This window comes from Xanthomonas sp. NCPPB 3200 (genome assembly GCF_056393585.1).
Genome location: NZ_CM150785.1, coordinates 1,261,539 through 1,376,881 on the forward strand (window position 1 = coordinate 1,261,539; position 115,343 = coordinate 1,376,881).

The 115,343-nt window shown below is 66.1% G+C and carries 80 protein-coding genes, 1 other RNA gene, 2 pseudogenes and 1 riboswitch (2 of these 84 cut by a window edge); of the genes and pseudogenes, 58 read left to right on the forward strand and 25 right to left on the reverse strand.

Going from position 1 to position 115,343, the window contains the following annotated elements; translation table 11 throughout:
• The 8 genes and pseudogenes from AC06DU_RS05515 to pbpC form a co-directional block, all read left to right on the forward strand.
• A protein-coding gene (locus AC06DU_RS05515; RefSeq protein ID WP_478204366.1) for a nucleoside hydrolase crosses the window boundary here: on the forward strand, positions 1-604 show its 3' portion. Its footprint begins 374 nt before the window's first position; 604 of the gene's 978 nt are visible here — the last part of the coding sequence; its start codon lies beyond the left edge, outside the window; its stop codon occupies positions 602-604.
• Positions 605-1,282: 678 nt separating this feature from the next.
• A complete protein-coding gene (locus AC06DU_RS05520) occupies positions 1,283-6,184 on the forward strand; it encodes an alpha-2-macroglobulin family protein (protein WP_478203741.1) in 4,902 nt (1,633 codons plus the stop codon).
• Between the two features lie 161 nt (positions 6,185-6,345).
• Positions 6,346-6,453 (forward strand): annotated as a pseudogene (locus tag AC06DU_RS05525) (REP-associated tyrosine transposase); the annotation flags it as partial.
• A gap of 148 nt (positions 6,454-6,601) precedes the next feature.
• Positions 6,602-6,709 (forward strand): annotated as a pseudogene (locus AC06DU_RS05530) (REP-associated tyrosine transposase); the annotation flags it as partial.
• A 208-nt stretch (positions 6,710-6,917) separates the two neighbouring features.
• Positions 6,918-10,019: a TonB-dependent receptor gene (locus tag AC06DU_RS05535; RefSeq protein WP_478203742.1), complete on the forward strand. Its 3,102-nt coding sequence runs from the start codon at positions 6,918-6,920 to the stop codon at positions 10,017-10,019.
• Between the two features lie 157 nt (positions 10,020-10,176).
• Complete coding sequence (locus AC06DU_RS05540) at positions 10,177-11,124, forward strand: glycerophosphodiester phosphodiesterase family protein (protein WP_478203744.1); 948 nt, start codon at positions 10,177-10,179, stop codon at positions 11,122-11,124.
• A 131-nt stretch (positions 11,125-11,255) separates the two neighbouring features.
• Positions 11,256-12,032 (forward strand): CPBP family glutamic-type intramembrane protease, encoded by a 777-nt coding sequence (locus AC06DU_RS05545; protein ID WP_478204367.1) that lies wholly within the window; start codon positions 11,256-11,258, stop codon positions 12,030-12,032.
• Between the two features lie 111 nt (positions 12,033-12,143).
• On the forward strand, positions 12,144-14,564 hold the full coding sequence (gene pbpC / locus AC06DU_RS05550; protein ID WP_478203746.1) for a penicillin-binding protein 1C: 2,421 nt from the start codon (positions 12,144-12,146) through the stop codon (positions 14,562-14,564).
• Between the two features lie 267 nt (positions 14,565-14,831).
• Here pbpC and AC06DU_RS05555 read toward each other — a convergent pair whose 3' ends face one another.
• Both AC06DU_RS05555 and AC06DU_RS05560 read right to left on the reverse strand, forming a co-directional pair.
• Positions 14,832-15,392: a ferritin-like domain-containing protein gene (locus AC06DU_RS05555; protein WP_024938597.1), complete on the reverse strand. Its 561-nt coding sequence runs from the start codon at positions 15,390-15,392 to the stop codon at positions 14,832-14,834.
• 43 nt (positions 15,393-15,435) lie between these two features.
• Entirely contained in the window at positions 15,436-15,918 is a 483-nt protein-coding gene (locus AC06DU_RS05560) for a peroxiredoxin (protein WP_016903926.1), read from the reverse strand.
• A 162-nt stretch (positions 15,919-16,080) separates the two neighbouring features.
• Between AC06DU_RS05560 and AC06DU_RS05565 the strand changes: the two genes are divergently transcribed.
• The 11 genes from AC06DU_RS05565 (at position 16,081) to AC06DU_RS05615 (ending at position 27,876) form a co-directional block, all read left to right on the forward strand.
• Positions 16,081-16,557 (forward strand): Hsp20/alpha crystallin family protein, encoded by a 477-nt coding sequence (locus tag AC06DU_RS05565; RefSeq protein WP_016903925.1) that lies wholly within the window; start codon positions 16,081-16,083, stop codon positions 16,555-16,557.
• 140 nt (positions 16,558-16,697) lie between these two features.
• Complete coding sequence (locus tag AC06DU_RS05570) at positions 16,698-17,594, forward strand: DnaJ C-terminal domain-containing protein (RefSeq protein ID WP_054590856.1); 897 nt, start codon at positions 16,698-16,700, stop codon at positions 17,592-17,594.
• Positions 17,595-17,978: 384 nt separating this feature from the next.
• The gene (gene pilH, locus AC06DU_RS05575) at positions 17,979-18,365 is read left to right on the forward strand and encodes a twitching motility response regulator PilH (RefSeq protein ID WP_024938599.1); all 387 of its coding nucleotides are present in this window, start codon (positions 17,979-17,981) and stop codon (positions 18,363-18,365) included.
• Positions 18,366-19,166: 801 nt separating this feature from the next.
• Positions 19,167-20,306: an FtsH protease activity modulator HflK gene (gene hflK, locus AC06DU_RS05580; RefSeq protein WP_024938600.1), complete on the forward strand. Its 1,140-nt coding sequence runs from the start codon at positions 19,167-19,169 to the stop codon at positions 20,304-20,306.
• The gene (hflC, locus tag AC06DU_RS05585; protein ID WP_016903921.1) at positions 20,306-21,169 is read left to right on the forward strand and encodes a protease modulator HflC; all 864 of its coding nucleotides are present in this window, start codon (positions 20,306-20,308) and stop codon (positions 21,167-21,169) included. The genes hflK and hflC overlap by 1 nt, the downstream gene beginning before the upstream one ends.
• 598 nt (positions 21,170-21,767) lie before the next feature.
• Positions 21,768-22,232 carry an REP-associated tyrosine transposase gene (locus tag AC06DU_RS05590; protein ID WP_478203748.1) on the forward strand — a complete coding sequence of 155 codons (465 nt, stop codon included), beginning with the start codon at positions 21,768-21,770 and terminating at the stop codon, positions 22,230-22,232.
• 495 nt (positions 22,233-22,727) lie between these two features.
• A complete protein-coding gene (locus tag AC06DU_RS05595) occupies positions 22,728-22,913 on the forward strand; it encodes a DUF2065 domain-containing protein (RefSeq protein ID WP_039510765.1) in 186 nt (61 codons plus the stop codon).
• Positions 22,914-23,339: 426 nt separating this feature from the next.
• Positions 23,340-24,632 (forward strand): adenylosuccinate synthase, encoded by a 1,293-nt coding sequence (locus tag AC06DU_RS05600; protein WP_024938603.1) that lies wholly within the window; start codon positions 23,340-23,342, stop codon positions 24,630-24,632.
• A gap of 175 nt (positions 24,633-24,807) precedes the next feature.
• Positions 24,808-27,471 (forward strand): M1 family metallopeptidase, encoded by a 2,664-nt coding sequence (locus AC06DU_RS05605; RefSeq protein WP_478203749.1) that lies wholly within the window; start codon positions 24,808-24,810, stop codon positions 27,469-27,471.
• Complete coding sequence (locus tag AC06DU_RS05610) at positions 27,447-27,695, forward strand: hypothetical protein (protein ID WP_478203750.1); 249 nt, start codon at positions 27,447-27,449, stop codon at positions 27,693-27,695. The genes AC06DU_RS05605 and AC06DU_RS05610 overlap by 25 nt, the downstream gene beginning before the upstream one ends.
• A 1-nt stretch (position 27,696) precedes the next feature.
• Entirely contained in the window at positions 27,697-27,876 is a 180-nt protein-coding gene (locus AC06DU_RS05615; RefSeq protein ID WP_478203751.1) for a hypothetical protein, read from the forward strand.
• A 159-nt stretch (positions 27,877-28,035) separates the two neighbouring features.
• On the opposite strand, the gene bdcA is transcribed toward AC06DU_RS05615, so the two are convergent.
• Positions 28,036-28,749 carry an SDR family oxidoreductase gene (gene bdcA, locus AC06DU_RS05620; RefSeq protein WP_039407217.1) on the reverse strand — a complete coding sequence of 238 codons (714 nt, stop codon included), beginning with the start codon at positions 28,747-28,749 and terminating at the stop codon, positions 28,036-28,038.
• 70 nt (positions 28,750-28,819) lie between these two features.
• Here bdcA and AC06DU_RS05625 point away from each other — a divergent pair, with 70 nt between their 5' ends.
• Both AC06DU_RS05625 and AC06DU_RS05630 read left to right on the forward strand, forming a co-directional pair.
• Entirely contained in the window at positions 28,820-29,416 is a 597-nt protein-coding gene (locus AC06DU_RS05625) for a TetR/AcrR family transcriptional regulator (RefSeq protein ID WP_478203752.1), read from the forward strand.
• A gap of 130 nt (positions 29,417-29,546) precedes the next feature.
• The gene (locus tag AC06DU_RS05630; RefSeq protein ID WP_478203753.1) at positions 29,547-30,077 is read left to right on the forward strand and encodes an AsnC family protein; all 531 of its coding nucleotides are present in this window, start codon (positions 29,547-29,549) and stop codon (positions 30,075-30,077) included.
• A gap of 771 nt (positions 30,078-30,848) precedes the next feature.
• Here the strand turns inward: AC06DU_RS05630 and AC06DU_RS05635 are convergent.
• Positions 30,849-32,702, reverse strand: coding sequence for a DNA/RNA helicase domain-containing protein (locus tag AC06DU_RS05635; protein WP_478203755.1), 1,854 nt, complete (start codon positions 32,700-32,702; stop codon positions 30,849-30,851).
• A gap of 271 nt (positions 32,703-32,973) precedes the next feature.
• Here AC06DU_RS05635 and AC06DU_RS05640 point away from each other — a divergent pair, with 271 nt between their 5' ends.
• The 5 genes from AC06DU_RS05640 (at position 32,974) to AC06DU_RS05660 (ending at position 38,432) form a co-directional block, all read left to right on the forward strand.
• On the forward strand, positions 32,974-33,270 hold the full coding sequence (locus tag AC06DU_RS05640; RefSeq protein ID WP_104647130.1) for an XAC0095 family protein: 297 nt from the start codon (positions 32,974-32,976) through the stop codon (positions 33,268-33,270).
• Between the two features lie 418 nt (positions 33,271-33,688).
• Positions 33,689-35,302: a CHASE2 domain-containing protein gene (locus tag AC06DU_RS05645; protein WP_478203756.1), complete on the forward strand. Its 1,614-nt coding sequence runs from the start codon at positions 33,689-33,691 to the stop codon at positions 35,300-35,302.
• On the forward strand, positions 35,287-35,673 hold the full coding sequence (locus tag AC06DU_RS05650; protein WP_146090953.1) for a hypothetical protein: 387 nt from the start codon (positions 35,287-35,289) through the stop codon (positions 35,671-35,673). Before AC06DU_RS05645 ends, AC06DU_RS05650 begins: the two co-directional genes overlap by 16 nt.
• 23 nt (positions 35,674-35,696) lie before the next feature.
• Positions 35,697-37,169, forward strand: a complete 1,473-nt coding sequence (locus tag AC06DU_RS05655) for a M48 family metalloprotease (RefSeq protein ID WP_478203758.1) — start codon at positions 35,697-35,699, stop codon at positions 37,167-37,169.
• 48 nt (positions 37,170-37,217) lie between these two features.
• A complete protein-coding gene (locus tag AC06DU_RS05660) occupies positions 37,218-38,432 on the forward strand; it encodes a hypothetical protein (RefSeq protein ID WP_478203760.1) in 1,215 nt (404 codons plus the stop codon).
• A 110-nt stretch (positions 38,433-38,542) separates the two neighbouring features.
• Here AC06DU_RS05660 and AC06DU_RS05665 read toward each other — a convergent pair whose 3' ends face one another.
• Entirely contained in the window at positions 38,543-39,172 is a 630-nt protein-coding gene (locus AC06DU_RS05665) for a TetR/AcrR family transcriptional regulator (protein WP_005920554.1), read from the reverse strand.
• A gap of 173 nt (positions 39,173-39,345) precedes the next feature.
• On the opposite strand from AC06DU_RS05665, the gene AC06DU_RS05670 reads away from it, so the two are divergent.
• The 3 genes from AC06DU_RS05670 (at position 39,346) to AC06DU_RS05680 (ending at position 42,881) form a co-directional block, all read left to right on the forward strand.
• Positions 39,346-40,134, forward strand: coding sequence for a histidine phosphatase family protein (locus AC06DU_RS05670; RefSeq protein WP_046341970.1), 789 nt, complete (start codon positions 39,346-39,348; stop codon positions 40,132-40,134).
• Positions 40,134-41,003 (forward strand): NAD(P)H-hydrate dehydratase, encoded by an 870-nt coding sequence (locus AC06DU_RS05675; RefSeq protein ID WP_478203761.1) that lies wholly within the window; start codon positions 40,134-40,136, stop codon positions 41,001-41,003. The genes AC06DU_RS05670 and AC06DU_RS05675 overlap by 1 nt, the downstream gene beginning before the upstream one ends.
• A 321-nt stretch (positions 41,004-41,324) precedes the next feature.
• Complete coding sequence (locus tag AC06DU_RS05680; protein WP_478204369.1) at positions 41,325-42,881, forward strand: glycoside hydrolase family 30 protein; 1,557 nt, start codon at positions 41,325-41,327, stop codon at positions 42,879-42,881.
• 264 nt (positions 42,882-43,145) lie between these two features.
• Here the strand turns inward: AC06DU_RS05680 and AC06DU_RS05685 are convergent, their stop codons facing one another.
• Entirely contained in the window at positions 43,146-44,048 is a 903-nt protein-coding gene (locus AC06DU_RS05685) for an SDR family oxidoreductase (protein ID WP_039565280.1), read from the reverse strand.
• A gap of 184 nt (positions 44,049-44,232) precedes the next feature.
• Between AC06DU_RS05685 and AC06DU_RS05690 the strand changes: the two genes are divergently transcribed.
• Complete coding sequence (locus AC06DU_RS05690; RefSeq protein ID WP_478203763.1) at positions 44,233-44,940, forward strand: DUF429 domain-containing protein; 708 nt, start codon at positions 44,233-44,235, stop codon at positions 44,938-44,940.
• Between the two features lies 1 nt (position 44,941).
• Here AC06DU_RS05690 and AC06DU_RS05695 read toward each other — a convergent pair whose 3' ends face one another.
• On the reverse strand, positions 44,942-47,296 hold the full coding sequence (locus AC06DU_RS05695) for a GH92 family glycosyl hydrolase (protein ID WP_478203764.1): 2,355 nt from the start codon (positions 47,294-47,296) through the stop codon (positions 44,942-44,944).
• 311 nt (positions 47,297-47,607) lie between these two features.
• On the opposite strand from AC06DU_RS05695, the gene AC06DU_RS05700 reads away from it, so the two are divergent.
• From AC06DU_RS05700 to AC06DU_RS05710, 3 genes are all read left to right on the forward strand, one after another.
• A complete protein-coding gene (locus AC06DU_RS05700; RefSeq protein WP_478203765.1) occupies positions 47,608-48,246 on the forward strand; it encodes an alpha-ketoglutarate-dependent dioxygenase AlkB family protein in 639 nt (212 codons plus the stop codon).
• Positions 48,247-48,636: 390 nt separating this feature from the next.
• Positions 48,637-50,346: an FAD-dependent oxidoreductase gene (locus tag AC06DU_RS05705; protein WP_104624201.1), complete on the forward strand. Its 1,710-nt coding sequence runs from the start codon at positions 48,637-48,639 to the stop codon at positions 50,344-50,346.
• Positions 50,343-50,648 carry a UBP-type zinc finger domain-containing protein gene (locus AC06DU_RS05710; protein ID WP_016904212.1) on the forward strand — a complete coding sequence of 102 codons (306 nt, stop codon included), beginning with the start codon at positions 50,343-50,345 and terminating at the stop codon, positions 50,646-50,648. Before AC06DU_RS05705 ends, AC06DU_RS05710 begins: the two co-directional genes overlap by 4 nt.
• 178 nt (positions 50,649-50,826) lie before the next feature.
• Here the strand turns inward: AC06DU_RS05710 and AC06DU_RS05715 are convergent, their stop codons facing one another.
• On the reverse strand, positions 50,827-51,573 hold the full coding sequence (locus AC06DU_RS05715; protein ID WP_024938629.1) for an EAL domain-containing protein: 747 nt from the start codon (positions 51,571-51,573) through the stop codon (positions 50,827-50,829).
• 148 nt (positions 51,574-51,721) lie between these two features.
• On the opposite strand from AC06DU_RS05715, the gene AC06DU_RS05720 reads away from it, so the two are divergent.
• Together AC06DU_RS05720 and AC06DU_RS05725 are read left to right on the forward strand one after the other, a co-directional pair.
• Positions 51,722-52,360 carry an HD domain-containing protein gene (locus tag AC06DU_RS05720; RefSeq protein ID WP_016904210.1) on the forward strand — a complete coding sequence of 213 codons (639 nt, stop codon included), beginning with the start codon at positions 51,722-51,724 and terminating at the stop codon, positions 52,358-52,360.
• A gap of 646 nt (positions 52,361-53,006) precedes the next feature.
• The gene (locus tag AC06DU_RS05725; protein ID WP_478203767.1) at positions 53,007-55,553 is read left to right on the forward strand and encodes an excinuclease ABC subunit UvrA; all 2,547 of its coding nucleotides are present in this window, start codon (positions 53,007-53,009) and stop codon (positions 55,551-55,553) included.
• 499 nt (positions 55,554-56,052) lie between these two features.
• Here the strand turns inward: AC06DU_RS05725 and AC06DU_RS05730 are convergent, their stop codons facing one another.
• Entirely contained in the window at positions 56,053-58,335 is a 2,283-nt protein-coding gene (locus AC06DU_RS05730; protein ID WP_478203768.1) for a glycoside hydrolase family 3 N-terminal domain-containing protein, read from the reverse strand.
• A gap of 173 nt (positions 58,336-58,508) precedes the next feature.
• Between AC06DU_RS05730 and AC06DU_RS05735 the strand changes: the two genes are divergently transcribed.
• A complete protein-coding gene (locus tag AC06DU_RS05735; protein WP_047124153.1) occupies positions 58,509-59,009 on the forward strand; it encodes a DUF421 domain-containing protein in 501 nt (166 codons plus the stop codon).
• A gap of 94 nt (positions 59,010-59,103) precedes the next feature.
• On the opposite strand, the gene AC06DU_RS05740 is transcribed toward AC06DU_RS05735, so the two are convergent.
• Genes AC06DU_RS05740 through AC06DU_RS05760 form a run of 5 tightly spaced genes read right to left on the reverse strand, consistent with a single transcriptional unit; the run spans position 59,104 to position 66,836 of the window.
• Positions 59,104-60,267, reverse strand: a complete 1,164-nt coding sequence (locus AC06DU_RS05740) for an SGNH/GDSL hydrolase family protein (RefSeq protein ID WP_104560783.1) — start codon at positions 60,265-60,267, stop codon at positions 59,104-59,106.
• A 35-nt stretch (positions 60,268-60,302) separates the two neighbouring features.
• The gene (locus AC06DU_RS05745) at positions 60,303-61,055 is read right to left on the reverse strand and encodes an SDR family NAD(P)-dependent oxidoreductase (protein ID WP_024938633.1); all 753 of its coding nucleotides are present in this window, start codon (positions 61,053-61,055) and stop codon (positions 60,303-60,305) included.
• Between the two features lie 50 nt (positions 61,056-61,105).
• On the reverse strand, positions 61,106-62,407 hold the full coding sequence (locus AC06DU_RS05750) for an MFS transporter (protein ID WP_047128293.1): 1,302 nt from the start codon (positions 62,405-62,407) through the stop codon (positions 61,106-61,108).
• On the reverse strand, positions 62,404-64,647 hold the full coding sequence (locus AC06DU_RS05755) for an oligoalginate lyase (RefSeq protein WP_478203769.1): 2,244 nt from the start codon (positions 64,645-64,647) through the stop codon (positions 62,404-62,406). Before AC06DU_RS05755 ends, AC06DU_RS05750 begins: the two co-directional genes overlap by 4 nt.
• Positions 64,644-66,836: a chondroitinase-B domain-containing protein gene (locus AC06DU_RS05760; RefSeq protein ID WP_478203770.1), complete on the reverse strand. Its 2,193-nt coding sequence runs from the start codon at positions 66,834-66,836 to the stop codon at positions 64,644-64,646. Before AC06DU_RS05760 ends, AC06DU_RS05755 begins: the two co-directional genes overlap by 4 nt.
• 271 nt (positions 66,837-67,107) lie before the next feature.
• Between AC06DU_RS05760 and AC06DU_RS05765 the strand changes: the two genes are divergently transcribed.
• Together AC06DU_RS05765 and AC06DU_RS05770 are read left to right on the forward strand one after the other, a co-directional pair.
• Positions 67,108-69,978, forward strand: a complete 2,871-nt coding sequence (locus AC06DU_RS05765) for a TonB-dependent receptor (RefSeq protein ID WP_478204370.1) — start codon at positions 67,108-67,110, stop codon at positions 69,976-69,978.
• A gap of 61 nt (positions 69,979-70,039) precedes the next feature.
• On the forward strand, positions 70,040-70,783 hold the full coding sequence (locus tag AC06DU_RS05770) for a FadR/GntR family transcriptional regulator (RefSeq protein WP_102252585.1): 744 nt from the start codon (positions 70,040-70,042) through the stop codon (positions 70,781-70,783).
• Between the two features lie 259 nt (positions 70,784-71,042).
• Here the strand turns inward: AC06DU_RS05770 and AC06DU_RS05775 are convergent, their stop codons facing one another.
• The 3 genes from AC06DU_RS05775 to AC06DU_RS05785 are packed head-to-tail and all read right to left on the reverse strand — an operon-like array spanning position 71,043 to position 74,973.
• Complete coding sequence (locus tag AC06DU_RS05775) at positions 71,043-73,340, reverse strand: xanthine dehydrogenase family protein molybdopterin-binding subunit (RefSeq protein ID WP_478203772.1); 2,298 nt, start codon at positions 73,338-73,340, stop codon at positions 71,043-71,045.
• A complete protein-coding gene (locus AC06DU_RS05780) occupies positions 73,337-74,425 on the reverse strand; it encodes an FAD binding domain-containing protein (protein WP_228608707.1) in 1,089 nt (362 codons plus the stop codon). The genes AC06DU_RS05775 and AC06DU_RS05780 overlap by 4 nt, the downstream gene beginning before the upstream one ends.
• Positions 74,398-74,973, reverse strand: coding sequence for a (2Fe-2S)-binding protein (locus AC06DU_RS05785; RefSeq protein WP_024938641.1), 576 nt, complete (start codon positions 74,971-74,973; stop codon positions 74,398-74,400). Before AC06DU_RS05785 ends, AC06DU_RS05780 begins: the two co-directional genes overlap by 28 nt.
• Positions 74,974-75,221: 248 nt before the next feature.
• On the opposite strand from AC06DU_RS05785, the gene AC06DU_RS05790 reads away from it, so the two are divergent.
• Together AC06DU_RS05790 and AC06DU_RS05795 are read left to right on the forward strand one after the other, a co-directional pair.
• Complete coding sequence (locus AC06DU_RS05790; RefSeq protein ID WP_024938642.1) at positions 75,222-75,746, forward strand: RNA polymerase sigma factor; 525 nt, start codon at positions 75,222-75,224, stop codon at positions 75,744-75,746.
• A 65-nt stretch (positions 75,747-75,811) separates the two neighbouring features.
• Entirely contained in the window at positions 75,812-76,834 is a 1,023-nt protein-coding gene (locus AC06DU_RS05795) for a FecR family protein (RefSeq protein ID WP_240475954.1), read from the forward strand.
• Positions 76,835-77,008: 174 nt separating this feature from the next.
• Here the strand turns inward: AC06DU_RS05795 and AC06DU_RS05800 are convergent, their stop codons facing one another.
• Positions 77,009-77,182 (reverse strand): hypothetical protein, encoded by a 174-nt coding sequence (locus AC06DU_RS05800; protein ID WP_478203773.1) that lies wholly within the window; start codon positions 77,180-77,182, stop codon positions 77,009-77,011.
• A gap of 26 nt (positions 77,183-77,208) precedes the next feature.
• Between AC06DU_RS05800 and AC06DU_RS05805 the strand changes: the two genes are divergently transcribed.
• From AC06DU_RS05805 to AC06DU_RS05820, 4 genes are all read left to right on the forward strand, one after another.
• Positions 77,209-80,106, forward strand: coding sequence for a TonB-dependent receptor (locus AC06DU_RS05805; RefSeq protein WP_478203774.1), 2,898 nt, complete (start codon positions 77,209-77,211; stop codon positions 80,104-80,106).
• Between the two features lie 275 nt (positions 80,107-80,381).
• Entirely contained in the window at positions 80,382-81,698 is a 1,317-nt protein-coding gene (locus tag AC06DU_RS05810) for a histidine-type phosphatase (RefSeq protein ID WP_478203775.1), read from the forward strand.
• Between the two features lie 216 nt (positions 81,699-81,914).
• Positions 81,915-81,990, forward strand: a non-coding RNA gene (locus AC06DU_RS05815) — sX9 sRNA.
• Positions 81,982-83,256 carry a jacalin-like lectin gene (locus AC06DU_RS05820; protein ID WP_478203776.1) on the forward strand — a complete coding sequence of 425 codons (1,275 nt, stop codon included), beginning with the start codon at positions 81,982-81,984 and terminating at the stop codon, positions 83,254-83,256. The genes AC06DU_RS05815 and AC06DU_RS05820 overlap by 9 nt, the downstream gene beginning before the upstream one ends.
• Positions 83,257-83,489: 233 nt before the next feature.
• Here the strand turns inward: AC06DU_RS05820 and AC06DU_RS05825 are convergent, their stop codons facing one another.
• Both AC06DU_RS05825 and AC06DU_RS05830 read right to left on the reverse strand, forming a co-directional pair.
• Positions 83,490-83,915 carry a type II toxin-antitoxin system death-on-curing family toxin gene (locus AC06DU_RS05825; RefSeq protein WP_046345857.1) on the reverse strand — a complete coding sequence of 142 codons (426 nt, stop codon included), beginning with the start codon at positions 83,913-83,915 and terminating at the stop codon, positions 83,490-83,492.
• Positions 83,916-83,923: 8 nt separating this feature from the next.
• Positions 83,924-84,145 carry an AbrB/MazE/SpoVT family DNA-binding domain-containing protein gene (locus AC06DU_RS05830; protein ID WP_016849390.1) on the reverse strand — a complete coding sequence of 74 codons (222 nt, stop codon included), beginning with the start codon at positions 84,143-84,145 and terminating at the stop codon, positions 83,924-83,926.
• Positions 84,146-84,306: 161 nt separating this feature from the next.
• Here AC06DU_RS05830 and lexA point away from each other — a divergent pair, with 161 nt between their 5' ends.
• The 11 genes from lexA to AC06DU_RS05885 all read left to right on the forward strand — a co-directional run bounded on the left by lexA (position 84,307) and on the right by AC06DU_RS05885 (position 103,203).
• The gene (lexA, locus tag AC06DU_RS05835; RefSeq protein WP_478203778.1) at positions 84,307-84,912 is read left to right on the forward strand and encodes a transcriptional repressor LexA; all 606 of its coding nucleotides are present in this window, start codon (positions 84,307-84,309) and stop codon (positions 84,910-84,912) included.
• A 1-nt stretch (position 84,913) separates the two neighbouring features.
• Complete coding sequence (imuA, locus tag AC06DU_RS05840; RefSeq protein ID WP_024938648.1) at positions 84,914-85,567, forward strand: translesion DNA synthesis-associated protein ImuA; 654 nt, start codon at positions 84,914-84,916, stop codon at positions 85,565-85,567.
• 9 nt (positions 85,568-85,576) lie between these two features.
• Positions 85,577-86,995: a Y-family DNA polymerase gene (locus AC06DU_RS05845; RefSeq protein WP_478203780.1), complete on the forward strand. Its 1,419-nt coding sequence runs from the start codon at positions 85,577-85,579 to the stop codon at positions 86,993-86,995.
• Between the two features lie 156 nt (positions 86,996-87,151).
• Positions 87,152-90,403: an error-prone DNA polymerase gene (locus AC06DU_RS05850; RefSeq protein WP_478203781.1), complete on the forward strand. Its 3,252-nt coding sequence runs from the start codon at positions 87,152-87,154 to the stop codon at positions 90,401-90,403.
• A 130-nt stretch (positions 90,404-90,533) separates the two neighbouring features.
• Entirely contained in the window at positions 90,534-91,085 is a 552-nt protein-coding gene (locus AC06DU_RS05855) for a VOC family protein (RefSeq protein WP_478203783.1), read from the forward strand.
• Positions 91,086-91,585: 500 nt separating this feature from the next.
• Positions 91,586-92,404 (forward strand): HDOD domain-containing protein, encoded by an 819-nt coding sequence (locus AC06DU_RS05860; protein ID WP_478203784.1) that lies wholly within the window; start codon positions 91,586-91,588, stop codon positions 92,402-92,404.
• A gap of 610 nt (positions 92,405-93,014) precedes the next feature.
• Positions 93,015-94,985, forward strand: coding sequence for an OPT family oligopeptide transporter (locus AC06DU_RS05865; protein ID WP_047125795.1), 1,971 nt, complete (start codon positions 93,015-93,017; stop codon positions 94,983-94,985).
• 824 nt (positions 94,986-95,809) lie between these two features.
• On the forward strand, positions 95,810-96,658 hold the full coding sequence (locus tag AC06DU_RS05870; RefSeq protein WP_166771366.1) for a transporter: 849 nt from the start codon (positions 95,810-95,812) through the stop codon (positions 96,656-96,658).
• A 302-nt stretch (positions 96,659-96,960) separates the two neighbouring features.
• Positions 96,961-99,387, forward strand: a complete 2,427-nt coding sequence (locus AC06DU_RS05875; RefSeq protein WP_478203785.1) for a glucose/quinate/shikimate family membrane-bound PQQ-dependent dehydrogenase — start codon at positions 96,961-96,963, stop codon at positions 99,385-99,387.
• A 236-nt stretch (positions 99,388-99,623) separates the two neighbouring features.
• Positions 99,624-100,910 (forward strand): carbohydrate porin, encoded by a 1,287-nt coding sequence (locus tag AC06DU_RS05880; protein WP_478203786.1) that lies wholly within the window; start codon positions 99,624-99,626, stop codon positions 100,908-100,910.
• A gap of 172 nt (positions 100,911-101,082) precedes the next feature.
• On the forward strand, positions 101,083-103,203 hold the full coding sequence (locus tag AC06DU_RS05885; protein ID WP_478203787.1) for a prolyl oligopeptidase family serine peptidase: 2,121 nt from the start codon (positions 101,083-101,085) through the stop codon (positions 103,201-103,203).
• A gap of 101 nt (positions 103,204-103,304) precedes the next feature.
• Here AC06DU_RS05885 and AC06DU_RS05890 read toward each other — a convergent pair whose 3' ends face one another.
• Positions 103,305-103,709, reverse strand: coding sequence for a hypothetical protein (locus AC06DU_RS05890; protein WP_167762925.1), 405 nt, complete (start codon positions 103,707-103,709; stop codon positions 103,305-103,307).
• A gap of 324 nt (positions 103,710-104,033) precedes the next feature.
• On the opposite strand from AC06DU_RS05890, the gene AC06DU_RS05895 reads away from it, so the two are divergent.
• On the forward strand, positions 104,034-104,504 hold the full coding sequence (locus tag AC06DU_RS05895; protein WP_478203789.1) for a hypothetical protein: 471 nt from the start codon (positions 104,034-104,036) through the stop codon (positions 104,502-104,504).
• A gap of 127 nt (positions 104,505-104,631) precedes the next feature.
• A complete protein-coding gene (locus AC06DU_RS05900; protein ID WP_024939479.1) occupies positions 104,632-105,357 on the forward strand; it encodes an AraC family transcriptional regulator in 726 nt (241 codons plus the stop codon).
• Between the two features lie 829 nt (positions 105,358-106,186).
• Here AC06DU_RS05900 and AC06DU_RS05905 read toward each other — a convergent pair.
• The 4 genes from AC06DU_RS05905 to gcvP form a co-directional block, all read right to left on the reverse strand.
• Positions 106,187-108,295: a catalase gene (locus AC06DU_RS05905; RefSeq protein WP_478203791.1), complete on the reverse strand. Its 2,109-nt coding sequence runs from the start codon at positions 108,293-108,295 to the stop codon at positions 106,187-106,189.
• A 205-nt stretch (positions 108,296-108,500) separates the two neighbouring features.
• Positions 108,501-109,355, reverse strand: coding sequence for an aldo/keto reductase (locus AC06DU_RS05910; RefSeq protein ID WP_440584425.1), 855 nt, complete (start codon positions 109,353-109,355; stop codon positions 108,501-108,503).
• Positions 109,356-109,376: 21 nt separating this feature from the next.
• Complete coding sequence (locus AC06DU_RS05915) at positions 109,377-111,023, reverse strand: carboxylesterase/lipase family protein (RefSeq protein WP_166771033.1); 1,647 nt, start codon at positions 111,021-111,023, stop codon at positions 109,377-109,379.
• 430 nt (positions 111,024-111,453) lie between these two features.
• Entirely contained in the window at positions 111,454-114,384 is a 2,931-nt protein-coding gene (gene gcvP / locus AC06DU_RS05920; RefSeq protein WP_166771034.1) for an aminomethyl-transferring glycine dehydrogenase, read from the reverse strand.
• A 98-nt stretch (positions 114,385-114,482) separates the two neighbouring features.
• Positions 114,483-114,597, reverse strand: a riboswitch (glycine riboswitch).
• A gap of 256 nt (positions 114,598-114,853) precedes the next feature.
• Between gcvP and AC06DU_RS05925 the strand changes: the two genes are divergently transcribed.
• Positions 114,854-115,343 carry the 5' portion of a multidrug effflux MFS transporter gene (locus tag AC06DU_RS05925; protein ID WP_024939474.1) on the forward strand. It continues 764 nt past the right edge of the window, so only the first 490 of its 1,254 coding nucleotides appear in the window; the start codon lies at positions 114,854-114,856; the stop codon falls past the right edge of the window.

A 115,343-nucleotide genomic window follows, 5' to 3' on the forward strand; every position in this document is an offset into this window, starting at 1 on the left:
GATGATCCTGCAGCAGGCGCGCCTGCATCCTGGCAAGGTGACCTTGCTGGTATTGGGGCCGATGACCGACGCCGCAGTGGCGCAGCAGCGCGACCCGGCCGGCTTTGCCAAGCTCAAGCGTATCGTGGCGATGGGCGGTTCGGTGCGCATCGGCTATGGCAAGTCGGCCTATCGTCCGGCCAGCGCGCCGGTGCCGGAGTACAACATCCTGGCCGATGTACCGGCGGCGCAGCGGGTATTCGCGGCCGGCGTGCCGATCGTGTTGCTGCCCTTGGACGCCACCCAGATCACGCTGGAAGAACCCGAGCGCATCGCCTTGTTTGCACATGGCGATGGGCTCACCGATGCGCTCACCCAGCTGTATTACCAGTGGCGCAATACCGACCAGCCCTGGGCCAGCGCCACGCCGACCTTGTTCGACGCAGTGCCGGTGGCCTGGCTGCTGCGCCCCGACCTGTGCCCGACCACGCCGCTGCATCTGGACGTCGATGCGCAGGGCTACACCCGCGAAGGCGCAGGCACACCGAACGTGCAGGCCTGCCTGCGCGCGGACAAGCCGGCGTTGATCGACCTGTACATGCGCACGGTGCTGCAGTTGCGCTAGGAGTGGCTATCAAGATGTGGTGAGCGCCGGCTTGGTGGCGAGCGCAGTGGTTTTATTGGCCGTACTTTGGGATGCAGTCAAAAGCCTGGTTGGTCGTGTGCGCGGTGCCCTCACCGCTCGCGGGACACGCCGCAAGTACGTCCTTGTAGGCTCGGTGGCGGCATCCATGCCGCCACACGGTCCCGCAATCGGTGAGGACACCGCACCAGAAAATGCGTCGGTTGCTTGGTTGAACGCCTGCTTGTTGCTCTGCTTGTGATGGAACGTTTGTTGGACGCACCATCCTCCGAACAATGCACGCCATGCCCTGTGTGCGCCCCTGCACACCGACCATCTCGACTGGTCCTTGCCCGCCCACCGTCGTGGGACCTTACGCGGCATGGATGCCGCGTAAGAGCCTACATGGACGTACTTGCGGCGTGTCCTGCGAGGGTGGGCGGGCAAGGGCCCTGCAGCCAAGCCGCAACTCAGCGGCCTGCCATGGACCGGTGTCAAACCATTGCGCTCACCACTGGTCGGGCGCGCCGGTGCCGTCGCAGCGCTGGCCCGATGGCGCATCATCGCCGCCCATCGGCAAGTCCTTGCGTCGCCCCATGCCGCCATCGTTGACGTGAACGGCATCGCTATACTTGCGTCCTCAGTCATGGGGTAGTGCGAATGGACAGCCGGGAATCAGGGATGAAGTGGTCAGGCACGCGGCGCATGTTGCTGTGGGTGGTCCTGCTGGGCGTGGCGATCGGCGCGGTGGCGTGCAAGCGCAACGAAAGCGGCCAGCTGCCTGCCGCCAGTGGCGAGGCGATCAAGGCCGACAAGCAGGCCATCACCGGTTTCGCGCTGGCGCGCGCCTATCCCGACCAGACCAGCGATGGGCTATCTCTGGCGCTGGAATTCTCGCGGCCGTTGGTGGGGACGCAGGACTTCGATGCGCTGGTGCGTTTCGAGGAAAAGGTCGGCACCGGCGACAGCAGCTGGACCCTGTCCGACGACGGCAAGACGCTGCGCTACCCGTACGTGGAAGCGGCCAAGGACTACACCGTGCTGGTCGACGCCAACCTGCTGGCTGCCGATGGCAGCCGCCTGGGCAAGCCGCTCAAGCAGAAGGTCTACACCGGCGCGCTCAAGCCAGTGGCCGGGTTCGCTTCACAAGGCAGCGTGCTGCCGGCACGCGAGAGCCGTGGTCTGCCGGTGGTGTCGGTCAACGTGCCGGAAGTGGACGTGGAGTTCCTGCGCGTGCGCGAGAAGTCGCTGCCGGCGTTCTTCCAGCAGTTCCAGCGCGGCGGTCGTCGCGGCAGCTGGGAGCTGGAGAGCGAATATAACGACAAGCGCCCGTTGTCCAAGCTGGCCGACCCGGTCTACGTCAATCGTTTCATTCTCGGCGGCAAGCAGAACGAGCGCGTGCTGACCTACCTGCCCACGCAGGACATCAAGGAGCTGCAGGAGCCGGGCCTGTACTTTGCGGTGATGAAGCGTGCCGGCAGTTTCGACAATGGCTTCGATACCGCGTTCTTTACCGTCAGCGACATCGGCCTGCACACGCGCGCCTACAAGGACAAGCTGTTTGTGCACACCGCCTCGCTGCAAAGCGGCGAGCCGATCAAGAACGTGGAGGTGCGCGTCCTCGATGCCAAGGGCGAGCTGTTCCTCAAGGGCGCCACCGACGGCAACGGCAATGCGCTGCTCAACTACACGCTCGATGCCGGCCACGTGCTGGTGGTGCGCAGCAAGACCGATATCTCGGTGCTGCCGTTCAACCAGCCGGCGCTGGACCTGAGCGAATTCGCAGTGGCCGGGCGCGAGAGCGCCTGGTTCGACGTGTTCGCCTGGGCTGGCCGCGACCTGTATCGCCCCGGCGAGACCATGCGCGTGTCGGCGATCCTGCGCGACAACGACGGCAAGCCGACCAAGCCGCAGCCGGTGTTCCTGCGCCTCAAGCAGCCGGACGGCAAGACCTTCCGCGAGACCAAGCTGCAGCCGGGCGAGCAGGGCTATTTCGAGTTCAGCCAGCAGATTCCGGCCGATGCGCCGACCGGCCGCTGGCAGGTGGAATTCCGCACCGATCCGGCCAGCAAGGACGCCGTGCAGGGCATGACCGTGCGCGTGGAAGAGTTCCTGCCCGAGCGCATGAAGCTGGATCTGGACAGCACCCAAAAGACCCTGAGCGCCGGCCAGCCGTTCACGCTGGTCGCCAATGCCGCGTACCTGTATGGCGCGCCGGCCGACGGCAACCGTTTCACCGCCAAGCTTGCGGTCAGCGTCGAGCAGCACCCGCTCGAGTCCTTGCCGGGCTGGTTCTTCGGCGACCCCACGCTGGAGCTGCCACGCGACGCCAAGGACGTGATCGACACCGAGTTCGGCAGCGATGGCGTATTGCGCGAAGACATCGCGCTGCCTGCCGAAGCCAAGCCGGTCAGCACGATTGCGGCGGTGGTCTCGGGCAGCGTGTACGAGACCGGCGGGCGCACCGTCACCCGCAGCGTCAAGCGCGTGCTGTGGCCGGCCAAGGCACTGGTCGGCGTGCGTCCCCTGTTCGACGACAAGGACGGCACCGACGCCAACGGCACCGCACGCTTCGAAATCACCCGCGTGGATGCCGATGGCAAGCCGCAACCGGCCAAGGGCCTGAAGGCCACGCTGGTGCGCGAGCTGCGCGACTACCACTGGAACTACACCGACGACCACTGGGATTACGACTTCACCCGCCGCTTCGAGAACAAGGACACGCGCACGCTCGAGATCGCCGGCGGCAACGCCAAGCTCGAGGTTCCGGTGGAGTGGGGCGAGTACCGCCTGGACGTGTTCGACCCGTCCACCGGGCTGACCACGCGCTACCCGTTCCGCGCCGGCTGGAGCTGGAACGACGAAAACCGCGGCCTGGACGCGCGCCCGGACAAGGTCAAGCTGGCCTTGGACAAGACCGCCTATCGCGCCGGCGACACGCTCACCGTCACGCTGACCCCGCCGCATGCCGGCAAGGGCGTGCTGCTGGTGGAAAGCGACAAGCTGCTGTACGTGCAGGACATCGACGTCAAGCCGGGCAGCAGCTTCGAAATTCCGGTGACCGACGCGTGGGAACGCCACGATGTCTACGTCACCGCGTTGGTGTTCCGCGGCGGCAGTGCGCCGAGCAAGATCACCCCGGCGCGTGCGGTGGGCGTGGCGTATGTGCCGATGGATCGCAAGGCGCGACGCGTGGCGGTGGGCCTGGCTGCGCCCAAGCAGATGCGCCCCGAGCAGGCGTTGCCGGTGACGGTGAGCGTGCCCGAGCTGGCCGGCAAGGCGGCGCACGTGACCATCTCGGCGGTGGACGTGGGCATCCTCAACATCACCCGCTTCCCGGTGCCCGATGCCAACGCGCAGTTCTTCGCGCAGCGTCGTCTGGGCACCGATGCCTACGACATCTACGGCCGCGTGATCGAGAGCTTCGAAGGCGCCAGCGGCAAGCTCAAGTTCGGCGGCGACATGGCGCTGGAAGCCTTGCCGCAGGCCAAGCGCCCGACCGCGCGCGTGCAGACCGTGGACCTGTTCTCCGGCTCGGTGAAGCTCGATGCCAAGGGCAATGCGCGCGTGCAACTGCCGGTGCCGGATTTCAACGGCACGCTGCGGGTGTCGGCGTTGGTGTATTCGGATACGCGGTTCGGCAACCACGCGGTGGAAACCGTGGTGCGTGCCCCGATCCTGGCCGAGGCCAGCATGCCGCGCGTGATGGCGCCGGGCGACCGCAGCACGGTGACGCTGGATGTGCAGAACTTCACCGGCAAGCCGGGCGAGTTCAATGTGCGCGTGGACGGGATCGGCCCGCTGGCCATCGCCGAGGCGGCGCGCAGCGTCAAGCTTGGTGTGGATGCCAAGCAGACGCTGAGCTTCCCGCTGAGCGCCACCGAAGGCTATAGCGTGGCCAAGGTGCGCGTGCGTGTGGACGGCAACGGCTTCAAGGCCGACCGCAGTTACGACCTGCCGGTGCGTGCCGGCTGGCCGCAGGTGTTGCGTGCGCAGACGCGCGTGCTCGATCCGCTGGCGCCGATCACCCTGGACAGCGGCTTTGCCGATGGCCTGATGGCCGGCTCGGTGACCGCGCGCATGGTGGTCAGCCCGCTGCCGCCGATTCCGTTCGCCAGCGCCCTGCAGGGTGCGTTGGACTATCCGTATGGCTGCGCCGAGCAGACCACCAGCAAGGGCTATGCCGCACTCTTGCTCGACGATGCCACCGCCAGGGCGCTGGGCACCAAGGGGCTGGAGGCGGGCAAGCGCCGCGAGCGCATGGAAGGCGCATTCGGTCGCCTGGCCTCGATGCAGATCGCCAGCGGGCATTTTTCGATGTGGGGCGACGACGGTTACGTCAATCCGGGCCTGACCCCGTACATCGCCGAGTTCCTGCTTGACGCAAAGGACGCCGGCTTTGCGGTGCCCGACAACGTGCTGCAGAAGGCGCTCAATCGGCTCAGCGAGGACCTGCTGTCCGGTGGCAACGAGTTCTACGGGCAGGACCGCCGCGATAGCCTGAAGTTCGCCAACCAGGCCTGGTCCGGCTATGTGCTGGCACGCGTCAACCGCGCGCCGCTGGGCACGCTGCGCGCGTTGTACGACAACCAGCGCGACAAGGCATTGACCGGCTTGTCGCTGGTGCATCTGGGCGCGGCATTGTCGCTGCAGGGCGACACCAAGCGTGGGCAGGCGGCGATCAAGGCGGGTTTTGCCAAGGACAGCAGCGAGCGCCCGCCGTACTTCGCCGATTACGGCAGCGCGATCCGCGACGATGCCTTGATGATGGCGTTGCTGCACGAGCGTGGCTTGTCCAAGCCCGAGTACGACACCCGCGCAGTGGCATTGGGCCGCGCGCTGGATGCACGCCGCGCCACCGGCTGGCTGTGGCTGAGCACGCAGGAGCAGGTGGCGCTGGCGCGCTTGGGCAAGGCCTTGATGGTCGGGCAGGGCAAGCAGGTGTCCGGCACCTTGACTGTTGGCGGCGAGGCGCAGGAGATTGCGCCGGCACGCCTGTTCGGGCGCAGTTTCGACAGCGCCGCCCTGGCGCGCGGCGTGCAGTTCGCACCGCAGGGCGAGGCACCGATGTACGCCAGCCTGGAAGTGGCCGGCATCCCGCGCAGCGCACCGGAGCCTGACACGCGCAACCTCAGCGTGGAGCGCAGCTGGTACACCACCGACGGCAAACCGTGGACCCCGCGTGCATTGAAGGAAGGCGAAGCGCTGATCGTGCGCGTCACCATCACCGCCAACAGCGACATGCCCGACGCGTTGCTGACCGACCTGTTGCCGGCCGGCCTGGAGATCGAGAACTTCAATCTCGGCGATGCCAAGCAGTGGGCCGATGTGGTGGTGGACGGCATCGGCATCAGCGAGCGTTCCAGCGCCGCCGACGTCAAGCACGAAGAGTTCCGCGACGACCGTTACGTGGCCGCGCTGGCGCTGTCCTCGGGCAGCAAGGCGCAGTTGTATTACCTGGTGCGCGCAGTCACCCCGGGCACGTACACGGTGCCGCCATCGTTGGTGGAAGACATGTACCGCCCGGAGCTGCGCGGCGTGGGGCGCAGCACGCCAGCGACGATGACGGTGGTGCAGCCGTAGGACAACAAGGTAGGAGCGCGCTCGCGCGCGATGGGGCGTTACCGGTAACGCCCCATCGCGCGCGAGCGCGCTCCTACGTCAGCGCTTCTTCGCTTACGGCGGCATCGCTGCGCACTGTCTTTTCGATGCGATGTAAGCGACACGCAAGGATCGTTGGGAAAGACGATCTGCGCCTCGCGGCTCGTTACCTTATCGCCAACCCGCTACGCGCCGGACTGGTCGCGCGGGTCGGTGATTATCCATTCTGGGACGCAATCTGGCTGCCGTAGGAGCGCGCTTGCGCGCGATTGGGCATCACCGGGAAAGCTTCATCGCGCGCAAGCGCGCTCCTACGCCAGCGCTTCTTCGTTTACGGCGGCATCGCTGCGCACTGTCTTTTCGATGCGATGTAAGCGACACGCAAGGATCGTTGGGAAAGACGATCTGCGCACCGTGGCTCGTTACCTTATCGCCAACCCGCTACGCGCCGGACTGGTCGCGCGGGTCGGCGATTATCCATTCTGGGATGCAATCTGGCTGCCGTAGGAGCGCGCTTGCGCGCGATTGGGCATCACCGGGAAAGCTTCATCGCGCGCAGGCGCGCTCCTACGCCAGCGCTTCTTCGCTTACGGCGACATCGCTGCGCACTGTCTTTTCGATGCGATGCCAGCGACATGCAGGGGTCATTTTTGCTGGCTACGGTGGCGTGCTTTCTCACAGGCGCGGCATTCCCGCTGCGCGATCTCGGGATTCCATGCAGCGCTCCGATTCGTACCGTTTGCACTTGTCCGTTCTCGCCGTTGCCATTGCGGCGTGTTCGCCAGCCTCGCAGGCATGCGCCAACGAGTGGGCGGCTATTGCAGCCGACGTCTCTGCTCAAATGTCTGCTGCGGCCATGACCGCGACCGCGGGCGCATCAGCGAGCGCAGCTACAACTACAGATGCACCTACAGCTAATAATGACGAGGCATCCACGCCCGAGGCTGAAGTTGCGACTGCAAGGCAACGTTCTCCATTGCCAGCAGATGCATCCGCTGATTCCATAGACCCTGCATCCCCTGCATCCCCTGCATCCCCTGCATCCCCTGCATCGGCACAAGGCGAGGCATCCAGTAGCGACGCATCGGCCACCACCAAAACCGGCGTGCAAACCCTCGATGCCATGCAGGTCACCGGCGTGCGCCGTGCCAATGCTGCCGCGGTGGAAAGCAAGCGCGCGGCAACCAATATCACCGATGTGATCAGCGCCACTGATGTGCGCGCCTTGCCCGACAGCACCATCGTCGAAGCGCTGCGCCGCGTGCCCGGCCTGTCGGTATTGCCGGCCACCGACAACGAGCATCCGCGCGACGAGGCCGCCACACCGGTCTTGCGCGGCCTGGGCCCGTCCTACAACAACGTCACCATCGATGGGCTGACCATTGCCTCGCCCGGCACGCCGAACGGCACGCTCGGCTCGATCACCCGCGGCGTGCGTCTGGACCTGCTGCCGGCATCGATGGTCAGCGAGTTGCAGGTGGTCAAGACCTTCACGCCCGACCTGGACCCCAATGCAACGGGCGGGGCGATCAACCTCAAGACGCGCAGCGCGTTCGAAAACGGCGGCAAGCCCTTCTTCAGCGCCGAAGCCGCGCTGGGCCACGCCAACGATGTCGGCAAGCCGCGCGATCAGGACGACCCCGGCTATCGTTTGAACGCCACCGGCAGCCGCACCTTCGGCAGCGAGCAGCAGTACGGGGTCACCCTGTCGGCCAACTACCAGACGCTGAGCAGCTACACCGAAACCCATATGACCACCGACACGGTGCATTACGGGTTCTACGACAACAACGGCGTGCTGCAGACCGGCGCCAATCTCGGCAATGGCTGGGCGGTGCCGCAGCAGGACAAGTACTGGTACGTGCAGAACCAGCGCGACCGCTATGGCGTCACCGGCAAGTTCGAAGTGCATCCCAGTGCAGCGCTGGAAGCCTATGCAACGGCCGGCTACTACTATTTCAAGGACAACATGGAGCGCAACGAGGTCCTCATCGACCCGCGCAACCGTGGCCAGGTGTTCAATCAGACCGCCAGCTCCGGCAGCTATCCCGGCGGCGACATCGAGGTGGGTTACTCGAACCAGATCGTCACCACGCGCACCAAGGTCGCGCAGCTGGGCACGATCTGGCGGCCCACCGATCGGCAACAGTTCTCCGCGCGCGGCGCGTGGTCGGATGCGACCTACGACGAGCCGATCCGCATGATCAAGTACGCCACCGGCATCACCCGCGCCGCACCGGTACCGGTGGGCCAGACCGGCAGCGGTGTGACCATCAATGCCACGCCCAACTACGCATTCAACTACGACACCTCCGGCTTCGATCAGCGCTTCGGGGTGTCGCCGCAGGCCTACAACGATCTGGGCAACTACAGCCTGTCGTACTGGCGCCCGGACTACAAACGCACCGCGGCCGATCGCATCCTCACCGGCCGGCTGGATTACGGTTTCAACCAGGGCGAGAGCGATCAGGGCATCGGCTTTGCCGCAGGCGTGTCGTACACCACCGACAAACCGTCCTACGACATCTATCGCGTCGAGTATCAGCCCAATACCAGTGCACCGGCCTTCGGCTTGGCCGATGTGGCGGGCACCGGCCGGGCACCGATGCGCTACGCCGGCCTGAACCTGATCACCATCGATCCTGACAAGGCCAATCGTGTGCTCGCTGCAACGCCGTTGAGCGCATTCAACAGCACCGACCAGCAGGCCTTCAGCAATCAGGACAACTTCACCCATACCGAAAAGACCTTTGGCAGCTATGGCCTGGTCAGCTACCGCAGCGAGCGTTTCAATGTGCAGGGCGGCCTGCATTTCGACAGCACCAGGCTCGATACGGTGGGTCGCCAGCGGCAGCTGGATGCCGCGACCAACCGCTATGTGTATGTCGATAACCCGACCAGTGCCGATTACCACTATCTGCTGCCCTCGGCCATCATGACCTACCACCTGACCGATGCACTGGACCTGCGCGCCGGCGCAAGCCGTACCCTCGGCCGCCCGCCATACGATGCGTATGCGGCGCGCACCTCGATCGGCTTCGTCAACACGGCCGATGCCGGCAACCCGAATGCGCAAGGCGTCACCGTCACCATCGGCAACCCGGACATCAAGCCGCGCGTGTCCAATAACCTGGATCTGTCGCTGGAATGGCGCCTGCCCGGCGACTTCGACGCGTTCGCGTCCACGGCCGTGTTCGACAAGCGCATCCAGGACGAGATCTTTACGCTTTCGCGCACCGACAGCTTCACGTTCGACGGCACCACTTACGCCAACGCGCTGATCAGCACGCCGGCCAATGCCGCCAAGGCGCGTATCCGCGGGGTGGAGTTCAACGGCATCGTCAACACCCTGGCGCCGATTGCGCCGTGGCTGAGTGGGGTCGGTTTTAGTGCAAATTTTGCGGTGCTCGATGGCAGCCTGGATGTGCCCTACAGCGTTGGCAGCGGCAGCAATATGAGCCAGCGCGAGCGCAAGCTCGACAACCTGGTCGGGCAGCCCGATTACACCGCCAACGCCACGCTGTTCTACAACACCGGCGGGCTGGAGCTGCGCGCGGCCTACAATCGTCAGGGCAAGGCCTTGCGTGCCATCGTCAGCAATATCGACTGGCAGGACCTGTATTGGTCGCCGCGTTCGCAGCTGGATTTCACCGCGACGTATGCGATCAGCAAACAGCTCAGCCTGATCGGCCAGGTCAGCAACCTCACCCACAGCCGCATCACCAGCGTGACCGGCCCCGGGCAGAACCTGCTCAAGGACAGCTATTCGGTGCCTACGACGTATTGGTTCGGTCTGCGCTTTACGCCGACGTTCTAGGCGCGGCGAGGCTGGCATGAAGAGTAGAGCCCAGGTAGGTGCGTGCAGTGCGTGGAAATCAAGATGTGCACCTGGCTGATGCCATGTCGTGTGCCGACCGCGCTCACCTGACGGTAGCGCAATGGTTCTGTTAATTCCTTCATAGTGGAGTTGTTCGATGAGCTTACGTACTGCCGCCACCGTCGCGGCCATGCTGTGCGCGGCACTGGCCACCCATGCGAGCGCGGCGCCCACCGGCGTGGCCGCAATCCAGGCCCGGCTGACCAATCCTGACGGCGGCATCGTGGTGGTGGCTCATCGCGGTTGCCATGCGCCGGCGCCTGATCATGGTTTCAAGGACAGCGCACCGGAGAACTCGCTGGCCGCGCTGGAGCGCTGCATCGCCATCGGTGCCGACGTGATGGAGACCGATGTGCGGCGTGCCGCCGACGGCACACTGGTGATGCTGCACGACGCCACCGTGGACCGCACCACCGACGGCACCGGCAAGCTGTCCGAGCTGACCTTGGCCGACCTGCAAAAATTGCGGCTGCGCAGCGACGAAGGTGGCACGCAGGCGCCGCTGACCGACCAACGCGTGGTCACGCTCGAGCAGATGCTGGCCAGGTCCAAGGGCCACATCCTGCTCAACCTGGACGTCAAGGATGCGATCTACGTGCAGGTGGTCGATGCGGTTGCCCGTGCCGGCATGCAGCACCAGGTGATCGTCAAGGCCGAAGCCGGCATCGCCACGCCGCCCCTGGCGGCGATGCTGCCGTTCGACAAGGTGTATTTCTTCCCGATCCTGATCAACGCCCATGGCACTGCCGACCTGGCCGCGATCGCCACTGCGCAGACCCGCAACGCGCATCCGGTCGCGTTCGAGCTGCCCAAGATGTCGGCAGCGCGATTGCCCGCGTTGGTTGCAGTGAGCAAGGCACATAACGTGCGGCTGATGGTCAACTCGCTGTGGGACGGCTTCATCGCCGGCTACGGCGGCGACGCCGATGCCGAGCGCGATCCTGACAAGGTGTGGGGCCGCCTGTACCGCGAGGGCGTGTCGATCATCCAGACCGATGCGCCAGAAGCCTTGCTGCGCTATCGCGCGTCGCTGGAGCAGCGGTGAGCGTCGCGTTGCATCACCGCATGCAGCTGGCCTGCGACGGGAGCGGATGTCGCCGCGCAATGTGATCCGTGGAACTGCGGCGGCGATGTTGCCGTTATAGTCAGCGTTCGTTTGCACGCAAGGACGTCTGCATGCCGCTCGATACATCCCTGCGCCGATTCACGCCGCATGTCGTCTGGTTGTTGGTGCTGCTGGTCGCGCTGCAGGTGCGTGATGTGGCCAAGGCCCTTGGTTTTCCAATCCCGAAAATTCCGGTGCCTTACGGCGGTGGGATTCTCGACAATCTGCTCAGCGTAGTGGTCGTGCTCGTCGCAGCGGCGTTGCTGCGTCCTGGCATGCCAGGCGAGCTCGCGGCGCGTCTGGGGTTGCGTTGGAACGGCTTGCGCGGCCCGGCGCTGACGTTGCTGGCCACACTGCCGTGTTGGCTGGGGCTGTGGACGCAGTCCAGCTCGGTCGGCACCGACGATCTGCTTGGCCTGCTCTGGTTGGCGCTGCTGTTTCCGCTAGCGGAAGAAATCGTGTTTCGCGGTTTCGGCTTCGTCTTTGCCTGCCATGCGCTGGCCTGGCGTCCGGCAATCGCCGCGCTGGTGCAGGCGGTTGTGTTTGGCGGTGTGCATTGGCTCGGGGCCGGCGGTGGAGGTGGCGAGGCGTTGTTGATCTTCGCCATTACCGGTATCGGTGCGCTGCTGTTTGCCATCGTGGACGCGCAGGATGGCTACACGATCTGGAGCGGCTGGGTGTTGCATGTCTCGCTCAACGCGGCCTGGACGGTCTTTGCGGTCTCCGATTCGGCCGCCAGCGGCTGGCTCGGCATTGCGTTGCGCCTGTCTGCGGTATTCCTGGCGATGGGGCTGCTGCGGCTGTTCGTAAGGCCGCGTCGCTCGCCGCACGCGGACGTGGTGGGCTAGCGCACCAGTCGTCGCGCAAGCAGGAGCGTACAGTCACGTTCATCGCTCAACGCCGCAGCTTGCCGCGCGCGATGGTGGCCGAAATGCGTTTTGCCCTGCATCCTTGGCAGGATGGATGAGCAGCAGCACGCGCAGGCAAGGATCGACCAGACGCAGGAACGCGTCGCTGGCAAGGAGGGTGTTGCCCGGCGTGGCCGGCGCTGGTTGACGGGGCTACGCTGGAGCGCCGTGGCCCTGTTGTCTGCGGTGTTGCTGCTGGATCTGGCCTTCCCACTGCCACTGCCCAGATCACGGGACACCTCCACGCTGGTAGTGGCACGCGATGGCACGCCGCTGCGTGCGTTCGCCGACCGCAACGGGGTGTGGCGTTATCCGGCCAGCCCGCAGAGTGTGTCGCCGCTGTATCTGCAGGCGCTGCTCAATTACGAGGACCGCTGGTTCTGGCGCCATCCCGGAGTCAACCCGTGGGGCCTGCTGCGTGCCGGCGGGCAATGGATCGGGCAGGGGCGCATCGTCTCCGGCGGTTCGACGCTGACCATGCAGGTGGCGCGCATCCTGGATCCGCATACGCGCACGCCGTGGGGCAAGGCCAAGCAGCTGCTGCGCGCGCTGCAGCTGGAAGCGCACCTGAGCAAGCGCGAGATTCTGACGCTGTATCTGGAGCGCGCGCCCTATGGCGGCACCATCGAAGGCGTGGAAGCGGCCAGCTGGGCGTACCTGGGCAAGCCGGCCAAGGCCTTGTCGCAGGCCGAGGCTGCGTTGCTGGCGGTGTTGCCGCAATCGCCCAGCCGCCTGCGCCCGGATCGCCATCCCGAGGCCGCGCAACGCGCGCGCGACAAGGTGCTCGATCGCATGGTGGAGCTGGGCGTGTGGTCGCGCGCGCAGGTGGACGATGCGCGGATCGAGCCGGTGGTGACGCGTTCGCTCAAACCGCCGTTGCATGCGGCGCTGCTCGCGCAGCGGTTGCACAGTGCGCAACCGCGCGCGGCACGCATCGTGACCACGCTGGATGTGGAGCTGCAGCGCACCCTGGAAGAACGCGTCACCACATACTTTTCGCAGCTGCCCGAGCGCACCTCCGCGGCATTGCTGGTGGTGGACAACGCCACCATGGAAGCGCGCGCATACGTGGGCTCGGCCAGCTTCGGTGATCGCAAGCGGCTGGGGCATGTGGACATGGTGCAGGCCTGGCGCTCGCCCGGTTCCACGCTCAAACCGTTCCTGTATGGCATGGCGCTGGACGATGGGTTGATCCACTCCGAAAGCCTGTTGGTGGATGCGCCTCAGAGTTTTGGCAGTTATCGGCCCGGCAATTTCGATGCGGCCTTCAATGGGCCGGTGAGCGCGGCGACGGCGTTGCGGTTGTCGCTGAACGTGCCGGCGGTGGACCTGCTCGACCGGATCGGCCCGGCGCGGTTTGCTGCGCGGCTGTCCAATGCCGGGATCGAGCTGCGCTTTGCGCACGGCAGCGTGCCCAATCTGGCGTTGATCCTGGGTGGCACAGGCGCGCAATTGCAGGAACTGGTCGGCGCATTCGCAGCGCTCAATCGCGGCGGCATCGCCGGGCGTGCGCGCTATACGCCGGACGATCCGCGCATCGAGCGCCGGCTGATGTCGCCGGGTGCGGCCTGGATCGTGCGCGAGATCCTGCAAAGCAATCCGCGCCCCGGGTACGGCAGCGGCACCTTCGACACCGCCACGCGCCCGGGCGTGGCCTGGAAGACCGGCACCAGCTACGGCTACCGCGATGCCTGGGCGATCGGCGGCACGCGTCGCTACACGGTCGGGGTGTGGGTGGGGCGTCCGGACGGTACGCCGCTGCCGGGCCAGTACGGCGCCGTCACCGCACTGCCGCTGATGTTCGAAGTCATCGATGCCTTGCCGCGCAGCGCCGGCGATAGCGCGCCGGTGCCGATGCCGGCCACCGTGCAGGCGCTGGACATCTGCTGGCCGCTCGGCGGCGCGGCCGATCAGACACCACCGGCGCAATGCGCACGCCGCGCCGACGCCTACGTGCTCGATGGCGCAGTGCCGCCCACCTTTGCCGAGCGCGATGCGCGGCTATGGCAAAGCGGGCAGCTGCATTTCGATGTGGATGCGCGCAGTGGCCAGCGGCTGTCGCAGGAGTGCAGCCAGGCGCATGAACGCGTGCCGCATGCAGTGGCGCGCTGGCCGGCATTGGTCTCACCCTGGCTCAGCACCGCCGAGCGCAATGCTGCGCAACTGCCGCCACTTGCGGCGGACTGTCTGCCGGATGGGCGCATGACCGGTGGCGGCGTGCTGCGTATCGACGGGCTGAGCGATCGCGCCACGCTGGCGCGTGCCAACGCCACCTCGCGTCCGGTGCGCCTGCAACTGCGTGCCCTGGGCAGCGACGCGCGCATCGACTGGCTGCTGGATGGCCGCTGGATCGCACAGACCAACGGACGCCAGGGATTTCAGCGCGAATTTGCCGAGGTCGGCACGCATACGCTCACCGCAATGGCCAGCGACGGTGCCTGGACGCAGCTGCGCTTTCGCGTATTGCGCTGACCGCGCACGTGCTCCGCCCGGCCAGCGTGCACGCACTCGTAGGAGCGCACCCGGGCGCGATGGGGCGTTATCGGGAATGCCACGTCGCGCCCGGGTGCGCTCCTACGGCAGCAGGCAACCACACACCATCCTGCGGCACAGAAAACAGACAGGGCGCTCAAGGCGCCCTGTCTGTTTCATCATCGAGTCGATTTCAACTTTCAACTTCAGTGTGAATGTCGATGCCGATCATCGATCACAACACATCGCTCCGTTGCAAGACTCAGCTCACTCGCCGATCCAGCCTTCCAGCAGGTCGGCGAACTCGTCGGCATGCTCTTCTTCCTGGGCCAGGATGTCTTCCAGGATGCGCTTGGTGGTGGTGTCCTTGTCGCCGATGAAATCGATCATCTCGCGGTAGCTGTCGATGGCGATGCGCTCGGCGATCAGGTTTTCCTTGACCATGTCGCGCAGGTCGCTGCCTTCCTTGTATTCGGCATGCGAGCGCTTGGTCAGCGTGTCCGGGTTGAGGTCCGGTTCGCCGCCCAGCTGCACGATGCGCTCGGCGAGCCGGTGTGCGTGCGCCTGTTCCTGCTGCGCATGCTCCAGGAACTCGCCCTTGACCGCGTCGGCAAGCATGCCCTTGGCCATGAAATAGTGGCGGTAATACCGCAGGGTGCACACGTATTCGGTGGCCAGTGCGGTGTTGAGCAGCTCGATCACCGCCTCGCGGTCGGCGTGGTAGCTCTCGGTGATGGCACCGTCTTCGATGCTCTGGCGTGCGCGGCTGCGCAAGGTGGCGGTATCGGTGATGCCGTCGGGGAGTTGCTTGGCTGGCTGGTTAGACATGGCTGGCCGGTTTCCTTCTGAGTGGTTGGGGGGAATCAATGCATCAATCGGGCAGGTGCTGCAGTACGTAATCGGCGGCGGACACCTTGAATTCGCCGGGTTCCTCGACGAACAAGGCCTTGACCACGGCGTCGTCGGCATACAGCGCGTAGCGGCGCGAGCGCAGGCCCATGCCCGAGCCGCTGGCGTCGATCTCCAGGCCCAGCGCGCGGGCCAGTTCGGCGTTGCCGTCGGGCAGCAGGTGCAGGCCGTCGGGGATCAGCTGGCTGCGGCCCCAGGCCTGCATCACGAACGGGTCGTTGACCGCGGTGCACAGCACCTCGATGCCGCGTTTGCGGAATGCGTCGAAGTGCTCCACATAGCCCGGCAGGTGCTTGGCCGAGCAGGTCGGGGTAAAGGCGCCCGGCACCGCGAACAGCAGCACCTTGCGGCCGGCGAACAGGCTGTGGGTGTCCACCGCCTCGATGCCCTCGCGCAGGCGCTTGAGCACGACTTCGGGAATGCGGTCACCAACGTGGATGGTCATGGGGCTGGGCTCCTGCGGCTGAACGAAGTCTAGAAAGGGGCGAGGGAAAAGCGCGTCAACGCGCTTGAAATCCGCAGCGGCACGCCTATCTGACGCACATGGCCGGCGCAACGGCGCGCGCCGCGGCAGCCGGCCCCTCACCCAACCTTTTGGAGGCTCGCAATGAACATCGTTCGTTATCCCCAGTGGCCCACCCATGCGCTGCAAAACGAGATCAAGCACGTGTTCGACCGCTTCTTCGAGCAGAACGGCGACACCGACGAATCGGCGGTAGTGACCGCGCAGTGGGTGCCGCGCGTGGACATCAAGGAAGAGGCCAACCACTTCGTGCTGTATGCCGACCTGCCGGGCATCGACCCTGGCCAGATCGAGGTGCAGATGGACAAGGGCATCCTGTCGATCAAGGGCGAGCGCAAGGGCGAGTCCAGCACCGAGACCGAGCGCTTCTCGCGCATCGAGCGCCGCTACGGCAGCTTCCACCGCCGCTTCGCGCTGCCCGACAGTGCCGACCCCGACGGCATCACCGCGACCGGGCACAACGGCGTGCTGGAAATCCGCATCCCCAAGCGCCCGGCGGCCACCCCGCGCCGCATCCAGGTCGGCAACGGCCAGGACCCGGCCGGCAATACGGTGCAGTAAGGCAGCAAAACCTGGAGCGGAGCGGCATGCTTCGCTTCCCGGCGGCAACCGCACCGTAGAATAGGTGCGGTTGCCCGCCCGGCTGCGATATGACTGGCTCGTGGCCTCGGCTGCGGGCCGTTTTTTTCAGAGGTGATTAGATGGAATTCAAGGATTACTACGCAACGCTGGGCGTGGAGCCCAGCGCGGGCGATGCGGAGATCAAGACCGCCTACCGCCGGCTGGCGCGCAAGTACCACCCCGACGTCAGCAAGGAGGCCGGCGCCGAAGACAAGTTCAAGGCGATCAACGAAGCCTACGAGGCGCTGCGCGACCCGGCCAAGCGCAAGGCCTACGACCAGCTCAAGGCGCAGGGCTTCCGCCCGGGCGACGAGTTCCAGGCCCCGCCCAGCTACGGCGGTGGGCAGGGTTACGACTACGAGGAAGTGTTCGGCAACGGCGGCGCCGGTGGCGGCTTCAGCGATTTCTTCGAAAGCCTGTTCGCCGGCCAGCGCGGCGGCCGTCCGCGTGGTCCGGGCGCCGGCCCTGGTGCAGGCGCGGGTCCGCAGGCGCGCGGCGACACCCGCGCCAAGCTGGCAGTGCCGTTGGAAGCGGTGTATGCGGGCGACAGCGTGCGCATCACCATCAACGGCAAGCAGCTGGATGTGCGCGTGCCCAAGGGCGTGCAGCCTGGCCAGGTGATCCGCCTGAGCGGGCAGGGCAACGGCGGCGGCAACCTGCTGCTGGAGATCGAATACGCCGCGCACCCGCAGTTCGAGGTGGACGGGCGCAACATCCTGTACACCCTGCAGGTCATGCCCTGGCAGGCGGCACTGGGCACCACCATCAGCGTGCCGACCCTGGGCGGGTCGGTGGAGTTGAAGGTGCCGGCCGACTCGGACGCCGGGCGCAAGCTGCGCCTGCGCGGCCGCGGCCTGCCGGGCACCACGCCGGGCGACCAGATCGTGGAGCTGGAAATCCTGGCCCCGGCCCCCACCGACGATGCGCAGAAAAAGGCCTACCGCAACCTGGCCAAGGCGTTCGGCGAATCGGTGTAGGCCGCGCGGGGTCGACGCGGGGATGAGGTGAGGGTTCGGCAGGCAGGTGGTGTGCCAGTGAACGTCGATCTGCGCGGTTGAATCGCCGCCGTCCCCTCATCCGGCGCTTTGCGCCACCTTCTCCCGGTGGGAGAAGGGGCCAATTGCCTCTCCTGTGGTGAGGGATTGAGGGCGGGGCAGCATGCACGCGATGCAGCGGTGAACGACCTTCTGCGACGTTGTTGAATCCAGTTGCCCCCTGTGCAACGTAGTACGCATTGCACAGCACAACAGCAACGCGTCACCGGATCGCACATCGCAACAGCATCGCCGGGCGCACCGCCTGGCCTGCTACCGAAAGCGCGGCCGGCGCACTACACTCGCCGCGCACACTAGGGGAAACACATGGCACGCATTCTGATCGTCGACGACTCGCCGTCGCAGCTGCTGGGGATTCAGCGCATCGTCGAGAAGCTGGGGCACGAAACCATCACCGCAACCGATGGTGCCGCCGGCGTGGAAGCGGCCAAGTCCTCGTTGCCGGATCTGGTGCTGATGGATGTGGTGATGCCCAACCTCAACGGCTTCCAGGCCACGCGCACGCTCAAGCGCGAGCCGACCACCCAGCACATCCCGGTGATCCTGGTGACCACCAAGGACCAGGACACCGATCGCATGTGGGGCATGCGCCAGGGCGCACGCGCCTACATCACCAAGCCGTTTTCCGAAGACGAGTTGCTGGAAGTGATGGAGCGCGTGTTCAACCAGAAAGACGAACCGCCGACCGTCTAAGCGCGTCGACGAGGTGCGACCGGGGCGCAGGTTCGCTCCGCAGTGCGACAAGCCGGCGCTGACAGCGGCTGGCGCGATCGACGAAGGCATGCGCATGGGGCCGCGTTCGACCGCGTCGGGCAGTGCCACCCGCCACCCGGGGCTGATGCCACCACCAACTGCGCGACCTTGCCATCTGCACGTGGGTGCTCTCTGGCCAACGGTTGCATTCCACCCGATCGCCCGCGGGCGGCAGGTTGCTTGCATGCAGGTCCGGTCGTGTTGCTTGCCAGGCCACGCGCGTCTGATGCGTGTCGGCCTCCAGGCGCGGCACTACGGCGCGACATGCGGAAGCCCAGCGCAAGGCGGCCCGAAGGCGAGCGCGCTTCCGGCGCACGCGCATCAACAACTGACTGGCAGCGCATCCGTTGCGCAGCCTGGCCGTGGTCCTGCTTGATCCAGCTTCGCGCAGCGTGGAATCGGCAGACCGGCTGGCGCCGCGCGCCTGCCCGCATCACGCGGTCACCGGCCGCAACACGCATCGAAGGCCGCTCACCTCCAGCCTTGCCTGACTCCCGTGCCAAGGTCATCACATGCGCGCCTTTCCGGCCCCCGGGACCGCGTCGACACGCGCCTGGACCGGACCGGGCCCTGCTGTCGCCCGATGCGTCGCCGCCCGATCCACCCCAGCGGCTAAACCGGGATGTGCCAATCGGGGCCTTTCAAAACGGTCGGTCTGCCCCATCTAGTAGAATCATCGAATCACACAACACGGCGGCACTGCGGGACTGGCCCGCACAGCCCCTCGATCATGGAGCGTGCATGGCCTGGAACACACCCGGCAACAAGGGCGGAGACGGCCCGGACCCCAACCGTCGCAGGTCCTGGGGCCCGCGCGGTGGTGGCAACGGTGGTGGCTGGGGCAATCTGCCCGCCCCGTTGAAGGAGCTGTTCGATGGCGGCGTGGGGCGCTGGATTCTGGTCGCGGTGGTGCTGATGGTGCTGTTCTCCAGCTTCCAGCTCATCGGCGAGCAGCAGCGTGGCGTGGTGCTGCGCTTCGGCCAGTTCTCGCGCATCCTGCAGCCCGGTCCGAACTTCAAGCTGCCCTGGCCGGTCGAGTCGGTGCGCAAGGTCAACGCCACCGAGATCAAGACCTTCAGCAACCAGGTGCCGGTGCTGACCCGCGACGAGAACATCGTCAACGTCTCGCTCAACGTGCAGTACCAGATCAGCGACCCACGCAAGTACCTGTTCGGTTCGCGCAATGCCGACCTGGTGCTGGAGCAGGCCGCGCAAAGCGCCGTGCGTGAGCAGGTGGGTCGTTCCGACCTCAATACCGTGCTCAACAATCGCGGCCCGCTGGCCATCGCCTCCAAGGACCGCCTGCAGGCGGCACTGGATGCCTACAACACGGGTCTGTCGGTCACCGGTGTGACCCTGCCGGACGCGCGTCCGCCGGAAGAAGTGAAGCCGGCCTTCGACGAGGTCAACGGCGCCCAGCAGGTGCGCGAGCGCCTGATCAACGAGGCCCAGGCCTACGCCGCCAAGGTGGTGCCCGAGGCACGCGGCCAGGGTGCGCGCACCCGGACCGGCGCCGAAGGCTACAAGCAGGCGGTGATCTCCAAGGCCGAGGGCGACGCCGATCGCTTCACGCTGTTGCAGGAGCAGTACGCCAACGCCCCCGAGGTCACGCGCAAGCGCCTGTGGCTGGAAACCGTGCAGAAGGTGCTGTCGGAGAACCGCAAGGTGATCGGCAGCGATGGCCGCCAGGTCATCTATGTGCCGCTGCCGGCCGACGCCAGCAAGTCCGCCAGCAACAGCGGCACTGCGGGCAACGGCAGCATGCCGTCGATGGTGCCGCAGGATGTGCTGTTGAATCCGCCGCAAACCAGTGGCGGCAGCGAGGGCATCCGCAATCCGGAGCGCGGCCCGCGCCCGACCGGCCGTGAGGGAACCGAATAATGAAGAATTCGCTAGTCATCGGCCTGATCGTCGCCGTGTTGCTGACCCTGATGGGCTCGGTGTTCGTGGTGCGCGAGGACCAGACCGCCATGGTGCTCAACCTGGGCCGTGTGGTGCGTGCCGACCTCAAGCCCGGCCTGCACTTCAAGATCCCGGTGGTGGAGTCGGTGCGCGTGTTCGACCGCCGCTTCCAGGTGCTGGACACCGCCCCGGCGCGCTACTTCACCGCCGAGCAGAAAGACGTCAGCGTGGACTTCTTCGCCATCGGCTATATCTCCGATGTGCGGGCGTTCTATCGCGCCACCGGTGGTGAGGAGTCGGTCGCCAATTCGCGCCTGGCCCCGATCATCACCGATTCGCTGCGTAACCAGATCAACTCGCGCACCCTGCAGCAGCTGGTCTCCGGCGACCGCAGCGAGTTGATCGCCAACCAGCTCAAGGGCATCAACGGCGCGATCAAGGGCCTGGGCATGCAGATCACCGACCTGCGCATTAAGCAGATCGACCTGCCGACCGACAGCCAGGTGATCACCGACGTCTACGAGCGCATGCGCGCCCAGCGCAAGCAGGAAGCCAGCAAGCTGCGCGCCGAAGGCGAGGAGCAGGCCCTGACCATCCGTGCCCAGGCCGACCGCGAGTCCACCGTGATCGTGGCCGACGCCGAGCGCGATGCGCAGAAGCTGCGCGGCGAAGGCGATGCCGACGCCGCCCGCATCTACGGCCAGGCCGGCTCCAAGGATCCGTCGTTCTACGCGTTCTATCGCAGCCTGGAGGCCTATCGCGGCTCGATGACGGACGGCAACGGCGTGGTGGTGCTGGACAAGAACGACCCGTTCCTGCAGTACCTCAAGAGCGATCGTTGATCGCTCTGCGCTGAATCGACAACGCCCGCGGAATGCGGGCGTTGTCGTATGTGCCTCTCGCTGCCGCGCGCCCACCGTAGGAGCGCACCCGGGCGCGACGGGCATGCCCGGTAAGGCGATCGCGCCCAGGTGCGCTCCTACGCAGGGCGTGCGTCAGCCGATGGATCGGGCGCACGGCGCTTCGTGCACTGCGATGCTGATGGTCACGTCTGGAATCCAACTGCCTAGAGCGCCTCTCCCGTAGTGTTGACTAGACTCGGCCCGGTAGGAGCGCACCCGGGCGCGACGGGCATGCCCGGTAAGGCAATCGCGCCCGGGTGCGCTCCTACGCAGGGCGTGCGTCGGCCGATGAATCGGGCGCACGGCGCTTCGTGCACTGTGATGCCCATGGGTATGTCCGTAATCCGCAGCTGCCTGGAGCGCCTCTCCCGTCGTGTTGACCAGACTCGGCCCGGTAGGAGCGCACCCGGGCGCGACGGGCCTTACCGGCGGACCCCGCTGATTGCCGTTGATAGCCAGTCGCCATATGGATTCCCCCTAGCGCAGAACGCGGCAACCGCCGATATCCCGCGTGGTCCAAGACCGCCAGCATCGCGGCATGGCCAACATCGCCTCTCCAGGGCATCGCGCGCTGCGCCGCGGCAGGCAGTCTTCGCCCAACAGCGTTTACCTGCTGACCACCACGACATGGCAGCGTCGCGCCGTGTTCGCAGATTTTCTGCTTGCAGCAACCGCCTGCCGGGCATTCACCGCAGCAACGCCTCGCGATGCCAGGCTGCTGGCCTGGGTGTTGATGCCGGATCATGCACATTGGCTGTTGCAGTTGGGGAGCGTCACCGCGTTGGCCGACGCCGTGTCCCGCATGAAAGCGTGCGTAGCGCGTTCGGTGAACGATCAGCGGCAGCATCACGCACCGGTCTGGAGCCGCAGCTACCATGACCACGCGTTGCGCAAAGACGACGACCTGCACGCAGCCGCGCGTTACCTCATCGCCAATCCGCTCCGGGCCGGGCTGGTCACCCATGTCGGTGATTATCCGTTCTGGGACGCAATCTGGCTCTGAGCTTCGAGCCGCCAGCAGGCCTAGTGCATGCCCACCGTTTGCCGCGCGCCGCCGCGTAGGAGCGCACCTGGGCGCGACAGGCTTTACCGGGAATGCCTGTCGCGCCCGGGTGCGCTCCTACAGGGTGGGTTTGTCGGGGGGCGCCTGTCGTGGATCGGGCGATGGTGCTTTGGGTGGTCTGCCGGTTTGACTAGGCTCGCCACGTTGCCGCGTAGGAGCGCACCCGGGCGCGACCGGCTCTACCGGAAATGCCTGTCGCGCCCGGGTGCGCTCCTACGGGGTGGGTTTGTCGGGGGGGCGCCTGTCGTGGATTGGGCGATGGTGCTTTGGGCGGTCTGCCGGTTTGACTAGGCTCGCCACGTTGCCGCGTAGGAGCGCACCCGGGCGCGACCGGCTTTATCGGGAATGCCTGTCGCGCCCGGGTGCGCTCCTACGCGGGGGGCGTGGAGGGCGCTGACGCGGCACACTGCAGTTCCCCACGTCCTGGTGTTGCTGATGCATGAATTCCTGTCTGCGTTGTGCCTGATCGCCGTCATCGAAGGCCTGCTGCTGTTTGCCGCGCCTACCGCCTGGAAGCGCATGGTCGAGCAACTGTTCAGTCTGCCCACCGCGCAACTGCGTGCGATTGGTGGTGTGACGCTGGTGCTGGGCGCGATCGCGCTGTGGGTGGTGCGTCACTGAGGGGGTGGTCCATTCCGACTGCAGCGGGCAGCGTAGGAGCGCACCTGGGCGCGACGGCGTTACCGGGAATGCCGGTCGCGCCCAGGTGCGCTCCTACGAGCCATTGGGATTGTCGCTACGGGATCTCCCGGGCTAGGGGCCCGCAGCGCTCGGAGCACCGCGCAACCAACGGCCAGCCGCAATCTGACCCGCCCCCGATCCGCCGGCCGCCAGGGGTAGTGCACGTCACCGGAAACCCGGATAATGCACAAAAGCCGGCCGGGCACGCTCACACAGGGCACCTCGTTCGGCTTTTTCCGTGTCAGGGCTTCACGCGCCGCTGCAACGCTCCCCGATGGAGCCGCGCGCCAGGCGGCGCCGCCAGCCGTGAACCGGTCCCATCCCGCGGCCCCGATGGCCGCAGCAAAACTCAGGAGTTCACCCGTCATGGGTCAGTCAGTTGTCGTGCTCGGTGCCCAGTGGGGCGATGAAGGCAAAGGCAAGATCGTCGATCTGCTTACCGAAGAGATCGGTGCGGTGGTCCGCTTCCAGGGTGGCCACAATGCCGGCCACACGCTCGTCATCAACGGCAAGAAGACCGTCTTGCATCTGATTCCGTCCGGCATCCTGCGCGACGACGCGCTGTGCCTGATCGGCAATGGCGTGGTGATCTCTCCGGCCGCGCTGATCAAGGAAATCAGCGAGCTGGAAGGTGCCGGCGTGGAAGTGCGTTCGCGCCTGAAGATCTCCCCGGCCGCGCCGTTGATCATGCCGTACCACATCGCCCTGGATCAGGCGCGCGAGAAGGCCGCCGGCGGCAAGGCCATCGGCACCACCGGCCGCGGTATCGGCCCGGCGTACGAAGACAAGGTCGCCCGCCGCGGTATCCGCATCGCCGACCTGCATTACCCGCCGCAGTTGGAAGAGCTGCTGCGCACCGCGCTGGATTACCACAACTTCGTGCTGACCAAGTACCTGGGCGTGGAAGCGGTGGACTTCCAGAAGACCTTCGACGAAGCGCTGGCCTTCGGCGACTACGTGCAGCCGATGAAGTCGGACGTGGCCGGCATCCTGCATGATCTGCGCAAGCAGGGTAAGCGCGTGCTGTTCGAAGGCGCGCAGGGCGCGTTGCTGGACATCGACCACGGCACCTATCCGTACGTCACCAGCTCCAACACCACCGTCGGCGGCGCACTGGCCGGCACCGGCGTTGGCGCCGATGCGATCGACTACGTGCTGGGCATCGCCAAGGCCTACGCCACGCGCGTTGGCGGTGGCCCGTTCCCGACCGAGCTGGACGATGAAGTGGGCCAGGGCATCCGCGACCGAGGTGCCGAATACGGCGCCTCCACCGGCCGCCCGCGCCGCTGCGGCTGGATGGACATCGTCGCGCTCAAGCGTGCGGTGGCCATCAACGGCATCTCCGGCCTGTGCATCACCAAGCTCGACGTGCTCGACGGCATGGAAAAGCTCAAGGTCTGCATCGCCTACGAATACCGCGGCAAGCGTACCGAATACGCCCCGCTGGACGCGCAGGGCTGGGAAGAGTGCACCCCGGTGTACCTGGAGTTCCCGGGCTGGACCGAAAACACCCACGGCATCACCGAGTGGGACAAGCTGCCCGTGGCCGCGCGTGCCTACTTGCGCGCGCTGGAAGAACTCGCCGGCTGCCCGATCTCGATCGTCTCCACCGGCCCGGATCGTGACCACACGATGGTGCTGCAGGATCCGTTCGCCTGATCGGCTGACGCCAGACGCGGCATCGTCCAACGGCCCGGCTTGTCCGGGCCGTTGGCATTTGAGGATTGCTGAGATTTGCCATGACTTCCGGCGGTGCCTGCGCGCACTGTTCCGGCGGATCATCCGCGGCCTGGTGCCGCTTGCCTGCCCACTTCGCCCACATCGAGAATTTCCCATGCGTCTTCCCCTGGTGACCGCCATCGCACTGGCCCTGGTCGGTACAAGTCCGGCCGCCTGCGTGCTCGCCGCCGCGCCCGCACCGACGAGTGCCGCCGCCTCGTCCATCACCACCCAGTTGCCGCGCACGGCCAAGCCCACGCATTACGCGGTGGAGATCACGCCGCATGCCGACAAGATGACGTTCGACGGCAAGGTCGCCATCGACATCAGCGTGCTGCAGGCCACCGACCGCATCGTGTTGCAGGCGGCCAACCTGAGCTTGGCGCGCGGCACGCTCACGCAAAAAGGCGGCAAGCCGCGAGCTGCCAAGGTCAGCACCGATGCCGAGGCGCAAACCGCCACGTTCGCGTTCGACAAGCCGCTGGCAGTGGGCGAGTACGTGCTGTCCATCGACTACAGCGGCGTGATCAACACGCAGGCCAACGGCTTGTTCGCGCTGGATTACACCACCGCGCAAGGTGCGCGCCGTGCGTTGTTCACCCAGTTCGAAAACTCCGATGCGCGCCGCTTCATTCCTTCCTGGGACGAGCCCAACTTCAAGGCCACCTTCGACCTGGCGATCAATGCGCCGGCCGGGCAGATGGCGGTGAGCAACATGCCGGTGGCCTCGTCCAGGCCGGGCGCAAACGGGCGCACCCGCATCGCGTTCCAGACCTCGCCCAAGATGTCCACGTACCTGCTGTTCGTCAGCGTGGGCGATTTCGAGCGTGCCACCGTCACCGCCGACAACGGCACCGAGATCGGCGTGATCGCGCAGAAGGGCAAGGTGGACCAGGCGCAGTTCGCGCTGGAATCCGGCCGCGACGTGCTGCACGAATACAACGCCTACTTCGGCATCCCGTACCCGCTGCCCAAGCTGGACAACATCGCCGCGCCCGGGCGCAGCCAGTTCTTCAGCGCCATGGAAAACTGGGGCGCGATCTTCACCTTCGAATACTCGTTGTTGCTGGATCCGGCGGTGGCCAACATCGACACCAAGCAAGGCGTGTTCACCGTCGCCGCGCATGAGATCGCGCACCAGTGGTTCGGCAACCTGGTGACCATGGCGTGGTGGGACGACCTGTGGCTCAACGAAGGCTTCGCCAACTGGATGGAGGCGCGCACCACGGCAAAACTGCATCCGGAATGGGATATCGACAAGACCGGCCCGGCGCTGAAAAGCCGCGCGGCGATGCGGCGCGATGCGTATGCGACCACCCACCCGGTGGTGCAGCACGTGGCCACCGTGGAGCAGGCCAGCCAGGCCTTCGACGCCATCACCTACCAGAAGGGCGAGGCGGTGATTGCCATGCTGGAAGACTACGTCGGCTCGGACCACTGGCGCACCGGCGTGCGCAGCTACATCAAGCAACACCAGTACGGCAACGCAGTGACCGACCAGTTGTGGCAGCAGATCGACGCGGTGGCCCCGGGCAAGCAATTCACCCAGGTGGCGCACGACTTCACGCTGCAGCCGGGCGTGCCGTTGATCAAAGCCAGTAGCCGCTGCGTCGGCGGCCAGACCGCAGTGACGCTGGAGCAGGGCGAGTTCACGCTGGACCGCCCCGACAAGCAGCCGTTGCGCTGGCATGTGCCGGTGGTCCTGCGCAGCGGCGATGGCGCGCCGGTGCGCGTGCTGGTGGACGGCACGGCGCAGGTGCAGGTGCCCGGCTGCGACGCACCGGTGGTGGTCAATGCCGGGCAAAAGGGCTACTTCCGCACCTGGTATGCGCCCGCGCAGTTCAAGGCGCTGACCGACAGGTTTGGACTGCTGCCGGTGGTGGACCAGGTGGGCGTGTTGAACGACACCAACGCACTGGCCGGTGCCGGCGTGCAGGCGCAGGCCGACGTGCTGGATCTCACCGCCCAGGTGGCGGCAGGCGCATCGCCCGATGTCTGGGACATGGTGGCCAGCATCTACGACGATGTGGATGGCAGCTTCGAGCGCGACCCGGCTGCGCGCGCGGCGTGGCGTGCCTATGCCGTGCCGCGCCTGGCGGCCGAATTCGCAACGCTGGGCTGGGACAAGCGCGATGGCGATTCGGCGCAGATCCAGCAGTTGCGTACCCGCCTGATCGCCACCCTCAGCGACATGGGCGATGCCGCCGTGATCGCCGAGGCACGCAGGCGCTTTGCCGCCTTCCAGGCCAACCCCGCCTCGCTGTCGCCGGAGCTGCGCGACAGCGTGCTGGGCGCGGTTGCGCACAATGCCGACGCCGCCACCTGGGACGCCTTGCATGCCTTGGCCAGGCAGGAAACCTCGTCGATGGTGCGCGACACCTATTACGATTTCCTCTCCATGCCCAACGACGAGGCACTGGCCAGGCGCGCGCTGGAACTGGCGTTGACAGCCGAGCCGGGCGCCACCACCGGTGCGAGCATGATCGACCGGGTCGCTTCCCGGCACCCGGAGCTTGCCTTCGACTTCGCGGTGGCGCATCGCACACAGGTGGACACCCTGGTGGACTCCACCTCGCGTGCCCGCTACTACCCCGGCCTGGGCATGGACTCAGCCGAGCTTGCCACCGGCGACCGGATCAAGGCCTATGCCGAGCAGTACATCGCACCTACTTCGCGGCAGGCCGCAGACAACGCCATCAACACGATCCAGACGCGGGTGAAGCTGCGGGCGGCCTCGCTGCCGCAGATCAAGGCATGGTTGAAGGCACGCAAGCGCTGAGCGTTGCGGTCATCGCAGCACAGGAAACAGCCCGGTCTTGCCGGGCTTTTTCTTTGCCGCGCCGGCAGTCACCTGGAGGTGGGAGCGAGGCCGCCGAGCAGCGTTATGCCGGCATCGTGGCGTCCGCGAAGACCATCGCCTGGGACGACATGCGTGGCTATCTGGAAAAGCGCATGGCCGGCGAGCCGGCAAAGCGTCCCACGGCCCGCAAACCAGCCCGGTAGCATGGCGCGTATCGCGCTGGCACCGGAGGTTGCACAGGATCTTGAGCCGATCTTCGACCACCTCCAGCGCCATGAGGCCGCACATGTCGCAGCACGCCTGCACGAGGTCATTGCGGCAATCGACGTGCTGGAAACCAATCCGCTGATCGGCCGGCCGGCGGCGACAAGCGCGAACTGGTGATCGGTCACGGCGCGCACGGCAATCTGGCGCTGTACTGCCATGTCGCGCAGATCGGCATGGTGTTTGTGCTGGCCGTTCGCTCGCAACGTGAGGCGGGCTTTGCGGGGCCGTGATGCCCGTTGTGCCCTCATCGCCGTAGCCAAGGCAGACATCGCCGCCTCATGCCCCAAACGCACCATCGATCGTATGCATCGCCCCGGTGACAAAGCTCGCTTCCGGGCCGGCCAGCCAGGCCACCATGCCGGCCACTTCGTCGGCGCGGCCGTGGCGTTTGATTGCCATGAAGCTGTGCATCAGGTCTTTCATCGGCCCGTTTTCCGGGTTGGCGTCGGTATCGATCGGGCCCGGTTGCACCACGTTGATGGTGATGCCGCGCGGCCCGAAGTCGCGGGCCAGCCCGCGCGCCAGCCCTTGCAGCGCGGATTTGCTCAGCGCGTAGGACGCCATGCCGGGCAGCGGCATGCGGTCGCCGTTGACCGAGCCGATCACGATGATCCGCCCGCCGGGTGGCATCTGCCGCGCGGCCTCCACGGCGGCGTGGTAGGGCGCGTGCACGTTGATGCGGAACAGCCGGTCCACCGCGTCCGGATCCTGGTCCAGCGCATCGCCGAACAGCGCGATGCCGGAGTTGACCACCAGCACATCCAGCGGCCCGCTGCCGCGCACCGTGTCGATGACCGCATCGCGGTCGGCGCTGTCGGCCAGCACCGCGGTGCTGCCGGTGTCACCGGCCAGGCGCTGCGCCGCCTCGGCAGAGCCGGCATAGGTAAACGTCACCCGCGCGCCCTCGGCCACGAAGCGCCGCACGATGGCGGCCCCAATCCCCCGGCTGCCACCGAGCACCAATACCGACTTGTCTTTGAACGCTGACATGCATCACCTCGCAATTAATGTAGCGAGTAATACATAATAGTTTTCGCCTGCCGTCAAGGATTTTGTAACTATGACTACAGAAACCCCCCGTGCCCGCGGCCGGCCACGGGCGTTCGACCCGGACCAAGCGGTCGCCACCGCGCAGCAACTGTTCCATGCGCGCGGCTACGACGCACTGAGCGTGGCCGACCTCACCCAGGCGCTGGGCATCAACCCGCCCAGTTTCTACGCCGCCTTCGGCAGCAAGTCCGGCCTGTATGCGCGCATCCTCGACCGCTACGCGCAGACCGGGGCCATCCCGCTGCCACAGATCCTGGACACCGCCCGCCTGCTGGCGGACGTCCTGGCCGACGTACTGGAGCAGGCCGCCCGCTGCTACGCCGCAGACCCCGCCGCCACCGGCTGCCTGGTGCTGGAAGGCACGCGCAGCAACGACGCGCAGGCGCGCGAGGCGGCCTGCGGCTTTCATGTTGCGGCCCAGGAGTTGATCCGCTCCCACATCGCCAAGCAGTGCCCGCACGACGCAGACCGGCTGGCGGATTTCGTCAGCACCACCATGGCCGGGCTGTCGGCCAGCGCCCGGCATGGGCAGAGCCTGGAGCGTCTGCTGGCGAGTGCGCGCTTGGCGGGGGAGGCGCTTCGGGTGGCGCTGCGCGGAATTGGGTGAGCGTGTCTTGCTTCCGCCGTTGAGCGTTAGACCCTCGTTTAGTCAGAGCGCTTAGCGAAGACTGCTTGCAAAAACAGCTCGCCCGCTGGATATTCCATATTCCGGAATATGGAATAAGGCGGGCTCGGCTGTGGAACTGAAGCCCCAGGATCTAGTGGTGCTGTACAAGCAGGTCGCCCAGGCGGGCCAGGTCTGGACGTATGCATCCCTTGGAGAAGCGCTGGGCATGAGCCCGTCTCAGGTGCATCGCAGCGTCAAGCGCGCGGTGGCATCCGGCTTGGCGCTGGAAAAAGGCCGCGGCGAGTGGGAGACGGTACGCACGGCGCTGCATGAGTTCGCGGTTCACGGTGTGCGTTACGCCTTTCCTGCCGTCATCGGGCCGCTGAGGCGTGGCATTCCTACGGCCTTCGGCGTGCCCCCACTGTCCATTGCCATTTCCAGCTTCCCAGGGGATGCACCGGTGTGGCCAAGCGCGCAGGGCACGGCTAAAGGCCCCAGCTTGTCGCCGTTGTCGGCCGGTGCGCCCAACGCTGCGCTGGCCGACCCTGCCTTGCACCAACTGCTGGCACTGCAGGACGCGCTGCGCAGCGGGCGCGCCCGCGAGCGCGCGCTGGCGGCGCGCTATCTCAAGCAGTCACTGGGGCTTGGCGATGCGGCCTGATGATCGTAACCACCGGATCTGCATGTGATTGCGGATGCATTTGGCGAATTTTACGATCGAGTGGTCTTCCTCGGCTTAGCGGCGGAGGCGCTTAAGGAACGCTACGCGGCTAAGGCAAGGCGTGCGCGAGAGCAGAGGGTTTTCGATGGCGTGAGCGCACCTGCTCGCTAAGCGAGGTGCGCTTGCCGCTATCCAGTACGGTCAATCGGCAGGTGGTACAAGATGGTAACGATCTGCCGTCGCTCAGGCGAAGTCGTTGTCGGGTGACTGGCGCGGCAAATCAGCAAGAGGCCCGGGTAGATCCCATGGGCCATTCCATGTTCTAGGCTGGCTTTAACACAGGCCACTTCGACCTCCTTGTGCAATGCTGGCGATCACATGGAGCCGTGCGCAGCGTGTTGGTTGAACGTTTCAAACTATCCGAATTGCTGTCCAATCCGGATGGTCGCGCTGGATGCCTATTAGATGGCATCGTTGCGAGACCCAGTGTCTATTTCGGTCCCACAGTAAAAGCGCCGCTGAACCATTTCGTCTGCGATCAGTCACCTGACCGAGCCTGCTCATGCGGCCACAGCCCGCAGTACTCGTCCTCTCCGTTGAAGGATGCCCGCGACGAAGCGGGCGCATTGCATCGTGGCGGCCCGCTTCAATCAGCTCGACTGCAGCGAAGGTGAATTCGAGCGGATTCATAAAAAACGGCACAAGTGATCGGTTGCGCATCAGTAGCCTGCCAATCGCCGCAATTCCATGCCTGCTTTGAATCGGAAGAATTCATCCAAGCATTGCCTCTTTCAGCGCCGGATCGCTGATATAGACATAACACCCCTTCATGCCTCGGCTCATCAAAGTTTTGTACGTATTCCGGATGATGCGATCTACACGGTCATGAGTCTCCGGATTCTCTTTGGATTGTGACTTATATCCTCGTATCGAACGGTCTTGCTTTGAACGCTTACTGGGATCGGTGACTAAGCGGTCGCCGCGCCAAACCAAGTCGGGACCAATGATCACGCCTACATAGTCCAACTCCAACCCCTGGCATGTGTGGATACAACCGACCTGCTCGACGGAGTTTTCAGCGATTGCCCATAAGCTGCCATCGCTCCCGAGATTCCATTGCGCCTGATAGCCATGCTCGGGAATTTCAATGTCCCAAGCGTTCGCATCGCTTTTGCTTTTCCAATCCCAGCAGTAGCCAGCGACAACCCGAGACTTGTTGTTAAGCTTGTTTTTCTCCCGGATCAGATTATGCAGTTGCAACGGGGAATCGACGATGCGGAAATCAAAGACACTCCGGTCGAAGTCGGAATTAGCGGTTTGGCGGATACTGAGAACGTTGTCTAGCCAGGCGATGTATCCGTCCGAGCCGGCGCAGCGGAATTGCGACGCCAGTACCAGTTCGGTCACTTCAGCATTGAGAACTCCGGCCCAGCGGCGCAATTCGTCGGTATGGCCGATGTCTGACAAGGTGACAACCTGATCGTCGTCGACGAAGAAGATGGCGCAATGGGCGCTGCGGATCAGTTCCATCACCTGGTTCTCGCCAAGGTTGCCGTACAGGCCGCTCTTCTGATTGAGGCGATGTGCCTCGTCCACCACCAGCGCGCCAAACACATTTGGCTCGGTCTGATGAAAGTTGCCTGAGCCGGAGAACAGGTTGCCGATTTCAATCTTACGCACATGTCCGGCCAGTTTTTGCGCATACACCGCGCGTGGAGCGGCGTTTTTGGACACATACTTTGTCGTGAGGCCACGCTTGGTCAGCTCAACCAGCAAATTTACTGCCACGACGGACTTTCCAGTGCCGGGCCCACCCTTGATGATCACGACCTGTTTGTGTTCTGCGCTAGCCTGCGCTGCCCGTGCCAAGCAGGTTTCGTAGACCAGCTTCTGCTCGTCGATCAGCACGAATTCCTGGTTACCCTTGAGCATGCTGACCATGCTGTCGGCAAGCATCTTGGAGGGGCGAATGCGGCTTTGCTCGATCTTATAAAGCAATTCGCCGCTATCGCCTTTGCGGACATGCTGACGAATGAACTCGCGCAGCTTGCGCTTCTCCTCCACGCCCCGTAGGAACAACGGCGCCTTGTCGGTGTAAGTGGCATAGCGCGGATCGTCGATGGTGCCATCGCGAAAATGGTTGTGCAGGTACGCACATGGTTTCAGCTCTACGCCTCCTTCGTGCACTGCTTGGTTGAAGCCTTGCAGCAGAGCAGCGTAAGACCAAGCCTGGTAAGAAGGGTGCGGACCCTCGCTCTCGTTTGGCCCGCCACGCTGAGCCTTGACGATGCCGTCTTTATCGGTAACGGATGAAGTGGACCACTGCTTGAGCTCTACGATGATCGCGCGCGCCTCATTAGTCTCACCCAGCCCGCTCAGGATGAAGTCGATGCGCTTCGCGGTTTGAGCGATGCCAAATTCGATTCCAATACCCATGTCATCGGGCAGGGCATCATCACTAAGCACGTCTGCCATTTGCGTGAGGGAGTGCCGCCACGCTCTGAACTCGCTCTCGGGCGCATATCTTCCCGTTTTGACGGTGTAAGCGTTGGAGATCACCCGTTCGATGGGTTGCTGTTGCGAGAGCTGAAGGAACGCGGCTTTGGTCGACTGGTAAACGATCACGCTTGGCTTTTCCCCGGTTTTGCATGGAACAAAGCAGCATTGTGTACTTGCCGATACGTCACATGGCAAGTGATGCAGCCTCGTCTAGAACTAGATCTGAAATTCCAGCTCGGCCAAAACGGACATGAAGTTCTGATCTCTGCTCTTGTACTTGACCTATTTCTGTGACCATAGCAATCTTTGCCTTACGGAGCCTCGGAACTCCTCGTACAGCGGGTTGCCACCTCCGAAAACGGTGGTTTCTCTTGATTTCACGGATGCGAGAGATCCTATGACCGAGGCCCATCGCCACTTGGACGCCGATCCTGGCTACTTTCTGCCGGAGCACGCGCAATATCGCCTTCAGCAACTGCGCGACCACATGCGCTTTTTGGCACGTCTAGCGCAGCCGCGCACTCAGGCCGAAGAGCAGGCCAGGCAGCCTGCCATCTGCATGGACGAGATGGCGTTCTGCCTTGAACTGCTGGCCGAGCAGGTAACCCAGGCGCTGGCACAGATGCAGTGGCCCGCGCGCCTGGAGCCCAATGCCTCTGACAACAAGTCTGCTGACGCGGGAGAGGTCGCATGAGCCGGCTCGGCCGACGCACCTTCCCCGTGCTGGGCAGCGCGATCTTCGATACGGCAGGCGCCATGAGCACCATCCTGGACCAGCTGGTCGTTCAGCGGCTTTGCTAGGTGGTCGGTGTAGCTGGGCATTGCTGCCGTTGCCGCACGGAGGCCTTGCTTTCGTCGGCAGGTCAATTGTCCAGCTTGACTCGCTGTAGAGGAAGCACGCGCCGAGAGGAAATCGTGTTACGCCTATGCCGTCAAAGTAACGCGAAACGTTACTGGCGCTCACATTTGGCAAGCTTTTGCCGTTGCCACGTGAGGATGGTCGCGAAACTCATCACACTCTGGACGTTGGATGCTCAAGCAACTCGGATCGCTGCCGCTAGCGACCCATGAGCCGGCCGCCTGTTGCGTCGGCCGAGCGGCAGGAGCCAGGTTTGCGCGAACCGGACATTTCTACGGAACATCAGTGCGCCTCTACATCGGGCGACATTCACCAACGGGGCGATGGGCTGGTTGGCATCAGCGACACGATCGGGCGCCGTGTCTGGCTGCGTCGCCCGGCGGCGTGTGTGCTGCGCTGGGTTGACGTGAGCCTGCGGATCTTCGTGGCGGTGTTTCTACTCACGCTTTTGATCGGTGTCATCGATCCGTTTGGCCTGAAGCGGGCCGGAGAAGTGCAGTCGCAACGTATTGCCGCGCGGATGTTTGCGCCGTTCTATGGAATGCCGTCATCGGCGATGAATTCGCCAACCGCTGTCGCGCAGGACCATATCGCAGTTGTCCTGATCGATGACCATACCTTGCAGTCGCGCGACTCCGCATGGCCGCCACGCTACAGCTATTACGACGAGGTATTGCGGCGCGTGCTGGCACAGCAACCGCGTGCGGTCTATGTCGATATCTTGATGGAGCAGCGACGCGACTACGACGATAGCTACGATGACGCGCATGCCGGGATCGAGGCCGAGATCGGCTGCGGTAAAGTGCCGGTTTTCTTCGGAGTGTCAGCGCCAGGTCGGCGTTCCATCTTTTCGGGTGTTGGTCCTGCTGCTTCGGGTTGCGGGGCTGCGGCATCCGTGGCAAGCGGCAGCGCTATGACTGCGGCGCAGGACGTGGTGACAAGCTGGAAGGGGCTGGGACACGACTATCCGATGTTGCTCGCCGCACAGAACGTGCGCGACGAAGGTTGGACACCGCCGTTAGCGACCGGCCCGGGATTCGGCGCGGACTATCGTTCGGTGGCGCTGGCGCTCTATCAGGTGGCCTGTCGTACGCGTTCGGCTGCTGGCTGTGGCGAAGACGCGCGGGCGTTGAGCTCCGATGCACTTGGCGCGCCACTGTCTGTGCAGTGGGGGGCGACGCTGCCGCGGCTGCCTGCGAGCCTGCAAGGACTGAGCTGCGTACGCAGTGGGCACGTCGGCTGGTGGGCGCGGCTGGTTGGTGCTGCTGGACTGACATGGGATGGCCTCTTTAGCGGTATCGATGAGCAGATCCAAGACCAGCGGCGCCAACGCTGTGCATACACGCTAACCGTGTTTGAAGAGCAATTGGATGACCCTGCGGTGGCGGCGGTGCTGAAGGATCGCGTGGTGCTCATCGGTACCCGCTTGAGCGGTCTCAGCGACCAGGTGATGTCGCCAGTGCACCAGCAGATTCCCGGCGTATACCTGCATGCCATGGCGCTGGACAACTTGATGCGTTGGGGGAGCCAGCGCATCTATCGCGACAGCTGGCGCGACCGCATCGTGGAGCTGCTTAGCATGCTGTTGCTTGCATTTGGTGCTGGTGCCGCCTTGATGCTGACGCGGCGAGCTTCCCTGCGCAGGTGGCGCGGGCTTGCTGTGGCGGTTGTTTGTGTTGGCACCAGTCTGCTGATCGTCTTTCTATCGCAGATGGTGCTGCGGCAACCGCCAGACCATTGGATATCCGCACTGCTACTCGCCTTTGTTGTGACTGGTGCGGTCGGCGGTCGGCGGTCGGCAACGACGCAACCACTCTGCTGCCCAACCTGCCGAGAAACCGGAGAATCTCCATGTGTGATGCGGTGAAGCGACTTCATTTGATGCTTCTACTGGCTGCCCTGCTGACGCTGCCGGCGTTTGCGCAAGACCGGCAACAGCCCTACGTTGTCGAGGTCTATGGGCAGGTTGTCACCTATGTAGAAAGCGATGGCAGATTCCGCCGCGTGGGGCCGCTGCCTGCGGGCGTTGACCTGCGCCTGGCCAAGGTCAGCCAGGTTTCGCCCAAGGGCTACGTACTGGTCGAAACGGCGGCCGGGCCTGTCTGGCTGGACAAGTTGAAGGTCAAGATCGCCGGCGATCTCAAGCTCTCCAGCAACGTACGCTGCACCAGCACGGTCAGCGAGGTCAGTGATGCTGTCACTGCGGGCGTGCGCGGTGTGGGGGAGGGATGCAGGTGACACCAATACGCCGGATTCTGGTTTTGACATTGGCCCTGTTTGCGACAGCGCATGCCTGGGCCGAAGACAAGTTGATCAAGCAAAAGCATCTTGATGCGGTGGGACGTGGCTTGCAGATATTTACCGGCGCCAATCAGTCGCTACGCCAGGGGCAGACCATGACGGCCTTGCAGCGGCAGCGGTGGACCTACGGCACCGTGCAACACACGCAGCTTGATGCTGACCTCGATCAGGTGTTGCAGGAGATCCGAGCCGTTGCCGGGGCGTCGGCGCCAGCGGCAAGGATTTATGTCACACCTGCACCATTGCTCGATGCCTACGCGACAGATGACGGATCAATCTTCATCGCCGCCGGCATGCTGTCGAATCTTCCCAGCCGTGATGCACTCGCCGCGCTTGTGGCGCATGAGTACGCGCACGTTCTGATGCGGCATGCCGGAACCAGTCTGCTTGAAAAACTAAGTCATATCGGTGGTGGACTGACATCGCTGTATCTGGACCAGGCCTATGTGGATGCGCAGCGTAGAGGAAGCGGAGACACCGATTACGTGCGTGAGGCGCTGATGCGCGAGGCCGCGATGAAATCGATTCAGGCTGGCATTGTCCCAAGACGGATGCGACTGCAGGAGGAAGAGGCCGACCGCAAAGGCATCGATCTGATGATTGCGGCCGGGTACAACCCGATCGGAATGATGGATCTGCTGGCGCTGATGGAGCTGTGGGAACAGCAAAACAAGGCAGTAGATGCAGATGCAATCGCCGAAGCTGGCTTGTCCGGTACGGTGGAGCGGTATCTCAAAGCGAGCGATCAGGCACAATCGGCCGCGCGCAAGGTGGACGACAGTAAACTGGTCAGCAACCTGATTACTTCACTGGTCAAGGAAGTGACCCATTCCGTGGCCCAGGCCGGTCGTGGACACCGCAATGCGGGAAAGCGCGCTGAGCAAGCACGCGAACATATCGAGACGCGCTATGGCGACGCCGAGCGCCCGGAAATGCACGAACTTCCGTGGCAGCAGCAGCCGAGCGTGTTTGAGTTGTTCGCCGACCTTGAGCAAATTCAAACGCTGATGGAAGACGAGAAGGTCCGGCAGCGGCGAGCCCATCTCTCGGATCAATCTTCAGTTTTTGCGCTTCTTGCAAGGCCGGCAGGTCAGACACCACTCGGTCGCTATCTGAAGCTTCGCACCGAGGAGAAATCCGCAGAGGGCCGCGAGCGGGTTCTAGAGCGGGAGCAGGAACTCGCGCGAAACGACTCCTTGTTCATTGCCCATCAGTTCGTGCTGGAAAACGTCGATCAATACAGTGAGCGTGAACAAGCGTTGCAGCTGCTTGCGATCAGTAGAAAAAGTCTCGGCGACCCACCGGAATTGCTGCCTTACGACATTCGCTTCCAACGGCGCATGGGCAAGGATGATCTGGCCAAGCTCGCCCTGGCGCGTTGTGCAGGAACTGGCGATCCGCGGTTGCGGCGTGCTTGCGAAGAGGCGAGGTGAATCACTGTGCGAGTGCGATGCCGTCGAAGCGATTAGCGATATCAATGGATGATGATGGAGCAAGGTGAGCAGGTGATAACGCAGAGCGCACTGGCAGAGGTGGAGCGCGTGCCCAATGCGCAGCAAGGTACTCCGCTATGGCGCATGTTGAGGCAGACCTTTGGCGTCGATCTGAAATGGTGGGTTCCCTGCTGGGGCGGTGGAATGGTGTTGGCCCACTTTCTACGCATCGGCTATGTGCCTTCGTTGTCACTTGGCGATCTGGGTGTCGTACTGAGTGCGGTTGCGTTGTTTGGCGGGATTGCGCTGCTCGGTTTCCTGGCGTTGCTGGTGCTACCCGCATGGGTGATCGGGTTGCTGGTTGATCAACATCTTCTACCTGTGCCGTTGCGCCCCACGCAGAGCAATGCACCGAGGAAAGGGCTGCGGTCTTATTACAGGCGTATGCAGCCGGAGCTGGGTAGACGGAAGGAATGGGTACTCGGAAGGCTTTGGCTGTTTTCCGTCGCCGCGCTGCTTACGATGATTTACTACGCAGGCATGCTGCTGTGTACACATGCTGGGTATGGGCAGTTGGCGACGTATGGCATCGTGGCTGGCTTTTGTCTCGGTGCATTCGGTTTGGCAATTCTGACGTTGATCTGGGAGATTGACCGGGTGCGCCGATGGTGGCCGGTATTGCGCAAACGTCGTGGAACGTTGCTCCTGATGTCGCTGATGTACTTGGCGTTCTGGCCGTTGGCTGGATTCGCTGTCGACTACTTTGCTCCTCCCCAACGAGGAATGGACTGGTTTTATCTGTTCCTCGCCGGGGCCATGCTGGTCATGGCGCACTGGGCGGTTTACGCCACGCATCGGGTCGAGCTGTCCAAGCGCCTTCGGGTCGTCGGGCCCGCCATGTTGACGGTCTTGGTATACAGCGGAGGGCTGTTGGGAACGATCGATGTCAGCGTTCGCAAACTCGGCATCGGCATGTTGCCTGGAGTGCAGCTGCAATTGACCGAGCAAGGCTGCCAGATCGTCAAAGCGAGTTGGGGCGATGCACGCTGTGAGCGAGCGCAGCCAGAATCGTCAGTTTTTGTGCTGCCGGCAGTTGATGTGCTAACCCGATTGGGCTCGGACTTCTATGTGGCGGCGCCCGGCGGGCTTGCCGACGAACACGAGCCACGCTTCCTGATTCCTGCAAGTCAGGTGCTGAGTTGGAGCAGGATTGAGGCAGTCAAGAAGACGGATGCCGCCGCCGCAGTGGCGCCTGCCAAATGAATGACGGCGCGTGTGCCGAACGTTGACGGCGTCTGAGCGATTGTGGGGTGCTGCTGCACTCTATTACCAAGTGCCGCAGGCAATCATCCGTGCGGCGCGGTAGCAATTCGCTACACCGGCGCAGACTTCAAAATCCCCGACAGACTCTCGCGCAGGATCAGCTGCAGATGCATGCGGTTGAGTTCCATGCCGCTGGTCATCACGCTGTGCAGGCCGCCGCACATGGCGGCGACGGCGAAGACGCGGGCCTGGAATTCCTGTTCGCTGCTGGCCGGGTCGGCGTGGCCGCGCAGCAGGCGTTTGAGCAGGGCGCTGAGGTGTTCGATCAGCGATGCGCTCTGCCGGCGCATGAAGGCGGCCAGCACCGGGTCGCGCAGGGTGGCCAGGTGCAGCTCCAGGTCGATGCGGGTGCGCTTGATGTTGATTTCCTGCAGCAGCCATTCTTCGAGCAGGCCGGCGATGAAATCCACCACGTGCACGTTGGCCGGGCGTTCCACCAGCCACATCTGGCGGATGGCGCGCATGTAGTTGCGCTCCAGCAATGCGCGCACCAGCGCGTCCTTGTCTTCGAAACGTTGCAGCAGGCTGCCGCAGCTGACCTTGGCGCGCTCGGCGATCAGTTCGAAACTGGTGGCACTCAGGCCGATGACGTCGATGCACTGCTCGGTGGCGTCCAGCACCTCTTCCAGCAGCAGTTCTTCGCGCTCTTTTGCCGTGCGCAGCAACAGGACGTTGGACATGGGCAGCAGGGTGTCGGGGGGCTGCAGTATACCGGCGCGGCGTTACCCATCCGTTGCGTTCGCTTGTTGCCGTGCCATCAGTCATGCATGCGCGTGCGTATTGAAACACCGCTCACAGATGCGCTGGTCGACCATGTTTTCACGGCGGCTGTGCGACACGTGAGGTCGACGTTGTGCAGGAGAAGCATGTGAGTGAGAACAGTGCGGTAGCCGGTGTCTCGGCGCAGTGGCCGGCGCGGTTGTGGGTGGTGCGGCATGGGCAAAGCGCAGGCAATGTGGCGCGCGATGTGGCCGAGTCCAACGGCTCGGCCTTGATCGACCTGGAGCACCGCGACGCGGATGTGCCGTTGTCGGCGCTGGGCGAGCGCCAGGCCGAGGCGTTGGGGGCGTGGATGGCCGGTTTGCCCGAGCACGAGCGCCCGACCCTGATCCTGAGTTCCACCTATGTGCGTGCGCGGCAGACCGCCGCTGCGGTGGCGCGTGCGCTGGGGCAGCCGGCCGATTCGGTCAGCGTGGACGAGCGTTTGCGCGAGAAGGAATTCGGCGTGCTCGACCGCTATACCACGGCCGGCATTCTTGCGACCTTTCCGGAGCTGGCCGAGCAGCGCAAGCTGGTGGGCAAGTTCTACTTTCGCCCGCCCGGTGGCGAGAGCTGGTGCGATGTGATCTTCCGCCTGCGCGGGGTGGTGGGCGATCTGCAGCGCAACCATGTGGGCGCGCGCGTGCTGATCGTGGGGCATCAGGTGATCGTCAATTGCTTCCGCTACCTGATCGAGAGGATGGATGAGGCCACCATCCTGGGCATCGACCGCGAAGGCGATGTGCCCAATTGCGGCGTCACCGAATACGCGGCTGCGGCCGATGGGCAATCGCTGGAGTTGCTGCGCACCAAGTTCGTGCCGCCGGAGCTGGCCGACGAGCCGGTGACCACCGAGTCCGACCGCCCGGCCGGGGCGCGCTGATGGCCGCCCCGCGCGTGCGCATGCTCACCGCGGCCGCCTTGCGGGCGATGCCGTTGCCTGCTCCAGGTGGCGACAAGGAGCAGCGCGGGCGCGTGTTGATCGTGGGTGGCTCGATGCGTGTGCCCGGTGCGGTGCTGCTGGCCGGCGAGGCCGCGCTGCGCACCGGTGCCGGCAAGCTGCAGATCGCCACCGCCGCCAGTGTGGCGCCGGGTATGGCTTTGGCGGTGCCGGAGGCGCTGGTGCTGGGGTTGGCGCAGAACGGGCAGGGTGAGATCGTGCGCGGGCACCGCGCGCTGGACGGGGCAATGGCGGCCTGCGATGCGGCAGTGATCGGGCCGGGGATGGCGTCGTCGGCCACCACCACGGCGATGGTCAGGCGCGCCGCCGAGCAGGCGGTGTGCACCTTGGTGCTGGATGCCGGCGCGTTGTCGCGTGGCCTGCGGGCGCCGATTGGGCGGCCCTTCGTGTTGACGCCGCATGCGGGCGAGATGGCGACCCTGGCCGGCGACGACAAGGCGGCGGTGGAAGCGGCGCCGGGCGCGTACGCGTTGAAGTTTGCGCAGAAGCTGCGCAGCGTGGTGATCGTCAAGGGCGCGGACAGTTTTATTGCCGGCCCGGATGGAGTGGTGTGGATGCATCGCGGGGGTGCGTCCGGGTTAGGCACGTCCGGGTCTGGCGATGTGCTGGCGGGATTGATTGCCGGCTTTGCCGCGCGCGGCTGCGATGCGTTGACCGCTGCGTTATGGGGCGTGTTTGTGCATGCGGCCGCGGGCAGGCAGTTGGCCAGGCGGATTGGGCCGGTGGGGTTTCTGGCGCGCGAGCTTGGGGCGGAAGTGCCTGGGATTTTGGATCGGTTGGCACGCCGCTGATCTACGCTCGTCGCGGTGATGCTGCGCGCAGACCAAAACCCCTCTCCAGCAGGAGAGGGGTTGGGGTGAGGGTGCGTTTGCTGGAGTCGTGGGGCTGTCTTTCGAGTTGGGGCTTATGTTGTTGCCTTGATTGCAGCTGAGGGGTGCACTCTGAGCAGACGTACCCTCATCCGGCCCTTCGGGCCACCTTCTCCCGAGGGGAGAAGGGAATGTCCGATGGTGGAAGGGTGCATGGTTGTGCTCGTTTGTTGCGCGATGTTGCGCCGCGTTGGTCGGTTAGGCTTGGTCACCAACCTGGGAGGGTGCACGGTGAAGCGAACGATTGCGTGGTCGGTGGTGGGGGTTCTGGGGGTTTGGGGTGCTGCGACTGAAACGGTGTTGGCATCTGTAGCAACAGCAGCAACAGCAACAACGCCGATTCCGGCGCCAGCATCGACGGCATCTGAATCCACGCCCGCATCGAAGGCGGTAGAAGCTGCAGTTGCGGATGCTGCTGTTCCGCCAGCCGCCGCCGGTGCACTACGCGTTTACACCTCTGCCCAAGGCGCAACGCAGCAGATGCGTGTCAGCACTGTCGATGCGCCCAGGGCCGGGCATGCGTTGACCGAGAAGGAGAACTCCATCTTCGTCAATCCGCAGCGGCGCTTCCAGGAGGTGCTGGGCATCGGCGGGGCGATCACCGACGCCAGTGCCGAGACCTTCGCCAAGCTGCCCAAGCCTGCGCAGCGCGCCTTGCTCACTGCCTACTACGACCCACAAAAGGGCATCGGCTATACGCTGGCGCGCACCACCATCCACAGCTCGGATTTCAGCAGCGGCAGCTACACCTACATCAAGGAAGGCGATGCGGCGCTGAAGAGCTTTTCGGTGAGGCACGATCAGCGTTATCGCATCCCGATGCTGCGCCAGGCCATTGCGGCGGCCGGCGGCAAGTTGACGACATTTGCCAGCCCGTGGAGCGCGCCGGCGTTCATGAAAGACAGCAATAACATGCTCAAGGGCGGCAAGTTGCTGCCCGCGTATGCCCAGGCCTGGGCCACCTACTACACGCGCTTTATTGCGGCCTACGAGAAGGCCGGCATCCCGATCTGGGGCATCAGCCTGCAGAACGAGCCGATGGCGGTGCAGACCTGGGAGTCGATGGTGTTTTCCGCTGAGGAAGAGCGCGACTTTCTGAAGAACCACCTCGGCCCGACGATGGAGCAGGCCGGCTATGGCGACCGCAAGATCATCGTGTGGGACCACAACCGCGACATGATGCTGCACCGCGCGCATGTGATCTTCGACGATCCGGAAGCGGCGAAATACGCGTGGGGTATGGGCTTCCACTGGTACGAGACCTGGGCCGGGTTCGCGCCGATGGTGGAGAACGTGGCGGCGGTGGCACAGGCGTACCCGGACAAGCCGCTACTGCTGACCGAAGCGGCGGTGGAAAAGTTCGACCCGGCAAAGTTGCAGTACTGGCCCAATGGCGAGCGCTATGGCACCGCCATCATCAACGATCTCAATCATGGTGCAGTGGGCTGGACCGACTGGAACATCCTGCTCGACCAGCACGGCGGGCCGAACCACGTGGGCAATTATTGCTTTGCGCCGGTGCATGCCGACACGCGCACCGGTGAGGTGACTTACACGCCGAGCTATTGGTATATCGGCCACTTTTCCAAGTTCATCCGCCCCGGTGCGCGGCGGGTGAGTGCAGCCAGTAGCCGCAGCAATCTGGCAACGACGTCCTTTCTCAACACCGATGGCAGCCTGGCGACGGTGGTGATGAATGCCAGCGATGTGGCGATCCGTTACAACCTGTACGTGGGCGATGCATCGAGTGAGCTGGAGATCCCCGCGCATGCGATCCAGACGGTGGTGATGACGCAGTAAGCGCGCGGCCGTGGGCGGAGCGTTGGTGGGGTTGCGTACCCTCATCCGCCCTTCGGGCACCTTGTCCCGGTGTGAGAAGGGAGCTTCGCATGATCGAAGCCGTCTTTGCTTAGCTGGTCGAACTACCTTGCGGTTCGGTGTTGCTGATGCATCAGCATTCGAGACTGCAGCCAATACCAACGTAGAAAACCCCGCCGACCGCTGCGCGTGCAGCGATCGTCAGGGCTCTGGTGGCGTGACGCTGGAAGTGCGCTTTAAGCTAACTCAGGACAGCAACAAGCCACCGGTGGCACCAAACACTTCGCCGGTGACATAGCTGGATTCCTGCGAGGCCAGGATCACGTACAGCGGCGCCATTTCCACCGGCTGGCCGGCACGCTTGAGCGGGGTTTCCGAGCCGAACTCGGGAATCTTTTCCGGCGGCTGGCCACCGCTGGGTTGCAACGGGGTCCACACCGGGCCGGGGGCGACGGCGTTGACGCGGATGCCCTTCTCGGCGACCTGCTGAGCCAGGCCCTTGGTGAAGTTGACGATGGCCGCCTTGGTGGACGCGTAGTCCAGCAGCGTCGGCGAGGGCTGGTAGGACTGGATCGACCCGGTGTTGATGATGGATGCGCCCGGCGGCAGGTGCGGGATGGCCGCCTTGCACAGCCAGAACATCGCGTACACGTTGGTCTTGTAGGTGGCGTCGAACTGCTCAGTGGTGATGTCAGCGATGTCTTTCATCGCGGTCTGCTTGCCGGCGATATTGACCAGCAGATCCAGCCCACCGAGTTCCTTGACCGCGCGTGCGACCAACTGGTTGCAGAAAGCCTCATCCTTGAGATCACCAGGGATGCTGATCGCCTTGCGGCCTTCGGCCTCGATCAACTTCACCACCTCCGCAGCGTCCTGTTCTTCTTCCGGCAGGTAGTTCAGCACGATGTCCGCGCCTTCGCGCGCATAGGCGATTGCAGTGGCGCGGCCGATGCCCGAGTCGGCGCCGGTGATCAGCGCCTTGCGGCCCTTCAGGCGGCCGAAGCCCTGGTAGCTCTGCTCGCCGTGGTCGGCCTTGGGCTGCAATGCATGGATGGTGCCCGGCGCTTCCTGGGTCTGCTCGGGGAACTTGGGCTGCGGAAACTGGGTGAGCGGGTTCTGCATTTCGTACTGGTTCTTGGTGCTGGACATGCGCTGGCTCCTGCAGTGGGGGATGGCAGGGCCGCAGCGTGCTGCGGCCGATGCGGAGCAGTCTGGAAACCACGGCGATGCGTGCGGGTGAACGAATGTTGTGCATGATGTGAACGCGCCACGCAGATGGCGTGCGTGCGGTGCTGCTGCGCCGTGCACGCAGGCCGCGACCGGGAGGACCGCAATGCAGTGTGTAGGGATCGATGGCGCCGGCAGCGGCTGGCTGGCGGTGTGGCAGGCCGGCGATGGATTGCAGTTTGCCGGCTACCCCACGGTGGCCGCGGTGGCGAGCGCATTCGGGGACGTTGCTGTGCTGGGCGTGGATATCCCGATCGGTCTGAGCGAGCACGCGCCACGCGCCGCGGATGTGCAGGCGCGGCGCTTTGTGGGTGGGCGCCGCGCATGCAGCATCTTTGCCGCGCCATTGCGTGGCATGCTGCATGCACCCACGCAGGTGGACGCCTCTGCGTTGCATCGGGTGCTGGACCACGACGGGCAGCGTGGCTTTGGCGTGCAGTCGTTTGCGCTGCTGTCGAAGATTCGCGCCTGGGACGATGCCTTGCGCACCGATCCGCCGTGGGCGGAGCGCGTGTTCGAGGTGCACCCGGAAGTGTCGTTCGCCGTGCTAGCCGGCGGGCACGGCTTGGCGGCGGGCAAGAAGAGCAGCGCGGGCCACCAACAGCGCGCCGCCTTGCTGGGCCAGTGCTATGGCGCCAGGCAGGTGGCCGCGTTGCTGGAGCGCGTGCCGCGTGCGCTGGCCAAGCCGGACGATGTGCTGGATGCCCTGGTTGCCTGCTGGAGCGCGCAGCGCATTGCCGCGGGCACCGCCGGCAGCCTGCCGGCGGTGGTGGAGCGCGATGCCTGCGGGCTACGCATGGGCATCCACTACTGACTCAGCGCGTCTGCGTCGACATCGAATACGGCCGCTGCGCCGGATCGGTGGCCCATTGCGTGTTCGGCGTGGCCTGCATGCGGAAGCGCAACTCGCCGCCGGCCTGGATTTCTTCATGCGTGAGGTAGGCGCGGGTCAGCGGCTGGCCGTTGAGGGTGACGCTGCCGACGTAGCTGCGCGCCTTGCTCAGGCCATCGGCAATCACGCTGAAGCGCTTGCCATTGGGCAGCTTGAGCGTGGCGCGCGGCAGGAACGGGCGGCCGATGATGTACTGGTTGCTGCCCGGTGCTACCGGATAAAAACCCAGCGTGGTGAACACGTACCACGCCGACATCTGGCCAAGGTCATCATTGCCGGCCAGGCCTTCGGGGCCGGCGTGATACTGGGTGTCCATGATCTGGGTCAGCCGCGCCTGGGTGCGCCAGGGCTGGCCGGCGTAGGCGTACAGATAGGCGACGTGGTGGCTGGGTTCGTTGCCGTGCGCATACCAGCCGATCAGGCCGGTGATGTCTTCCATATGCGCGAATACCTTGGGGTCGACCTTGGCATCGAACACTGCATCCAGGCGCGCCAGCAGTTTGTCGTCGCCGCCATGTGCGGCGGCAAGCCCTGCGACGTCCTGCGGCACATACCAGGAGTACTGCCAGGCATTGCCTTCGGTGTAGTCGCTGCCGTAGCCGCTGGCCGAGGGGTCGAACGGCGCGCGGAAGTTGCCGGCACGGGTGCGTGCACGCATGTAGCCTGTAGCGGGATCGAAGGCGTGTTTCCAGTTACTAGCGCGCTTGCTGAATTCTGCGGCGATGGCGGGCTTGCCGAGTTTGTCGGCCATGCGCGCGATGGTCCAGTCGTCGAAGGCGTATTCCAGCGTCTTGGAGGCGGCTTCGCCTTCTTCGTCGATGGGCACGTAGCCCAGCTCGCGGTACTGCGCGATACCGTCGTAGGGGCCGTAGTTGGCGCTGGCGACCATGGCATCGAGCGCTTCGTTGGCATCGAAGCCGCCGATGCCTTTCATGTAGGCGTCGGCGATGACCGGCACGGCGTGGTAGCCGATCATGCACCAGGTTTCCAGGCCGTGGAATGCCCAGACGGGCAGGATGCCGTAGGCGCTCTCGCGGCGCGAGGCGAGCAAGGAATTGACCATGTCGCTGCTGCGTTGCGGCGGCTGCACCAGGGTCAGCAGCGGATGCAGGGCGCGGTAGGTGTCCCAGAGCGAGAAGGTGGAATAGTTGGTCCAGCCACGCGCCTGATGCACGGCGTTGTCCGGCCCGCGGTACTGGCCATCGCTGTCCATGAACAGGGTGGGGCCGAGCAGGGTGTGATACAGCGCGGTGTAGAGCTGGGTGCGTTGTTGCGGCGTGCCTTGCGCGTCGATCGCCGACAGCGCCTGTGTCCATTGCGCGCGCGCATCGGCGCGCACGCGGTCGAAATCGAAGCCCGGCACCTCCGCGTCGAGATTGGCGATGGCGCCGGCCTCGCTGACCGGCGACAGCGCAACCTTGACCACCAGCGGCGTGCCATCGTTGGCGACATCGAACACGCCGACCAGCTGGCGGCCTTCGATCTGTGCGCGCTGCGCGGGGTTCTTCTCGCCTGGCGGCGGAAAGCCCTTGTATGGGACGTCCTGCTCGGTGTCGTGCAATTGGGTGGCGGTGAGCGGGCGGGAGAAGCGCATGGCGAAGTACAGCTGGCGGCCGGGTGCCCAGCCGCGGGTTTCGCGAAAGCCGGTCACGGTGCCATCGCCGCGTACGCGCAGCCGCGACCACTGCACCTTGCCGGGGTAGTCGTACAGGCTGGTGCGCAGGTCCACCAGTACATGCGCCGGCGTGCCCTTGGGGAAGGTGTAGCGATGCACACCCACGCGCGCACTGGCGGTGAGTTCTGCGCGGATGTTGCGGTCTTTCAAGGTCACCGCGTAATAGCCGGGTTGCGCCTGCTCGCTGGCATGGTCGAACTGCGCGGTGTAGCCGCTACCCGGCGTGGAGGCGTCGCCGCGTTCGAGTTTGACCTGGCCGGTCTGCGGCATCAGCAGCACATCGCCCAGGTCCGAATGTCCGGAGCCGGAAAAGTGCGTGTGCGAGAAGCCGACAATCGTGGTGTCGCCATGCCGGTAACCGGCGGCCCAGCCATAGGCCTCCTTGCGCGGCTTGATCTGCGTGTCCGGGCTCAGCTGCACCATGCCGAACGGCAGCGTGGCGCCGGGATAGGTGTGGCCTTCGCCACCGGTGCCGATCAACGGGTCGACCGCGCTGAAGCTCGCGTCGTCCGCGTGTGGCGCCGCGCTGCCGGCAAAGCTGACGCAGGCGGCAAGCAGCGCCAGCCAACGCAGGGGAGAGAAGGCGATTGAGCGATGCTGCATGCGAACGGTTCCAGGCGGATGCAGCGCCGGACCGTAGCACAGCTGTCGGGCCTGATCGCATGACATCCATGCCTGCATCGTTGAGCTCGCTAACCCGTGGGGGGGCGGGCGCCGGTGATGCGGGTGCCCGTCTTGGAGAGGTTGCCGACGTTGCGCGCAGGAGACAGCGGATGCGCAGATCGGTCGCCTTTCTGCACGGAACGAGCGCAATGCCAGCAGCTGCGAGAGAGCGTGCGAATGCGGGGCAACGGCTGCGGGCGATCGTAATGGCAGGCTGCTGAAATCGCGCAAACCGTCCGCATATCACCCGGATGGATCTGTTCGATACTCCCACCGCGCCCGTGCAGCTGCTGCACGATACGCAGGGCGGCGTGCGCTACTGGCCGCAGCTGCTGGCGCCTGCCGTGGCACAGCAGTGCTTTGCCGCGTTGCGCCAGGCGACCGACTGGCGCAGCCAGCGCCGCGAGATGTATGACCGTGTGGTGGAGGTGCCGCGCCTGCTGGCATCGTATCGGCTGGACGCACCGCTGCCGCCCGGGCTGCCGCTGCAGGCGCTGCTCGATGCGGTGCAGGCGGTGTTGCCCGCGCCGTACAACGCGGTGGGCCTGAATCTGTATCGCGATGGCCGCGACAGCGTGGCGATGCATCACGACAAGCTGCAGACGTTGCTGGCGCCGTATCCGATCGCATTGGTGTCGCTGGGTGCGACGCGGCGGATGCAGCTGCGCGCAAAGGACGGCAATACGCGTGCGATCGGTGTGGAACTGGCGCCCGGCAGCCTGCTGGCGATGAGCCATGCCTCGCAACTGAGCCACGAGCACGGCATCGCCAAGACCGCGCGTGCGGTGGGCGAGCGCATCAGCGTGGTGTTTCGGGTGCGCCCGGCCGAGCGCATGGCCGCCGGGCAGCACGGGCCGCACTGGGAGCCGGCACAAGCGGAGCGTGGCTGACAAGGCGTGGTGTGGCTTCGTCGGCACGGTGCGGAGCAATCCGGAGTCTCCCGGGCAACAGGAGCGACGGAATCACACGAGTGCCGCGTACCAGCTGCGGGCCCAGTGCCGTGTTCGCTTGGCCGCCAGCGCAGCAGCTACGTCGGCCACCTTCTGCGCGTACGGTTGCGGCTGATTGTGCCGATGATTGTGCCGATCACCGCTGGTGAGCGTGCGGTACCGCTGGCAGCCGCGTGAGGTGTTTTGCCTGTGCAAACACCGCACTGGTGCGCGCGCCGGTGCTGCTCGTGCATGCGCTCTGTCGCGCACGGCATGGCCCGTTCGGGTGATTGCCATCACCCTCACGGCTGGCCATGCTTGCATGTACTCCCCCCTCAGCGTCGCCACTCCATGTCCCTGGCCGATACCCGCCACCATCAGATGTTCCCCGAGCTGGACTCGGGCCAATTGGCGATCACGCGGCGGTTTGCCAGCGGGCCGGCGCAGCGTTTTGATGCGGGCGAGATCGTCTTCGACGTGGGCGATGCGCACGCGCCGGTGTGGGTGGTGCTGGAAGGCGCTATCGAAGTGGTGCGGCGCGACGGGTTGGGCAACGAAAAGCCGATCACCTTGCAGACGCCGGGCCAGTTCACCGGCGAGGTCAGCCAGCTGGCCGGGCGCGCGTCGCTGGCCGGTGGGCGGGCCGGGCCGCAGGGCTGCCTGGCGCTGCCGTTCGACACCGCGCATCTGCGCGCGCTGATGATCAGCTCGGCCGAAGTGGGCGAGGTGGTGATGCGTGCGTTGATCCTGCGCCGCGTCGGCCTGATCGAAGGCGATGCCTCCGGCTCGGTGTTGATCGGCGAGCCGGACGATCCGCATCTGACCCGTTTGCAGGGTTTTCTGACCCGTAACGGTTACCCGAACACGGTGATCGATGCCTCCGACGAGGAAGGCCGCGCGTTGGTGCAGCGCTTCGGCATCCAGGAGCAGGAACTGCCGGTGATGGTGTGCCCGAGCGGGCGGGTGCTGCGCCAGCCCAGCGATGCCGAAGCGGCGCATTGCCTGGGCATGACGCCGGACATCGACCCGGACAAGCGCTACGACGTGGCCATCGTCGGCGCCGGCCCGGCCGGTCTGGCGACGGCGGTGTATGCGGCCTCCGAAGGCCTGTCGGTGCTGGTGCTGGACCAGCGCGCCATCGGCGGCCAGGCCGGCGCCTCGGCACGCATCGAAAACTATCTTGGCTTTCCGACCGGCATTTCCGGCCAGGCGCTGGCCGGGCGCGCCTATAACCAGGCGCTGAAATTCGGCGCCGAACTGGCGATTCCGATCGAGGCCGGTACGCTGGAATGCGGGCGCGACGATGGTGCGCTGAAGCTGGATCTGGCCGACGGCAAGCAGCTGCTGGCCAGCACCGTGGTGGTTGCCTCCGGGGCGCGTTACCGGCGCCCGGAGATCGACGGACTGGAGCGTTTCGAAGGCCATGGCGTGTCGTACTGGGCCTCGCCGGTGGAAGCGCGGCTGTGCGAGGGCGGCGTGGTGGCGCTGGTGGGCGGCGGCAATTCCGCCGGCCAGGCCGTGGCGTTTCTGGCACCGCGGGTGAAGGAACTGCACCTGATCATTCGCGGCGAAGGGCTGGAATCGTCGATGTCGCAATACCTGATCGACCGCATCGCCGTGCTGCCGAACGTGCAGCTGCATACCGGCACCGAAGTGTCGGCGCTGGAAGGCGACCCGGAGCGCGGCCTGCAGGCGGCGGTGTTGCGCACGCGCGCCGATGGGCAGACCACACGGGTGGAATTGCGGCACCTGTTCCTGTTCGTCGGCGCCGACCCCAACACCGGCTGGCTGCAGCAGTGCGTGGAGACCGATGCGCGTGGCTTCGTCGTCACCGGCAACGCACGCGGCGATGGCGTGCCGGCCTGCCTGCCGCTGGAAACCAATCGCCCCGGCGTGTTCGCCATCGGCGATGTGCGGGCCGGCTCGGTCAAGCGCGTGGCCGCGGCGGTGGGCGAGGGCGCGGCGGTCGTCGCGCAGATCCATCAATACCTGGCACACCAGGCCAACCCGGTGCCGGCATCCGAACTTGTCAGTGCCTCACAGGAGTCCACCACCTCCTGAGCGACCAGTGCACACATACCGCGCAGATCAGCGAGGTCACGCCCAGCGCACGTGGCTGCGAAGACTGTCTGGCCATCGACAGCACCTGGGTGCATCTGCGCCTGTGCCGCAGCTGCGGCCATGTGGGGTGCTGCGATGATTCGCCGCACAAGCACGCCACGGCGCACTATCACGCCACAAGCCATCCCATCATCGAAGGCTACGACCCGCCCGAAGGCTGGGGCTGGTGCTATGTGGACGAGGTGGAAGTGGAGTTGCCGGACCAGACGCCGCAGCTGGGGCCGATACCGCGGTATGTGTGAGGCGGCGCGGTGGTTTGGCGGGGTGTGGATGGGGTTGGGCGCCGCTGGGAATCGGGATTGGGGAATCGGGAATCGTAAAAGCGGCTTGCGTGCTGTTTGATTTGGTCGGGCGGGGATTCTGTGTGGGGCGATGGCAAGTCTGCTGAGGGAGGCGGTTCGCTTGTTTCGTGGCGCCCACTTACTCCGGCCAGTGCACCTGCGGTAGTTCGCCGATTGTTGGGCGGGCGAACAGATAGCCTTGCTGCAGGTGGATGCCCATGTCGCGCAGGGTGCGGTATTCGTCCGGGTGTTCGATGCCTTCGGCGATGACGGCGATGCCGAGTTCTTCGCACATGCGGGTGGTGTGGCGGACGATGGCCTGGCGGCTGCGGTCGGCGTCGATGCCGCGCACCAGGGCGATGTCCAGCTTGAGCAGGTCCGGCTGGAAATCGGCCAGCAGGCCGAGGCCGGAATAGCCGGCGCCGAAGTCGTCGATGGCGGTCTTCAGGCCGCGCGCCTGGTAGGTGCGCATGATGTCGAGCAGATGCGCCGGCTCGGCCAGGTGTTCCTGTTCGCTGACCTCGAAGATGATGGCGTCCAGCGGCCAGCCGTACTGCGCAGTGGCCGAGAGCGTGGCGCGCAGGCAGTGTTCGGGGTTGTAGACCGCGTTGGGCATGAAGTTGATCGACAACAGGGCCGGCAGCGCGATCTGCGCGGCGCATTCGATCGCCTTGATGCGGCAGGCCTGGTCGAAGGCGTAGCGGTTGCGCTCATCCACGGCGGCCAGGATGCTGCCGGCCGATTCGCCGTTGACGCCGCGCACCAGCGCCTCACCGGCATAGATGCTGCGGGTGGACACGTCCACGATCGGCTGGAACGCCATGGTGATGGCGGTGGGAAAGTCCTGGCCGTCGCGGCAGGCGTTGCAAACGGGGAGCGTGGGCATGGCTGAGCAATCGTGCGGCGTGGAGGTAGCCTAGCGGTATCGGCCGCAACAGCGCGTCATTGAGTCTGCACACGCATCCTCGCGCCATCCTCACCTGGGGCGTCACCGGGCTCGGCGATAATGCGCCATTCCCCGCATCGGACGCCCCATGACCGCTCTCACCGAACGTTACGCCCTGGCCGTGGATTACGCGCGCATCGCCCATGCCGGGCAGGTACGCAAGGGCACGCAGATTCCGTATCTGAGCCATTTGCTGGGCGTGTCCACGCTGGTGCTGGAATGCGGCGGCGACGAAGAGCAGGCCATCGCCGGGCTGCTGCACGATGTGGTGGAAGACTGCGGCGGCGGTCATGAGGCCTCGATCCGCGCGCAGTTCGGCGATGCGGTGGCCGACATCGTGATGGCGTGCACCGATGCCACCGCCGAAGACAAGGCCGAGGTGGACAACACCGCCAGCGCGCGCAAACGCGATTGGCGCGAGCGCAAGCTGGCCTACCTGGAGCACCTGCGCAACACGCCCGAGCGCGCCTTGCTGGTGTCCGGCTGCGACAAGCTCTATAACGCGCGCACCATCGTGCAGGACCTGGAAAACCCCGACGTGGGGCAGGACATCTTCAACGTGTTCACCGCCGGGCGCGCCGGCACCTTGTGGTACTACGGCGAGCTTGAGGAGATCTTCCGCACGCGTGGCGCGGCGACTGCACGGCTGTTCAGTGGTGTGGTGGCGCGCATGCAGGCGCTGGCGGAGACCGGCGAGCAGCCGGTGCCGGCGCACGCGCTGGGGTGATTGCGTTGTAGAGCGGCTGGTTGGTGAGTTGGCTGCAGGGCCCTTGCCCGCCCACCGTCGCGGGACACGCCGCAAGTACGTCCGTGTAGGCTCTTACGCGGCATCCATGCCGCGTAAGGTCCCGCGACGGTGGGCGGGCAAGGACCTGTCGAGATGGCCGGTGTGTGTGGTTTTCGATAAGGCAACCGACTGAGTTTCTGGTGAGGTGTTCTCGCCGCGCTCTTGACGCTGTGGGTTTGCTGCAGGGCCCTTGCCCGCCCACCCTCGCAGGACACGCCGCAAGTACGTCCATGTAGGCTCTTACGCGGCATCCCTGCCGCGTAAGGTCCCGCGACGGTGGGCGGACAAGGACCAGTTGAGTTGGCCGGCGCGCATGGTTTTCAACAAAGCAGCAGGCAACTGTCTTGTGCGGTGTCCTCGCGACTTGCGGGACCGTGTGGTGGCATGGATGCCGCCATCTAGCCCCCACGAACGGGTTTACGGCATAGCCCGCGAGCGGTGAGGGCGCCGCGCCTTCGACGGATGCATTCCAGGGTGATCAGCGGGTTGCTTGATTGAAGCACCGCAGGACTCGCTGTCAACACTGACACCGGCTGTATGCGGCACGCGGTAGGCTGGCGCATTGTCGAATGTCGGTGTGTCACTCATGTCCAGCGCAGCGTCGTCTTCCTCCGGCCTGGTGCGCGTGCGCGGTGCGCGCGAGCACAACCTCAAGAACGTGGACGTGGACATCCCGCGCGACGCGCTGGTGGTGTTCACCGGGGTGTCCGGCTCAGGCAAGTCGTCGCTGGCGTTCGGTACCGTATTTGCCGAAGCGCAGCGGCGTTACCTGGATTCGATCTCGCCGTATGCGCGGCGCCTGATCGACCAGGTCGGCGTGCCGGAAGTGGATTCCATCGAAGGCCTGCCGCCGGCGGTGGCCTTGCAGCAGGCGCGCGGCGCGCCGAGTGCGCGCTCGTCGGTGGGCAGCGTCACCACCATCTCCAATTCCCTGCGCATGCTGTATTCGCGTGCGGGCAGCTACCCGCCGGGGCAGGACATCATCTACGCCGACGGCTTTTCGCCCAATACCCCGGCCGGGGCCTGCCCCACCTGCCATGGCCTGGGGCGGATCTACGATGCGACCGAGGCGACCATGGTGCTGGATCCCACGCTGAGCATCCGCGATCGCGCGGTTGCCGCCTGGCCCGGTGCCTGGCATGGCCAGAACCAGCGCGACATCCTCACCACGCTGGGCCACGACGTCGACCTGCCGTGGCACAAGCTGCCGAAGAAGACCCGCGACTGGATCCTCTACACCGACGAGCAACCGGTGGTGCCGGTGTACGCCGGCTACAGCCTGGACGAGGCCAGACGCGCGCTGCGCCGCAAGGAAGAGCCCAGCTACATGGGCACCTTCACCAGTGCGCGGCGCTACGTGCTGCACACCTTTGCCACCACGCAGAGCGCGCAGATGAAAAAGCGCGTGGCGCAGTACCTGATCAGCACGCTGTGCCCGCAGTGCGACGGCAAGCGGCTGCGCCGCGAGGCGCTGTCGGTGACCTTCGCCGGCCTGGACATCGGCGAGCTGTCGCGGCGGCCGCTGGACGAGGTGGCCGACCTGCTGCGCCCGGCTGCGGAAGGTGCCGGTGGCAAGCGCATTGACAAGCGTAAGCAGGCCGACACGCATCCCGAGCAGGCGATCGCCGCGCAACGCATCGCCGCCGACCTGCGCGCGCGGATCGAGGTGGTGCAGGCGCTGGGCCTGGGCTATCTCAGCCTGGAGCGCAGCACGCCGACGCTGTCGCCGGGCGAGCTGCAACGGCTGCGGCTGGCCACGCAGATCCGCTCGCAGTTGTTCGGCGTGGTGTATGTGATGGACGAGCCATCGGCGGGCCTGCATCCGGCCGATGCGCAGGCCTTGCTGGGCGCGCTGGATCAGCTCAAGGCCGCCGGCAATTCGGTATTCGTGGTCGAACACGAAGTGGATGTGATCCGCCACGCCGACTGGATCGTCGACGTCGGCCCGGCTGCCGGCGTGCACGGCGGGCAGGTGCTGTACAGCGGCCCGCCCGCGGGACTGGAGCAGGTGGAGGCCTCGTCCACGCGCCGTTACCTGTTCGGCACCCCGCCGCAGGTGCACAGCCATGCGCGTGCAGCCACCGGCTGGCTGCAGTTGCGCGGCATCACCCGCAACAATGTGCGCGAGCTGGATGTGGACCTGCCGCTGGGTGTGTTCACCACCGTGACCGGTGTATCCGGCTCGGGCAAGTCGTCGCTGGTGAGCCAGGCATTGGTGGAGTTGCTGGCCGCCCATCTTGGACAAACCCAGGCAGAGGAAGACGAAGCGCTGGACCCGCTGGAGCGCGGCACGCAGGTGCCGCTGGGTGGTGCGATCGTCGGCGGGCTCGACCAGGTGCGCCGCCTGGTGCGGGTGGACCAGAAACCGATCGGCCGCACGCCACGCTCCAATCTGGCCACCTACACCGGCCTGTTCGATCCGGTGCGCAAGTTGTTCGCCGCCACACCGGCCGCGCGCCGCCGCCGTTACGACCCGGGGCAGTTTTCGTTCAACGTCGCCAAGGGCCGCTGCGCCACCTGCGAGGGCGAGGGCTCGGTGCATGTGGAATTGCTGTTCATGCCCAGCGTGTACGCGCCATGCCCCAGCTGCCACGGCGCGCGCTACAACGCCAAGACCCTGGAGATCGCGCTGCGGGGTCACAACATCGCGCAGGTGTTGGCGATGACCGTGGACCAGGCCGCCAGCTTCTTTGCCGACGACCCCAGTGTGCTGCGCCCGTTGCAGGTATTGCGCGAAGTGGGGCTGGGCTATCTGCGGCTCGGCCAGCCGGCCACCGAGCTGTCCGGCGGCGAGGCGCAGCGCATCAAGCTGGCCACCGAGCTGCAACGCGCGCAGCGGCGCGACACCGTGTACGTGCTGGACGAGCCGACTACCGGCCTGCATCCGGCCGATGTGGATACCTTGATGCGTCAGCTGCAAGGCCTGGTGGAGGCCGGCAATACGGTGATCGTGGTCGAGCACGACATGCGCGTGGCCGCCAGCAGCGACTGGGTGCTGGACATGGGCCCGGGCGCGGGCGGCGCGGGTGGCGCTGTCGTGGCGGCGGGTGCGCCGGAGGCGGTTGCGCGGCAGCGTGGCAGCCGCACTGCGCCGTTCCTTGCAGAGGTGTTGCGCGGAAATACGATCGGCTGACAAATCTTTCGAAGGTTGTAGCGATGGCGTCAGCATGTTGGCCAGACGCGCCTTCGATGACGCGTGAATCGATGTCGGCATGGCAGCGAGTTGCTCGCGTCGAAGAACTGATCAGACCGCACTGCATCGCATCGCAGGGCACGGCATCACCGCTCCTGACCACGCACACCGACCAACTCGACGGGTCCTTGCCCACCCACCGTCGCGGGACCTTACGCGGCATGGATGCCGCGTAAGAGCCTACAGGGACGTACTTGCGGCGTGTCCTGCGATGGTGGGTGGGCAAGGGCCCCGCAGCAGACCCGCAGATCGTCCGCTGTAAAACCGGGGCAGACGCACCGTCCAATCTCTCAAGACCCAGTCCCCTCTCAAGACGACCGAGAGCGTGAGCGCAATGGGGATGTGTTCCCGAGCCAACCTGGGCGCGATGCCTTCTGCGTGAGCGAGACACGCCCCATATCCATCCCCTGAGCTGAGCCATTCCGATTGCGGCTGGCGCTCATCCCATCAATTCAAAACTCGCAGATACGCCCTCGGCCTCTGCAGAGGGCGCCACCCAGAGATCGAATACGCCAGGCTCTACCGTCGGCTTCAATGCCTGGCCGATAAACAGCAGGTCCTCACGGCGCAGCACGAACTCCACCACCGCGCTGCCGCCCGCCGGCACCGCCAGCTTGCGGAAGTCCTTCAGCTCGCGCACCGGGCGGGTGATGCTGGCGCTGCGGTCGCGGATGTAGAGCTGCGCCACTTCCTCGGCATCGCGCGTGCCGCGGTTGTGGATGCGCGCGCTGATGCGCAGGCTGCCGGCCGCCGCCATGCGTGCATCGCTCAAGCGCAACTCGCCGTATTCGATGCGGCCATAGGTCAGGCCGTGTCCGAACGGAAACAACGCGGCATTGGGCGCGGTGCGGTAGCGGGTCTTGAACGGTTGCAAGGCATCCGGGCGCGGGTCGGCACGGCCGCTGGGCTTGTGCGCATAGCTGTAGGGCACCTGCCCGGCGGTGTGCGGAAAACTCACCGGCAGGCGCCCGGACGGACCGTGCGCGCCAAACAGGATGTCCGCCAGCGCGGCGCCCGATGCCGAGCCCAGGAACCAGCCGACCAGGATCGCCGGCGCCTTGAGCACCGGGCCATCGATCACCAGCGCACGGCCGTTGCTGAGCACCACCACCACCGGTGTGCCGGTGGCTGCCACTGCAGCCAGCAGCGCTTGCTGCACGGCGGGAATGACGATCTCGCTGCGCGACTGCGCTTCGCCGGAGTAGCGCATCGGCTCGCCGATCGCCAGCACTGCCACATCCGCGGACGCCGCTGCGGTGACGGCCGCCTGCACGCCGCCGGGCAGGCCATGTTCGAAGTCGCAGCCTTCCACCACCTGCAGGCTGCCCGGGTTGCCCAGCCGCGCGCGCACTGAGGTGGCCAGGTCGTTGCCGCTGTCGTCGCCGCCGAACAGCGTCCATGGGCCGGCGCTGTCGGTCCAGTTGCGTGCCATCGGCCCGATCAGCGCGATGCGTTGCCCCTGCGTCTTCAGTGGCAGCAGCTCGCCATCGTTCTTGAGCAGCACGATGGATTTGCGCGCCGCCTCGCGCGCCAGTGCCAGGCTGTCCGGGCGCCGCTGCCGCGCCTGTGCGCGTGCCGGCACGATGCGCAGGAATGGATTGTCGAACAATCCAAGCTCGGCCTTGAACTGCAGCACGCGCCGCACCGAGGCATCCAGCTGCGCCATCGTCACGTCGCCGGCGGCCACCAGTGCCGGCAGATGCTGCAGGTACAGCCCGCTCTGCATGCTGATGTCCACACCGGCCAGGAACGCCAGCCTGGTCGCCTCGCGCGCATCGCTGGCAAACCCGTGCCCGATCAATTCCAGGTCGCCGGTGTAGTCGGACACCACCAGGCCACGGTAGTCCCACTCGCCGCGCAATACCTCGCCCAGCAACCAGCGATTGGCGGTGGCAGGGATGCCGGCGATCTCGTTGAAGGCCACCATCGTGGTCACTGCGCCGGCATCGAAGGCAGCCTGGAACGGCGGGAAATAGACTTCGCGCAGGCTGCGCTCTGAGATGTCGACGGTGTTGTAGTCCAGCCCCGCCTCGGCGGCGCCATAGGCCGCGAAATGCTTGGGGCAGGCCGCAAGTGCATCGGCATGATCCAGGCCCTCGCCCTGGAAGCCGCGCACGCGGGCCTGCGCAAAACGCCGGCCGAGCAGCACGTCTTCGCCGCTGCCTTCCACGCCGCGCCCCCAGCGCGCATCGCGCGCGATATCCACCATCGGCGCGAAGGTCCAGTCGATGCCGACCGCACTGGCCTCCAATGCGGCCGCACGCGCGGTGCGTTGCGCCAGCGCCGGCTCGAAGCTGGCGGCCTCGGCCAGCGGCACCGGAAACACCGTGGTGAACCCGTGGATCACATCGGCGGCAAACAGCAGCGGAATCTGCAGGCGGCTCTGCAGCGCGGCCTGTTGCAGTTGCTGATGCCACAGCACATTGGAGCCATTGAAGATGCCGCCCACCCGCCCGGCACGCGCGGCGGCAAGCTGGCCCTCGGCCGTGGGCACGGTATTGATCGGATTGGCCGCTGCGGCCGCATCGGTCTGCTGCGCCGAACCGGACAGCGTCAGCTGGCCGGCTTTTTCCTCCACGCTCATGCGCGCGATCAACGCATCGATAAAGGCCGGCGCCGCGGCCGCACGACGCGGCAGCGCAACTCCCAGCGGTACCTGTGCCAACACTGCTGCCGAGGCGGTGCCCAGCAGCAACCCGCGACGCGTGATCCCTTTCCGCATGCCCGCCATCCCCGTCTGTCCAGGCCAGACGCTAACGGATCGCCAGCGAAAAGCCGTGATGCGCTGCACGATGGGTGCCGGGCGGGCGGTCTCGGCAACGATGGCGACAGCACAGCGCCTTCACCGTTTCCGCACTAGCGTGCGCCATCGATCAACGGCGGTCAGGACACACGATGCTGGACGTGGAAACACGCGTGCGCTTTTACGAAATGATGCACCTGGACATGCCGTGGTGGGAGTTCGTGCTGCGTGCGGTAGCGGTCTATACCGTGGTCCTGCTGTTGACGCGCATGACCGGCAAGCGCGCGCTGGGCCAATCCACGCCGTTCGACGTGCTGCTCATCGTGCTGCTGGGAACCGCGGTGCAGAACTCGTTGATCGGCAAGGACGTCTCGCTGCTGGGCGGCATGATCCTGGCGGCCACCTTGCTGGTGTTGAACTGGCTGGTGGGCATGGCCACCGCGCGCAGCCGGCGGATCGATACCTGGGTGCAGGGCACCCCGGCGCTGCTGGCGCGTGGCGGTGAGATCTACTGGAGGGAACTGGTCCGCCACAACGTCAGCTACGCCGATTTCGAAGTGGCAAAACGCAAGGCCGATTGCCGCGACGATGCCGATATCGACATGGCGATCCTGGAGACCTCCGGGGAGATCAGCATTCTGAAAAAGCGCTAGCGCGCCGGCAGGCCGGCGTGCATGCCGGCGGTGCCGCCGCACCAGCGTGGCAGCCAGCCTGGCGCATGCGCTTCACTGCGTGGCGACCCGCGGATTAGCGGGCCTTGCAGAACAACGACAGGTCCACCGACTCGGCCATGCGCTGGTAACCGGCATCGTTGGGATGCAGGAAGTCGCGGGTCAGCGCGGCGGGTAGCCACTCCGGCCTGGCCGGGTCGCGCAGCGCGGCGTCGAAGTCGATCACCGCATCGAATGCCTGCCCGTCGCGGATGAAGCCGTTGAGCGTCTGGCGCGTGGCTGCCGCCACCGGTTCGTAGCGGTCGGAGTTGCCGAACGGGGTCAGCGTGGCGCCGATCACGGCGATGCCGTGTTGCTGCAGCCGGGTCACGATCTGGCGATATCCCAGCACCATGTCGGCGGCATTGCGGCCGGCAATCGCATCCGGCGGACCGCTGTGGCGGATGTCGTTGATGCCTTCGAACAGGATCACCTGGTCCACGCCGGGCAGTGCCAGCACGTCGCGATCCAGCCGCGCCAGCGCGCTGGGGCTGCGGCCGTCGTCGAGCAGCTTGTTGCCGCTGATGCCGGCGTTGAGCACCACCACGCTGCCGGGGCAACGCTGCTCCAGCCGCCTGGCCAGCAGGGCCGGCCAATCGCCATTGGCGCCGCGCGTGGCGGTGGCGCCTTCGGTGATCGAATCGCCCAGCGCCACCACCACCGTCTGGCGTGGGTGCGGCGCTTGCACGTAAAGGGCGGAGATGACGTTCTGGCGATACGCCAACGCCTTGCTGTCCGGCACCTCGGCCTGGCCCTTGACCACCCGCACCGCCGTGCGGCGTACCGCCGGGCGCGCCGGCGTGGGGAAATACAGGCTGACCGCCACCTCGCCCAATGCCGGTGCACGCAGCGGCACCGGGTCGCTGAGCAGCACGCCACCGGGCGGCACGGTCACGCTGGCGCGCCCGTCAAAGCGCAGCGGTTGCGCGCCCCCGCCGCCGCCGAGCAGGCGCGCGGTGCCCGCAGCGATGGTCAGCGGTGCGGTGCCCAGCTCGTTGCTGATGCGCACGCGCAGGGCCACTGCCGCGCTGCCCAGGCGCATGTCCTGGCGCACCGTTTCATCGGCAAATTGCAGCGGCGTGTCGGCACCGCCGTCGAGCCGGTCCGGCGTTGCCGAAGCGATCCAGGCCGGCACCCAGCGTGGCGCGGGGTGCGCCGTGGCCGGGCCTGCCAGCACCACACTCAGTGTCGCAGTCATCATCCATCGCCAGCGCATGCGCAGGACTCCTTTGTCGGTCAGGAAAAGAACACGCCGCCGTTGACGTCCAGGTTGGCGCCATTGATGAAGCTGGCCGCATCCGATGCCAGGTACAACGCCGCATCGGCGGCTTCCTCCGGGCGGCCTTCGCGCCGCAGCGGGGTGGCATTGGCGACGAAGGCACGCACTTCCGGCTTGGTGAAGTCGTCATGGAAGCGGGTGGAGATCATGCCGCAGCACAATGCGTTGACGCGGATGCCGCGCGGGCCCAGTTCCTTGGCCATCGCACGCGAGAAGGTCATCACCGCCGCCTTGGCGGTGGCGTAGATGGCCGCGCCCGGCCCGCCGCCATCGCGCCCGGCAAGCGAGGCGAAATTGACGATCGCACCGCCTTCGCGCATATGCGGCGCCACCGCCTGGGTGGTCAGGTAGACCGATTTGAGGTTGAGGTCCATCACCTGATGGAAGAAGGCCTCGTCGATGTCGGCCAGCGGCTTGCGCGCCAGCATGCCGCCGGCCACGTTGATCAGCACGTCGATGTGCTGGCCGAAGGCGGTGCGCGTGGCGGTCAGCAGGCCGGCCACGGCGGTGGCATCGGTGACGTCGGCGCGGTGCAGGATGCCCTGGCCGCCGGCAGCCTGCAGCTGTGCCAGGGTGTCGCGCGCGCTGGCGTCGTCGTTGGCGTAGTTGATGCAGACCTTGGCGCCGGCCGCGGCCAGCTTGAGCGAGATGGCGCGGCCGATATCGCGGCCACCGCCGGTGACGATGGCGACCTTGTCGTGGAAGTGCATGCGGGTGTGTCCTGTTGGTGTGGGGAAAGCGGGGTAGGTAGCGGGCACGCTCAGGTGCCCGCTGCGTCGAGTCGGTGGATGCGGCCGGTGACCAGCCACAGCGCGGCCAGCGAAGCCGGCACCAGCGCGGCGACCAGAATGAACATCGGTGCGTACGAGGTTGCGGTCATCACCGGGACCAGCCAGGTGGTGATCAAGGTGCCGGCCACCGCGGCCATGCCGCCGATGCCGGCCAGCGAGCCGACCGATTTGCCGGCGAACAGATCGCCGGGCAGGGTCTGGATATTGCCGATGGCGATCTGGAAGCCGAACAGCACGGCGGCAATCGTCAGCACCGCCATGCGCGGGTCGGCGGCCTGCACGGCGCCCAGCAGCGCCGGCGCCATGATGGCCCCGCCCAGGGTGATGGTCCATTTGCGCGCGCGGTCCACGCTCCAGCCGGCCGCGATCAGGCGCCCGGACAGCCAGCCGCCGCACAGGCTGCCCAGCATCGCACCGACGAACGGCACCCAGGCGAATGCGCCGATCTGCTTGATGTCGAAGTGGAAGGTCTCGGCCAGGTAGATCGGCAGCCACGACACGAACAGCCACCAGATCGGGTCCAGGAAGAACCGCGCCAGCACGATCCCCCAGCTTTGCCGGTGCGACATCAGCTGGCGCAGCGTGGGCAGGTAGGCCGGCGGCGGCGCGCTGCCGGCGTCGGGCGCATCCAGGATCAACGCACGCTCGGCCGCGTCGACCCAGGGATGCCGGTCCGGCCCGGCGCGGTAGATCACCAGCCACGGCAGCAACCACAGCATGCCCAGCACGCCGATCAGCACGAACGTGCCTTTCCAGCCGAACGACAGGAACAGCAGCGCGATCAGCGGCGCCGAGACGATCGCGCCGATGGAGGCGCCGGCATTAAAGATGCCCTGCGCCAATGCACGCTCGCGCGCGGGAAACCATTCCGCATTGGCCTTGACCGCGCCCGGCCAGGCGCCGGCTTCGCTGATGCCCAGCAGCGCGCGCACCACCGAGAACGCCATGATGGAGTGGGTGACCGCATGCAGCGCGATGGAGATCGACCACACCGCGATGGACAGGGCAAAGCCGAGCCGGGTGCCGATGATGTCGAACAGCCGCCCGAACACGAACTGCCCGGCGGCATAGAACAGCATGAAGATGGTGACCAGCAGCGCGTAGTCTTCCTTGGTGGCGCCGATGTCGCGCGAGATCGCCGGCCACATCACCGCCAGCGCGTTGCGGTCGATGTAGTTGATCACCGTGGCCACCGCGATCAGCGCCACGATCAGCCAGCGCACCGCCGAGCGCTTGCCCGTGGGGCGCGTGCGGGTGGAGGCGGTGCTCATTGCGCACCTGCAGTGCGATCGAAGCGCGCGTAGCCGCCGCGCCAGCTGTAGCGCTGACCGGCGGCCTGCACCAGGTGGCTGCGTTGTGCATCGGCGTCGTCGGCCACCGCCAGCGCGATGCGCTGGCCGCCGACCAGGGTGAGCACGATCACCTCGGCATCGTCGCCGCGCACGCGCTCGATGGCGCGGATGCGGCTGTTGGCGCCGCGCACGTATTCGGCGGTGCCGTTGTATTCGCCATGCGGTTCCAGCACGCCGAAGAAGCTGACATTGGCCTGCCCATCCACGCGCTGGATCAGCGCCGGTTCGCGGCGCAGGTTGAAGTTCGGGTCGTTGGCTCCGCTCTCCACCAGCAGGGCACGCGCCGGCGCGCTGCTGCCGAAGCGGTAGCTGTAGAAGCGGCCGGCGAGCAGCCAGCTCAGGCTGCGCGTGTCGGTGCTGGCGTCGCTGGAGGCATCCACCCACAGGTGCTGATAGCCGTTGGCCTTGCCCAGCACCGGGCGTTGCGTCAGTGCGCGCTCTGCGGTGAAGCCGACCTGCATGATCTGCCCGTTGAAGTGCAGCGGCAGGTCGTAACGTGCCGGAGCGCTGGCGTTGACGCGCAGCAGGTCGACCACCACCGGCAGGCGCAGCTGCGGGTGCGACAGCAGCGCCTGGGTGCGGGTGAAGCTGACCCCGTCGTAGGCCTGCTGCATGCGCGCCGACACGATCTGGGTGTCGGCAGTGCTGGCGAACAGCAGCTGCGTCGGCGCGTGTTGCTCGCCCACCTTCCAGTCGCCGTTGAAGTGGCTGGTCTCGTTCGCCACCAGCGTGTTGTGCGCAACGGTCTGCTTGGCCCAGCTGGTGTTCTCCGGCAGATAGATGCCGCCGGCCTTGGCTTCCACATTCAAGAAACGCGCCGCGCCGTAGTCGGTGACCACGCGCTGGCCGTTGTCGTAGAACAGCCAGTTCAACTTGTCGAAATGCCCGTGGCCCATGCCTTGCGAGGTGTTCTTCATCACCAGCGTCTGGCCGTCTTCGCCGCCGCTGCGCAGGATCGCCAGCGCGCCCTGGTCGCCCTGTGCGCCATCGCGCAGCAACACGCTGCCGAAGGCGAACGGCTGGGCGCGGTCCTGCGTGAGTGCGGTGGCCACGGCCAGGCCTTCGGGGGTGAGCAGCACGCGGCGCTGGCGTTGCGCGATGGACAGCAGCTGCGCGTCGTGGGTCTGCGCGTAGGCGATGCCGATGCCGGCCACCAGTTCTTCGGTGTCCAGGCCCTTGTCGAGGATGGCGTCGTTGATCGGGAAGAAATAACCGCCGTAGCTGCTCTGCACCAGGCTGTTTACGGCCTTGAGCAGCACGCCGTCGCGGCGCTGGAAGATGTGCTGCTGCGGCTGGTTGCGCTCGATCGCATTGGCGAACAGCACGAACGGCGCCAGGGCATAGCGTTGGTAGTACGGGCCTTCGGCGTAGTAGCCGTCCGGCGAGAACAGCTGGTCCACCTGCGCCAGGAAGCCGGCCTTGCCATCGCGCCTGCTGCCGCGCAGTGCCTTGTCCACCAGCGCCTGGTCGCGCAGCACATAACCGGTCATGCCGACCGCGGCAACTGCCCAGGTGGCGTGGTTGTGGATCTTGTCGAAGTTGTCGGCGCTCTCGTCGCACAGGAAGTGCGCCATGCGCGCGAACACGTCGCGGTCGATGGTGGCGCGGTCCTGCGCGCTGAGCGTGTCGCGGATGGCGTCGTAGCCCTGGCTTGCGTAGACCAGCCACACCGAGTCGTTCAAGGACTGCCAGAATAGCCGCCCCGGCACCTGGCCGCGCCCGGCCGGGTGTGCGCCCAGCGTGGGATACAGGCGCGCGTAGGCCAGCAGCACGTCGCGCGCATAGTCGGCATAAACGCGATCGCCGGTGAGTCGGTACAGCGCGCCGGCGGCCTGGATGGCCTGGTAGTTGCGTTTGTGCTGCTCGTGGCTGGCGCCGCCGCCGGGATCGCTGGGCACCGGCACGTCCACGCCGGCGCGCATCGCCGCGCGCACGCTGGCTTCTGCGCGTGCCTGTTCGCGGGCGAACACCGGCAGCCTGGCGCCGGCGCTGGCCATCTCGCGCCATTGCTGGGCGGTGACCAGCACCGGCGCGGCGTCGGTGGCGCGCGGTTGCGGCTGCGCTGCTTGTTCGGCCGCGGGTGACGGGGCGGCGCTACAGGGCAGGGCGCTACTGGCGCCTACCAGGACCAGCAGCAACAGGCGGGTGGAACGGGTCATAGCAGGGGCTCCGCTGCGTCGGCGTGCAAGGCCGGGGTGCCGACGAACTGATTGCCGCTGGCGATGAGGTGAGGTGTGCCGGTGGTGTGCTGCGCCAGGATCGCGGCGCTGTCGACGAAGCGGTTATTGCGCAGCGCAATGCGCTGCACGCCGTGCAGGCGCAGCGACGCACCTGCGTTGCGGCCGACCTGCGTGAAGTGCGAGTCGCTCACCTGCAGCACCGGGCCGAAGGTGCTTTCGTCGCGGCCGCCGCGATACAGGTCCAGCACCGGCCCGGCGACGCGGTGGAACTGCGACTGCTGCACCGTGACCTGTTCGACGTTGTAGGTGCCACGGTCGTCGGTCTCGGCGTGCGCGGACAGCACGCTGCCGGAGACGTCCTCGACCAGCAGCCGGTCCAGCAGGATGTTGTCGGCCAGGCTGCCCTTGCCGAGTGCGATCACATCGAAGCCGGGTTGCGCGTCCAGATGATGCAGGTGCGTGTCGCGCAAGGTGAGCTGGTACTGCGCCACCGCTGTGCCGGGTGCGGTGCGGATCACCGCATTGCCCGGCTGCGCGGGTGCGGCGCGGCCATCGATCTCGAGCCGGGCCAGGTGGAGCGAGCCGCCGGGCGCGATCTGGAACAGCGCCGGCTGCGAAAAGCGGATGCGCGCGCGGCCGCGTTGCGGGCCTTCCAGCGTCAGCGGCCGGTCCACGTCGAGGATGTCATCGACCTGGTAGCGGCCTGCGTCCAGTTGCAGGCGGTCGCCGGGGCTGGCCTGCGCCACGGCGTCGGTCAGGCTGGACTGCCCCGGCCGCACGCGGGTGCGGCGGCCGCTGTCGGCGACTGCCTGCGCCGCCTGCTTGGGGTACCAGCTCACGCCCACCTGTGCGCGCGCGATGTAACTCAGCGCCGGGTCGGCGCCGACGCCAGTGGCGTTGTCGGCGACCAGCAAGCCGGTGCTGGCGCGGGTCATCGTCACCTGGCGGCTGTTGACGCCGCCGGGCAGGCGGGTGGAGGCCAGCGGGCTTTGCAGGTTGCTGGTGAAGGCAATACCGGACAGGTCGCCCAGCACGCGCACCGGGTCGCTGGCGGCCACGATCAGATTGCCGGCAAAGCGGCTGTTGATCGGCGCGGCGGTGCGCTCGGCATCCATGCCGGCACCGAAGTACAGCTGGTTGACGGTCACGAAGGTGTTGCGCTCGATGCGCGCCTGGTCCACCTGCACGTAGCGGTTGGCAGGCGAGTTGGGCACCCCGTACATGATGCTCAGCGCCGACGAATAGCCATCGCCGGCCAGGTTTTCCAGGTAGTTGTGGCGCACGGTCTGCTTGCGGTTGATCACGCGGATGCCGCCGATGTTGGCCTTGCCGTCGCCGAAGAACACGTTGCGCTCGACCAGGTTGCCATCGCCGTGCCGCAGCACCAGCGCGCCGCGCGATTGCTTGAACACATTGCCACGGTAGGTGTTGCCGCCGGACTTGTTGGAGACCACCTCCACCTCGCCGTCGCAGCCTTCGAACCAGTTGTTGTCCACCACCGAGTTGGAGGCGCTGTCGGCATCGCTGCTGGTGCCGATGCGTAGCGTCTCGCCGCCATTGGCGCCCAGGTTGGGGCGTGGCCCGAACCAGTTGTGGTCGATGCGATGGCGGTTGTCCAGGCCCTGGGTGGCGTCGCGCACCACCACCAGGGTGGGGCCGGCATTGGTCTTGCCGACCAGCTGGTTGTGGTCGAAACGGTTGTCGCTGTCGTACAGCGCCACCCAGTTGTCCGAGTCGCTACGGGTGGGCTTGCTGAAGCCGTCCACCACCACGCCGGTGATGCGGCTGTGGCGCGCGCGTTCCTTGCTGGAGATGCGGTACGACAGCACCGCATCGCCCGGGCTATGGCCGTCGCGGAACACCAGGTCCGACACCACCAGGTAGGTGCCGGCCATGTGCAGGTCGGAGGTGCCGCTGATGATCACCTTGCCCGGCGTTTGCGCGGTGAGGGTGATCGGCTGCTCGGCAGTGCCTTGCCCGCGCAGCACGATGGCGAAATCCCGCCACTGCCCATCGGCCAGCACGATGCGATCGCCGGCACGCAGCGCGGCCGCCGCCACCGCGTACTCGCTCTGGTCGTGCACCAGGTACGAGGTGGCCTGGGCCGAGCCGACCCAGGCGGGCGCACACAGCAGCAACAGGCAGGCAAGGGAGACGGGGGATCGCATCGGGATGCTCCTGGACGCTGGCGCGTCGGTGATGGCCGAGGGTAACAGTGCAAACTGGTTCGTCAACCAAAATGGTAGTCCAGTTGGTCTGTATTGAAGCCCGCGATCGGCTCGATGTCATGCTGCAATTGCACAAAATAATCTACATAACTGGCCTAGTCAGGTGGTTCGTTGGATAAATTGTAAAAATGATTGACTTGGCATTGATCCGCGTGGAGTCTCCACCTCGCTCGGTCTCGAGCGTCCTTTGGGAGGAGGAATTGTGCGGTATCTGAAAATAGTCCAATTACGTAGACCAATTATTCGGAATGCCCTGACCCAGGCGCTGCTGGGTGCCGTTGCACTGACAAGCGCGCAGGCAGCCCTGGCCCAGCAAAGCGATGCCGCTCAGCAGGAGCAAGCGCCCACCACGCTGGACCAGGTCAAGGTCACCGGCATCCGCAGCTCGATCCAGTCGTCCATCGACAGCAAGCGCGAGCAGACGGTGGTGGCCGACGTGCTGTCGGCCGAGGACATCGGCGACCTGCCGGCGCTGTCGATCGGCGAGGCGATCGAGACCATCACTGGTGCGGCCACGCACCGCGAGAAGGGCGGCGCGTCGGAGATCTCCATCCGTGGCCTGGGGCCGTTCCTGGGCTCGGCCACCTTCAATGGGCGCGAGGCCAGCAACGGCAGCGGCGACCGCTCGGTGAACTTCAACCAGTTCCCCTCCGAACTCATCAACACCGTGGCGATCTACAAGACCCAGCGCGCCGACTTCGTCGAAGGTGGCATCGCCGGCACGGTCAACATGCAGACCGTGCGGCCGCTGGAATTCGGCAAGCGCCGCGTGCAACTGGACGGGCGGGCGACCTATGCCGATGGCGACAGCAAGTTGCGCAACGCCGATGGCGTGGGTTGGCGCGGCACCGTCAGCTACCTGGACCAGTTCGATCTGCGCGGGGCCGGCAAGCTGGGGGTCTCGCTCGGCCTGCAGCGGCTGGAAGGCACCAACCCGGAAGAGGTGATGAGCAGCAGCTCCACCTGGACGGCCTGCAACGCCAACGAGGTGGTGGGCGCCAGCCGCAACTGCACCGCCGTGACCCCGGCGCAGGTGCAGGCGGGGACGCCGTATTACCTGGCGCCCGGCAGCCGCGTGTACCGCCAGATCAGCGAGCACGATCAACGCGACGCTGCCTTCGCCGCGCTGCAATGGCGGCCCTTCGACGGCCTGGAGGTGGCCCTGGATTACCAGGATTCGCAGCGCACCGTGACCGAAGACCGCGCCGAGCTCAATTTTTCCGAAACACTGCGCAACCTCAACAACCGCCAGGTGGGCGACAACGGCGCCTTGCTCGGCCATACCGGCAGCAGCACGGTGGAATCCTCCACCGACTACAAGGTGCGCGACGAGCAGTACCGCGGTGGCGGGCTACGCGTGGAATGGCGCCCGAACGCGGCCTGGATGCTGTCCACCGACCTGTCGTATTCGCGCACCGAGCGCAGCGAGATCGACCGCCTGATGCGGCTGCGCTCCAATGCCACCGACATCAACGGCAACCGCGTGCCCGGGATCAACGGACAACGTGTGGACTACACGTATACCTATGCCGGCGATGTGCCGGGGATTGTGGTCGATCCCGCGTTCGACCTGAACAACCCGGACAATTTCAGCGCCGCCGCGCGCGCGCGGCGCGACGAGTTGCGCCGCGAGCACACCATCCGGGCCTGGCGCTTCGATGGCGCCTTCACCCCGGAGAGCGGGCTGCTCACCTCCATCAAGGGTGGCGTGCGCCTGTCCAAGGCGACCTACCGCGACCTGGACGACCGCGTCGAACGCAACGTCACCGATCCGGCCACGATCCGCGCCGCCAACCTGGCCTGCCGGCAACCGTTCCCGCAGGAAGATTTCCTCTCCAGCGCCAGCGGCAACACCATCCAGCAGTGGGCCACCTTCGACAGCCGCTGCCTGTTCAGCGCCATCACCGGCGTGGACGACACCGGCCGCAATGCCGACCCGCGCGGCACCGCCGACTCCGACGTGGAAGAAAAGACCCGCGCGCTGTATGTGATGGGCGAATTCGCCAGCACGCTGTTCGGGCTGCCGCTGGACGGCAACCTGGGCGTGCGCTGGGTGCGCACCGACGTCAGCTCGGTGGGGTTGCGCGGCGAGCTGGACGTGGTCGACAACCCCGACGGCACCATCCAGCTGGTGGAAACCGGGCGCTTCGCCGCGCAGACGGTGCGCGCGTCCAACCGCGTGTTCCTGCCCAGCTTCAACGCCAACATCGGCCTCACCGAGCAGACCCAGCTACGCTTCGGGCTGTACCGGGCCATGGCGCGCCCGGATCTGGTGGCACTGTCTGCCGGGCGTACCTTCATCCTGGAGCCGGGGACCGAATTCACTACCGTCGGCGAGGCGATCGGCAGCATCACCGCCACCGGCAACCCGCGCACGCAGCCGCTGCTGTCGTCCAATGCGGACGTGTCGCTGGAGTGGTATCCCAATGCCGACTCCCTGCTCAGCGCCGCGGTGTACTACAAGCAGTTCACCGGTGGCGCGGTGCCCACGGTGGTGGACGAGCGCTTCGTCATCGACGGCACCGCGGTGGTGGTGCCGGTGGTGCAGGACGTCACCACCCGGCAAAAGAGCGATCTCACCGGGCTGGAGCTGACCGGCACCCATCGCTTCTCCTACCTGCCGGCGCCGTTCGACGGCCTAGGGGTCAAGCTGAGCTACAACTACGCCGATTCCAACTACAAGACCCAGGATCTGCGCCTGGGCGACCAGATCGACCCGGCAACCGGCCTGGTGAGCAGCGGCATCGTCGCGCCGGCCAATATCTTCGGCCTGTCGCGGCACGTGTTCTCCGGCCAGCTGTATTACGCCATCGGCGCGGTCGACCTGCAGGCCATCTACAAGTACCGCTCCGAGTATTTCCAGAAGTTCGTCGGCGCCCCGGCGCAGAACCGCTACGTACGCGACAGCGGCACCCTGGACCTGCGTGCCAGCTACCGCGTCAATGCGCAGCTGTCGGTGTCGCTGGAGGCTTCCAACCTGACCAACGAGCCGCGGATCTCCGACATGCCGGTGCCCGGCAGCTTCCGTGAGTACAACACTTACGGGCGACGTTATTATTTGGGGGTGCGCTACCGGTTCTAGCGTCGCCCACCTGTCCGGCACCCGTGTGCCGGGCCGATCACCCTGAGGGTTTGAGTCGCCGATGTCCGAAAACCGCCTGTACCACTCCGTTGCCGCCAAGATCCGCGCGCTGATCGACACGGGCGAATTCCCGGTCGGCTCGCGCCTGCCGGGCGAGCGCGAGTTGGCCGAGCGCTTCGGCGTCAGTCGCGTGACCGTGCGCGAGGCCGAGATCGCGCTGGAGGCGCAGGGCCGCATCGTGATCAAGATCGGCTCGGGCGTGTACGTCAAGCCACGCCTGGCCTCGGACGAGGGCACATTGCCGGATGTCAGCGCGTTCGAGCTGACTGCCGCGCGCGCGGTGATCGAGGCGGAGGCGGCCGCATTGGCCGCCAGCCACATCACCGATGCGGAGCTGGATGAATTGAACGGCATGATCCAGGCGCTGTCCGCACCGGGGCTCAGCGATGCGGCCGCTGCCGACTACGACCGCGCCTTCCATCTGGCGATCGCGCGTATCAGTGGCAACCCGGTGGTGGCGCACTGCGTGCAGCTGATCTGGCGCATGCGCAACGAATTGCCGCGCGTGCGCGAGGTGTATGCGCGGGTCTGCCACGACGACGGCGCCACCCGCGTGGACGAACACACCGCCATCCTGCAGGCCCTGCAGCAACGCGACCCGGTCGCGGCACGCACGGCCATGCGCAACCATTTCCAGCGCCTGTTCGAATCCATGCTGGAAGCGACCGAGAACGATGCACTGGCGGAGATCCGCCGCCGCACCCAGCAGGACCGCGCGCATTTTCTGGCGGCCACGCGCACCTGAGTGCATGTGATGGATTGTTGGACGCGCTGCGTCGACTACCAGCGGCACTTTCTTGCCGCTGACGCTGGATCCTCCGAAAGACACATCCATTAATCAGCTGGACGCGCCGTCTGCGCCGGTTCGGCGCCACCGACACGCGGCTGATCTGAGTGTCGCGCCTGCGGTTGCCGCGGACGCTGCAGCGACAACACGCTGCAGGCACGTCCGCCCTCAGGCAGATCGCTCTGCCTGAGGGGCGTGGGCACCTGCAGTGCAGGTCTCAGTCCGCCATCACCTTGTCCGGCGTCATCGGGGTGCTGCGGATGCGCTTGCCGGTGGCATGGAAGATCGCATTGCAGATCGCCGCCGAAACACCGACCAGGCCGATTTCGCCCACGCCTTTCGCACCCAGGCTGCTGACGATGCGGTCGTCCTCGTCGGCGAAAATCACGTCGATGTCGTGGATGTCGGCATTGGCCGAGACGTGATACATCGCAAAATCGTGATTCATGAAACGGCCGAAGCGGTGATCGGACTGGGTGTGTTCGTGCAGCGCCTGGCCGATGCCCCAGACCACGCCGCCAACGATCTGGCTGCGCGCGGTGATCGGGTTGAGAATGCGCCCGGCTGCAACCGCGCTGACCACGCGGGTGACGCGGACCGTGCCCAGCTCTTCATCCACCCGCACTTCCACGAACACTGCGCCGTGGGTGGCGCGGGTGTACTTGCGTTGCTTGAGCACATTGGGCAGCAGCAGGAACTTGTCTTCGATCTGTTCCAGTTCTGCTGCACGCAACAACTCGGTCAGCGCAATGGTGGTGCCGGCATCGGCGCGCAATGCCAGCGTGCCGTCGGCAAACACCACCTCGTCCAGCTTGGCCTTGCCAAAGCGCGAGTTCGGCAACGCCTGCGCCAGGCGCAGCAACCGTGCGCGCAGCTTCGCGCACACGCCATCCACCGCCGAGCCCACCGTGGTCACATGCGACGAGCCGCCTTCGATCGGTGCGACCGGCAGGGTCGAATCGCCGAGCTGGAAGGTGACCTGTTCCAGCGGCAGGCCCAGTGCTTCGGCCGCGATCATCGCCATCACCGTATAGGTGCCGGTGCCGATATCGCTGGCTGCGCTGCTCACCACCAGCCGGCCATCGGCGTGCAGCACCGCATGCGCGCGCGCAAACATCTGCATCGCATCCCATTGCCCGGTGGCCATGCCCCAGCCGACCCACTCGTTGCCTTCCTTGCGTGCACGCGGCTGCAGCGGACGCTGCGCCCAGCCGAAGCGTTCGGCACCTTGCTGGTAGCACGCGCGTAGCGCCTTGGTGGAGTAGGGCTTGTCGTCGGCGGGGTTGACCTCGGCATAGTTCTTCAGGCGCAGCGCCAGCGGATCCATGCCCAGCTCATAGGACAGCTCGTCCATCGCCACTTCCAGCGCATGCACGCCGTGTGCGGCACCGGGTGCGCGCATGTCCATCGGGCTGAACTGGTCCAGGCTCACCAGGTTGTAGCCCAGATGCACGTTGTCGCAGGCATACAGCTGCCCGCTCCAGTTGACCACCACTTCGACGTAATCCTCGATGCGCGAGGTCTCGGCAATGGCCTCGTGCCAGATCGCACGCAAGCTGCCGTCGCGGTCGGCGCCGAGCTTGAGCCGCTGCAATGTCTCCGGGCGATGGCCGAAGGTGAACATCTGTTGCCGCGTCAGCACCACGCGCACCGAGCGGTCCAGCATGATCGAAGCCATCACCGCCAGCGGCAACTGATACTGCGGGCGCAGCCCGGAGCCGAAGGCGCCGCCCACGTACGGATTGCGCACGGTGACCTTGCGCTTGCTCAGGCCAAACACATGCGAGACATACCAGCGGCTGTTCTGCGAGCCCTGGGTCTTGTCGTAGATGGTGAAGTGGCCATCGGCGTCGCGGATCACGGTGGAGGCGAACAGCTCCATCGGATTGTGGTGCTCCACGCCGCTGTAATAGTCGGCCTGCACCTGGACAGCCGCATTGGCAAAGGCGGTGTCCGGCTCGCCCTTGTCCTTGGGCGGCGGCGAGAAACCGGCCTTCATGGCCTTGGGCTTGTGCGCACGGTCCAGGTTGGTCATCAGGTTGGTGTCGTGCGGATCCTGCAGCAGTTCCACCTCCACCAGGTGGGCCGCGTGGCGCGCCGCTTCAAAAGTGTCGGCCACCACCAGGGCGATCGGCTGGCCGCTGTACAGGATCTTGTTGTCGTACAGGGGCCGGAACGGCGAACCGGCCAGTGCAGTCATGTCCTTGTAGAACACATCCATGCCGCGCATATGCGGGCGGTTTTCATGGGTGACGATCTCCAGCACGCCCGGCACCGCACGCGCGGCATCAAGATGGAAGGCGACGATCTCGCCCTTGGCGATGCTGCTGTTGACCACCACGCCATAGGCCAGATCCGCCACCGGCCATTCGGCGGCATAACGTGCCTGGCCGGTGACCTTGGCGCGCCCGTCGATGCGGGTGACGCCGGTGCCGGTGGGGCGATAGCCAGTGCCGCTGTCGGCAACCGGCGGGCTCAGGTCGTTGTCGGGTAGATCGGTGCTGCGTGCGTTCATGGCGCTTCCTCCAGCGCGCTGGTTCGCCCGCGGTTGTCGATGGTGCCCTCGCGGGCGACGTCCAGGGCACGCACGATCGCGCGGCGTGCCAGCGGCAGCTTGAAGGCGTTGTTGCCTTGCGGTTGCGCACCCTGCAGCAAGGCATCGGCCAGGCTGCCGAAGCTCTCGGCCGTGGCCGGTTTGCCCACCAGCTGCGCTTCGGCGTCGGGGTTGCGCCAGGGCTTGTGCGCCACGCCGCCCAGGGCCACGCGCACTTCGCGGATGCTGCCGTCCTCGGCCAGGTCCAGCGCCGCCGCCACCGACACCAGCGCGAATGCATACGACAGGCGCTCGCGGATCTTCAGGTAGGCGCTGTGCGCAACGAAGCGCTGCGCATCGGGCAGGTCGATATGCACAATCAACTCGTCCGGGGCCAGGGTGCTGTCCAGCTCCGGGTGCTCGCCGGGCAGGCGGTGGAACTGTGCGAACGGGATGTCGCGCTCCCCGTTGGGGCCTTGCACATGCACTACCGCGTCCAGCGCAGCCAGCGCGACGCACATGTCCGACGGGTGCGTGGCAATGCACTGCGCGCTGGCGCCGAGGATGGCGTTGTAGGTGGTGAGCCCGCCGATCGCCGAGCAGCCGGTCCCGGGCGCGCGCTTGTTGCATGGGGTGGCATGGTCGTAGAAATACAGGCAGCGCGTGCGCTGTAGCAGGTTGCCGCCATTGCTGGCCATGTTGCGGATCTGTGGCGAGGCGCCGGCCAGGATCGCCGCGCTCAGCAAGGGATACCGCGTCTCCACGTCGGGGTGATAGGCGGTGTCGGCATTGCGTGCGAGTGCGCCCAGGCGCAGGCCGCCTTCGGGGAGCGTACTGATGCTGTCCAGCGGCAGGCGATTGATATCGACCAGGCTGCCTGGCCGCATCAATTGCAGCTTCATCAGGTCGGTGAGATTGGTGCCGCCGGCGATCAGGCGCACCGGGGCTTCGGCAGGCACCGGGTGCGGGTCGCTGCCGCGCACCGACAGGGCAGTCAGCGCCGCATCGACGCTGTCCGCGCGCGTGTAGGTAAGCGGAATCATGCCGGCACCGTCCCTGGCGTCCACGGTGTGGCGGCGCTCTCGCTGCTGTCGCTGGGTTTGCCCATGACCTGCATCACCGCATCGGTGATCTGCGGGTAGGCACCGCAGCGGCACAGATTGCCGCTCATCAACTCGCGCACCTGGTCGCGGTCGTGCGCCTTGCCTTCATTGATCAGGCCCACTGCCGAACACAACTGCCCGGGCGTGCAATAGCCGCACTGGAAGGCATCGTTCTCGATGAAGGCACGCTGCAGCGGATGCAGCTGTTCGCCCTCGGCCAGGCCTTCGACGGTGGTGATCTCGGCGCCGTCCTGCATGACCGCAAGCGTCAGGCAGCTGTTGATGCGGCGTCCATCGACCAGCACCGTGCAGGCGCCGCATTGGCCGTGGTCGCAGCCTTTCTTGGTGCCGGTGAGGTCGAGCCGGTCGCGCAATAGATCGAGCAGGCTGACCCAGGCTTCGAGCTGCAATTGGTAAGGCTGGCCATTGATGCGCAGGTTGACCGGGTAGGTCGGCGCAGCAGTGGCGGTGGCCGGCGCCAGATGCGTGGCAGTGGCGGGTGTGGCATTCATGCGAACCCCGTGGCGATGGCTGAGAGGAGGACCCTCACCTTGATGCCTGAGTGGTCAAGGTGTGGTGTAGGTGAGTGAGGTCTCTTTCACGCGTGCGTGAAGCCTGAGCGTGGTCATGCGCGGAACATGGCGGCGTTGCTGCGCATGACATCGCTTGATCGCAGGCCGGTGCCAATCGTCGGTGCGTCATCGTGGTGTCACCTGCAGTGGCCAGGCTAGCCGGCCCAGCGCACAGGCGAACGCGCCGCATGAAAGCCAACGCCACCCGCGCCTGGACGCAGGTGTTCACCCAGCACGGGTCGGTGCTGCGTGGCTTTTTCGTGCGTCGCGGCGCCAACGAGGATGCCGAAGACCTGGTGCAGGAAACCTATCTGCGGCTGTTGCGTGCGCATCAGGATCAAGGCGAGGCGATCGCCAATCCCGAGGCGTATCTGTACACGGTGGCGCTGAACCTAGCGCGCGAGCAGGCCGCGCGACGCAAGCAGGCGCCACTGCGCATCGACGAGATGGAACAGTTTTCGCAGCTGCTTGCTGCAGGCGACGACGTGGAAGACGCCGCGCACCGGCAGCAGCGCCAGCAACGCCTGCAGGCCCTGCTGGCCACGTTGCCGGAGCGCACCTGCGCGGTATTGGTGATGCAGTACCGCGACGGGCTCAGCTACAAGCAGATCGCCGAGCGCATGGGGGTGTCTGCGCATATGGTCAAGAAGCATGTGGTGCGTGGCTTGTCGGCCTGCAGACGGGCGGTTGCCGACAGCGGGGACAGCTGGTGAGCAAGCCGGTGTTACCGAGCCGCAGCGTTGTCGGTGAAGCCGCGCACTGGCATGCGCTGCAACGCATGCAGGCGCTGGATGCGACGCAACAGGCCGGCTTTCTGCAATGGCTGACCGCATCGCCGCTGCATGTACGCGAATACATGGCGGTGCTGCGTGTGGCCGGCGATCTGGGCGATGCCATACGTGGCATCGACCTGGACGTGGATGCCCTGCTTGCTGCCGACCGGCGCAAGACTGCCGATGCCGCGCCGCCCAACGTGATCGCGCTGCCGCTGCGGTCACAAGTTCAGCCAGCACCGCAACCCGCTGCCCGGCTGCGCCGCAGCGAAGGCCAACCCAATGCACGCATGCGCAGCTGGCGCATGGGCCTGGCCGCGGCGCTGTGCGGCGTCGCGATCCTGACCGGCTGGGCCTGGCCACGCACGCAGATCTACGCCACCGCGCATGGCGAGCAGCGCAGCGTGCAGTTGGCCGACCGCAGCGTGGTGCATTTGAATGGGCAAAGCAGCCTGCGTGCCACCATGACGCCGTGGAGCCGCCACCTGCAGCTGCTGCGTGGCCAGGCCAGCTTCGTGGTCGCGCCGGATCGGCGCCCGTTGCAGGTGCATGCAGGCCATCTGCGTGTCGAGGATATCGGCACCACCTTCGATATTGCCCTGTATCAACACCAGGCACGCATCGAGGTCGCCGAGGGCCGTGTCCATGTCTGGCGCGACGCGCGCGATGGGCAGCCGATGCTCGCCGACCTGGGAGCGGGGCAGAGCGCATGGGTCGATGCGGCCACCGGCAAGATCGAACTGGCCAGCGAAGAGGTGGCCGCCATGCATGCCTGGCGGCAGCGACGCATCGTGTTCCGCGACGCGCCGCTGGCCACGGTGGCCGAAGACTTCAATCGTCTCAACCGCACGCGTTTGTCGATCGACGATGCTGCCGCCGGTGCACTGCGGCTCACCGGCAATCTGCGCGGTGACGATCTTGCCGCGCTGCGTGCCTTCCTGGATGGCCAGCCGAACCTGCGCGTGGTCAGCGCGCCGGGGATGCTGCGCGTGAGCAGCCGGCCTGCGCCGGGAACGGCGACGCGATAGCCACGGCGCTGCACGACGCCGTAATGCGTGCAGCGCGTGCGCATGCCGCATCGCGCGCGTAGCCCACATGCATTAATCCTGCGCGCAGTGGATGGGGTTGTCGATGCCATTGCGCCGCGTGCATGCCGATGGCCGTCTGCGGCTGCGTCCACGCACATGCAAGACCTCACGTCCTCACGTGCACGCAAGGCGCAGCGCGATGCAGATGCCGTGCGTCGCGCCCGCACCGTTCGGTGCCTGCGCAGATGTCACAGAAAATTCATCAAAAAACGGTGCCCGATCGTCGCTGTCGATGCTCGTAGTCCAGGTACAACGCAGCATTCCCGCGTGGCGGGTGGTGTTGCGCATTGCTTCCTCCCCTACTGGATTCCACGATGCGCCGTACGTTGTTTCTTTCGATCGCTCTCGCCCTGCACGCCGGTACCGCTGGCGCCCAGACGGCTGCTGCCACCGTCGCGGTCGAGGCGATTCCGGCCCAGCCACTGGCGCGCGCGCTCAATGCGCTGTCGCGCCAGACCGGGCTGCAGTTTGTCTATGCCGCCGGCGTGGCCGGCAACCCGCAGACCCGCGCCACCGCGGCCGGCGTCGCACCCGAGCAGGCCCTGCAGCAATTGCTCGACGGTACCGGCCTGCGCTACCGCTATCTCGATGCGACCACGGTGACGATCGAAACCGCCGAGCCGGCGCCCGGCCTGCCGCCAGCGGCTCCGGCAACGGCCGCGGTCGCCACGGCACCGGTGCCGCGTGCAGACGCGCCGGTGCAGGAACTGGACAGCATCCAGGTGCTCGGCAGTTACGCCGGCAGCCTCAGCGCCGCGTTGCGCCAGAAACGCTACGCCGACAGCGTGGTGGATGTGATCGCCGCCGAAGACATCGGCAAGCTGCCCGCGCAGAACGTGGCCGAGGCGCTGCAGCGCGTGCCGGGCGTGTCGATCGTGCGCGACCGCGGCGAAGGCGTGTACGTGCGCGTGCGCGGCCTGGGCCCGAATTTCCAGGTCACCACGCTCAACGGCCAGACCATGGCGGTCAATGAGAACGTGCGCACCTCCGGCCAGACCGGGCGGCAATTCCGCTACGACACGCTGCCGGCCGAACTGGTCTCCGGGCTGGACGTGATCAAGAGCCCCACCGCCGACCTGGACGAAGGCGCCATCGGCGGCATCGTCAACGTGCGTACATTCCGCTCGCTGGAGCTGGGCAAGACACTGACCAACGTATCGCTGGAATCCAGCCAGGCCCAGCGCACCCAGGCCAACGATCCGCGCGTCTCCGGGCTGTTCAACTGGGTCAATGCCGAGGGTACCTTCGGCATGCTGATCTCCGGTGCATATGCGCAACGCACCTTGCGCCAGGACCGCGTCAACGAGGTGAGCTGGGACTATTACCGCAACGGCGTGCCGGGCGTGCCCGGTGCCAATTACGTTCCCACCGGCCTGCGCCCGACACTGGAGCTGGAGGAGCGCGAGCGCACCGGCGTGGCGGCCTCGCTGCAATGGAAGCCCAGCGCGACGTGGGAGACCAATCTGGATCTGCTCTACGCCAGGCAAACCGTGCATTACGACGAATACAGCATGGGCGTGGGCTTCGACAGCCTGGCCAAGCTGAGCAATCTGCGGGTGCAAAACGGCGGTATCACCGGCTTCGATTATCGCAACGGCCAGGTGCAGATCTCGCGCGAGACCTCCGGCATCACCGACGACAATCGCAGTGCACGCCTGTCCAGCACCTGGAGCGGCGACCAGTGGACACTGGGCGCAGTGGCGTTCCACTCGCAGGCGCACAGCTACGACTCCGATCCGATCCGGCGCACCCGTCTGCGCAGCGGCACCAACCTGGCGATGCGCGTGGACATGCCGCAAGCCGACGGCGACAACGTACCGGACTGGAGCTTCACCAACGGCTTCGATCCGACCAACCCGGCCACCGTGGCAGGGCGCCGGCTGGAATGGCGCGAGATCGATGCGCGCGACAAGGAAGACGCGCTGCAGTTCGATGCCAGGCGCACACTCGACGGCAGCTTCTTTCGCGACTTCAAGGTGGGCGCCAAGTACCGCCAGCGCTCGCGCACCTACGATCGCGCCGACCTGCTGCTCAACAGCATTGCCGGGGTACGTTTCCCGGGCAGCTATTTCACCGCGTTGCCGGTGGGCGACATGTTGTCGGACGCCAACGGCAACCTGCCGCGGCAATGGCTAGCGCCGATCGAATCCGCGTTCTGGGGCAATTGGCCGACCAGCGCCGATCTGAGCAACACGCCCAACAGCGCCGACCTGCAGAATTCCTACGAGGTGCAGGAAAAGATCGCCTCGGCGTACGCGATGAGCAACTTCGCCACCCAGCTGGCGGGCCGCGAGCTGCGCGGTAATGTCGGCGCGCGCGTGGTGCGCACCGAGCAGGCCACCGACGGCCATGCCGATGTCAACGGCAGCGCACAGCCGGTGCATTTCGAGCGCAGCTATACCAATGTGCTGCCTTCGTTCAACGCGGCCTGGGACGTGCGCGAGGACATGGTGCTGCGGACTTCCGCGGCCAAGGTGATCACGCGCCCGGACCTTACCGATCTGTCGTCCAAGCTGACCTTCAATTCCAGTGGCGAACGCCTCACCGCCAGCGGCGGCAACCCTGCGCTGCAGCCCTTCGAAGCGTGGCAGTACGACCTGACCTTCGAATGGTACATCGACGGCACCTCGGCACTGACTGGCGGTTTGTTCTACAAGGACATCTCCAGCTTCATCCAGACCCAGATGTCCAACCTGGTCTACCAAGGCCAGACCTATCTGCTGTCGTCCAAGACCAACGGCAGCAAGGCGATGGTGCAGGGCGCTGAGGTGGCGTATCAGCAGGTCTTCAGCGGCCTGCCGTCGCCGCTGGACGGCCTGGGCATGCAGCTCAACTACACCTGGACCGACAGCAAGGCGACCTATCACGACGGCACCGGCAGCTTCACCGACAGCCTGGAAGGCGTGGCCAGGAACACCTACAACGCCGTGCTGTTCTACGAGAAGGGGCCGTTGATGGCGCGCGTCAGCTACAGCTGGAGCGACGACATCCTCAACGCGGTGGGCACCGCCAATGTGGCCACGCTCAACAGCGACCAGTTCGGCAGCCTGGATGCCAATGTCGCCTACAAGGTCAACGACACGCTGTCGGTGTTCGTCAACGCGATCAATCTCACCGGCGAAGTGCAGCGCCAGTTCGTTGGCGATCACCTGTTCGGCGGCTATACCGACTACGGCCGCACCTGGTCGCTGGGGTTGCGCGCGCGCTTTTGACAAGGGCTGGAGACCTGACGGGCAGTTGCCAGCGACGTGCGGTGTGCATCGGGGGCGCTGTGTTTGCGGGTGACATGCCGCCACGGAGGCCTTGCGACGAGCGCAGCCGTCGTGATCGCCGATCCAGTTTGTTGGCGGCAGCCAATGCCGCCACCGGGCGCCTTGCTGCAAGGCGCCATCTGCAAGGGCCATGGCTTCGGCTATGGCGCTGTTGCCAGCCGCACATCGCCGCGTATCGCGGTGTGCAACAGCTGCATCACGTGTTGAGACCACTCATGTCATTACTGCTTCGTAGCTGTATCGGTTTTTTTGTCTTGATCGTGGCCGGCTTGGCGACGCCGGTAGCGCCTGCCGCCACCACGTCGGAGACGCTTGAGAAAGTCGTCATCCTCAAACGCCACGGCGTGCGTGCGGCGATGTCCAGCCCGGAGCAACTGGGTCGCTATTCCGCACGTCCCTGGCCACGCTTCGATGTGCCGGCCGGCCACCTGACCGCAAACGGTGCGCGTCTGGAGGCATTATTCGGTGCCTATTACCGCGCCCGTTACATGCCGTTGGGTCTGTTCGATGGTGATGGCTGCGCCAATGTCTACTACTGGGCCAATCGCACCCAGCGCACCATCGCCTCGGCGCGTGCGTTGGCAAGCACGCTCACCCCGGGGTGTACGAACACGGTGCACCACGTGGCCGATGACGCGTCCGATCCACTGTTTGACGGCGCGCCGGCATTGCGACAACCCGCTGCGACGGCGTTGATGCGCGCGGCCATCGCCGGCCGCGTCGGCGGCGATGTGGTCGCCTGGAACGCGGCGCAACGCGATGCGATCGACAGCTTGCAGCAACTGTTGCTGCAGTGCGCGCAGCGGCCGTGCCCGACCCAGGCCGGTGCCGGCAAGCAACGCCTGGATGCGGTGCCCGCAGGCATGGGCGCTGCCCACGACGGAATCGCCGGTGTCCAAGGCCCGGCACCGGCAGCCTCCGGCATCAGCGAAAGCCTGTTGATGGGCTGGGCCGACGGCCAGGACTTTGCCGCGTTGGGATGGCAAGGCGTGGACGAAGCCAGTCTGCTGCGCGCGTTCGCACCGCATCAGGCCGAGTTCGCGCTGCGCCTGCGTGCGCCGACGGTGGCGCGCATGGCCAGTACGCCGCTGGCGGCGCGGCTGCTGGCGACACTGCAGCAAGGCAGTGTCGCCAGTGGCAATCGCAATCCACCGCAGGCCACGCCGATCGGTGGCGATGCACGGCTGGTGGTGCTGTCCGGTCACGACGGCACGCTGACCTTGCTGGCCGGCATGTTCGATCTGCATTGGCAGTTGCCCGGTTACCAACCCGACCAGACCGTGCCTGGCGGCGCCTTGGTCTTCGAGCGCTGGCGGCGTGCCGATGGGCAGCGGGTGATCCGCCTGCGCTATACCGCGCAGACGCTGGCGCAACTGCGCGAACGCCGCGCGCTGACACCGCAGGTGCCGCCGCCGTCATCGCCGGTGTTCATTCCCGGCTGCAGCAGCGCCACCCCGGAGTACGACTGCCCGCTACCAGCCCTGGCGACATTGATCGACGCCGCGATCGACCCGCATTACCTGAGCGAATGACGCCGCGCGCGCCGACCGCGACCGGCGCGTGTGGTTGCATCGGCGCATCGGCGCCGTTTCCCTGGCCACCGTGCCAGCCGCTGTTTCTCACCACTGCAAGAGGCGATTTATGCTCCACCAGCGACGTACTCTCGTCAGTCTCGGAACCGCTCTGAGAGCAACTACCAAAACTACTGCGCGTTCGCCAGGCGGGCGCGGCCGGTGCTCGGAATCCTCATGTACCACCCGTACACTGCGGTTCCTCCGCGCCGTCCGCACCCACCTGACAAACGCTCGCTACGTTTTGTTAGCTGCTCTCACACTTGCCTGCGCAGGCATCGCCCAGGCGCAAACGGACGTCGGCGTACTCGACGTACTGACCTACAACGTCGCCGGCCTGCCCGAAGGCCTGTCCAGCGGAACGCCGGCCACCAACACCGCACTGCTCGCACCGAAACTGGCGCCTTACGGGCTGGTCAACGTGCAGGAAGACTTCAACTACCACGCCACGCTGTACGCCGGCGACGCGCATCCCTACCGCACTGCCACCAGTGGTGGTGCCGCGTTCGGCGACGGGCTCAACACGCTCAGCAACTATCCCTTCAACGACTTCACCCGGGTCAAGTGGAACCAGTGCAACGGCACCGACTGCCTGACCCCGAAGGGTTTCAGTTACATGCGCGTGCGCCTGGCCGACGGCGTGTTGCTGGACGTCTACAATGCGCATCCCAATGCCGGGGTCGAAGCGGGCGACCTGTCCGCACGTCGCGCCAATATCCGCCAGCTCTCGCAGTTCATCCAGACCTGGTCGGCCGGCAATGCGGTGCTGGTGATGATGGATTCCAATACGCGCTACACCCGCAGCGACGACAACATCCGCGAGTTGATCGCCTCCAACGGTTTGACCGATCCGTGGGTGGAACTGATCAAGGGCGCAGCACCGGCGGCCGGCGCCGCACCGCTGTTGTGCGGCACGCCGCCGACCAATAGCTGCGAAGTGGTCGACAAGATCCTGTACCGCGATGCGCCGCAATTGACCCTGGTGGCCAACCGTTACCAGCTCGATGGCGGCGGCTTCTATGACAGCGCCGGCAAGCCGCTGTCCGACCACTACCCGCTGCATGTGCAATTCGGATGGGCCGTGGGCGACCGATTGCGCACCAGCGACCAGTTCGGTGGTCCGCATGGCGTTCCGTTCAACGATCTGGCCGGCAATCCTGGCGTGCGTCCGCTCAGTGGCGTGACCCTGCGGGGCGGTGCACGCCTGGATGGCGTCGGCGTGATCCTGGACAGCGGCAAGCTGCTCGCGCATGGCGGCAGTGGTGGGCAGGCGACCACACTGTCGCTGGGTGCCAACGAAACGCTGTCCTCGGCCACCTTCACCGTGGGCAAGTACAACGACCGCACCCGCCTGTTCTCGCTGAGCCTGCGTACCAACAAAGGCCGCAGCGTGCAGGTGGGCAGCCCGACCAGCGAGAGCTACACGCTGAGCGCTCCCAGCGGCTGGCATATCGCCGGTTTCACCGGTCGCGCGGGTGAGGAGATCGACAAGCTGGGGGTGGTGTATGCGAAGGACTGAGGGCATTGCGGACTAGCAGCCACTCAGACCTCTCGCAGTCTGCGGCGTGAGCTGCAAAGCAGCGACGCACGGCCATGGATGGCCTCTCTGTTAAAGCGGCAATCCACGCAGCATTGAATCTGGCGGTGCGTTGAAACATCCGTGCAGCCGCAACGTTGTGCGGATCAGAACGTAGGTATCCTGCGCAATTGCTGATGCTCCACGATAATTCGTCGGCGGGGCGACGCAATGCATCAACCGTAATGCCCGCGGGGTTCGTGCACATGCGTATCGGCACGCAAACGCACCCGTGGACGCAACCATTGGGCAAACTCCGCTTCGCCCCATGCGCCATCGGCCAATCCCATCATGGCGACATACTTCTCTTCCTGCGAGGCGATGAGCTCGGCACCATTGAGCACGAGAAAAACGCGGTAGCAGACATGGGCAGTACGCTTGTTGCCATCCACAAACGGGTGATTGCGCGCCAGCCCGTAGGCCAGGCTGGCGGTCAACTGCACCAGATCGGGCGGAGGATCGCCATAAGAAAACAGCTGCTGTGGACGTGCCAGGGCCGAGTCCAGCAAGGCCTCATCGCGGATGCCAGCAGCGCCACCGTGTTCGCTCAATTGACGTTCGTGGATGGCCAGGGCAAGCGCGCGCGTGATCCACACGACCATGCGCGTGTTCATTTGGCCAGCTTGTTCAGCACCTGACGGTCCTCGCGCATCACCTGCTCGGCCACATCCATCTGCGCGGCCAGGGTCGGGTCGAACGCGGTCAGCTTGATGCCGTCGGGCGTTTCCAGTGCATAGAGTTCGTCTCCCTTGCCCAGGCGCAGGCGGGCGAGCAGTTCCTTGGGCAGGATGACGCCAGCGGAATTGCCGATGGAGGTGATCTTGAGCTTCATGGTCGACGCCTTCGTTAGTACGTAAGTTATAACTCCGTCTCCAGCCGATCACAAGCCCGTCCTGGCTGAAGCGGCTCAGCAACCTGCATGGGCCAATCTCGCCTGCTGCGACCGACAGGTGTACAAATGTACACCTTGTCCCGGCCGGCCGTTGCACTCCCATGGAATCTCTCTCCCCCAAGCGTCAGGCGGTGCTGGCTTTCCTGCAGGAACAGGCCCGTGCAGGGGTATCCCCCAGCCTGGCCGAGATTGCGCAGGCGTTCGGGTTCGCCTCGCGCAATGCCGCGCAAAAGCACGTGCAGGCGCTGGCCGAGGCCGGGTTGATCGAGCTGTTGCCCAATCAGAAGCGCGGCATCCGCATGCCGGGCGGGGCCGCGCGCGATGCCTTGCTGGCCTTGCCGGTGCTGGGCCGGGTGGCGGCCGGTGTGCCGATCGGGGCGGATATCGGCCTGGACCGGCAGTTGTGGCTGGACCGCACGCTGTTCTCCTTGCGCCCGGACTATCTGCTGCAGGTGCAGGGCGATTCGATGATCGACGACGGCATCCTGGACGGCGATCTGGTCGGCGTGCATCGCAGCAGCGAGGCGCGCGATGGGCAGATCGTGGTGGCGCGGGTGGATGGCGAAATCACCATCAAGCGGCTGGAGCGCGGTGCCGAACGCATCCGCCTGTTGCCGCGCAACCGCGCGCACGCGCCGATCGTGGTGCCGGCCGATGCCGACTTCGCGATCGAAGGACTGTACTGCGGTCTGATCCGGCAGGGTTGAGATGAGCCAGGAGCCCGCGCGCATCAGGCAGGACGGCAACGCGGCAGTCGCCCTGCCGCTGGACGCCCTGCTGGCCGCGCGCACGGTGTGGCGCGCGGGTCGTGGCACCGCCATCGCCCATGGCGGCGAATCCACCGGGCATGCGGCGCTGGATGCGCTGCTACCCGATGGCGGCTGGCCGCGGCGGGCACTGACCGAGTTGCTGCTGCCCGCGCATGGCGTGGGCGAGATCGCACTGCTGTTGCCCACGCTGGCGCGCATGACCGGCGCCAGCAGCCGGGTGGTGCTGGTGGCGCCGCCGTTCATTCCCTATGCGCCGGCCTGGCAGGCGGGCGGGGTGGTGCTGGAACATCTGGAAGTGGTGCAGGCCGAGCCGCGCGACGCCTTGTGGGCGTTCGAGCAATGCCTGCGCAGTGGCGCATGCGCGGCAGTGCTGGGCTGGCCGCAGACCGGCGATGCACGCGCATTGCGGCGGCTGCAGGTCGCCGCCGACAGCGGCAACTGCTGCGCGTTCGCGTTGCGCGATCGCAAGCATGCGGTCAATGCATCGCCGGCGGCATTACGGCTGGAATTTCTGCCCGAGCGCGATGCCTGGCAGGTACGCAAGTGCCGCGGCGGGCAGGTCCCGTCGCAGCCGTTGCGGCTGGCGCATTGAGGCGCGCGCATGTTGTGGGCCTGCATCTTGCTGCCGCAGCTGGCGCTGGACGCCGTCCTCCGGCGTCTGGAAGAGCCGGACGCACCGCTGGCGTTGGTGGAAGGCCCGGCGCAGTTGCGCAGCCTGCACTCGGTCAATGCAGCGGCGTCCGCCGCCGGCCTGAAAGCCGGCATGCGGCTGTCGGCGGCGCATGCGCTGATGTCCCATGTACGCATCATCGATTACGAGGCCCAGGCTGAGGCGCGCACGCAGCGGTTTCTTGCGGCGTGGGCGTACCGGCACAGTTCGTTGGTGAGCCAGCAATGGTCGCGTGCCATCGTGCTGGAGGCCGGTGCCAGTTTTCGGTTGTTCGGTCCATGGCCGCGTTTCGAGCGCCGCCTGCGCGATGAACTGCAGGCCTTGGGCTTCCGGCACCGGCTTGCACTGGCACCTACGCCGCGCGCCGCGCGCGTGCTGGCCGGTTTGCGCGATGGCATGGTGGTGACGCAGTTGCCGGCCTTGCACGCCACGCTGGACAAGGTGCCGGTACGCCGCGCCGCGTTGCCGGGCGATGCCGGCGAGCGCCTGCAACACATGGGCGTACGCACGCTGGCGGCGGTGCGCGCGTTGCCGCGCGATGGGCTGCGCCGGCGGTTCGGTGCGGGCCTGCTCGAGCATCTGGACCGCCTCTACGGCCAGGCCGACGACCCCCTGGAGTGCTACGCGCCACCGGACCACTTCGACCAGCGTGTGGAGCTCGGCTACGAGGTGGAAATGCATCCGGCGCTGCTGTTCCCGCTGCGTCGCCTGATCGGCGACCTGTGCACCTACCTGTCCATCCGCGACGGCGGCGTGCAACGGTTCCTGCTGCGGCTGGAACACGAGGAAGGCGCCACCGATGTCGAGATCGGCCTGCTGACCCCGGAGCGCGCGCCGACGCTGTTGTTCGAGCTTGCGCGTAACCGGCTGGAGCGGGTGGAGATCCCACGCCCGGTGGTGGCGATGCGCCTGCTGGCGCGGCAGCTGCCACCGTTCGTGCCGGCCATGCGCGATCTGTTCGATCAACGTGCGCAGCAATCGGTGGAGTGGCCGCAGCTACGCGAGCGCCTGCGCGCGCGGCTGGGCGATGAGGCGGTGTACCGCGTACTGCCGGCCGACGACCCGCGCCCGGAACGTGCCTGGCGGCGCGCCATCGGTGATGCGGTGCGCGACGTTGCGGCGCCGCCGCGTCCGCCGCGCCCGACCTGGCTGTTGCCGCAGCCAGTGCCTCTGCACGAGACGCAGCTGCGCATCATCTCCGGCCCGGAGCGGCTGGAAAGCGGCTGGTGGGACGACGACGAGGCGCGCCGCGATTACTACGTGGTGGAAACCGCACGCGGCCGGCGTGGCTGGGCGTTCGCCGCTCCTGGCCGTGTCGATGGCTGGATGCTGCACGGGTGGTTCGCATGATCGGTTGCGTGCCCTTGCAGCAGCCGAGCGTTGCCTGCGGCGCTGGTCATCGCAGCGGTGCCGCACGCGTCCGATGCCACGGACCGAAGAGGCAAGCGCAACGGGTCGATCTGCAGCGCATGTGTGGCGGCAGCGCGATGTCGAAGAGGTGCGCGCATGAGCTGGGATGACGCCGTCGACGGCGTGGACCGCGATACACCCGGTGGACGCATGCCGCGCGCCTGGACGGTCGCCGCGCGGTTGCGCGCGGCAAACGACGACATCGCCCATGCCATGGTCGCCGATGGGCTGCCTGCCTATGCCGAGCTGCACTGCCTGTCGGATTTTTCGTTCCTGCGCGGCGCCTCCAGCGCCGAACAATTGTTCATGCGCGCGCACCACTGCGGCTACAGCGCCCTGGCGATCACCGACGAGTGCTCGCTGGCCGGCATCGTGCGCGGCCTGGAAGCCTCGCGCGCCACCGGCGTGCGCCTGATCGTCGGCAGCGAATTCACCCTGGTCGATGGCACCCGCTTCGTGCTGCTGGTGGAAAACGCGCACGGCTATCCGCAGTTGTGCGCGCTGATCACCACCGCGCGGCGTGCGGCAAGCAAGGGTGCGTACCGGCTCGGGCGTGCCGAGGTGGAGGCGCAGTTTCGCGCGGTGGAACCGGGCGTGTTCGCGCTGTGGTTACCCGACGCGCAGCCACAGGCCGAGCAGGGCGCCTGGCTGCAGCAGGTGTTCGGTGAGCGTGCATTCCTGGCGGTGGAACTGCACCGCGAACAGGACGATGCGGCGCGGTTGCTTGTCCTGCAGCTGCTGGCGCAGCAACTGGGCATGACCGCTCTGGCCAGCGGCGATGTGCATATGGCGCAGCGGCGCGAGCGCATCGTGCAGGACACCCTGACCGCCATCCGCCACGGCTTGCCGTTGGCCGAGTGCGGCGCGCACCTGTTCCGCAACGGCGAGCGCCATCTGCGCACGCGGCGTGCCTTGGGCAACATCTATCCGGATGCGCTGTTGCAGGCCGCAGTGGACCTGGCGCAGCGCTGCAGCTTCGATATCTCCAGGCTTGAATACACCTATCCGCGCGAACTGGTGCCGCAAGGGCATACGCCGGCGAGTTATCTGCGACAGCTCACCGAAGAGGGGATGCGTGAGCGGTGGCCGAATGGAACGCCGGCAAAGGTACGCGCCGACATCGAGAAGGAACTGGCGCTGATCGCGCATAAGAGCTACGAGGCCTTCTTTCTCACCGTGCAGGACGTGGTGCGCTTCGCCCGCGAGCAGCACATCCTCTGCCAGGGCCGTGGCTCATCGGCCAACTCGGCGGTGTGTTATGCGTTGGGCATCACCGCGGTCAACCCGGATGAAACGCGTCTGTTGATGGCACGCTTCCTGTCCGAAAAACGCGACGAGCCCCCGGACATCGACGTCGATTTCGAACACGAACGCCGCGAGGAGGTGCTGCAGTACGTCTACAACAAGTACGGCCGCGAACGCGCAGCATTGGCGGCGACGGTGATCTGCTATCGCGGCAAGAGCGCCGTGCGCGATGTGGCCAAGGCGTTCGGCCTGCCGCCGGACCAGATCGCGTTGCTGGCCAATTGCTATGGCTGGGGCAATGGCGAAACGCCGATGGAACAGCGCATCGAAGAGGCCGGGTTCGATCTGGCCAACCCGCTGATCAACAAGATTCTTGCGGTGACCGAGCAACTGCGCGATCACCCGCGCCATCTGTCGCAGCATGTCGGCGGTTTCGTCATCTCCGACGAACCCCTGTCGCTGCTGGTGCCGGTGGAAAACGCGGCCATGGCCGACCGCACCATCATCCAGTGGGACAAGGACGATCTGGAAACCATGAAGCTGCTCAAGGTCGATTGCCTGGCGCTGGGCATGCTGACCTGCATCCGCAAGACGCTGGAGCTGGTGCGCGGCCACCGCGGGCGCGATTACAGCATTGCCACGCTGCCAGGCAATGACGAGCCGACCTACAAGATGATCCAGCGCGCCGACACGGTCGGCGTATTCCAGATCGAGTCGCGCGCGCAGATGGCGATGTTGCCGCGGCTCAAGCCTGCGGTGTTCTACGACCTGGTGATCGAAGTGGCGATCGTGCGCCCCGGCCCGATCCAGGGCGACATGGTGCACCCGTATCTGCGCCGGCGGCAGGGGCGCGAGGACGTGAACTACCCCTCGCCAGAGGTGGAGGACATTCTCAAGCCGACGCTTGGAGTTCCGCTATTCCAGGAACAGGTGATGGAGCTGCTGATGCACGCTGCCGATTACAGCGAGAGCGAAGCGGACAATCTACGCCGCTCGATGGCCGCCTGGCGGCGCGGCGGCGACATGGAACAGCACCGCGCGCGGGTGCGCGAGCGCATGCAGGGCAAAGGCTACGCCTCCACCTTCATCGACCAGATCTTCGAGCAGATCAAGGGCTTCGGTTCCTACGGTTTCCCGCAAAGCCACGCCGCCTCGTTCGCCAAGCTTGTCTACGCCAGCTGCTGGCTCAAGCGCCATGAGCCGGCGGCCTTCGCCTGCGGGCTGCTCAATGCGCAGCCGATGGGCTTCTACTCGGCCAGTCAGATCGTGCAGGACGCACGCCGCGGCAGTCCCGAGCGTGCGCGCGTGGAGGTGTTGCCTGTGGACGTGTTGCACAGCGACTGGGACAACACGCTGGTCGGTGGCCGGCCCTGGCGCAGCGACCAAGACCCCGGCGAACAACCGGCGATCCGGCTGGGCATGCGCCAGATCGCCGGGTTATCGGAAGTGGTGGCCAACCGCATTGTCGCGGCACGCGCGCAGCGGGCCTTCGCTGATATCGGCGATCTGTGCCTGCGCGCCGCACTCGACGAAAAGGCGCGCCTGGCATTGGCCGAAGCCGGCGCCTTGCAGGGCATGGTGGGCAATCGCAATGCTGCGCGTTGGGCGATGGCTGGCGTGGAAGCGCGTCGGCCGTTATTACCGGGCAGCCCCGAAGAACGCACGGTGACGTTTGAAGCCCCGCGCGCAGGCGAAGAGATCCTGGCCGACTATCGCTCGGTCGGCCTGAGTCTGCGCCAGCATCCGATGGCACTGCTGCGCCCCCAGATGCAGCAGCGGCGCATCCTCGGCCTGCGCGACCTGCAGGGCCGCCGTCACGGCAGCGGCGTGCATGTCGCCGGCCTGGTCACCCAGCGCCAGCGCCCGGCCACCGCCAAGGGCACCATCTTCGTCACCCTGGAAGACGAGCACGGCATGATCAACGTCATCGTCTGGTCGCATCTGGCGCTGCGCCGCCGCCGCGCACTGCTGGAATCGCGCCTGCTGGCCGTGCGCGGCCGCTGGGAACGCGTGGACGGCGTGGAGCATCTCATCGCCGGCGACCTGCACGACCTCAGTGACCTGCTCGGCGAGATGCAGCTGCCTTCGCGCGATTTCCATTGATGCTTTTCGGGCCGTGGATTGCGGCTAGGTTCTATGTACGTTCTATACCCAACTGCTGGCTTTTTGGAACGCTCCGACCTTCCTGACTACCGGTTTTTTCGGGAAGAGGCCTTCGCGGTAGAGCGTCACCATGAAGATCATATTCGTCATGCCGCTGGCGTCGGTTGCAGCTAGGGCGCAAGCTCCGACACCTCAAGCAAGGTCTAGTGAGAGTGACGCAGTGAACAACGACGCAAGAATAATCGCCGTGGACCACACAGGCTTCGCGGTATCGTCATTGGACGAAGCTGTTCGGTTCTGGACAGGAGCGCTCGGCTTTAAGCTTGAGCGGCAGTCGGAGATGGGGGGCGATTTCCTGTATCAGGTGACTGGTGTCGATGATCCCAATGTAAAAACGGCAATCGTCAGGGCACCAGACGGTTATGTGATCGAACTATTACAATATTCAAAAGGGCGCCAGAACGGGACGGTGCCGAACAGCGCGGGGGCGATTGGTGCGGCCCACCTAGCTCTGACTGTAAACGATATTCATGCCGCTATTGCTCGCGTCGAGGCAGCAGGATGGAAGGCGAAGGGTAGTCCACTGCCGATTGCGGGTGGGCCAAGGAAGGGAACGCTGGTGGCCTACGTTTCAGGCCCTGACCACATCACGATAGAGCTTATGCAGCCGCAAGCCCATTAATGGGCCTGCGGTAGTTTTCCCGCTTCACCATCGTTATTGGGAAGGATGCCGATATTGGTCAGACGCTGACGGGGTCGCGCAGTTCCTCCAATGTCTGGCCGAGTACGGCTAGGCTGATCGATGCCAGACGTTCGACCAGCAGCCGTTCGGCTTCCTGTAGCGCGTCGCTCACAGCCTCGTTGACGACTGCCGCGATCTGGCACCCGGGCTCAGGACGTTCGATCCCGATCGCGAATAGGCGCGGGCCGCCAATTTGTCCAAATCACTGCGTGGTGCCAAGGCCGACCGACGCAATCGATGCGGTCGTGTGCCCGTAAATTGTCGAGCTCGCTTGCTGCGCTGGCTGCTTCAGGCCAAGTGGCGAAGCAGCGTCCTGTGCAACGCAGCCACAAGCGTGAGTGAATGCATCTGTCCGCCGGTCACTGGCAGCAAACCGGTCTGTGCTACACCATGCAGGCCGGCGCGGCCGCGCTGGCTTACCTTTCATCCACGAGGCGATCATGAAGTTGGAGGCGTTGTTCGACCAGTTGCACACCTTGCCCACCGTGCCCGAGGTGGCGCAGGACCTGATTGCCCGGTTCGACGATCCGGCAACCAACATCGATGTGCTGGCGCACACCATCGAGCGCGATCCGGTGATCGCCGCCAAGGTGCTGCGGCTTGCCAATTCGGCGCGCTTCCACGGCCTGCGCGACTCCACCAGCGTAGAAGACGCGGCCATGCGGCTGGGCTTCAACACGCTGCGCACCCTGGTACTGGCCTCGGCGATGACCGGCGCGTTCCGCGCCGGCCCGGGCTTCGATCTGAAGGCGTTCTGGCGGCACAGTTTCGAGGTCGCCGGCATCTGCCGCCTGCTGGCGCGCCAGCACGGCGTGGATCCGGAAACCGCGTTTACCTGCGGCATGATGCACAACATCGGCGAGCTGCTGATCCAGTCCGGCGCGCCGGATTACGCCAGCCGCATCAATCACGACAGCTCATCGGCCGGCCATGCCGCCGAAGAAACCCTGCAGCTGGGCTTTGGCTACCCGGAAGTCGGCGCCGAGCTGGTGCGTCGCTGGCAGCTGCCTGCCGTCATCCAGGAAGCGATCGCCTATCAGGTCCGCCCGGCCGCTGCCCCGGAAGGTGCGCGGATGCCGCTGCTGGTCGCCCAGGCGGTGCAGGTGTCGGACGCGCTGCGTGCACATGGTGGCGCCACGCCGGCGGCGTTGGAGGCGGTGCGCGGTCCGTTGATGGACACGGTGGATCTGGATGCCTTGTTCGCCGCATTGCCGGACGTGATCGACGCCGACCGCGCGTTTGCCGAACTGCTGCATTGATCGAACAGCCGCGCCGACGTCGCCAGCGTCGGCGCAGCCGCTGACGCACCATCGCCGGCAGCAGATCCCTGACGTGCAGGAAAAACGGCAGCGTCCAGTGATCACGGCGATAGCGATGTAACGGCAACGCGTGTCCGCCGCTGCAGCAGCAGACTAGTCGGCCCTTACAGACGCGCGGCCTCATCCGCGACCCCACATCAGCGCACTGTCCCGCCAGCACGGGCGGCAGGCGACCGCCGGTACGAGCGATGGACGTGATGACGAGTCCATCGCTCGTTGTCACCTATCGGCCACGTCGCGCGTCGCTCATGGCGCCTCCATCGGTCGACGAGCCGGAAGACCGCATCCCCGCACCCTGACGCCTTATGCCGCTGGTCTGCATGCCATGCAGCAGTGTCCGCCACCTCCACACCGTGTGACCTATGCGCTCGCGATCCGCATGCGTGCTGCAGTCGCCGACACACGCTGGTACACGCCTGTTGTCCCCGTCGCCACATCCCCGGGCATTCCAGCCGCCACAGCAGGCACAGTGTCACGCCGCGGCGCAGCTGGACGGAACCCCGTGTAGGCGCTAGCGTGGTCCGGATTTTTTGCCACAGGGGAACTGCCTATGAGCCATGACGCGCAGCCGCGCCAGCTCACCTTCCGCGCCGTCGTGCTGGCCATCGTGCTGGCGGTGGTGCTTTCGGCCGCCAACGCCTATCTCGGCCTGTTTGCCGGCCTGACCATCGCCACCGCCATTCCGGCTGCGGTCGTCTCGATGGGCGTGCTGCGCCTGCTCGGCGGCGGCACCATTCTGGAAAACAACATCGTCCAGACCGGTGCCTCGGCCGGTTCGTCGATCGCCGCCGGGGTGATCTTCACCATCCCCGCGTTGGTGATCATGGGCTACTGGCCGGACTTCAAATACTGGTGGGTGCTGGGCATCGCCGGCATGGGCGGCTTGCTCGGGGTGCTGTTCTCGGTGCCGTTGCGGCGCTCGATGATCGTCGAAGATCCGCTGCCGTTCCCCGAAGGCAAGGCAGCGGCCGAAGTGCTCAAGGCCGGTGAAAACCCCGGCCCGGGCCTGAAGATCCTGGCAATGTCCGGTGCGATCGGCGCGCTGGTCAAGCTGGGTGCGGCCAGCGGCCTGCGGGTGATCCCGGACACCTGGGCGCAGGCCACCTACCTGGGCAGCAGCCGCCTGGTCGGCTATCTGGGCACCAACCTGTCGCCGGCGCTGCTGGGCGTGGGCTACATCGTCGGCCTGAATGTCGGCATCGTGGTGCTGTCCGGGTCGATCCTGTCCTGGCATATCGCCATTCCGCTGTATCAGCAGTTCTTCATGGGCAGCGACCCGGCCCTGGCGCAGAGCCTGGTCGGCGCGCCAGCGGCCGACGCGGCATTCGGCATCTGGGGCGCGAAGATCCGTTACCTGGGTGTCGGCGCGATGCTGATCGGCGGCGTATGGACGCTGTTCTCGCTGCGCAAGTCGCTGTTGTCCGGCGTCAAGAGCGGCTTTGCCGCCGCGCGCAAGAGCGGCGGCGGTGTGGTCGCCGAAACCGAGCGCGACCTGCCGATGAAGTGGATGCTGGCGGCGCTGGTGCTGTGCACCTTGCCGCTGCTGGGCCTGTACCAGGCGATCGTGCAGCAGTGGCACGTGTCGATCCCGATGACCATCATCATGATCGTGGCCGGCTTTCTGTTCGTGTCGGTGTCCGGCTATCTGGCCGGCCTGATCGGTTCGTCCAACAACCCGGTCTCGGGCATCACCATTTCCACCATCCTGTTCGCCTCGGCGGTGCTGGTGCTGTTGCTCGGCAAGGATGGTCTGGTGCCGGTCGGCATCGGCGCGGCGCCGTTGGGTGCGGTGGCGGCGATCATGATCGGCGCGGTGGTGTGTTGCGCGGCAGCGGTGGGCGGCGACAACCTGCAGGATCTCAAGGCCGGCTATCTTGTCGGCGCCACGCCATGGAAGCAGCAACTGATGCTGGGCATCGGCGCGTTTTCCTGCGCACTGATCATGGCGCCGGTGTTGAACCTGCTGGCGCAGGCCTACGGCATTGGCCCGGCCACGCCGCAGCACCCCAACTCGCTCGCTGCACCGCAGGCCACGCTGATGGCCTCGGTCGCCAAGGGCCTGTTCGGCGGGCAGCTGCCGTGGTCGATGATTGCCATCGGTGCCGCCGTGGGCGCGGCGATCATCGCGCTGGACGAATGGCTGAAGAAGACCGGCAAGCGCTTCCGCGTGCCGGTGCTGGCGGCGGCGATCGGTATCTACCTGCCGCTGGAGCTGATGGTGCCGATCTTCCTCGGCGGCCTGATCGCGCACCTGGTGGAGCGCTTCCACAAGATCCGCGCCGACGACGAAGATGGCCGCGACCGTGTGCATCGCCCGGGCGTGCTGTTCGCCGCCGGTCTGATCACCGGCGAGGCGTTGATGGGGATCGCCATCGCGGTGCCGATCGTGCTGTCCAGCCGCGCCGATGTGCTGGCGTTGCCGGCCAGCCTGCAGCTCAACCAATGGTTCGGCCTGGCGATCCTCGCCCTGGTCGGCTGGCTGCTGTACCGCGTCGGCAAGCGCGGCGAACAAACCGCCTGAGGGTGACGCTTCACCAAGGCATGCGCCCGCGCGCTGCCTCTCGACGGACACGCATCGCTGGATGCGTGTCCGTTTTTTCGTTGTGGCATTGAAACCGGATTGCCGCTGTTCTGATTGCCTTGCCGCAGACGCGGTTCGAATGCGGCCCTGCTGCCGAACGCGCAAGTGCAGCAGCATGCCGGCAAGGCATGGTGCACCGAATCGATGCCGTGACCGCACAGCGGCATATCCAGTTCGAACATTCCTGCATGCTCGTGCATTGCCACCGTGAGCGGACCTGCATTGCCGGTGCAGGGCAACGTCGTTGGCGCATCTGGTCAATCAGCTGACACGACGAGCGCAGCTGCACCGCGCCAACGCATCAAGCGTTTGCCGATCGCGCAATGCACGCACAACGCTCAGGCCATCGCGTCTGCACCACCGCAGCGCCTTTGCGCCGGCTTTACGCCCCACCCAGGCCTCGTGCATAGCGACTTTATGCGGCTGCTCCGTATCGTGCCGTCTCCCGCACCGATGGTGCACCACGGCGACCGCATGCCTCGATCGATCCCGGTGACGCGCCACGGCGCAGCTCATCGCTCCGCCTGACCCCCATAAATGATGGTGTGGAAAAGCGACTCGCATCACGCTGTGCGACATCCGCACACTGTTGAGGCCGCTTTTGTCACCGGCGGCGTTTTTGGACCTGCCGACGCCTATAAGATCGATTGGCAACACGCCGCCCTCCAGCGGCCATGCAGTCGTTCGACATCCACGCGCATTCCCCCTCCCACTGCTGGCCGTTCACGCGATCTGGCCAGCGTCTTGCCATGGAAACCACTGCAATGCTGACTGCTGCTATCTCCCACCGTTCCACCCGCGCACGCCGTGCCCCCGTGTTTAGCATCGCCCTGGCCGGTGTGCTGTGCAGTCTTGCGCTGCAGGCACAGGCACAGGAGGCCACCGACGCGGCGCTGTGTACCGATCGCCCGACCAAGGCCAATTCCACCTGTACCGTGCCAACCGGCGCCTGGCAGCTGGAAACCGACATCGGCAGCTACACCCGCGACAGCCAGCCCGGCACGCGCATCGAAACCTCGGTGTTCACCAATCCCACGCTCAAATACGGCGTCAGCGACCGCATCGATCTGCAGCTCAACTGGGCGCCGCAGCTGCAGGTCAAGACCACCGACCGCGCCACCGGCGCACGCAGCAGCCTGAGCGGCGGCGGCGACATCTATCTGCGCATGAAGGCGCGTTTCTACGAAAGCGATACCGCCAGCGTGGCGTTGCTGCCGTTCGTCAAGGCACCGACCGCGCGCACCGGCCTGGGCAACGACGAGTGGGAAGGCGGCGTCGCATTGCCGATCAATTTCGCGCTGCCCAACAGCTTCTCGCTGACCTTCGGGCCCGAGGTGGATTGGTTGGCCGACAGCGATGGCAGCGGCAAGCATGTTGCGCTGATCAATGCGATCAACCTGGCGCATCCGCTCACCTCCAAGTTGTCGATGGCGGTGGAAGTGTGGTCCTCGATCAACCGCGATCCGGCGCAGACCATCGAGCAGTATTCGGCCGACATCGCCGCTGCGTATCTGCTCAATCCGCTGCTGCAGCTGGATGTGGGCGCCAATTTCGGCCTCAACGACCGCACCCCGGACGCGCAGGTGTATGTGGGCATGTCGCACCGCTTCTGACGCGCGCAGCGCGCGCTGCGCATACAAAACGCCGCTGCGGTCCGCGCCTGTGCGGACTGCAGTGTTCCGCAGGTAACCGCTTCAGATATGTAATAACTACCCGGTGCGGTGCGACACTATGTCGTCAGTCTGCCGGGCATGCCGGTGCCGGTCTCGCCAGAGGTACGCGGGCCGGGGAGGGGAGTGACAGAAAGTGGGCAGTGATGCTGCCTCTACTGGCCGTCGTGCGTGCGCCTTGCAGCATCCAGATCGGAATGCCGGGCGCAGTGCAGCGCGGAATCTCCTGATCGAGGTGTTGCAACGTGGAAACGAAATCGAAGTTGCCGGTCCCGGGCCGGGCATTGCTGCTGGTGCTGGGCATGCTGGTCGCGCTGGTGGGGCTGATCTTTCTGCTGGGTGGCGCGAGGTTGGCCAGCCTGGGCGGCAGCTGGTACTTCCTGCTGATGGGCCTGGCGACCGCTTTGGCCGGTGTCTTGATCGTGCTGCGTCGGCCGGCCGGTGCGCTGGTGTACGGCGTCGCCTTCGCGCTGACGCTGGTGTGGGCGCTGTGGGATGCGGGGCTGGAGTTCTGGCCGCTGGTCTCGCGGCTGATGCTGCCTGCGGGGTTCGCCGTGCTGGTGGCACTGGCCTGGCCAGCGCTGCGGCGCAGCCGGGCGTTGCCGACCGGGCGCATGGCCTATGGCGTGGCGACGGTGCTGGCGCTGGCGGTAGTGGCCGGGATCGGCGGCATGTTCGTGCCGCATCCGCCGGTCGCAGGTAACGCGGGGCCGGGCATGACGGCGGTGCCGCCTGGAAGCGTGCAACAGAACTGGTCCGCCTACGGCAATACCGATGGCGGCAGCCGCTTCGCTGCGCTGGACCAGATCAACCGCAGCAACGTCGACCGGCTGCAGGTCGCCTGGACCTACCACACCGGCGAGATCGCCAACAGCGACGGCAACGGTGCCGAAGACCAGCTGACCCCGCTGCAGGTGGGCGAGAAGGTGTTCCTGTGCACACCGCACAACAATCTGATTGCGCTCGACGCCAGCACCGGCAAGCAGCTGTGGCGGCGCGAGATCAATGCGACCTCGTCGGTCTGGCAGCGCTGCCGTGGCCTGGGCTACTTCGACGCCGACGCGGCGTTGCCGACGCCGAGCGTGGCCAATCCCTCGCCGATCGCCGCAGTGACGGTGGCGCAGGACGCCAACTGCCGTCGCCGCCTGTTCACCAACACCATCGATGGTCGCCTGATCGCGGTGGATGCGGACACCGGTGTGTTCTGCCAGGGCTTCGGCAGCAACGGTCAGGTCGATCTCAAGGCCGGCCTGGGCGCTGCGCCGGATCCGTTCTACCAGCTGACCTCGCCGCCACTGGTGGCCGGCACCACCGTGGTGGTGGGCGGACGCGTGGCCGACAACGTGCAGACCGACATGCCTGGTGGCGTGGTGCGCGGCTTCGATGTGGTCACCGGCGCGCAGCGCTGGGCCTTCGACCCGGGCAATCCGCACGACCGCCAGGCGCCGGCCGCCGGCAGCAGCTATGTGCGCAGCACGCCGAACGTATGGGCACCGATGTCCTACGACGCGGCGATGAATACCGTGTTCCTGCCGCTGGGCGGGCCGTCGACCGATCTGTACGGCGCCGAGCGCACCGCGCTCGATCACCGGTACGGCGCCTCGGTGCTGGCGCTGGATGCCACCACCGGTGCGGAGAAGTGGGTCTACCAGACCGTGCACAACGATCTGTGGGATTTCGACCTGCCGATGCAGCCCAGCCTGATCGACTTCCCCAACCCGGACGGTAGCCACACCCCGGCGGTGGTCATCGGCACCAAGGCCGGGCAGATCTACGTGCTCGACCGCGCCACCGGCAAACCGCTGACCGAGGTCAGGGAAGTACCGGTGAAAGGCTCGGATATTGCGCACGAGCAGTACGCGCCAACCCAGCCGCTGTCGGTCGGCATGCCGCAGATCGGCACCAAGCACCTGACCGAATCGGACATGTGGGGCGCCACTGCGATCGACCAAATGTTGTGCCGCATCGCGTTCAAGCAGATGCGTTATGAAGGCCTGTACACCGCGCCGGGCACCGATGTCTCGCTGAGCTTTCCCGGCTCGCTGGGCGGCATGAACTGGGGAGGCCTGTCGACCGACCCGGTGCATGACGTCATCTTCGCCAACGATATGCGCCTGGGCTTGTGGGTGCAGATGATTCCTGCCGACACCCGCAAGGCCGAGGCGGCCGGTGGTGGCGAGGCAGTCAATACCGGCATGGGCGCCGTGCCGCTGAAGGGCACGCCGTATGCGGTCAACAAGAACCGCTTCCTGTCGGCGCTGGGCATTCCGTGCCAGGCGCCGCCGTACGGCACGCTCAGCGCGATCGACCTCAAGACGCGCAGCATCGCCTGGCAGGTGCCGGTGGGGACGGTGCAGGACACCGGCCCGTTCGGCATCAAGATGCATCTGCCGATCCCGATCGGCATGCCCACGCTGGGCGGCACCCTGTCCACCCAGGGCGGGCTCGTGTTCATCGCCGGTACCCAGGACTACTACCTGCGCGCGTTCGACAGTGCCACCGGCAAGGAACTCTGGAAGGGCCGCTTGCCGGTCGGCAGTCAGGGCGGGCCGATGACCTACGTCTCGCACAAGACCGGCAAGCAGTACGTGGTGATCAGTGCCGGTGGTGCGCGGCAGTCGCCTGATCGGGGCGATAACGTGATCGCCTACAGCTTGCCTGACGCGCACTGACACCGCCCACTCTTGACCACGTCGCCAGCTGCGTCGGCGTGGTCACGGAGCGGCCGACAAACCTCCGCGTGCCCGGCTGACCGCTGCGCACTCGCGTCAGCCGCTGTTGGCTGCAACCCGACGGCCGGGTGTCTCGCATATCCCGGCCAACGTTCCCGTTACCGCAGCGGCGCTTTGGCACACCGCCATGCATCGGCACCGCTGGCCGTGCACGCTGCCCCGATCAGAGAACCACGATGCATCGTCTGTCTTTCCTCCCGCGCCGCAGTGCGCTGGGCTACGCCTTGTTGCTGGCACTGCCGGCCACCGCAGTCGCCGCGGGCGATACCACGCTGACCGGCGACTGGGGTGGGCGCCGTTCCGCCTGGGCCGAGCAAGGCGTGAGCGTCCGCGGCGACTACGTGTCCGAGACGTTTGGCGTGGTGGACGGCGGCTACGAAAACACCAGCGCGCGCTATGCACAGCAACTGCGGGTGGGCGTGGATCTGGACATGGCCAAGCTCGCCGGCTGGGGTGGTGGCAGCCTGCATGTCACCATCAACGACCGCCGCGGCCGCAGCACTTCCGCCGACCTGGTCGGCAATCGCTTCCCCATCCAGGAAGTGTACGGAGGCCAGTACACCCGCCTGAGCGAGTTCAGCTACGACCGCAGCTTCAACCAGGGCAGGACGTATCTGAAACTGGGCTTCTATGCGATGGGCAACCAGTTCGCTTCGCACACGTTGCTGGTGAACTTCGTCAATGCTGCGTTCTGCGCGCATCCGCTGGCGTTTTCGGCCAATAGCGGCTGGTACAACTATCCGGCCGCGCGCTGGGGCATCGAAGGCGCGCAGCAGCTGACCCCGCAGCTCAACCTGCATGCCGGCTGGTTTCAGGTCAACCCGAATCTGGGCTTCGGTGCCCGCGACACCTACGCGTTCGAGCCGTTCGCCAGCGGCACCACCGGTGCGATCTTCCCGCTCGAATTTACCTGGAAGCCGGCCACCGCACGCTACCCGGGCGTGTACAAGTTCGGCGGCTATTACGACTCCTCGTCGGTACCCAGGCGTGGGCTGGACACCAGCCGCAGCACCGGCCGCGACGGCGCCTATCTGCTGGTCGAACAGAAACTGTTCACCCCGGGAGCGGACCCCAGCATTGGCCTGACCGGATTCGCCCAGTACATGGCCAGCGACCACGACAGTGCGCTGATGACACGGTGGTATTCGGTTGGCGGGGTGTACCAGGGCATCGGCACACGCACGCAGGACCGCATCGCACTCGGCTATGTGGCCGGCAGGATCAATCATCGGCTGCTCGATGCACGCCGCGCAGAACTGATCGATGCCGGCGTGGCGGCCGATTCGCCACTGGCCGGGCTGAGCGCTGCCGAAGAGCTCTACGAGCTCGCCTACAGCGCGCAGATCACGCCGTGGCTGATGTTGCGCCCGGACCTGCAATACATCGTCAACCCCGGGACCTACGCTTATACCCACACGCGCAACGCAGTGGTGGTCGGGCTGCAGGCCAAACTCACGTTCTGAGTGCGTGCCCACAGCGTGGCGCGCCGTTGCCGCACGGCGCACTGCGCGCTGTGCGCATTCGGCGCCTTGCAGGGCAGCCACGTGCGGCGCCTGCGGGTGCATGACCTTGTGCCTTTGCGCGTGCGGCGCAGCAACGCCTACCATCGACGTTTTGCCGTTGCAGGAACTCTCGATGAAGCTTCGTTACGCCGTGCTGCCCCTGTGTCTGTTGACCGCCTTGCCAAGTCTTGCCGCTGCGCGCGGATTCGATGTGCGCGACATGGTCGCGCTGGACCGGGTGTCTTCGCCCACGCTCAGCCCCGACGGCAGCGTGCTGGTGTTCGCCAAGCGGCAGGCCAAGAGCAGCAACGGCAAGCCGGCCACCGGCCTGTGGACGCGCAATCTGCGTACTCGCGATGCCGCGCCGCCCAGGCGGCTCACTCCCGACGGCTGGAACGTCAACAGCCCGGCGCTGTCGCCGGACGGCAAGACGGTGTACTTCCTCAGCAGTAAATCCGGTACGCAGCAGCTGTACGCGCAGCCGCTTGCCGGCGGCGCGCCGCAGCAGTTGACCGGCTTTGCGGTGGATGTGGACAGCTACAAGCTCTCGCCAGACGGCAAGCGCATCGCCTTCAGTGCCGGCGTGTTCCAGGACTGCGGCTCGGACCTGGGGTGCACCAAGAGCAAGCTCGCCAACCTCAAGAGCGCCAAGGCCAGCGGCGTGGTCTATGACCAGTTGTTCGTGCGGCATTGGGATACCTGGAACGATGGCCGCCGCAACACCTTGTTCGTCGCCGACCTGCCGACTGCCGGCGGCAAGGCCGTGGCCGGTGCCTCGGCGATCAGCGCCACGCTGGCCGGCGATGCGCCCTCCAAGCCGTTCGGCGGCAACGACGATTACGCTTGGTCGCCCGACGGCGGCAGTGTGGTGGCCAGCGTGCGCGTGCCGCAGCCGCATGGGCCGGAAACCGGCAAGAAGGCAACCGCCGGCGCCAAGCCCACCGGCAACGACGAGCCGTGGCAGACCAACTTCGACCTGTACCGCCTGGATGCGGCCGGCAAGGCCGCGCCGGTCAATCTGACCGCGTCCAACCCGGCCTGGGATGCCGGCCCGGTGTTCAGCAGCGACGGCAGGACGCTGTACTACCGCGCGATGAAGCGCCCCGGTTTCGAAGCCGACCGCTTCGGCCTGATGGCGATGGACGTGGCCAGCGGCAAGAGCCGCGAGATCGCCCCCAAGTGGGACCGCTCGGCCGGCGAGATCGTTTTGAGCGCCGATGGCGCCAGCCTCTACACCAGCGCCGACGACCTCGGCGAGCATCCGTTGTTCAAGATCGACATCGCCAGCGGCCAGGCGACCAAGCTGGTGGGCGAGGGCAGCGTGCATGCGCCGACCCTGGCCGGCAACACGCTGGCGTTCACCCGCAACTCGCTCAAGAGCGGCGACCAGGTCTTTGTCAGCGACGTGCAGGGCCAGGGTCTGCGTGCGATCACCCAGAGCGCCGGCGAGCTGCTGCCGGAGGTGCAGTTCGGCGACTACGAGCAGTTCCAGTTCAAGGGCTGGAACAACGACACCGTGCACGGCTATGTGGTCAAGCCGTACAACTACCAGGAAGGCAAGACCTACCCGGTGGCATTCCTGATCCACGGCGGGCCGCAGGGCAGCTTCGGCAACGGCTGGAGCAACCGCTGGAATCCGCAGACTTACGCCGGCCAGGGCTATGCGGTGGTGATGATCGACTTCCACGGCTCCACCGGCTACGGCCAGGAATTCACTGATGCGATCAGCCAGCATTGGGGCGACCGCCCGCTGGAAGACCTGCAGAAGGGCTGGGCCGCCGCGCAGAAGCAGTACGGCTTCCTCAACGGCGACAAGGCCTGCGCGCTGGGTGCCAGCTATGGCGGGTACATGGTCTATTGGATGGCCGGCAACTGGAATCAGCCATGGAAGTGCCTGGTCGACCACGACGGCGTGTTCGACAACCGCACCATGGGCTACGCCACCGAGGAACTGTGGTTCAGCGAATGGGAAAACGGCGGCACGCCGTGGCAGAACCCGGCCGGCTACGAGAAGTTCAACCCGGTGCTGCACGTGGACAAGTGGAAGGTGCCGATGCTGGTCATCCACGGCCAGCAGGATTTCCGCATCCCGGTCGAGCAGGGCCTGGCCGCGTTCACCGCGCTGCAGCGCAAGGGCATCGATTCCAAGTTCCTGTACTTCCCGGACGAGAATCACTGGGTACTCAAGCCGGACAACAGCGTGCTGTGGCATGACACCGTCAACAGCTGGCTGAAGCAGCATATCGGCCAGTGAGGTCGCGACCGGCACGCCGCCTGGAGCGGCGTGCCGGTTGGTGCGGCGATGACGCGTGAGACCTCGGCCTTTGATGCGGGTCGCAGGGTTGTTCGGTTTGCTCAGTTCGGCAGCTGATCGCGTTTGGCCAACTGGCCTTCCACGATCTGCAGGATCTCCGCCACTGCGATGCCGAACGAGCCGGCATTGCCGGCGTCGAAGGCGGCCTTCCATTCTGCATAACCCGGCAGGTAATCCTGATTGGGCGCGGCAGTGCCGACGTGTTCGGCAGCGCTGCGCTCCAGGGTCTGCGCGATCACCGGGATGTGCGGCAGCGCGTCCAGGATTCCAGCGGGCAATCCTGCGTGACGTACCTGGATGTCGCTGATGCTCACGTGCAGGATCTGGCCACCGTGGGGATGCACATCGATCTGGTTGATCAGCAGCAGCGGCGTCTCCGTCGCGGTACGCCCACGGCAGCGCCAAAGCTGGCCGACCGCATAGGCGGGAGGGTTGGTGTCGGGCATCGGGTACTCCACGATCAAACCGCAATGATGCAACGCGCTTGCGGAGATGGCGACTCTGCCGGCATGCCGGGGTTGGTCCGGCGTTCGACCCGAGGTCTGCGCAATTGCGCTTCGCCCGTCAGACGATGTTCGCAGGTACGGTGTTGCGTGCTGGCAGCGTCCATGCCTGGATGAGTTCGCTTGTGGCGCGCGGAGAGGGCCTGGATCACCGCATCTGGCTGAATGCCAGCATGAGCCAGCAGTGCCGCAGTACACGCAAGCCATGTCAAAATAGCGATTCTTTAACTTCCTCAGCTCCCTGCCAGGATCGCAAGGACCGTTTGCATGCGCACCTTGTTCCGCCCCTCATTGTGGGCGCTCGCCCTCGTCTGTAGTCCTGCCCTGAATGCCGCATCGCGGCCCGCCGCCGTGCCCGCGAGCGCGCCCGTGGCTGCGACTGCCGCAGTTGGCACCGATGCGGTGGCCAGCGATCCGGCCGTGCCGCTGCCGGCCACGCTGAAGCCCGGCATGGGCTACCGCGCGTTTGCGCAGGCGGTGATGGAGCAGGGCTGGCAGCTGGTGGATCCGCTCGCCGCCGACAGCTGCATGGCCGCCGGCGATTGCGCCGTCGAGTTCATCGCACCCGGCGGCAGTGCACGCCTGCAGGTGCAGGTCGGCTCGCAGTCCGGCGCGGCGGTGGTCAGTGGCTGGCGCGCGCAGCAGGTGCCGCTGGATCGCATCGGCAACCCCACCGCAGCGGCGGTGGACAGCAAGGCTGCGCCGGCCGCGTCCAAGGTGGCCGACAACCCGCGCTGAGCCAGTGCGCCGGCGTCTGGGGCGCGCGGCGTATCATGGCGCTGCATGCGCTGCGGCCTGCATCGGTGGCGCGCGTTAGCGCCAGCTGCGTCTTTCCTGATCCCGAGTCCAGTCCCGCATGACCTCCATGAAGAGCATCGATCCTGCCGATCTGGAAGCGTTGTTCGATGCGGTGCCGGACGTGCTGTTCTTCGTCAAGGATCGCGAGGGCCGCTATACCCACGTCAACCAGACCATGCTGCGGCGCCTGGGCCTGAAATCGCGCAAGGAATTGATCGGCAAGCGCGTTGCCGAGGTCTATCCCAGCGGGCTGGGTGCAAACTACGCCAATCAGGACGAGCAGGTGCTGGCCGGGGAAGTGATCGACAACCTGCTGGAACTGCATCTGTTCGCCAACCGCGAACCGGGCTGGTGCCTGACCTGCAAACGTCCGCTGCTGGTCGATGGCAAGGTGCAGGGCATCATCGGCATCTCGCGCGATCTGGGGCCGCAGGACGGGCACGAATCGCAGTACGAAAAACTGCGGCTCGCGCTGGCGTACCTCAACGCCAACTACGCGCAGAACGTGCGCATGCAGGCGCTGGTGGAGATCACCGGGTTTTCGATGTCCAAGCTGCAACGCTCGTTCCGCAAGGTGTTTCAACTCACTCCGCAACAGGTGCTGGCCAAGCTACGCCTGCAGATGGCCATGCATCTGCTGCACGGAAACAAGAGCCTCACCGAAATCGGGCATGCCTGCGGTTTCAGCGATCAGAGCGCCTTCGCACGGCAGTTCAAGCTGGCGGTCGGCATGACGCCACGCGAGTACCGCGCGCTGGCGAACGCGGCGCAGTTTCCTGCCGAACCGGCTTAGCGCGACTGAGCAAGACGACTGCTCAGTTGCTGAGTCGGTCGAGCACGGCTCCTCTGTAATGCTTGTGGGGAACTGTGTGAATCCATCGGGATTCCGGGTTGCAGTTTCGTTTGGTAGATGCAGTCGAAAGCCTGGTTCGTCGAGTGTGCGGCGCCCTCACCGCTTGCGGGACACGCCGTGAATCCGTCCATGGAGGCTCGGTGGCGGCATCCATGCCGCCACACGGTCCCGCAAGCGGCGAGGGCACCGCACCAGATAGTTGGTCGGCTGTTTTCCTGAAAGCTTGTTGCCCAGCCTGGCAGATGAAAGGTTGAGAGGTCACGTGTTGAAAGCGTATCGGCTACTCCGCTTGCAACGAGAAGGCGGTGAGAAGCCAGTTGGACCCAGAGTGATCCACACAGCGCACCGCATGCTCTTGCTTGCAAACGTGCACACCGACCCTCTCGACAGGTCCTTGCCCGCCCACCGTCGCGGGACCTTACGCGGCATGGATGCCGCGTAAGAGCCTACAGGGACGTACTTGCGGCGTGTCCTGCGACGGTGGGCGGGCAAGGGCCTCGCAGCCAAACCGCAGCCCGCCGCCCTACTGCCGACCTGGCCGCGCGCGCCCACACCCCAAAGACACAACCGCGCAACGACATAAAGACAGCCAGGATTCCAAGTCGCAGCATTGTTTAGTAGACGCGGCCAAAAGAATGGCTGAAGGCCGGCCGTTGCACAGGACGCGTTGATCTACTGCTGAAGATGAGTTGCTACCCGCATCAACGACTTGGGCGCGAACGACGTGGAGTCGTTCGCGCCCAAGCCTGTGCAGCCTATGCGGATGCGGTTACGCCAACATGCGCACCTTTGGTTCGCGTGCCCACTGGCGGGTCTTGGCGGCAGTGATGAATGCCTTGGTATCTGCCGCCGCGATCACACCCGCGTCCTTGCCGACATTGCCGGCCTTCAGCAGCAGCTGCGCGCCATCGTCGAAGGCGATTGCCTTCAGATGCGCCCACGCATTGCTGACAAAATCCAGCGCCGCCGATTCGCGTGTCAGCGCCTTGGCAGCTTCCGACGACAACACCACTGCCACTGCATCGAACACCACCGAGGGTGTGCCGGCCAATTGACCATCTGCAGCCAGTTGCTTGCCGTCGCTGAGCTTGGCGCCGCCCAGTTTCGGCGCAACGATCTTGACCGTGGCACCGGCGGCTTCGGCGGCCTTGCGCACCTCCTTGATCGTCGCTGCATCGGAGCCATCGTGAATCAGGATGCCGACCGTGCGGCCCTGCAAGGTGTCCTTCATCTTGCCGATCAGCTGCAAGGCAGGCGACAGCGGCATGTCGGTCGGTGCGACCGCAGCCGGCGGCGCCGGCGGCAACGTGGTCATGCCCATGCCATCGGCCACACGCTGTGCCAGCGTCGGGTCGATGTGACGCAGGTGACCGACGATGGCTTCACGCACGTGCGCGGTCTCCACCTTGGACAACTCGAACACCAGCGCCGATGCCATATGCGCCTGTTCCGGTGCGGTCTGGCTGCGGAAGAACATGCGTGCCTGGCTGTAGTGATCGGCAAAACTTGCTGCGCGTACGCGGCCCTTGGCGCCGTCTTCGGCCGGTGTCGCATGGCTGGGGAATCCACGCAGCGCCTCACGCGGTGCATCGGCCTGCAACGAGCTGGGTTCGTAGGCGACACGGCCCTTGGGGACGCCCATCTGCATATGGCCGTCGCGCTGGTTGTTGGCGAACGGGCACTTGGGCGCGTTGACCGGGATCTGGTGGAAGTTCGGTCCACCCAGGCGGCTCAGCTGCGTGTCCAGATACGAGAACAGGCGGCCCTGCAGCAGCGGATCGTTGCTGAAGTCGATGCCGGGCACGATGTTGGCCGGGCAGTACGCGACCTGCTCGGTCTCTGCGAAGAAGTTGTCCGGCCAGCGGTCGAGCACCATGCGGCCGATGATCTGCAGCGGCACCAGTTCTTCCGGAATGACCTTGGTCGAATCCAGGTGATCGAACGGGAATGCATCGGCTTCCGCCTCGGTGAACAGCTGCACGCCCAGCTCCCACTCGGGGAAGTCGCCGCTCTGGATCGATTCGAACAGATCGCGACGATGGAAGTCCTGGTCGGCGCCGGCGATCTTCACTGCCTCGTCCCAGATCGTGGACTGCAGGCCGAGCTTGGGGCGCCAATGGAACTTGACGAAGGTGCTGTCGCCCTTTTCATTGAGGAAACGGAAGCTGTGGATGCCGAAGCCTTCGATCATGCGCAGCGAGCGCGGAATGGTGCGGTCGCTCATCGCCCACATGATCATGTGCATCGACTCGGGGCTCAGCGAGATGAAGTCCCAGAAAGTGTCGTGCGCACTGGCGGCCTGCGGGAACCCGCGGTCCGGCTCCATTTTCACCGCGTGGATCAGGTCCGGGAACTTCATCGAATCCTGGATGAAGAACACCGGGATGTTGTTACCCACCAGATCCCAGTTGCCTTCCTTGGTGTAGAACTTCACCGCAAACCCGCGCACGTCGCGCGGCGTATCCACCGAGCCGGCGCCACCGGCGACGGTGGAAAAACGCGTGAACAACGGCGTCTTCTCGCCCACTTCGGTGAAGATCTTGGCAGTGGTGTACTGGCTCAACGACTTGGTCAGCTCGAAATAGCCATGCGCCGCGCTACCGCGTGCGTGCACGATGCGCTCGGGGATGCGCTCGTGATCGAAGTGGGTGATCTTCTCGCGCAGGATGAAGTCTTCCAGCAACGTCGGCCCGCGCGGCGTGGCGCGCAGCGAGTTCTGGTTGTCGCCAACCGGAATGCCCTGGTTGGTGGTCAGCTGCGGATGGGTGCCGCCGGCCTTCTGATGCAATTCATCGCCCGTGCCGCGCAACGTTTCGGGAGTTGCGCTGACAGCAGCGGTGGACGGAAGTTGCGCGGACTTGCTGGGGGACTTGGGCATGGGACTCCACTCTGGCGGGCTTGAAATGCGGGCTGATCCACTGAGCCTGGGAGGGGCGCTGTTAAGTGCACGTGTCTGCATGCGAACGAATACTCACATGCAGCCGAAAGTTTGCACTGGATCGCAGCCGTCCGATGCGTCGGTCACGCAATGTGCCGACGCACGTCTGCAAGCGCATGCAGCGAACGCGACCGTTACATGCCGACTACAGCAGATCCAGCGGCTGCTTGCGCGTCGGTGGCGGGAACGCACGGTCCAGTTCGGCAAGGTCCTGCGCGTCCAGGTGCAGCGTGCACGCAGCTGCATTCGCGCGCACATGCGCGGGCGTTCCCGATTCGGGAATGGCAATGACCTGGCCGCTGCGGATCGCCCATGCCAGCGCTACCGCAGTTGCGGCCACGCCGCGTCGCTCGCCGATCGCGTGCAGTACCGGGTGATCCAGCAATGCGCGGCTGCCTAGCGGCGAATACGCCATTACCGTCACCTCGTGCTGTGCGCACCACGGCAGCAGATCGAACTCGATGCCGCGGCTACCGGCGTGATACAGCACCTGATTGACCAGGCAATGCTGCCCGCCCTCGATCTCCCACAGGTCCTGCATGTCCTCCACATCGAAATTCGATACGCCCCAGTCGCGGATCTTGCCGGCATCGCGCAAGGCCTCGAAGGCATCGACCACCTCGCGCAGCTCGCTGCCACCGCGCCAGTGCAGCAGATACAGATCCAGCGTGCGCACGCCAAGCCGCTGCAGGCTGGCCTCGCAGGCACGCGCGATGCCGCGTGCGCTGGCATTGCTCGGCAGCACCTTCGACACCAGATAAGGCCGCTGCGCGCTGTCCATGGCCTGGCCGATCAGTTGCTCCGACCGGCCATTGCCATACATCTCGGCGGTGTCGATCAGGCGCATGCCCAATTGCTGGCCTGTCTGCAGCGCATCGATCTCCTGCTGCGGCGCGTGTCGTCCCTGGCCCAGGTTCCACGAGCCGAGCCCGAGTGCCGGCACGCTGCGTCCGTTGCGTAGGCGCACCGTGGGGCAGGGGGATGAGGTGGAAACGGACATGGGTGGCTCCTGATGATGCGATCAATGCGAGGGTGACTGTGCCGGCGTTGCGGTCGCGTGTGGTGGCGTCAGCGTTGCCTGCGCATCCCAGAACGTGCAGCGATGCCGTTGCGCGAAGTCGGGCGTTGCGCCGATCCTGCCGGGCGACAGCGTCAACGGAGCGTCGCCATCGAAGCGCGGCCATTGCGGACGGCCAGCCCCGTTCGGATCGCCGGTGCGCGCAAACGCGCCCCAGTAATCCTGCAGCGTATTGGCGAAGGCCTGCTGCGCCGGCGTGAACGCCGGCTCGCCACTGAGTACCCACGGACGCTGGAACAGGTACACCAGCTCGGACGCGTGATACGCGCCCAGCGGATGCGAGAACGGCAGGCGCAACAGGCCGTAAGGCGCCTGCGGGTCGTCGAATTCGTACGCATACACCGGCGCGCGGCCGCGCAAGACCTGGCCCAGCCGGCGGGCCGGGCAGGCGAATCCGCCATCGGTGACGATGTCGGCAAACGCATCCCAGCGCGATTGCGCGGCAACGTCCGCGTAGCGCGCCATGATCGCGCTAGGGTCGGCATGCATGCGCTTGAGGCGCGCCTCATAACCGCTGCGCAGGTTGAGCTTGCCGATGTAGGACAGCAGCTGCGCAAACAGCCGCCCTTCGTTGCGGTTGGTGCCGATCAGCACCGGCACCTGCGCATGTTGCAGGTTGGCGATCGCCTTGGCGGGCGGCAACGGCAACACCTCGCCGCCGGACATCGGCGCCCACGCATCGCTGCCGGTCAGGCCACGTCGCTGCGGTTTTGCGTCGGCCACGCTGTCGGCAGGCAATGCGCGCAGGCACGCGGCAACATCGCCTGAGCGCTCGCAGCCAAGCGTCTGCGCCATGCGCACACCGCCGCGCTCGGCTTCGGCACGCGGCAGGCTGGAATCGCCGGCCAGGCAACTGCCGCTCTGCAGGATTGCGCGTTGGAACAGACCGGCCGCGCCCGGTGCGGCCAGTTGATAGCAGATGCTCCAGGCACCGGCCGATTCACCGAACACGGTGACGTTGTGCGCATCGCCGCCGAAGGCGGCGATGTTGCGCCTGACCCAACGCAACGCAGCCTGTTGATCGAGCAATGCATATGCGCCTTCGCCCTCGCCACGCAGCGCCGGATGCGCGAAGAAACCGAACACCCCCAGCCGGTAATTGGGCGCCACCACGATGACGTTCTGCCGCGCGGCCAATGCACTCAGGTCGTAGTCGACATTGCTGCCCAGCTCCAGCGCGCCACCGTAGATCCACACCATCACTGCGCGCGGATGCGCCGGCGCAGGGCCGGGTGGCGCATAGACGTTGAGGGTGAGGCAATCCTCGGACACCTGCTTCTGCCCGAAGCGATAACGCGGCAGGCACGCCGGCCCGGCCTGGGTGGCATCGCGGACTCCCTTCCAGGCGGGCGCCGCCTGCGGCGCGCGAAAGCGCAATGCGCCCACCGGCGGCGCGGCGAACGGCACGCCCAAGAACACCCGCCCCTGCGCGCCGGCAACACCGCGGACTGCGCCGGCATCGGTCTGCACCACCTCGGCCTGCGCATCGGCCGCGTGCACCAGCGCCGGCACCTCGCCAGGGCGGCGTGGCGCGCACGCGGCCAGCGTGCAGGCCACCAGGAGGATGCCGAAGTGTTTCAGCTGAAGCATGCGCAGGTCTGCCGTGTGCGTGAGGACGTCCGCCATCATCTCCACCGCACGTGTAGGGCAGGCAAACGTGTGGTTGGTAGGGCACCGGCATGAGATGGCCGGGTACACGTGTTGCTGGGGAGTGAGCGGGTATCGCTGCCTGCGGCGCATGTGTACCTACTGGCGCAGTCGTCCTGCATGAAGTGTTGATGCATCCGCCTGCGACGGGCAGATGGCATCGCTATCACCTGGTCGAGTGCGGTGCGATGAGCGCAGCACGCGTCGGAGGGCAATCGTTCATCGCTGCCCATGAAGAGCCGGCTATCGCCTTGGCTGTGGCAAACGCAAAACCTGTGTCGGCTGCAGCGCCGTCCCGTCCCGTCCCGGCCCGGCAACAAAAAACCCAGCCATGTGACCGGCTGGGTTTCGCGTTTTTACCTGGTGGTGGCGCTTACGCCTCCACGTCGTCCTTGTACGCATCCACCGGGATGCAGGCGCACATCACGTTCTTGTCGCCGTAGACGTTGTCCACGCGTGCCACCGGCGGCCAGTACTTCTGCTGCTTGAGGCTGGGCAGCGGGAAGGCGGCCAGTTCGCGCGGGTAGGCGTGGGTCCACTCGCTGGCCGACACCTGGGTGGCGGTGTGCGGGGCGTGCTTGAGCGGGTTGTCGTCGCGGTCCAGGCGGCCGTCTTCGATGGCGCGGATCTCTTCGCGGATCTGGATCATCGCGTCGATGAAGCGGTCCAGTTCGTGCTGCGATTCGCTTTCGGTCGGCTCCACCATCAAGGTACCGGCGACCGGGAAGCTCAGCGTCGGCGCGTGGAAGCCGAAGTCGATCAGGCGCTTGGCGATATCTTCGGCACCGATACCGCTGGTCTTTTCCAGCGGGCGGATGTCGAGGATGCACTCGTGCGCCACCAGGCCGTTGCGGCCGGTGTACAGCGTCTTGTAGTGCGGCGCCAAGCGCTTGGCGATGTAGTTGGCATTGAGCAGGGCCACCTGGGTCGCCTTGCGCAGGCCGCCGCTGCCCATCATGGTCACGTACATCCAGCTGATCGGCAGGATCGAGGCCGAGCCGTAGGCCGCCGCGCTGACCATGCCGCCGATGCGCGAGGAGTGTCCACTCCCGCTTTCGGAGTTGAGTCCGCCATGGATGGCGGCAGTTTGACCTTCGCCGGCATGGATGCCGGCACGAGGCAGGTATGGCGCCAGATGCGACTTCACCGCGCACGGGCCCACACCCGGGCCGCCGCCGCCATGCGGAATGCAGAAGGTCTTGTGCAGGTTCAGGTGCGACACGTCCGAGCCCCACTTGCCGGGCTTGGCCACGCCGACCAGGGCATTCATGTTGGCGCCATCGGTGTAGACCTGGCCGCCATGCGCATGCACGGCTTCGCAGATCGCCACCACGTCCTCTTCGAACACGCCGTGGGTGGACGGGTAGGTGATCATCAACGCGGCCAGACGCTCGGAGTACTTTTCCGCCTTGGCGCGGATGTCGTCGACATCGACATTGCCGTTGGCATCGCACTTGGTCACGACCACGGTCATGCCGCACATCTGCGCCGACGCCGGGTTGGTGCCATGGGCGGATTCGGGAATCAGGCAGATGTCGCGATGCGCTTCACCGCGCGCGCGGTGATAGGCACGGATCGCCAGCAGGCCGGCGTACTCGCCCTGCGCGCCGGAGTTGGGCTGCAGGCTCACCGCGTCGTAGCCGGTGCATTCGACCAGCATCGCTTCCAGCTCCTCGATCAGCTGCGCGTAGCCGGCCGACTGCTCGGCCGGGGCCAGCGGATGGATCGCGCCGAACTCGGGCCAGGTCACCGGGATCATCTCGGCGGTGGCGTTAAGCTTCATGGTGCAGCTGCCCAGCGGGATCATGGTGCGATCCATTGCCAGATCCTTGTCGGCCAGCGAGCGCATGTAGCGCAGCAGTTCGTGCTCGCTGTGGTGGGTATTGAATACCGGGTGTGTCAGGAACGCGCTGCTGCGGAGCAGGCCGTGCGGCAATGCGTCGGCGGTGGCGGCATCGAGCGCGTCCACATCCGCCTGCGCGCCGAACAACGCGGCCAGCGCGACCACATCGGCGCGCGTGCTAGTTTCATCCAGGCTGATGCCGACCGCTTCGCTGTCGATCGCGCGCAGGTTGATGCCGGCGGCGCGGGCCTTGGCGTGGATGGCGTCGGCATCGATCGCCTTGACGTGCAGGGTGTCGAAGAACTGCTCGCCCACGGTGACACCGGCGCCGCGCAGGGCGGCGGCCAGGATCGCGGCAAGGCGATGCGTGCGCCGCGCGATGCGGGTCAGGCCCTCGGGGCCGTGGTAGACCGCGTACATCGAGGCCATCACGGCCAGCAGCACCTGCGCGGTGCAGATGTTGGAGGTGGCCTTCTCGCGGCGGATATGTTGCTCGCGCGTCTGCAGGGTGAGGCGGTAGGCCGGGTTGCCGGCGGCATCGATCGACACGCCGATCAGGCGGCCCGGCATCGAGCGCTTGTAGGCATCGCGACAGGCCATGAACGCGGCGTGCGGGCCGCCGAAGCCGAACGGCACGCCGAAGCGCTGCGAATTGCCGACCACGATATCGGCACCCCATTCGCCGGGTGCGGCGATCAGGGTCAGCGCCAGCAGGTCGGTGGCCACCGCGACCAGGCCGCCTTGCGCGTGCACCGCATCGGCCAGCGCAGCGTGATCGCCGATGTGCCCGAAGCTGTCCGGGTACTGCAGCAGCACGCCGAAGCACTCGGCCTGCAAGGCCTCTTCCGGCGTGCCGACGCGCAGCACGATGCCCAGCGGCTCGGCGCGGGTGCGCAGCAGTTCCAGCGTCTGCGGGTGCACCGCGTCGTGCACGAAGAAGGTGTCCGACTTCGACTTGGCCGAGCGCTTGGCCAGCGTCATCGCTTCGGCCGCGGCAGTGGCCTCGTCCAGCAGCGAGGCGTTGGCGATCTGCATGCCGGTGAGGTCGGTGCACAGGGTCTGGAAGTTGATCAGCGCTTCCATGCGGCCCTGCGAAATCTCGGCCTGGTAGGGCGTGTAGGCGGTGTACCAGGCCGGGTTTTCCAGGATGTTGCGCAGGATCACCTTGGGCGTATGGGTGCCGTAATAGCCCTGGCCGATGAAGCTGCGCTGCACCTGGTTCTTGCTGGCGATGGCGCGGATCTTGGCCAGCGCCTCTTCTTCGGTGATCGCCTCGGGCAGCGCCAGCGCCGCTGGCGACTTGATGTTGCCGGGCACGATCGCATCGGTCATCGCATCCAGCGAGGCGTGGCCGACCACCTCCAGCATCTGTGCGATTTCTGCGTCGTTGGGGCCGATATGGCGTTCGACGAACGCACTGTGGTGTTCGAGGTCGCGCAAGGAAGACGTGGTCTGGGACATGGCGGGCATCCGGGGCAGGGGGCAGACGAATGGTCGACAACCACCGGACCGGCGTGACGCGCGCAGCGCATCACCTCCTGTCGCAGCGACAGTCTTCCTCGCGCCCCTCTGTCCTTTTGCCTGAGAGTTTAAGAACGCGGCATGGCGCTGGGCCTGCCTGCGTTCCGTGCCCCTTCGGCGCCGGCATCGGCCGGTCTCTCCAGAGTTGTACTGCGGATGGTATCGGGCCTGAGCGATTACGGGCTGTTGCGCCTTCGGCAGCGGCAGTGCCGCTTCTCCCACCGTGTTGCCGGCCGATTATAGCCTGCGTGCGCACGCGCCGGAGCGCACGCGGCAGGCCATGCGCTCGGGTTTGCTTAACCTTGCAACGGCGAGCGCCTATCATCGACGCCCTTGTGCCCATCCCGACGCCGCCCCCAGGGCGGCGCCGGCGTGCGTCCCCCCGATGCACCACGTTTCGGATCCCTGCATGACCCCCACCACGCCTTCCACCCGTCGCATGGCGCTGCTGCTCGCCGGGTTGGCGATGTTCGGCCCGTTTTCCATCGACACCATCTTCCCGGCGTTCTCGCGGCTCAGCCGTAGCCTGGCGGTGGACGAGGTGGCGATCCAGCAGACCATCAGCGTCTATCTGCTCGCCTACGGGCTGATGAGCATCGCGCACGGCCCGCTGTCCGATGCCTGGGGCCGCAAGCGGGTGATCCTGGGCGGGCTGGTGCTGTTCATCGCCGGCTCGGTGGGCTGCGCGCTGTCACAGGACCTGCCCACCCTGCTGGCATTCCGCGCGCTGCAGGGGCTGTCGGCCGGGGTGGGCATGATCGTCGGGCGGGCGGTGATCCGCGACCTGTTCCAGGGGGCGGATGCGCAACGGCTGATGAGCCAGGTGTCGATGATCTTCGGCATCGCCCCGGCGATCGCGCCGATCATCGGCGGCTGGATCCTGCTCAGCGGTGCCGGCT

Excerpts from the sequence above, each read along its gene's own strand:
- AC06DU_RS05520 (WP_478203741.1), top strand. The coding sequence starts at position 1,283 with ATGAAGTGGTCAGGCACGCGGCGCATGTTGCTGTGGGTGGTCCTGCTG.
- AC06DU_RS05535 (WP_478203742.1), top strand. The coding sequence starts at position 6,918 with ATGCAGCGCTCCGATTCGTACCGTTTGCACTTGTCCGTTCTCGCCGTT.
- AC06DU_RS05540 (WP_478203744.1), top strand. The coding sequence starts at position 10,177 with ATGAGCTTACGTACTGCCGCCACCGTCGCGGCCATGCTGTGCGCGGCA.
- AC06DU_RS05545 (WP_478204367.1), top strand. The coding sequence starts at position 11,256 with ATGCCGCTCGATACATCCCTGCGCCGATTCACGCCGCATGTCGTCTGG.
- pbpC (WP_478203746.1), top strand. The coding sequence starts at position 12,144 with ATGGATGAGCAGCAGCACGCGCAGGCAAGGATCGACCAGACGCAGGAA.
- AC06DU_RS05555 (WP_024938597.1), bottom strand. The coding sequence starts at position 15,392 with ATGTCTAACCAGCCAGCCAAGCAACTCCCCGACGGCATCACCGATACC.
- AC06DU_RS05560 (WP_016903926.1), bottom strand. The coding sequence starts at position 15,918 with ATGACCATCCACGTTGGTGACCGCATTCCCGAAGTCGTGCTCAAGCGC.
- AC06DU_RS05565 (WP_016903925.1), top strand. The coding sequence starts at position 16,081 with ATGAACATCGTTCGTTATCCCCAGTGGCCCACCCATGCGCTGCAAAAC.
- AC06DU_RS05570 (WP_054590856.1), top strand. The coding sequence starts at position 16,698 with ATGGAATTCAAGGATTACTACGCAACGCTGGGCGTGGAGCCCAGCGCG.
- pilH (WP_024938599.1), top strand. The coding sequence starts at position 17,979 with ATGGCACGCATTCTGATCGTCGACGACTCGCCGTCGCAGCTGCTGGGG.
- hflK (WP_024938600.1), top strand. The coding sequence starts at position 19,167 with ATGGCCTGGAACACACCCGGCAACAAGGGCGGAGACGGCCCGGACCCC.
- hflC (WP_016903921.1), top strand. The coding sequence starts at position 20,306 with ATGAAGAATTCGCTAGTCATCGGCCTGATCGTCGCCGTGTTGCTGACC.
- AC06DU_RS05590 (WP_478203748.1), top strand. The coding sequence starts at position 21,768 with ATGGCCAACATCGCCTCTCCAGGGCATCGCGCGCTGCGCCGCGGCAGG.
- AC06DU_RS05595 (WP_039510765.1), top strand. The coding sequence starts at position 22,728 with ATGCATGAATTCCTGTCTGCGTTGTGCCTGATCGCCGTCATCGAAGGC.
- AC06DU_RS05600 (WP_024938603.1), top strand. The coding sequence starts at position 23,340 with ATGGGTCAGTCAGTTGTCGTGCTCGGTGCCCAGTGGGGCGATGAAGGC.
- AC06DU_RS05605 (WP_478203749.1), top strand. The coding sequence starts at position 24,808 with ATGCGTCTTCCCCTGGTGACCGCCATCGCACTGGCCCTGGTCGGTACA.
- AC06DU_RS05610 (WP_478203750.1), top strand. The coding sequence starts at position 27,447 with ATGGTTGAAGGCACGCAAGCGCTGAGCGTTGCGGTCATCGCAGCACAG.
- AC06DU_RS05615 (WP_478203751.1), top strand. The coding sequence starts at position 27,697 with ATGGCGCGTATCGCGCTGGCACCGGAGGTTGCACAGGATCTTGAGCCG.
- bdcA (WP_039407217.1), bottom strand. The coding sequence starts at position 28,749 with ATGTCAGCGTTCAAAGACAAGTCGGTATTGGTGCTCGGTGGCAGCCGG.
- AC06DU_RS05625 (WP_478203752.1), top strand. The coding sequence starts at position 28,820 with ATGACTACAGAAACCCCCCGTGCCCGCGGCCGGCCACGGGCGTTCGAC.
- AC06DU_RS05640 (WP_104647130.1), top strand. The coding sequence starts at position 32,974 with ATGACCGAGGCCCATCGCCACTTGGACGCCGATCCTGGCTACTTTCTG.
- AC06DU_RS05650 (WP_146090953.1), top strand. The coding sequence starts at position 35,287 with ATGTGTGATGCGGTGAAGCGACTTCATTTGATGCTTCTACTGGCTGCC.
- AC06DU_RS05660 (WP_478203760.1), top strand. The coding sequence starts at position 37,218 with ATGATGATGGAGCAAGGTGAGCAGGTGATAACGCAGAGCGCACTGGCA.
- AC06DU_RS05665 (WP_005920554.1), bottom strand. The coding sequence starts at position 39,172 with ATGTCCAACGTCCTGTTGCTGCGCACGGCAAAAGAGCGCGAAGAACTG.
- AC06DU_RS05675 (WP_478203761.1), top strand. The coding sequence starts at position 40,134 with ATGGCCGCCCCGCGCGTGCGCATGCTCACCGCGGCCGCCTTGCGGGCG.
- AC06DU_RS05685 (WP_039565280.1), bottom strand. The coding sequence starts at position 44,048 with ATGTCCAGCACCAAGAACCAGTACGAAATGCAGAACCCGCTCACCCAG.
- AC06DU_RS05690 (WP_478203763.1), top strand. The coding sequence starts at position 44,233 with ATGCAGTGTGTAGGGATCGATGGCGCCGGCAGCGGCTGGCTGGCGGTG.
- AC06DU_RS05695 (WP_478203764.1), bottom strand. The coding sequence starts at position 47,296 with ATGCAGCATCGCTCAATCGCCTTCTCTCCCCTGCGTTGGCTGGCGCTG.
- AC06DU_RS05700 (WP_478203765.1), top strand. The coding sequence starts at position 47,608 with ATGGATCTGTTCGATACTCCCACCGCGCCCGTGCAGCTGCTGCACGAT.
- AC06DU_RS05705 (WP_104624201.1), top strand. The coding sequence starts at position 48,637 with ATGTCCCTGGCCGATACCCGCCACCATCAGATGTTCCCCGAGCTGGAC.
- AC06DU_RS05715 (WP_024938629.1), bottom strand. The coding sequence starts at position 51,573 with ATGCCCACGCTCCCCGTTTGCAACGCCTGCCGCGACGGCCAGGACTTT.
- AC06DU_RS05720 (WP_016904210.1), top strand. The coding sequence starts at position 51,722 with ATGACCGCTCTCACCGAACGTTACGCCCTGGCCGTGGATTACGCGCGC.
- AC06DU_RS05725 (WP_478203767.1), top strand. The coding sequence starts at position 53,007 with ATGTCCAGCGCAGCGTCGTCTTCCTCCGGCCTGGTGCGCGTGCGCGGT.
- AC06DU_RS05730 (WP_478203768.1), bottom strand. The coding sequence starts at position 58,335 with ATGCGGAAAGGGATCACGCGTCGCGGGTTGCTGCTGGGCACCGCCTCG.
- AC06DU_RS05735 (WP_047124153.1), top strand. The coding sequence starts at position 58,509 with ATGCTGGACGTGGAAACACGCGTGCGCTTTTACGAAATGATGCACCTG.
- AC06DU_RS05740 (WP_104560783.1), bottom strand. The coding sequence starts at position 60,267 with ATGATGACTGCGACACTGAGTGTGGTGCTGGCAGGCCCGGCCACGGCG.
- AC06DU_RS05745 (WP_024938633.1), bottom strand. The coding sequence starts at position 61,055 with ATGCACTTCCACGACAAGGTCGCCATCGTCACCGGCGGTGGCCGCGAT.
- AC06DU_RS05750 (WP_047128293.1), bottom strand. The coding sequence starts at position 62,407 with ATGAGCACCGCCTCCACCCGCACGCGCCCCACGGGCAAGCGCTCGGCG.
- AC06DU_RS05755 (WP_478203769.1), bottom strand. The coding sequence starts at position 64,647 with ATGACCCGTTCCACCCGCCTGTTGCTGCTGGTCCTGGTAGGCGCCAGT.
- AC06DU_RS05760 (WP_478203770.1), bottom strand. The coding sequence starts at position 66,836 with ATGCGATCCCCCGTCTCCCTTGCCTGCCTGTTGCTGCTGTGTGCGCCC.
- AC06DU_RS05770 (WP_102252585.1), top strand. The coding sequence starts at position 70,040 with ATGTCCGAAAACCGCCTGTACCACTCCGTTGCCGCCAAGATCCGCGCG.
- AC06DU_RS05775 (WP_478203772.1), bottom strand. The coding sequence starts at position 73,340 with ATGAACGCACGCAGCACCGATCTACCCGACAACGACCTGAGCCCGCCG.
- AC06DU_RS05785 (WP_024938641.1), bottom strand. The coding sequence starts at position 74,973 with ATGAATGCCACACCCGCCACTGCCACGCATCTGGCGCCGGCCACCGCC.
- AC06DU_RS05790 (WP_024938642.1), top strand. The coding sequence starts at position 75,222 with ATGAAAGCCAACGCCACCCGCGCCTGGACGCAGGTGTTCACCCAGCAC.
- AC06DU_RS05795 (WP_240475954.1), top strand. The coding sequence starts at position 75,812 with ATGCAGGCGCTGGATGCGACGCAACAGGCCGGCTTTCTGCAATGGCTG.
- AC06DU_RS05800 (WP_478203773.1), bottom strand. The coding sequence starts at position 77,182 with ATGCGCAACACCACCCGCCACGCGGGAATGCTGCGTTGTACCTGGACT.
- AC06DU_RS05805 (WP_478203774.1), top strand. The coding sequence starts at position 77,209 with ATGCGCCGTACGTTGTTTCTTTCGATCGCTCTCGCCCTGCACGCCGGT.
- AC06DU_RS05810 (WP_478203775.1), top strand. The coding sequence starts at position 80,382 with ATGTCATTACTGCTTCGTAGCTGTATCGGTTTTTTTGTCTTGATCGTG.
- AC06DU_RS05825 (WP_046345857.1), bottom strand. The coding sequence starts at position 83,915 with ATGGTCGTGTGGATCACGCGCGCGCTTGCCCTGGCCATCCACGAACGT.
- AC06DU_RS05830 (WP_016849390.1), bottom strand. The coding sequence starts at position 84,145 with ATGAAGCTCAAGATCACCTCCATCGGCAATTCCGCTGGCGTCATCCTG.
- lexA (WP_478203778.1), top strand. The coding sequence starts at position 84,307 with ATGGAATCTCTCTCCCCCAAGCGTCAGGCGGTGCTGGCTTTCCTGCAG.
- imuA (WP_024938648.1), top strand. The coding sequence starts at position 84,914 with ATGAGCCAGGAGCCCGCGCGCATCAGGCAGGACGGCAACGCGGCAGTC.
- AC06DU_RS05845 (WP_478203780.1), top strand. The coding sequence starts at position 85,577 with ATGTTGTGGGCCTGCATCTTGCTGCCGCAGCTGGCGCTGGACGCCGTC.
- AC06DU_RS05850 (WP_478203781.1), top strand. The coding sequence starts at position 87,152 with ATGAGCTGGGATGACGCCGTCGACGGCGTGGACCGCGATACACCCGGT.
- AC06DU_RS05855 (WP_478203783.1), top strand. The coding sequence starts at position 90,534 with ATGAAGATCATATTCGTCATGCCGCTGGCGTCGGTTGCAGCTAGGGCG.
- AC06DU_RS05860 (WP_478203784.1), top strand. The coding sequence starts at position 91,586 with ATGAAGTTGGAGGCGTTGTTCGACCAGTTGCACACCTTGCCCACCGTG.
- AC06DU_RS05865 (WP_047125795.1), top strand. The coding sequence starts at position 93,015 with ATGAGCCATGACGCGCAGCCGCGCCAGCTCACCTTCCGCGCCGTCGTG.
- AC06DU_RS05870 (WP_166771366.1), top strand. The coding sequence starts at position 95,810 with ATGCTGACTGCTGCTATCTCCCACCGTTCCACCCGCGCACGCCGTGCC.
- AC06DU_RS05880 (WP_478203786.1), top strand. The coding sequence starts at position 99,624 with ATGCATCGTCTGTCTTTCCTCCCGCGCCGCAGTGCGCTGGGCTACGCC.
- AC06DU_RS05885 (WP_478203787.1), top strand. The coding sequence starts at position 101,083 with ATGAAGCTTCGTTACGCCGTGCTGCCCCTGTGTCTGTTGACCGCCTTG.
- AC06DU_RS05890 (WP_167762925.1), bottom strand. The coding sequence starts at position 103,709 with ATGCCCGACACCAACCCTCCCGCCTATGCGGTCGGCCAGCTTTGGCGC.
- AC06DU_RS05895 (WP_478203789.1), top strand. The coding sequence starts at position 104,034 with ATGCGCACCTTGTTCCGCCCCTCATTGTGGGCGCTCGCCCTCGTCTGT.
- AC06DU_RS05900 (WP_024939479.1), top strand. The coding sequence starts at position 104,632 with ATGAAGAGCATCGATCCTGCCGATCTGGAAGCGTTGTTCGATGCGGTG.
- AC06DU_RS05905 (WP_478203791.1), bottom strand. The coding sequence starts at position 108,295 with ATGCCCAAGTCCCCCAGCAAGTCCGCGCAACTTCCGTCCACCGCTGCT.
- AC06DU_RS05910 (WP_440584425.1), bottom strand. The coding sequence starts at position 109,355 with ATGTCCGTTTCCACCTCATCCCCCTGCCCCACGGTGCGCCTACGCAAC.
- AC06DU_RS05915 (WP_166771033.1), bottom strand. The coding sequence starts at position 111,023 with ATGCTTCAGCTGAAACACTTCGGCATCCTCCTGGTGGCCTGCACGCTG.
- gcvP (WP_166771034.1), bottom strand. The coding sequence starts at position 114,384 with ATGTCCCAGACCACGTCTTCCTTGCGCGACCTCGAACACCACAGTGCG.